Source organism: Pseudolactococcus reticulitermitis (genome assembly GCF_002260845.1).
GTDB lineage: Bacteria > Bacillota > Bacilli > Lactobacillales > Streptococcaceae > Pseudolactococcus > Pseudolactococcus reticulitermitis.
Map to the genome: position 1 here is coordinate 57,672 of NZ_BEDT01000003.1, position 115,343 is coordinate 173,014.

104 protein-coding genes, 2 tRNA genes and 1 riboswitch (2 of these 107 cut by a window edge) are annotated in these 115,343 nt (G+C 41.7%); of the genes, 21 read left to right on the forward strand and 85 right to left on the reverse strand.

Going from position 1 to position 115,343, the window contains the following annotated elements:
• The 9 genes from RsY01_RS10905 to RsY01_RS06425 all read right to left on the reverse strand — a co-directional run.
• On the reverse strand, window positions 1-119 hold the 5' portion of the coding sequence (locus RsY01_RS10905) for a hypothetical protein (protein WP_157905788.1). It extends 28 nt beyond the left edge of the window; the window shows 119 of its 147 coding nt (coding positions 1-119); it begins with the start codon at window positions 117-119; the stop codon falls past the left edge of the window.
• A gap of 35 nt (window positions 120-154) precedes the next feature.
• A complete protein-coding gene (locus RsY01_RS06390) occupies window positions 155-1,420 on the reverse strand; it encodes an HlyD family efflux transporter periplasmic adaptor subunit (RefSeq protein ID WP_094784730.1) in 1,266 nt (421 codons plus the stop codon).
• A gap of 90 nt (window positions 1,421-1,510) precedes the next feature.
• A complete protein-coding gene (locus RsY01_RS06395) occupies window positions 1,511-3,655 on the reverse strand; it encodes a peptide cleavage/export ABC transporter (RefSeq protein WP_094784731.1) in 2,145 nt (714 codons plus the stop codon).
• A 982-nt stretch (window positions 3,656-4,637) separates the two neighbouring features.
• Window positions 4,638-4,784 carry a class IIb bacteriocin, lactobin A/cerein 7B family gene (locus RsY01_RS06400; protein ID WP_094784732.1) on the reverse strand — a complete coding sequence of 49 codons (147 nt, stop codon included), beginning with the start codon at window positions 4,782-4,784 and terminating at the stop codon, window positions 4,638-4,640.
• Between the two features lie 15 nt (window positions 4,785-4,799).
• Window positions 4,800-4,991, reverse strand: coding sequence for a bacteriocin (locus tag RsY01_RS06405; RefSeq protein WP_094784733.1), 192 nt, complete (start codon window positions 4,989-4,991; stop codon window positions 4,800-4,802).
• A 546-nt stretch (window positions 4,992-5,537) separates the two neighbouring features.
• Window positions 5,538-6,017, reverse strand: coding sequence for a CPBP family intramembrane glutamic endopeptidase (locus RsY01_RS06410; RefSeq protein WP_094784734.1), 480 nt, complete (start codon window positions 6,015-6,017; stop codon window positions 5,538-5,540).
• A 315-nt stretch (window positions 6,018-6,332) separates the two neighbouring features.
• Window positions 6,333-6,860 (reverse strand): GNAT family N-acetyltransferase, encoded by a 528-nt coding sequence (locus RsY01_RS06415; RefSeq protein ID WP_094784735.1) that lies wholly within the window; start codon window positions 6,858-6,860, stop codon window positions 6,333-6,335.
• Entirely contained in the window at window positions 6,857-9,682 is a 2,826-nt protein-coding gene (gene uvrA, locus RsY01_RS06420; protein WP_094784736.1) for an excinuclease ABC subunit UvrA, read from the reverse strand. The genes RsY01_RS06415 and uvrA overlap by 4 nt, the downstream gene beginning before the upstream one ends.
• A 100-nt stretch (window positions 9,683-9,782) precedes the next feature.
• Window positions 9,783-11,204: an aminotransferase-like domain-containing protein gene (locus RsY01_RS06425; RefSeq protein WP_094784737.1), complete on the reverse strand. Its 1,422-nt coding sequence runs from the start codon at window positions 11,202-11,204 to the stop codon at window positions 9,783-9,785.
• Between the two features lie 138 nt (window positions 11,205-11,342).
• Between RsY01_RS06425 and thiD the strand changes: the two genes are divergently transcribed.
• From thiD to RsY01_RS06440, 3 genes are read left to right on the forward strand one after another with little or no spacing between them, the layout of a single operon-like run.
• Window positions 11,343-12,164, forward strand: coding sequence for a bifunctional hydroxymethylpyrimidine kinase/phosphomethylpyrimidine kinase (thiD, locus tag RsY01_RS06430; protein ID WP_094784738.1), 822 nt, complete (start codon window positions 11,343-11,345; stop codon window positions 12,162-12,164).
• 25 nt (window positions 12,165-12,189) lie between these two features.
• Window positions 12,190-12,660: an ECF transporter S component gene (locus tag RsY01_RS06435; RefSeq protein ID WP_094784739.1), complete on the forward strand. Its 471-nt coding sequence runs from the start codon at window positions 12,190-12,192 to the stop codon at window positions 12,658-12,660.
• 22 nt (window positions 12,661-12,682) lie between these two features.
• A complete protein-coding gene (locus RsY01_RS06440; RefSeq protein ID WP_094784740.1) occupies window positions 12,683-13,264 on the forward strand; it encodes an ECF transporter S component in 582 nt (193 codons plus the stop codon).
• Between the two features lie 52 nt (window positions 13,265-13,316).
• Here RsY01_RS06440 and RsY01_RS06445 read toward each other — a convergent pair whose 3' ends face one another.
• From RsY01_RS06445 to RsY01_RS06470, 6 genes are all read right to left on the reverse strand, one after another.
• Window positions 13,317-13,703 carry a RidA family protein gene (locus RsY01_RS06445; RefSeq protein ID WP_094784741.1) on the reverse strand — a complete coding sequence of 129 codons (387 nt, stop codon included), beginning with the start codon at window positions 13,701-13,703 and terminating at the stop codon, window positions 13,317-13,319.
• 125 nt (window positions 13,704-13,828) lie between these two features.
• Entirely contained in the window at window positions 13,829-14,719 is an 891-nt protein-coding gene (locus tag RsY01_RS06450; RefSeq protein ID WP_094784742.1) for a polysaccharide deacetylase family protein, read from the reverse strand.
• Between the two features lie 14 nt (window positions 14,720-14,733).
• Window positions 14,734-16,071 carry an asparagine--tRNA ligase gene (gene asnS, locus RsY01_RS06455; protein ID WP_094784743.1) on the reverse strand — a complete coding sequence of 446 codons (1,338 nt, stop codon included), beginning with the start codon at window positions 16,069-16,071 and terminating at the stop codon, window positions 14,734-14,736.
• Between the two features lie 48 nt (window positions 16,072-16,119).
• Window positions 16,120-17,298, reverse strand: coding sequence for a pyridoxal phosphate-dependent aminotransferase (locus RsY01_RS06460; RefSeq protein WP_094784744.1), 1,179 nt, complete (start codon window positions 17,296-17,298; stop codon window positions 16,120-16,122).
• Window positions 17,299-17,418: 120 nt separating this feature from the next.
• Complete coding sequence (locus RsY01_RS06465) at window positions 17,419-17,826, reverse strand: cell wall elongation regulator TseB-like domain-containing protein (protein WP_094784745.1); 408 nt, start codon at window positions 17,824-17,826, stop codon at window positions 17,419-17,421.
• 39 nt (window positions 17,827-17,865) lie between these two features.
• Entirely contained in the window at window positions 17,866-20,211 is a 2,346-nt protein-coding gene (locus tag RsY01_RS06470; protein ID WP_094784746.1) for a helicase C-terminal domain-containing protein, read from the reverse strand.
• A gap of 111 nt (window positions 20,212-20,322) precedes the next feature.
• Between RsY01_RS06470 and RsY01_RS06475 the strand changes: the two genes are divergently transcribed.
• Window positions 20,323-20,970: an MBL fold metallo-hydrolase gene (locus RsY01_RS06475; RefSeq protein WP_094784747.1), complete on the forward strand. Its 648-nt coding sequence runs from the start codon at window positions 20,323-20,325 to the stop codon at window positions 20,968-20,970.
• A gap of 625 nt (window positions 20,971-21,595) precedes the next feature.
• A complete protein-coding gene (locus RsY01_RS06480; protein WP_094784748.1) occupies window positions 21,596-22,561 on the forward strand; it encodes a N(5)-(carboxyethyl)ornithine synthase in 966 nt (321 codons plus the stop codon).
• Window positions 22,562-22,612: 51 nt separating this feature from the next.
• Here the strand turns inward: RsY01_RS06480 and thrS are convergent, their stop codons facing one another.
• The 5 genes from thrS to RsY01_RS06505 form a co-directional block, all read right to left on the reverse strand.
• The gene (gene thrS / locus RsY01_RS06485) at window positions 22,613-24,565 is read right to left on the reverse strand and encodes a threonine--tRNA ligase (protein WP_094784749.1); all 1,953 of its coding nucleotides are present in this window, start codon (window positions 24,563-24,565) and stop codon (window positions 22,613-22,615) included.
• Between the two features lie 471 nt (window positions 24,566-25,036).
• The gene (locus RsY01_RS06490) at window positions 25,037-26,377 is read right to left on the reverse strand and encodes an Nramp family divalent metal transporter (RefSeq protein WP_094784750.1); all 1,341 of its coding nucleotides are present in this window, start codon (window positions 26,375-26,377) and stop codon (window positions 25,037-25,039) included.
• An 18-nt stretch (window positions 26,378-26,395) separates the two neighbouring features.
• Window positions 26,396-27,055 carry a metal-dependent transcriptional regulator gene (locus RsY01_RS06495; protein ID WP_094784751.1) on the reverse strand — a complete coding sequence of 220 codons (660 nt, stop codon included), beginning with the start codon at window positions 27,053-27,055 and terminating at the stop codon, window positions 26,396-26,398.
• A 225-nt stretch (window positions 27,056-27,280) separates the two neighbouring features.
• Window positions 27,281-28,993, reverse strand: a complete 1,713-nt coding sequence (locus RsY01_RS06500; protein WP_094784752.1) for an ABC transporter permease/substrate binding protein — start codon at window positions 28,991-28,993, stop codon at window positions 27,281-27,283.
• Window positions 28,986-30,230, reverse strand: coding sequence for a quaternary amine ABC transporter ATP-binding protein (locus RsY01_RS06505; RefSeq protein WP_094784753.1), 1,245 nt, complete (start codon window positions 30,228-30,230; stop codon window positions 28,986-28,988). The genes RsY01_RS06500 and RsY01_RS06505 overlap by 8 nt, the downstream gene beginning before the upstream one ends.
• A gap of 166 nt (window positions 30,231-30,396) precedes the next feature.
• On the opposite strand from RsY01_RS06505, the gene RsY01_RS06510 reads away from it, so the two are divergent.
• The 3 genes from RsY01_RS06510 to RsY01_RS06520 all read left to right on the forward strand — a co-directional run bounded on the left by RsY01_RS06510 (window position 30,397) and on the right by RsY01_RS06520 (window position 31,653).
• Window positions 30,397-31,023 (forward strand): GntR family transcriptional regulator, encoded by a 627-nt coding sequence (locus RsY01_RS06510; RefSeq protein WP_094784754.1) that lies wholly within the window; start codon window positions 30,397-30,399, stop codon window positions 31,021-31,023.
• 70 nt (window positions 31,024-31,093) lie between these two features.
• Window positions 31,094-31,315, forward strand: a complete 222-nt coding sequence (gene mazE / locus RsY01_RS06515) for a type II toxin-antitoxin system PemI/MazE family antitoxin (RefSeq protein ID WP_094784755.1) — start codon at window positions 31,094-31,096, stop codon at window positions 31,313-31,315.
• A complete protein-coding gene (locus RsY01_RS06520) occupies window positions 31,312-31,653 on the forward strand; it encodes a type II toxin-antitoxin system PemK/MazF family toxin (protein ID WP_167373240.1) in 342 nt (113 codons plus the stop codon). The genes mazE and RsY01_RS06520 overlap by 4 nt, the downstream gene beginning before the upstream one ends.
• 100 nt (window positions 31,654-31,753) lie before the next feature.
• On the opposite strand, the gene RsY01_RS06525 is transcribed toward RsY01_RS06520, so the two are convergent.
• The 7 genes from RsY01_RS06525 to RsY01_RS06555 all read right to left on the reverse strand — a co-directional run bounded on the left by RsY01_RS06525 (window position 31,754) and on the right by RsY01_RS06555 (window position 37,681).
• Entirely contained in the window at window positions 31,754-32,362 is a 609-nt protein-coding gene (locus tag RsY01_RS06525) for a nitroreductase family protein (protein ID WP_094784757.1), read from the reverse strand.
• A gap of 328 nt (window positions 32,363-32,690) precedes the next feature.
• Entirely contained in the window at window positions 32,691-33,062 is a 372-nt protein-coding gene (locus RsY01_RS06530) for a DUF1033 family protein (RefSeq protein WP_094784758.1), read from the reverse strand.
• 52 nt (window positions 33,063-33,114) lie between these two features.
• Window positions 33,115-33,513, reverse strand: coding sequence for a Mini-ribonuclease 3 (locus RsY01_RS06535; RefSeq protein ID WP_094784759.1), 399 nt, complete (start codon window positions 33,511-33,513; stop codon window positions 33,115-33,117).
• Window positions 33,506-34,879, reverse strand: a complete 1,374-nt coding sequence (gene cysS, locus RsY01_RS06540; RefSeq protein ID WP_094784760.1) for a cysteine--tRNA ligase — start codon at window positions 34,877-34,879, stop codon at window positions 33,506-33,508. The genes RsY01_RS06535 and cysS overlap by 8 nt, the downstream gene beginning before the upstream one ends.
• A 132-nt stretch (window positions 34,880-35,011) precedes the next feature.
• Window positions 35,012-35,605 (reverse strand): serine O-acetyltransferase EpsC, encoded by a 594-nt coding sequence (gene epsC / locus RsY01_RS06545; protein ID WP_094784761.1) that lies wholly within the window; start codon window positions 35,603-35,605, stop codon window positions 35,012-35,014.
• A gap of 44 nt (window positions 35,606-35,649) precedes the next feature.
• On the reverse strand, window positions 35,650-36,417 hold the full coding sequence (locus RsY01_RS06550) for a hypothetical protein (protein WP_094784762.1): 768 nt from the start codon (window positions 36,415-36,417) through the stop codon (window positions 35,650-35,652).
• A gap of 148 nt (window positions 36,418-36,565) precedes the next feature.
• Window positions 36,566-37,681 (reverse strand): hypothetical protein, encoded by a 1,116-nt coding sequence (locus tag RsY01_RS06555; protein ID WP_094784763.1) that lies wholly within the window; start codon window positions 37,679-37,681, stop codon window positions 36,566-36,568.
• A 373-nt stretch (window positions 37,682-38,054) separates the two neighbouring features.
• Between RsY01_RS06555 and RsY01_RS06560 the strand changes: the two genes are divergently transcribed.
• From RsY01_RS06560 to RsY01_RS06570, 3 genes are all read left to right on the forward strand, one after another.
• Window positions 38,055-39,020: a ribose-phosphate diphosphokinase gene (locus tag RsY01_RS06560; RefSeq protein ID WP_094784764.1), complete on the forward strand. Its 966-nt coding sequence runs from the start codon at window positions 38,055-38,057 to the stop codon at window positions 39,018-39,020.
• A gap of 83 nt (window positions 39,021-39,103) precedes the next feature.
• On the forward strand, window positions 39,104-40,225 hold the full coding sequence (locus RsY01_RS06565; RefSeq protein ID WP_094784957.1) for a cysteine desulfurase family protein: 1,122 nt from the start codon (window positions 39,104-39,106) through the stop codon (window positions 40,223-40,225).
• 60 nt (window positions 40,226-40,285) lie between these two features.
• Entirely contained in the window at window positions 40,286-40,627 is a 342-nt protein-coding gene (locus RsY01_RS06570; protein ID WP_094784765.1) for a DUF1831 domain-containing protein, read from the forward strand.
• 141 nt (window positions 40,628-40,768) lie between these two features.
• Here the strand turns inward: RsY01_RS06570 and tuf are convergent, their stop codons facing one another.
• Complete coding sequence (tuf, locus tag RsY01_RS06575; protein ID WP_094784766.1) at window positions 40,769-41,965, reverse strand: elongation factor Tu; 1,197 nt, start codon at window positions 41,963-41,965, stop codon at window positions 40,769-40,771.
• 219 nt (window positions 41,966-42,184) lie between these two features.
• Between tuf and RsY01_RS06580 the strand changes: the two genes are divergently transcribed.
• From RsY01_RS06580 to zwf, 4 genes are all read left to right on the forward strand, one after another.
• Window positions 42,185-42,379: an SPJ_0845 family protein gene (locus RsY01_RS06580; protein ID WP_094784767.1), complete on the forward strand. Its 195-nt coding sequence runs from the start codon at window positions 42,185-42,187 to the stop codon at window positions 42,377-42,379.
• Window positions 42,366-43,274, forward strand: a complete 909-nt coding sequence (locus tag RsY01_RS06585; protein ID WP_167373247.1) for a permease — start codon at window positions 42,366-42,368, stop codon at window positions 43,272-43,274. Before RsY01_RS06580 ends, RsY01_RS06585 begins: the two co-directional genes overlap by 14 nt.
• Entirely contained in the window at window positions 43,271-44,077 is an 807-nt protein-coding gene (locus RsY01_RS06590; protein ID WP_094784769.1) for a TIGR03943 family putative permease subunit, read from the forward strand. The genes RsY01_RS06585 and RsY01_RS06590 overlap by 4 nt, the downstream gene beginning before the upstream one ends.
• Window positions 44,078-44,138: 61 nt before the next feature.
• Window positions 44,139-45,623: a glucose-6-phosphate dehydrogenase gene (gene zwf, locus RsY01_RS06595; protein WP_094784770.1), complete on the forward strand. Its 1,485-nt coding sequence runs from the start codon at window positions 44,139-44,141 to the stop codon at window positions 45,621-45,623.
• A 93-nt stretch (window positions 45,624-45,716) separates the two neighbouring features.
• Here the strand turns inward: zwf and RsY01_RS06600 are convergent, their stop codons facing one another.
• From RsY01_RS06600 to RsY01_RS06610, 3 genes are read right to left on the reverse strand one after another with little or no spacing between them, the layout of a single operon-like run.
• A complete protein-coding gene (locus RsY01_RS06600; protein WP_094784771.1) occupies window positions 45,717-46,196 on the reverse strand; it encodes a PTS sugar transporter subunit IIA in 480 nt (159 codons plus the stop codon).
• 27 nt (window positions 46,197-46,223) lie between these two features.
• A complete protein-coding gene (locus RsY01_RS06605; protein WP_094784772.1) occupies window positions 46,224-46,964 on the reverse strand; it encodes an HAD-IIB family hydrolase in 741 nt (246 codons plus the stop codon).
• Between the two features lie 3 nt (window positions 46,965-46,967).
• Window positions 46,968-48,602, reverse strand: coding sequence for a PTS transporter subunit EIIC (locus RsY01_RS06610; protein WP_094784773.1), 1,635 nt, complete (start codon window positions 48,600-48,602; stop codon window positions 46,968-46,970).
• Window positions 48,603-48,897: 295 nt separating this feature from the next.
• Here RsY01_RS06610 and RsY01_RS06615 point away from each other — a divergent pair, with 295 nt between their 5' ends.
• Window positions 48,898-49,665: a MurR/RpiR family transcriptional regulator gene (locus RsY01_RS06615; RefSeq protein ID WP_094784774.1), complete on the forward strand. Its 768-nt coding sequence runs from the start codon at window positions 48,898-48,900 to the stop codon at window positions 49,663-49,665.
• Between the two features lie 107 nt (window positions 49,666-49,772).
• Here RsY01_RS06615 and RsY01_RS06620 read toward each other — a convergent pair whose 3' ends face one another.
• The 8 genes from RsY01_RS06620 to RsY01_RS06655 all read right to left on the reverse strand — a co-directional run bounded on the left by RsY01_RS06620 (window position 49,773) and on the right by RsY01_RS06655 (window position 60,120).
• Window positions 49,773-51,617, reverse strand: a complete 1,845-nt coding sequence (locus RsY01_RS06620; protein ID WP_094784775.1) for an APC family permease — start codon at window positions 51,615-51,617, stop codon at window positions 49,773-49,775.
• Between the two features lie 198 nt (window positions 51,618-51,815).
• Window positions 51,816-52,142: a hypothetical protein gene (locus RsY01_RS06625; protein ID WP_094784776.1), complete on the reverse strand. Its 327-nt coding sequence runs from the start codon at window positions 52,140-52,142 to the stop codon at window positions 51,816-51,818.
• A 4-nt stretch (window positions 52,143-52,146) separates the two neighbouring features.
• Window positions 52,147-52,782 carry a uracil phosphoribosyltransferase gene (upp, locus tag RsY01_RS06630; protein WP_094784777.1) on the reverse strand — a complete coding sequence of 212 codons (636 nt, stop codon included), beginning with the start codon at window positions 52,780-52,782 and terminating at the stop codon, window positions 52,147-52,149.
• A 251-nt stretch (window positions 52,783-53,033) separates the two neighbouring features.
• The gene (locus RsY01_RS06635; RefSeq protein WP_094784778.1) at window positions 53,034-54,977 is read right to left on the reverse strand and encodes a MucBP domain-containing protein; all 1,944 of its coding nucleotides are present in this window, start codon (window positions 54,975-54,977) and stop codon (window positions 53,034-53,036) included.
• Window positions 54,978-55,164: 187 nt separating this feature from the next.
• Window positions 55,165-56,331: a MalY/PatB family protein gene (locus RsY01_RS06640; RefSeq protein ID WP_094784779.1), complete on the reverse strand. Its 1,167-nt coding sequence runs from the start codon at window positions 56,329-56,331 to the stop codon at window positions 55,165-55,167.
• 9 nt (window positions 56,332-56,340) lie between these two features.
• Window positions 56,341-57,450, reverse strand: a complete 1,110-nt coding sequence (locus RsY01_RS06645; RefSeq protein ID WP_094784780.1) for a cystathionine gamma-synthase — start codon at window positions 57,448-57,450, stop codon at window positions 56,341-56,343.
• A gap of 110 nt (window positions 57,451-57,560) precedes the next feature.
• Window positions 57,561-59,078: a phosphohexomutase domain-containing protein gene (locus RsY01_RS06650; RefSeq protein WP_094784781.1), complete on the reverse strand. Its 1,518-nt coding sequence runs from the start codon at window positions 59,076-59,078 to the stop codon at window positions 57,561-57,563.
• 169 nt (window positions 59,079-59,247) lie between these two features.
• Window positions 59,248-60,120: an aldose 1-epimerase family protein gene (locus tag RsY01_RS06655; protein ID WP_094784782.1), complete on the reverse strand. Its 873-nt coding sequence runs from the start codon at window positions 60,118-60,120 to the stop codon at window positions 59,248-59,250.
• 208 nt (window positions 60,121-60,328) lie between these two features.
• On the opposite strand from RsY01_RS06655, the gene RsY01_RS06660 reads away from it, so the two are divergent.
• On the forward strand, window positions 60,329-60,895 hold the full coding sequence (locus RsY01_RS06660) for a TetR/AcrR family transcriptional regulator (RefSeq protein ID WP_094784783.1): 567 nt from the start codon (window positions 60,329-60,331) through the stop codon (window positions 60,893-60,895).
• 60 nt (window positions 60,896-60,955) lie between these two features.
• On the opposite strand, the gene RsY01_RS06665 is transcribed toward RsY01_RS06660, so the two are convergent.
• The 12 genes from RsY01_RS06665 to RsY01_RS06720 form a co-directional block, all read right to left on the reverse strand.
• The gene (locus RsY01_RS06665; RefSeq protein WP_094784784.1) at window positions 60,956-61,906 is read right to left on the reverse strand and encodes a 3'-5' exoribonuclease YhaM family protein; all 951 of its coding nucleotides are present in this window, start codon (window positions 61,904-61,906) and stop codon (window positions 60,956-60,958) included.
• On the reverse strand, window positions 61,903-64,068 hold the full coding sequence (locus tag RsY01_RS06670) for an ATP-binding protein (RefSeq protein WP_094784785.1): 2,166 nt from the start codon (window positions 64,066-64,068) through the stop codon (window positions 61,903-61,905). The genes RsY01_RS06665 and RsY01_RS06670 overlap by 4 nt, the downstream gene beginning before the upstream one ends.
• Window positions 64,058-65,194 (reverse strand): metallophosphoesterase family protein, encoded by a 1,137-nt coding sequence (locus RsY01_RS06675; protein WP_094784786.1) that lies wholly within the window; start codon window positions 65,192-65,194, stop codon window positions 64,058-64,060. The genes RsY01_RS06670 and RsY01_RS06675 overlap by 11 nt, the downstream gene beginning before the upstream one ends.
• Window positions 65,195-65,253: 59 nt before the next feature.
• A complete protein-coding gene (gene rpe / locus RsY01_RS06680; protein WP_094784787.1) occupies window positions 65,254-65,901 on the reverse strand; it encodes a ribulose-phosphate 3-epimerase in 648 nt (215 codons plus the stop codon).
• Window positions 65,898-66,782 carry a ribosome small subunit-dependent GTPase A gene (gene rsgA / locus RsY01_RS06685; protein WP_094784788.1) on the reverse strand — a complete coding sequence of 295 codons (885 nt, stop codon included), beginning with the start codon at window positions 66,780-66,782 and terminating at the stop codon, window positions 65,898-65,900. Before rsgA ends, rpe begins: the two co-directional genes overlap by 4 nt.
• Window positions 66,783-66,899: 117 nt before the next feature.
• On the reverse strand, window positions 66,900-68,003 hold the full coding sequence (locus tag RsY01_RS06690; protein WP_094784789.1) for a 3D domain-containing protein: 1,104 nt from the start codon (window positions 68,001-68,003) through the stop codon (window positions 66,900-66,902).
• A 42-nt stretch (window positions 68,004-68,045) separates the two neighbouring features.
• Complete coding sequence (locus RsY01_RS06695; protein ID WP_094784790.1) at window positions 68,046-68,825, reverse strand: PHP domain-containing protein; 780 nt, start codon at window positions 68,823-68,825, stop codon at window positions 68,046-68,048.
• Between the two features lie 46 nt (window positions 68,826-68,871).
• Entirely contained in the window at window positions 68,872-71,244 is a 2,373-nt protein-coding gene (gene pheT / locus RsY01_RS06700) for a phenylalanine--tRNA ligase subunit beta (RefSeq protein WP_094784791.1), read from the reverse strand.
• A gap of 82 nt (window positions 71,245-71,326) precedes the next feature.
• Window positions 71,327-72,364 (reverse strand): phenylalanine--tRNA ligase subunit alpha, encoded by a 1,038-nt coding sequence (gene pheS, locus RsY01_RS06705; RefSeq protein ID WP_094784792.1) that lies wholly within the window; start codon window positions 72,362-72,364, stop codon window positions 71,327-71,329.
• A gap of 431 nt (window positions 72,365-72,795) precedes the next feature.
• A complete protein-coding gene (locus tag RsY01_RS06710; protein ID WP_094784793.1) occupies window positions 72,796-74,058 on the reverse strand; it encodes a nucleobase:cation symporter-2 family protein in 1,263 nt (420 codons plus the stop codon).
• 1 nt (window position 74,059) lies between these two features.
• Window positions 74,060-74,641 (reverse strand): xanthine phosphoribosyltransferase, encoded by a 582-nt coding sequence (locus tag RsY01_RS06715; protein ID WP_094784794.1) that lies wholly within the window; start codon window positions 74,639-74,641, stop codon window positions 74,060-74,062.
• 49 nt (window positions 74,642-74,690) lie between these two features.
• A riboswitch (purine riboswitch) is annotated at window positions 74,691-74,786 on the reverse strand.
• Between the two features lie 97 nt (window positions 74,787-74,883).
• Window positions 74,884-75,480 (reverse strand): TetR/AcrR family transcriptional regulator, encoded by a 597-nt coding sequence (locus RsY01_RS06720; protein ID WP_094784795.1) that lies wholly within the window; start codon window positions 75,478-75,480, stop codon window positions 74,884-74,886.
• Window positions 75,481-76,041: 561 nt separating this feature from the next.
• On the opposite strand from RsY01_RS06720, the gene RsY01_RS06725 reads away from it, so the two are divergent.
• On the forward strand, window positions 76,042-76,527 hold the full coding sequence (locus tag RsY01_RS06725; protein ID WP_094784796.1) for a hypothetical protein: 486 nt from the start codon (window positions 76,042-76,044) through the stop codon (window positions 76,525-76,527).
• A gap of 330 nt (window positions 76,528-76,857) precedes the next feature.
• Here RsY01_RS06725 and RsY01_RS06730 read toward each other — a convergent pair.
• The 20 genes from RsY01_RS06730 to RsY01_RS06825 all read right to left on the reverse strand — a co-directional run bounded on the left by RsY01_RS06730 (window position 76,858) and on the right by RsY01_RS06825 (window position 93,018).
• A tRNA-Thr gene (locus tag RsY01_RS06730) sits at window positions 76,858-76,930 on the reverse strand.
• A gap of 390 nt (window positions 76,931-77,320) precedes the next feature.
• Window positions 77,321-78,073: an ABC transporter permease gene (locus RsY01_RS06735; RefSeq protein ID WP_094784797.1), complete on the reverse strand. Its 753-nt coding sequence runs from the start codon at window positions 78,071-78,073 to the stop codon at window positions 77,321-77,323.
• A complete protein-coding gene (locus RsY01_RS06740; RefSeq protein WP_094784798.1) occupies window positions 78,073-78,786 on the reverse strand; it encodes a hypothetical protein in 714 nt (237 codons plus the stop codon). The genes RsY01_RS06735 and RsY01_RS06740 overlap by 1 nt, the downstream gene beginning before the upstream one ends.
• The gene (locus tag RsY01_RS06745; RefSeq protein ID WP_094784799.1) at window positions 78,774-79,685 is read right to left on the reverse strand and encodes an ATP-binding cassette domain-containing protein; all 912 of its coding nucleotides are present in this window, start codon (window positions 79,683-79,685) and stop codon (window positions 78,774-78,776) included. Before RsY01_RS06745 ends, RsY01_RS06740 begins: the two co-directional genes overlap by 13 nt.
• 152 nt (window positions 79,686-79,837) lie before the next feature.
• Window positions 79,838-79,910: transfer RNA gene (locus RsY01_RS06750), tRNA-Thr, on the reverse strand.
• Window positions 79,911-80,264: 354 nt separating this feature from the next.
• Window positions 80,265-81,005: a 2-dehydro-3-deoxy-phosphogluconate aldolase gene (gene dagF, locus RsY01_RS06755; protein WP_094784800.1), complete on the reverse strand. Its 741-nt coding sequence runs from the start codon at window positions 81,003-81,005 to the stop codon at window positions 80,265-80,267.
• 35 nt (window positions 81,006-81,040) lie between these two features.
• Entirely contained in the window at window positions 81,041-82,138 is a 1,098-nt protein-coding gene (locus RsY01_RS06760) for a DgaE family pyridoxal phosphate-dependent ammonia lyase (protein WP_094784801.1), read from the reverse strand.
• On the reverse strand, window positions 82,131-83,252 hold the full coding sequence (locus tag RsY01_RS06765) for an amidohydrolase/deacetylase family metallohydrolase (RefSeq protein WP_094784958.1): 1,122 nt from the start codon (window positions 83,250-83,252) through the stop codon (window positions 82,131-82,133). The genes RsY01_RS06760 and RsY01_RS06765 overlap by 8 nt, the downstream gene beginning before the upstream one ends.
• 42 nt (window positions 83,253-83,294) lie before the next feature.
• On the reverse strand, window positions 83,295-84,374 hold the full coding sequence (locus RsY01_RS06770; RefSeq protein WP_094784802.1) for a DUF871 domain-containing protein: 1,080 nt from the start codon (window positions 84,372-84,374) through the stop codon (window positions 83,295-83,297).
• Window positions 84,375-84,478: 104 nt separating this feature from the next.
• Window positions 84,479-84,763, reverse strand: coding sequence for a hypothetical protein (locus RsY01_RS06775; protein WP_238594958.1), 285 nt, complete (start codon window positions 84,761-84,763; stop codon window positions 84,479-84,481).
• 28 nt (window positions 84,764-84,791) lie between these two features.
• Complete coding sequence (locus RsY01_RS06780; protein WP_094784804.1) at window positions 84,792-86,108, reverse strand: PTS sugar transporter subunit IIC; 1,317 nt, start codon at window positions 86,106-86,108, stop codon at window positions 84,792-84,794.
• A gap of 111 nt (window positions 86,109-86,219) precedes the next feature.
• Window positions 86,220-86,945 carry a DUF4310 family protein gene (locus RsY01_RS06785; protein ID WP_094784805.1) on the reverse strand — a complete coding sequence of 242 codons (726 nt, stop codon included), beginning with the start codon at window positions 86,943-86,945 and terminating at the stop codon, window positions 86,220-86,222.
• 41 nt (window positions 86,946-86,986) lie between these two features.
• Window positions 86,987-87,769, reverse strand: coding sequence for a DUF4311 domain-containing protein (locus tag RsY01_RS06790; RefSeq protein WP_094784806.1), 783 nt, complete (start codon window positions 87,767-87,769; stop codon window positions 86,987-86,989).
• A 36-nt stretch (window positions 87,770-87,805) separates the two neighbouring features.
• Complete coding sequence (locus RsY01_RS06795; RefSeq protein ID WP_157905791.1) at window positions 87,806-88,168, reverse strand: DUF4312 family protein; 363 nt, start codon at window positions 88,166-88,168, stop codon at window positions 87,806-87,808.
• A gap of 4 nt (window positions 88,169-88,172) precedes the next feature.
• A complete protein-coding gene (locus RsY01_RS06800) occupies window positions 88,173-88,529 on the reverse strand; it encodes an SFCGS family glycine-rich protein (RefSeq protein ID WP_094784808.1) in 357 nt (118 codons plus the stop codon).
• Between the two features lie 20 nt (window positions 88,530-88,549).
• On the reverse strand, window positions 88,550-88,876 hold the full coding sequence (locus RsY01_RS06805; RefSeq protein ID WP_094784809.1) for a PRD domain-containing protein: 327 nt from the start codon (window positions 88,874-88,876) through the stop codon (window positions 88,550-88,552).
• A complete protein-coding gene (locus tag RsY01_RS06810; protein WP_094784810.1) occupies window positions 88,869-90,713 on the reverse strand; it encodes a BglG family transcription antiterminator in 1,845 nt (614 codons plus the stop codon). Before RsY01_RS06810 ends, RsY01_RS06805 begins: the two co-directional genes overlap by 8 nt.
• A 288-nt stretch (window positions 90,714-91,001) precedes the next feature.
• Window positions 91,002-91,703, reverse strand: a complete 702-nt coding sequence (locus tag RsY01_RS06815; RefSeq protein ID WP_094784811.1) for a GntR family transcriptional regulator — start codon at window positions 91,701-91,703, stop codon at window positions 91,002-91,004.
• A gap of 18 nt (window positions 91,704-91,721) precedes the next feature.
• A complete protein-coding gene (locus RsY01_RS06820; protein WP_094784812.1) occupies window positions 91,722-92,489 on the reverse strand; it encodes a DUF1803 domain-containing protein in 768 nt (255 codons plus the stop codon).
• Window positions 92,479-93,018, reverse strand: a complete 540-nt coding sequence (locus RsY01_RS06825; RefSeq protein WP_157905792.1) for a YiiX/YebB-like N1pC/P60 family cysteine hydrolase — start codon at window positions 93,016-93,018, stop codon at window positions 92,479-92,481. Before RsY01_RS06825 ends, RsY01_RS06820 begins: the two co-directional genes overlap by 11 nt.
• Window positions 93,019-93,174: 156 nt before the next feature.
• On the opposite strand from RsY01_RS06825, the gene RsY01_RS10915 reads away from it, so the two are divergent.
• Window positions 93,175-93,324 (forward strand): hypothetical protein, encoded by a 150-nt coding sequence (locus RsY01_RS10915; RefSeq protein ID WP_157905793.1) that lies wholly within the window; start codon window positions 93,175-93,177, stop codon window positions 93,322-93,324.
• 41 nt (window positions 93,325-93,365) lie between these two features.
• On the opposite strand, the gene RsY01_RS06830 is transcribed toward RsY01_RS10915, so the two are convergent.
• From RsY01_RS06830 to RsY01_RS06845, 4 genes are all read right to left on the reverse strand, one after another.
• Window positions 93,366-93,608 carry a type B 50S ribosomal protein L31 gene (locus RsY01_RS06830; protein WP_094784814.1) on the reverse strand — a complete coding sequence of 81 codons (243 nt, stop codon included), beginning with the start codon at window positions 93,606-93,608 and terminating at the stop codon, window positions 93,366-93,368.
• Window positions 93,609-93,706: 98 nt separating this feature from the next.
• Complete coding sequence (gene murA / locus RsY01_RS06835; protein WP_094784815.1) at window positions 93,707-94,975, reverse strand: UDP-N-acetylglucosamine 1-carboxyvinyltransferase; 1,269 nt, start codon at window positions 94,973-94,975, stop codon at window positions 93,707-93,709.
• A 135-nt stretch (window positions 94,976-95,110) separates the two neighbouring features.
• On the reverse strand, window positions 95,111-97,015 hold the full coding sequence (locus RsY01_RS06840) for an ABC transporter ATP-binding protein (protein ID WP_094784816.1): 1,905 nt from the start codon (window positions 97,013-97,015) through the stop codon (window positions 95,111-95,113).
• On the reverse strand, window positions 97,015-98,721 hold the full coding sequence (locus RsY01_RS06845; protein ID WP_094784817.1) for an ABC transporter ATP-binding protein: 1,707 nt from the start codon (window positions 98,719-98,721) through the stop codon (window positions 97,015-97,017). Before RsY01_RS06845 ends, RsY01_RS06840 begins: the two co-directional genes overlap by 1 nt.
• A 165-nt stretch (window positions 98,722-98,886) precedes the next feature.
• Between RsY01_RS06845 and RsY01_RS06850 the strand changes: the two genes are divergently transcribed.
• A complete protein-coding gene (locus tag RsY01_RS06850) occupies window positions 98,887-100,083 on the forward strand; it encodes a cation diffusion facilitator family transporter (RefSeq protein ID WP_094784818.1) in 1,197 nt (398 codons plus the stop codon).
• Window positions 100,084-100,129: 46 nt separating this feature from the next.
• On the opposite strand, the gene RsY01_RS06855 is transcribed toward RsY01_RS06850, so the two are convergent.
• From RsY01_RS06855 to RsY01_RS06875, 5 genes are all read right to left on the reverse strand, one after another.
• Window positions 100,130-100,609, reverse strand: a complete 480-nt coding sequence (locus RsY01_RS06855; RefSeq protein WP_094784819.1) for a thiol peroxidase — start codon at window positions 100,607-100,609, stop codon at window positions 100,130-100,132.
• 73 nt (window positions 100,610-100,682) lie between these two features.
• Window positions 100,683-102,029 carry a glucose-6-phosphate isomerase gene (locus RsY01_RS06860; protein ID WP_094784820.1) on the reverse strand — a complete coding sequence of 449 codons (1,347 nt, stop codon included), beginning with the start codon at window positions 102,027-102,029 and terminating at the stop codon, window positions 100,683-100,685.
• Between the two features lie 458 nt (window positions 102,030-102,487).
• Window positions 102,488-104,035 (reverse strand): PASTA domain-containing protein, encoded by a 1,548-nt coding sequence (locus RsY01_RS06865; protein ID WP_094784821.1) that lies wholly within the window; start codon window positions 104,033-104,035, stop codon window positions 102,488-102,490.
• The gene (locus RsY01_RS06870; protein ID WP_094784822.1) at window positions 104,028-104,699 is read right to left on the reverse strand and encodes an ABC transporter ATP-binding protein; all 672 of its coding nucleotides are present in this window, start codon (window positions 104,697-104,699) and stop codon (window positions 104,028-104,030) included. The genes RsY01_RS06865 and RsY01_RS06870 overlap by 8 nt, the downstream gene beginning before the upstream one ends.
• Window positions 104,700-104,705: 6 nt before the next feature.
• On the reverse strand, window positions 104,706-106,298 hold the full coding sequence (locus RsY01_RS06875) for an ABC transporter permease (RefSeq protein ID WP_094784823.1): 1,593 nt from the start codon (window positions 106,296-106,298) through the stop codon (window positions 104,706-104,708).
• A gap of 221 nt (window positions 106,299-106,519) precedes the next feature.
• On the opposite strand from RsY01_RS06875, the gene RsY01_RS06880 reads away from it, so the two are divergent.
• Window positions 106,520-107,710, forward strand: a complete 1,191-nt coding sequence (locus RsY01_RS06880; RefSeq protein WP_094784824.1) for a BaiN/RdsA family NAD(P)/FAD-dependent oxidoreductase — start codon at window positions 106,520-106,522, stop codon at window positions 107,708-107,710.
• Between the two features lie 139 nt (window positions 107,711-107,849).
• Here RsY01_RS06880 and RsY01_RS06885 read toward each other — a convergent pair whose 3' ends face one another.
• The 5 genes from RsY01_RS06885 to glgB form a co-directional block, all read right to left on the reverse strand.
• The gene (locus tag RsY01_RS06885) at window positions 107,850-110,240 is read right to left on the reverse strand and encodes a glycogen/starch/alpha-glucan phosphorylase (protein ID WP_094784959.1); all 2,391 of its coding nucleotides are present in this window, start codon (window positions 110,238-110,240) and stop codon (window positions 107,850-107,852) included.
• A 66-nt stretch (window positions 110,241-110,306) separates the two neighbouring features.
• Window positions 110,307-111,746 carry a glycogen synthase GlgA gene (gene glgA / locus RsY01_RS06890; RefSeq protein WP_094784825.1) on the reverse strand — a complete coding sequence of 480 codons (1,440 nt, stop codon included), beginning with the start codon at window positions 111,744-111,746 and terminating at the stop codon, window positions 110,307-110,309.
• Window positions 111,743-112,891 carry a glucose-1-phosphate adenylyltransferase subunit GlgD gene (gene glgD, locus RsY01_RS06895; protein ID WP_094784826.1) on the reverse strand — a complete coding sequence of 383 codons (1,149 nt, stop codon included), beginning with the start codon at window positions 112,889-112,891 and terminating at the stop codon, window positions 111,743-111,745. The genes glgA and glgD overlap by 4 nt, the downstream gene beginning before the upstream one ends.
• On the reverse strand, window positions 112,878-114,023 hold the full coding sequence (locus tag RsY01_RS06900) for a glucose-1-phosphate adenylyltransferase (RefSeq protein ID WP_094784827.1): 1,146 nt from the start codon (window positions 114,021-114,023) through the stop codon (window positions 112,878-112,880). The genes glgD and RsY01_RS06900 overlap by 14 nt, the downstream gene beginning before the upstream one ends.
• A gap of 85 nt (window positions 114,024-114,108) precedes the next feature.
• Window positions 114,109-115,343, reverse strand: partial view of a 1,4-alpha-glucan branching protein GlgB gene (gene glgB, locus RsY01_RS06905; RefSeq protein WP_094784828.1) — the 3' portion only. Its footprint extends 967 nt past the window's final position; the window shows 1,235 of its 2,202 coding nt (coding positions 968-2,202); the start codon falls outside the window, past its right edge — the gene reads right to left on this strand; its stop codon occupies window positions 114,109-114,111.

The window sequence follows — 115,343 nt, forward strand, 5'->3', positions numbered from 1 at the left end:
AGCCATTCCCAGAAATTTGTGACACCAAGCACTGGCGCAACACCGCCACCACCTTGACATGCTTGTAATTTTTCCTCAGAAACAACTTCAAACTTTTCAATTCCTTTAAACTCAACCATGTTAATGCTCCATTTCTATTTTTTAGGCTCTACAACTACTTATCAGAAAAAATCTTATCCTTATAGTAGTTAAAGAAAGTTTTTTGATCAATGATACTCGAAATCCGACCTTGCATGCCATAAATCAACTGCTGGCGTTCCTTATCCTTGGGATAAATCTCTGCCTTTATCAGAAAGAAATTCTTACCTTCGACAGGCGTCGCTGATTTTGCAATTTCCTTTATTCTTCCTGTCATAACGAGCTGGTCGCTTAACTTTTTATCAGATGTGAAACGAATTTTTTGACCAATCTTCAGCCCCGTCAAAGCACTTGAGTCCACATAATAGTCAACTTCCAATTTCGTTTCATCCGTGATGCTCGGCATAATCTCAGCAATCGTCGTCCCTGTCGGAATTATCTTTTTATTCTTATTTTCTGTATCTAACCTAATTATACCAGATTCTTGTGCGACTAGCTTATTATTTTTCTGTGTTTCTTGCGCTAAAATGAGATTTTGCGCCAATTCTTGTCTACTCGCCTTTAGTTCAACTAATACTTTATCAGCGGTCGCCAACTGTGAGGTTTTGAGATTATCAAGTTTAGCTGCCAAACTGTTGTCAAGCGTGCGGTAACCGCCACTACTTGCGACTTGTGTATTTAAACTTGACAGACTTGAGTCCAGTTGCTCAATCTCCTGCGTCAGCAACTCACGCTTATCGCTATCTTTCTCATTATCTCGTTTGCTTCTTTTACAATCAATTTTCTGGCTCAGATTATCTATCTCGGTAATTAAAGCGCCCTGCGTACTCGCAACCGTTGCATTTTGATTGCCAATATCAGCATTAGCTTTTTCAAATTCCTTGCTTGTCAAGTCAATCTGGGTCAGATGATTGTCTAAAGTACTTTGATAGCCAAATTCATCTGTTTCCGCAAAAGTCTGCGTCCCAGTATCAATACCCTGTTTCAGCGTTTCTAAGTTAGCGATTTGTTTATCAACCTGTGCCATCTGCGCCGAAATCTTGTTAATCTCTGAGTCCGTAATCGTCCCCGAATAAGTAATCAATGTCTGTCCTTTTTTGACAACCTGATTATTGATGACTTTATTTTCAATAATTGTATTATCACTCGTTGACTGAATTTTCGCAATGCTACGCATGGGTGCGATTTCGCCAACCGATTGAATTGTGATTTCTTTTTTGGCAAATACCGAGAAAATCATCAAAAAAGTCAACAAAAGAAAGGTCGGAATAATCAGATAAACTGAGAAATTGCCGTACCGACGCTTGTAAAATTCTGCACTTTCAAATAATTGTTGATTCATCTACAACTCCTTTCTGCGATTTTACTTGCTGTAAAATCTTGAAACTTGACCTAGCGATGCACCGTTCAAACAGGGACATTCGCGAACTGCCTATAAAGCAACCATTTGTTTATAGTGCTGCCCCAACGTCATCAGTTCATCATGGCTACCAGATTCGACAATCTGACCCTGTTCAAGCACGATAATCCGATCACTTTTGGCTGCGATTGATAATCTGTGGGCAACGAAGATGATTGTCTTATCAAGTTTAAGCAAGTTATCAATCACTTTTTTCTCAGTGAACACATCTAGCGAACTCGTCGCTTCGTCAAGAATTAGGACATCCGAATTTGTCAAAATCGCCCGTGCCAAGGCAATCCGCTGTTTCTGACCACCAGAAATCCCTGTGCCATCGGTAATCTCCGTGTGATAACTCATGGGCATAGCCTTGATGTCCTCACGAATTTGTGCCAGCTCACAAGCTGCTACAATATCCTGCATGGTAACCTCAGTTTTAACCCCCAAAGTTAAATTTTCCATGATTGACCCTGTAAAAATATACGGTTGTTGCGGCACATAGTTGACCTTTTGGCGTAAGATTTTCTTATCAATGTTTTTAATATCGGTACTGCCAAATTTAACGGCACCCTTGCTAACTTCAAAAAAGTTGACAATTAATTTTGCCAGCGTTGTTTTGCCACTACCACTTGCACCAATTAAAGCGAGTTTCTCACCCGACTTGATAGTTAAATCAATGTCTTTCAAGATATCGCGGCCAAAACCGTATTTATAACTCACCTTCTCAAAATTTATCGACGCAATCGTCTCAAGCTCCGTCACAAAAGATTCATCTTTAAACTCCGATTCAACCAAATAAACTTCATTCAGGCGATTATTAGCAACACGTGCCTGCTGAATTTTCGTTTGAAGATTGATGATATTTTCTAGTGGATTGGTAAAATATGATAGCAAAGTATTATAAGTAATCAATTGCCCAAGCGAGATTTTATCAGCCATGACAAGCCTTGCGCCGAAGAAGAGAATCACGACATTTAAAATCAATTTCAGTGATTGTTTCAAGGCTATCTGAATCGCTTCATAGCGTTCACGTTTAAAGGAGAATTTTAGAAAAGAAACAAATTCACGGTCAATTTTTTGGTAAGAAATTGCCTCACTCGTCAAACTTTTAACGGTTTCAATCCCATTAATATCTTCAATAATGGCTGAGCTCAAAAGTGAATTACTCTGCATGACTTGCGTATTCATCTTCTGAAAAGGTTTGACAAAGACCACAACAATCAAGATATAAATCGGAATTGAAATCAGCGTCAGCAAGAACAGATTGACATTTTGCAAAAAGAGAAAAATACCGACGATGATTACAATTGACACATCTAAAAAGACGGATAAAATCGTACTGGCAAGCGCTTCAATAATGGAGTTGGCATCATTGAAGCGCGATAGAACTTCCCCTGTGCGCCGTGTGGCAAAGAAACTCATGGGCAACTCAAAAATGTGGCGAATATAGGATAATATCACATCAATCGATAAACGTTGCCCGAAAACATTGAGTAGATAGGTCTGAGCGTAGCTCATAATTTGTTGCAGCACATAAGTAATCATCAAGCCCATTGAAACAATGCCGAGTGTTGATTTCATCTGATTTGGCACGTAATCGTCAATGATGCTCTGCAAGTAATAGGAACCTGCGATATTGATTGCCGTTACTAGCAAAGAGGCGATGACAATATTGAAAATCAGTCCTTTTTGTTTGGTCAGTAGCGGCATAAAACTCAGCAGACCATTTTTCTCATCTTTTTCTGCCTGATAATCTGGTGCAGGGGCGATGAAAATCGTGACGCCTGTCCACTCCGACTCAAATTTTTCTTTGGGCAGTTTCGTCAGCCCGACATCTGGATCGGGATCAGCGATGATAATTTTATCTTTCTTAACACCGTAAACAACATAGTAATGTAGATACTTACCACCTTTAGCAACATGTGCGATGAAAGGATAGGGAATAGCCGTCATCTCAAATAAAGTCATATCCGCCTGAATCACGCGTGTTTCGAAGTTTAGTTCCTTTGCCGCACGCACAATCCCAAGCGCCGTTGTCCCCTCCATATCAGTTTTTGCCAACTCTCGCAAATGTGCTAAGGAAAAGTCAGACCCATAATTTTTCGCAATCGTCGCAAGTGCTGCCACACCACAATCTCGTTGATCGACTTGCTGGACATATTTGTATCGTTTTAACATGGCATTTCCTTATCTATTCTTTCTTAATTCTATTCTACTAGAAAATTTTGATAAAATTATCAAGATGTCAAGAACGACCTAAAATATGCCATGAACGACACTTTTTTGTATGACTGACATAGAATTTTCAAAAAAAGATAGATTTCTTTGGATTTAAAACCTAAAAAAGACAGCCAAATAAGATGTTTGAATATACTTAACTGACTTGAAAAGTCATGGTAGAAGCATCATGCTTGAACCTCTACCAACAACATCCCATAAAAAGTTCTTACCTCCCACTACTTTGAGCATTTCTTTTTCACTTAGCTCGCAAAAATTGCGAGTTAGCAGATTTGAGGCTGATTTTTTAATTTTTATGTTTGATGGTCTCTAATAAATTGATATGCATCTGTTTAATTTGGACTACTTTGTACACTCAAAATAAGCGTTAAGGTAAATCTAACTTATTTTTATAAAAATGCACTCAATAGTATTTTGAGATATTAACTATTTATGAGTTATTCTATAAATAGTATCAATTAATGAAAGTACACCCATAAAAGTAATTAACACTTCTGATATGGTGACGCTAAAAGATTCTTTCCATAAAAATTTTATTATTTAAAACAAAAAAACATCCAAACCCGATGTTTGAATGTCCTTAACTTATAAACTGATGTCAATATGGTCAATACAAGTTCAATTCACGAAAATCTGATAAAGTATTTCTCTAGAATTGTTTGCATTGCCATATTTCTTTTTCTTCAATAGACTTACCATTTTAGTAATTTCGGCCGTTTAATCATAAAAATTAATTGTGTTGAAGACTAAGTTATGAACTAAAAACAGTAATCCTCATAAATCATAAATGACTAGAAAGAAAATGATGATAAGTGGCGGAGGCAATAGATTTGACAAATAATTTGAGCCTATTATATCACCTACTATAATAGCCAGAATGTAGGCGATAAATAGCCCCGTTAAAAAACATTTTCGATATTTTTTAACGCTTAGCAAAATCTTTTCCAATTTGATAGCCTGCCATAAATAGCGCAAGAACCAACGCAGGCGCAATTCCGCCTATCACTTCTGTGAGTTCTGCTTCGTCTAATTCGTTAAAATCATCAAATTTAAATACGCGTGTTGACATTTGTCTACCTCCTTTTTATCTATTGACTAAGTATCCGATGCCAAGTCCTGCAGCAACTGCGCCTACTCCAATAACAACACCTTTAGAAATTACAATTCCCCCAATAATAATTGGGAATAAACCACCTTCAACCAGCATCATCTCATCTTCAGTGAGTGCTGAAAATTTATCCAATGCAACGACATTGTTCAATGTTGTGTTTGTCATATTATTTTTCTCCTACCATTCAAGACGGTGTTTCCGAAGAAAGCTCGTCATTTGTGATGTCGTAAGTTTTCACTTACTGCGATAATTCAGCAACGAAACATTAGTCGCTTTTTGTCGGCGCCAACTCAAGTCAACTCATCTCGTTTACAGTTTTAGTATAGCGTAATTTTCCCCTCTAAAAATCAAAATGTCATAAACGACCTGAAATATGCCAAATATGACCTAATATTTCCTGAATGGTCTGAAATATATCATGAACGACATGGCATTTGTATATTCAGAAGTTAAATTTCTGATAGAGATATTTAAGATAAAAACATCCAAACCAGATGTTTGAATGTCCTTAACTTATAAACTGATGTCGATATGATAGTTTCCTTTTTATTTTTCCCATCAATGACCTCTTTTCATAAACAGTATTTACTATTTCTCAAAATCATTTTTGAAGCAATAATGACAGAATTATCAACAGACTAGCCATTGCATTATTAGCAAAATGAATCGCAATACTAGTGCCTAGACTAATCGTTTTGCAGTAGGTAAAAGCTAGAATTTCCCCATACCTCCATATGTAAGCCAACTTCCTAAATTAGTCGGATTATGACTAAGACCAAAGAGCTCGATCGAAAGCAAGCAACCAATCCATCTATACTTTGACGATAATTTCCCAATCACTAGCCCACGGAAAATGACTTCTTCCACGATTGGCGCAAGAAAGACGAGAGTCAAGACATGTGGTAATAATGGTACTGTTTTCAATACATTTTCAATCATCTGTTGATTGGCTGTCGTTGCCTCACCACTATTTGCAAATATGATACTACCAATTATCGAAGCAACAGATAAACAAACAGCCCCTAGCGCAACAACACCGATAAATTTTGGCACGCTTATCTTGAGTTTAAAATCTGTTAAGCCCATTTTCTTGGCTAAGCAACGTGTCAATAGACAAAATAATATAACTAGACTAGAATTGATAACCGTTAAACTCGTCGTATATTCTAGATTAAAAAGATTAGAAGCCATAACAACTGGCGTTAAAATCTGTTCTGCTATAAACAGGCCTAGTGCGATAAGAGATGTAACCTAATTTTGATAGGCTAGCTTTTAAGACTCTTTGAAAGAAAGTTACTTCAATTTCCATAATTTATGTCGCCATTTTCTATTTAAAAATATTGCAACATTTTATAAGTTTAGTATATCGTAATTTTTCCTTCTAAAAATCAAAATGTTATGAACGACATCAATATGCCACGAATAACATGTTTTTTCTAAGATACGATTACTAAATCTCTTCTAAAATTTTTCGAAAAAAAGCAGTTCCCAAAATAGAAACTACTTTTATCTACCGACATAATGCATCACATGAAGTGTCCGAATCTCATGCATCAGAGGAACTGCCACATCATACTCGGTATGATGATAGTGGAAGCCACATTTTTCTTGAACACGCCTGGACTTGAGATTCCCCTCATAGTAACCACACCATAAATCCGTCAAGTCAAGCGTATTCAAGGCATAATCAATAACTGCTTCAACCGCCTCAGGCATCAAGCCTTGCCCCCAAAATGGTTTGCCAATCCAGTAGCCAAACTCAGCTTCTTGATTCGTCAAATCAAGGCTACTCTGCTGCCCAATCTTTAGACTAATGCTACCGACAACGCGATTTTCACTTTTTAAGTAAATGGCAAAATTCCCCGGCTCTTGAAAAACAGCGTCAATAATCTCTAAACTATTTTCGACACTCGTATGAACAGGAAAACCAGTTATTGGCCCAATATCAGGGTCACTTGCATAACGATAAAGATCTTCTGCATCCGTTTTTAACCAAGGTCTGAGCATCAGACGCTCTGTTTCCAGTCTTGTCATCCTAATTTCTCCTTCAAATACTTACCTGTATAAGACGTATCAACCTCAGCTACTTCTTCTGGTGTACCAACCGCCAAAATCGTACCACCACCGATACCACCTTCAGGCCCTAAGTCAATGATATGGTCAGCTGTCTTAATGACATCTAGATTGTGCTCGATAACGACAATCGTATTACCTTGCTCAACCAAGCGATTTAAGACTTCAAGCAAGGTGGCAATATCCTCAGTATGCAGACCAGTTGTCGGCTCATCTAAGATATAGAATGATTTACCAGTCGAGCGTTTTTGCAGCTCACTTGCCAGTTTCATCCGTTGGGCTTCACCGCCTGAGAGTGTCGTGGCAGGCTGCCCTAAAGTGACATAGCCCAAGCCGACATCGACAATCGTTTGTAGTTTCCGTTCAATTTTTGGAATGTGTTTGAAGAAGTCAACGGCATCAGACACGCGCATCTCAAGCACTTCTGAGATATTTTTCTCCTTGTAATGCACTTCCAATGTCTCAGAATTATAGCGTCTACCATGACAAATTTCACAGGGCACATAGACATCTGGCAAAAAGTGCATTTCGATTTTGATAATCCCATCACCAGAACAAGCCTCGCAACGCCCCCCCTTGACATTAAAGGAGAAGCGACCTTTTTTATAACCACGAATCTTAGCTTCATTGGTATTGGCAAAGAGATCCCGAATATCATCGAAAACTGAGGTATAAGTCGCAGGATTGGAACGCGGTGTCCGACCGATTGGGCTTTGGTCGATGTCAATCAAGCGCTCAATTTTCTCGTAACCTGAAATTGACTTGTATTTGCCTGGTTTATCACTGTTATGATTGAGTTTTTGCGCCAAGGCTTTCTTAAGAATGGCATTGACCAAGGTTGATTTACCAGATCCAGAAACACCGGTTACGGCTGTCATCACGCCTAAAGGAAAGGCAACATCTAGGTTTTGGAGATTGTTTTCAGCTGCGCCTTTAATGATGACAGCTTTTCCAGTATCCATTGGACGACGCACTGCTGGAATTGGAATTTTTCGCTTGCCAGACAGATATTGACCGGTAATTGATTTTTTATTTTTAGCGACTTGTTTAGGCGTGCCAGCAGCGATAATTTCACCACCCAAATCACCCGCACCGGGGCCAATGTCAATCAAATAATCCGCTGCCATCATCGTATCTTCATCATGTTCGACGACAATCAGCGTATTGCCCAGATCACGCATTTTCTTCAAGGACTCAATCAAGCGGTCATTATCCCGCTGATGTAAGCCAATCGACGGTTCATCTAAGATATAAAGCACACCAGATAAGTTTGAGCCAATCTGCGTTGCCAAGCGAATCCGCTGACTTTCACCACCCGACAGAGTCCCAGAATTACGAGACAAGGTCAGATAGTCCAAGCCGACATTTTTCAAAAAGCTCAAACGATCGCCCACTTCTTTGACAATCGGACGGGCAATCATCTCCTCATTTTCAGAAAGGATAAGAGAATGAATGAGTTCCAAATGCTCGCCAATCGGCAAGTTTGACAAGTCAGCAATATCATAGCCTTTTTCTCCATTCAACTTGACGGACAAAGCTTGTTCATTCAACCGTTTGCCATGACAAGTCTGACACGGCAAGGCATTCATATAAGCACGCATCTGCGTTTTCGTACTATCTGAACCTGTTTCGTAACGTCTGAAAATATTGGGTACAATCCCGACAAAAGCCATGTCCAAATCACGCAGACCAAAATCTCCCTCGTGATAAAAATGGAATAACTTGTCGCCTGATCCATAAAAAATCAAGGTTTTATCATCTTCTGATAGTTGCTCAAAAGGGGTGTCCAAATCGACGTTGAAAGCCGTCATGGCCTGCTCTAAAACGGCAGGATAATAGGTCGATGAGCCAGAATACCAAGGCACAACCGCACCCTCACGAATTGTTTTCGTCCCATCTGGCACGACCAAATCGAGGTCGACTTCCAGACGCATGCCAAGGCCATCACAGTCGGAACAAGCGCCTTGCGGGGCGTTAAATGAAAACAGGCGCGGCTCAAGCTCAGGCACAGAAAACCCACAAATCGGGCAGGCATAATACTCGCTAAACAGGAGCTCATTACCGTCCATGGTATCGATTTTGACATAGCCGTCACCTTGGCGCAAAGCCGCCTCAACCGAGTCAAACAGGCGCCCACGAATGCCGTCTTTGAGCACAATCCGGTCAATCACGATATCAATATCGTGCTTTTTATTCTTCTCCAGCTCAGGCGCATCGGACACATCATAAACCTCACCATTGACCCGCACACGAACATAACCGTCCTTTTGGATTTTCTCGAAAATCTTCTTATGTTGTCCTTTTTTAGCGCGGACAATGGGGGCTAAAATCTGGAGCCGTTGCTTTTCAGGCAAGGCTAAAACACTATCGACAATTTCTTCGACAGATTGTGCTGTAATTTTGCCATGACCATTGACACAGTAGGGCGTGCCAATCCGGGCGTAAAGCAGACGCAGATAGTCATGAATTTCCGTTACCGTGCCAACCGTTGACCGTGGATTCTTAGAAGTCGTCTTCTGGTCAATCGAAATCGCAGGCGATAAGCCGTCAATACTATCGACATCAGGCTTGTCCATGTTCCCCAAGAACTGGCGAGCATAAGCCGAGAGACTCTCAACATAGCGCCGTTGCCCTTCGGCATAGAGTGTATCAAAAGCTAGGGATGATTTTCCTGAGCCTGATAGGCCTGTCATCACGACTAATTTATCCCGCGGAATCGTGACGTCGATGTTTTTTAAATTGTGGGCGCGCGCGCCATGAATGATGATATTTTCTTGTGCCAAGTTTTACTCTTTCATTAATCAAATTTTATTTTAGTCAAATTGAAATGTTAAACCTATTATAACATTTTAGGAATTGATTATGCCAAATTTGAAACGCTGTCTAACAAATGCCAGCCTTTTTTAACGTTTGTAATGTCTCAACCAATCGTTTGATTTCATCAACATTTAATCGGGCAATATTTAAGCGTAGTGCAGGCGTTTTATCGCCGAAAATAAAGCTGGGGAGGCATAAAATGCCTGCTGCGATTACCTCGTCCATCTGTTTTTTTGTCAGCGTGTCCGTTGACAAGCGTAGCCAGACATAAAAGCCACCAGCCGGTCGATGACAGACAAACTCTTGACCGATTAAGTCGAAGAAATAGATCATTCTGGCGCTGATTTGCGCCCGCAAACTGGCAAGTTTATCTTGAAAAGTCACATCTGATAAAGCATCATTCGCTAAAACTTGCGGAAAGATACTGAGCGTCAAGTCTAAATCTTGCCGCGCAGTGGATAATTTCTCCAAGACGGCTGGTGGTGCGCTGATCCAGCCGATTTTTGTCGTTGAGCCGATGATTTTAGACAAAGACCCAATGTAAATCACATTTTGCGGGTCTAATTGTTTCAAAGGTGGGGCTGTCGTTCGCTTGTCAAATGGTAGCAGACCAAAAGCATCGTCTTCGATAATCGGAATCTTGTAAGTCTGGCAGAGTTTAATCAAAGCCTGTCGACGTGCTAAAGACATGGTTGTACCAGTGGGATTTTGAAAAGTTGGGTTGAGCATGACTAGCTTGACACGATGCTTTAAAATCTCATTTTCTAGCAAATCTAAACGCATGCCCTCTTCATCCATTGGCACACCAAATAATCGAATCCCTGCGGTCTGAAATAAATTCAAGGCATATAAAAATGACGGCTGACAAATCGCCACCGCATCGCCACTATTGAGCAAGGCTTGCACAATCAAGAAAATCGCCTGATGACCGCCTGAAGTAATCATTAACTGCTCGACTGGTAGGGTCAACTGATCATCCTGTGCCAGCAGATTGGCAATCGCCTGACGAAGTGGAAAATAGCCTAGCGCATCTTGATTTTTATCCGCTTCAATAAAATCTCGCCAATTGGACTGAGGTAAATCAAAAGCTGGGACTAAATCAAGTGGCAACTCACCTGTATAGGCATCAATCGCAGAACTATCCTGCAATTTTTCTTTGATTTGTTCTATTAATTGATGATGTTCATCTGGTTGCTGTGATTGTATCAACTGATGCCAATCGACTACTGGTTCTTGACTTAAGCCCCATTTATCGTCATTGACCATCGTCCCACTGCCTCGTTGGCGTTTAATAATCCCTTTGGCCTCAAGCTCAGCCATGACTCGCACAATCGTTGAGCGATTAACGCCAATCAACGCTGCCAATTTGCGTTCCGAAGGCAATTTTTCACCGGGTAAGAGCTGACCATTTTGGATATTTTGCGTGATGTGTTTCATGATTGACTGGTAGATCGGTGTTTTGGGCGTTTTCTCAATATGCCAATTCATTCTGGATGCCTTTCTTGAAAATTGGATGGTAAAAAAACAATCCAATTGGCTGTTTTATTTAGCATACCAAATGCTAGAATAGAAAGCAAGTAAGAAAATTCAGATACATCATGAAGACTAAATAAGGGGGCAATAATAATGAAAAAAACACTAACAATCGCTGGCAGTGATGCGACAGGTGGCGCTGGCTTACAAGCAGATTTAAAAACCTTTCAAGAATATGGCACCTTCGGCATGAGTGCCATTACTTCTATCGTTACCATGGACATTCATGATAATTGGTCGCATAGCATTGAAACGATTGAACCTGAGGTCGTTGGTCGCCAGCTTGATACCATTTTTGCAGGTGACAAGCCCGATGCCCTGAAAACAGGCATGTTGGGCGATATTCGAACGATTACTGTCGTCCGCGATGCCATTGACCGTTATCAACCCAAAAACATCGTGATTGACCCCGTCCTTGCCTGCAAAGGAACTGCTGGTATTCTGCTTTCTGAAAATGCAGATAGCATTCGTGAATTGCTCTTGCCTGTGGCTGATGTGACGACGCCAAACTTGATTGAAGCTGGCATTTTATCTGGCCTTGGCGAGCTGACAAGGCTTGCAGACATCGAAAAAGCGGCGACAATTATCCACGGCTATGGTGCTAAAACAGTGATTATTAAAGGTGGGAGACGATTTGATAACCAGCACGATGAAGCCCTAGATCTCTTCTACGATGGTCATGCCTTTCACTACCTGAAAAGTCCACTCATCCATTCCGACAATAATCACGGTGCAGGCTGTACCTTTGCAGCTGCCATTACCGCTGTGCTTGCCAATGGACAATCAATTCTTGACGCCGTGACAACTGCCAAAGCATTTGTCCATGCTGCCATCATCAAAGGGCATCCTTTTAATCAATATCTCGGCCATATCTGGCATGGTGCTTATCGAGATAGCGGTCATTTCAAGTCATGAATTGGAAATTGGAGACTATATATAGATGAATACGAACAATAAAAAAATAATCCTTTTAGCCATCATCATCGCCCTCAATGTTGCCATTTCTAAAATTCTATTAATCCCAACACCGGGAGGATTTGTGACTGTCATGGATGGTCTTGTTTTTACCACAGCGACGCTTTTCGGCAAAAAAGAAGGGGCTATCGTCGGTGGTCTCAGCGGTTTTCTGCTTGATATCGTAAGTGGTTATCCGCAATGGATGCTGTTTTCACTTGTCATTCACGGCGCACAGGGCTACCTATCTGCTAGTACCAAATCACGTCCCCTGAACTATCTGCTTGCGACCAGTCTCATGGTCATCGGATATGGTCTTGCAAATATTCTCTTTTATGGTCCAGGCGGTTTTATTCCCAGTCTAATTCCAAACCTCTTACAAAATATTGCAGGGATTATCATTGCCATAGCACTTGTACCGACCTTACAGCGTGTTTTAAAACTCAGTACACCGTAAGCTCTAAAAAGGAGACCTCCTCATGACGACACCAGAACATTTTTTTCATACCAGCATCACCCAAAATAAAACAAAAAAAGTTATCCTAGCGGCACTTTTCGCAGCGCTCGCCTATGTTTCTATCCAGTCACTCCATGTGGCGATTTTCGCCCCTATCGGAGCACCATTTTTCCATGTCGGCAATGCAGTCGTCGCCCTCGCTGCGCTCTATCTCGGCTTTGGCTACGGGACTTTTTCAGGCGCCATTGGTCTCGCTATTTTTGACCTTGTCAATGGTTATGCCGTTGAGATGCCCGTTGTTTTTCTGGGCAATGTCCTAGTCGCTTTGACCATTCAGCTCGTTTATAAAGCTTTACATCGGATTTTCGCTGATAAACTCTGGATTGTCACAGTCGCAGTCGCATCTGGCGTTTTAATGAAACTGCTGACCGATTTTCTGAAAGGCTTGATTCGAGCCTTGGTGGCTGGTGGGAGTTTAGAACCTGCGACTGCAGCTGCCTTTACTTCCCTGCTCGCCACTGCCATTAACGGCATTGGCACAATTATTTTAGTCACACTTTTATATTTGCCGCTGAAAACCATTCTCTTAAAAGTTATCAAATAAAAATAGGAGTGTCATCGATTGGATGACCACTCCTATTTTTATCTCTAATAAATTAGTTTCCCAAGTAAGCAATCACTTCAACTTCAACTAAAACATCTTTGGGTAATCGGGCAACTTCAACAGCTGAACGTGCTGGAAATGCTGCACCAAAAGCTTTCGCATATTCGGTATTAAAGGGTACGAAATTTGCCATATCACTCAAAAAACACGTCGTTTTGACCACATGATTAAAGTCTGTGCCAGCTTCAGCCAGAATGGCACCAACATTTTTCATCACTTGTTGCGTTTGTTCGGTAATGGTCGCACCGACAATTTCGCCTGTTGCGGGGTTCAATGGAATCTGACCTGATGCAAAGAGAAAATCTCCCACAATTTTGCCTTGGACATAGGGTCCAATAGCTCCCGGCGCTTGATCTGTTGCGATCGTTTTGATTGACATAACAATCCTCCTCTAAATTTTGTTATAACTGTTCTACTGTCTAGTATAACAAATAATCAGAAAATTTTGTCAAAAAGAATTGCAAAAAGTCGATGCTTTTCAACATCAACTTTTGTATTAAATGTTTAATTCCCAATCAAGGTCATAAAACTCGCCTCAGTTTGACCATAAGATACACGGACACGATTAAGGGCAAAAAGGCCATCTACACTGCTGGCAAGACCTGGATGAGTCGTTAAGCCAAGTTTATAGCCTGCCGCTTCAGCCAATCCTGCCGTTTCAGTGTTATAGCGCCCTGCTGGATAACAGATAACTGATGTATCTTGATGCAGTAAGTTATCCAAATACTTTTTAGAATCGACTAACTCACCAGTTGCTGCCTCATTGCTTGAAAACTCCAAATCTGGATGCCTAACGGTATGACTACCGACAGACATGAGCGGATTAGCTTTCAACTCTGACAACATCCCATCTGTCATCGTATCTTCATTCCCCAAATTTCCAGTAATAATGAAGAAACTCCCTTTCATCCCTAACTCCGTTAAAATCGGCATGGCTGTCTCAAGGGCATTTTTGTAGCCGTCATCAAAGGTTACCCAGACAATTTTTTCTGCTGGTTTTTCATTGGTTGTCAGTACCCGATAAGCTTCCTCAGGACTCAAGGTATAATAGCCCGCATTTTTCAGTGCCGTCATTTCCATCTTGAACTCATCAGCTGGCACAAATAAAGTGTTGCCATCAACGACATCGGCGATGTGATGATACATCAAAATCGGAAACTTGATGGGCGTCTCGGACTTAATCCACTCAGGCTCTGCTTCTGGTTTAGCCGCTTCTTCTGCGCTAGAACTTGATGGCTCACTGCTTTCCTCAACGACTTTATCAGCCACTGACTTCGTCACTTTGGTTGGCCGGTTTTCAGACTTTGCGGATTGTCCTGATACCATTTTGAAACAAATCAGACCAACTAAGGCAAGGAATAAGACTAAAATCGAAATTTGTAAGGCTTTTTTCATATAGTTATTTTCCCTTATGGTTTCAAACGGTGGAGGAGACGTGGGAACGGAATCGCTTCGCGGATATGTTCATTGCCTGTGATCCAAGTCACGGCACGTTCTAAGCCGAGTCCGAATCCTGAGTGTGGCACACTGCCGTATTTGCGGAGGTCGAGATACCAAGCGTATTCTTCTTCTGAGAGACCAAATTCAACTAATTTAGCTTTGAGGTACTCATAGTCTGTCGCACGCTCACTACCGCCAATGATTTCACCATAACCTTCTGGCGCCAATAAATCCGCACAAATGACCACGTCATCACGCGTTGGATGTGGTTTCATGTAGAAAGCTTTAATCGCTTTTGGATAGTTGAGGATGAATGTCGGCACACCAAAATAGTTTGAAATCCATGTTTCATGTGGCGAGCCGAAGTCATCTCCCCATTCGATTGCTTCATAGTCGTTGTCAGCCTGATGTTCTTGTAACAAGGCAACCGCATCATCGTAAGTAATCTTTTTAAATGGTGTTTCAATGTATTTTTCAAGCACTGTCACATCACGGTCAAGTTCATTTAAGGCATAGCTTTGATTGTCGATGACAGCCTTGATGATGTGTTTGACATAGGCTTCTTGGACGTCAAGGGATGCTTCGTGGGTCGTGAAAGCCATCTCAGGCTCAATCATCCAGAACTCTGTCAAGTGGCGACGTGTTTTAGATTTTTCAGCCCGGAAAGTTGGCCCAAAGGTAAAAACTTTGCCAAAAGCCATGGCACCCGCTTCCGCATAGAGCTGACCTGTCTGTGACAAGAAAGCAGGCTGACCAAAGTAGTCTGTCTCAAACAATTCCGTTGTGCCTTCTGGTGCTGACCCTGTCAAAATCGGGCTGTCGATTTTGATAAAGCCACGCGCATTGAAAAACTCATAAGTCGCCCGAATGATTTCATTTCGAACCAGCATAATCGCGTGTTGTTTCCGGCTACGCAACCACAAATGACGATTATCCATCAGGAAGTCTGTCCCGTGCTCTTTCGGTGTAATGGGGTAATCTACTGACTCGCCAATGACTTCAATATCAGTCACATCAAGTTCATAGCCAAATTTGCTACGGTCGTCAGCCTTAACAGTCCCTGTAATTTTCACAGACGTTTCTTGGGCTAAATGTTTGATGCTATCAAACTTAGCAAGCCCTTCTGCTTCACCAAATTTTTCGATGAAATTTGGTTTGAAAGCAACTGCTTGAAAATAAGCCGTGCCATCACGTAATTGTAAGAAAGCAATCTTACCCTTACCTGATTTATTCGCGACCCAAGCGCCGAGTGTAATTTCTTGACCGACATAATTTTTAACATCAATGATGGATACAAAGTTACTCATTTTTCTCTTATTTACCTATCTACTCAATTTATTTTAACAGCTGAATGGCTAGTCTGCCATATATTTTTTAAGGCGATTGACAGCATCAAGCAAAGTCGCCATATCTGTCGCATAACTCATTCTAAGATTGTCACTTGCACCAAAACCTGCACCGGTTACAAGGGCAACGCCTGTTTTTTCCAAAATATCATCACAAAATGCTGTGACATCTGTGAAGCCTTTGATCGCCATGGCTTTGGCTACCCTTGGAAAGAGGTAGAATGCCCCTTGTGGCTTGATGGCTTCAAAGCCTGGGATGTCGTTGACTAACGGATAAATCGTGTTTAAACGGTGTTCAAATTCTGCCCGCATGGTTTCAATGGCGGTTTGGTCTCCAGTTAAGGCTTCAATCGCTGCGTACTGAGCAACTGCCGACGGATTAGATGTCGTCTGGCTGACGATTTTACTCATGGCACTGATAATCTCAGGATTGCCGACGGCAAAACCAATCCGCCAACCTGTCATAGCATACGTTTTTGAAACGCCGTTGATAATCAAAGTCTGCTTTTTAATGGCATCAGAAAGACTAGAAATCGGTGTAAAAGCATGCCCATTATAGACCAGTCTGCCGTAAATATCATCAGCTAAAATAATGACCTCATTATCAACCGCCCAGTTCCCAATGGCGCGCAATTCGTCTGCTGTATAAATCATCCCTGTCGGATTTGACGGCGAATTGAGGATTAAAACGCGCGTTTGAGGGGTTTTGAGGGCTTCAAGTTGGGCAACCGTGACTTTAAAGTCTGTTTTCTGTGTCCCAACGGCAAAGACAGGGACACCACCGACCATTTTAATCTGATCGGCATAGCTGACCCAGTAGGGCGTTGGAATGATAACCTCATCACCAGCATCTAAGACACTGGCAAAGAAAGCGTAGAGGGCAAATTTCGCGCCAGTTGTCACAACAACTTCGTTTCGCGCAACGCCATAGCCATAGAAGGTTTCAAAATAGGTCCCGACAGCATCTTTGAGTTCCGGCAAACCACCTGCCTGCGTATAAAAACTCGCCTTACCTGAATCAATCGCAGCCTTGGCTGCTGCTGCGATATTGTCAGGCGTTGTAAAATCAGGCTCCCCAATGGTTAGCATGAGAATATCACGCCCCTGGGCTTTCAATTCCTTGGCACGCGCAGACGCTGCTAGTGTCACGGATTCTTCTAAATTATTGACTAGACTTGATAATTTCATAAGGCACCTTCTCTCAACTGATTGACAAAAATTTCCGATTACCTACGATTATACCAAAAATGCGTTGAAAAATCTGCCTTAGCTCGACATATTCTAAAATATAACGCTATTCTTTTAATATTAGCCTTTCAATTTCTCCCCAGTCTCAAAGGCATACAACACCATATCTTTGGTCTGCCAAGCGACTTGATCGTCATAAAGGGTTAAGGTTGCTGTTTTTTCAGTCAAGTCACTTTTATTATCAGCTAACTTAACGACTTTAATCTCACCACCCTGAGCAGGGATCAAAACACCTAGCGCCTGCCCCTTACTATCCTGACCGATGACACTGTAGGTCGTGTCTGTCGTCGTTGTGATGTCGAAATTCGTCACTTTTTTGACGTCTGTCTTTGCCTTGACAAGGCTAATGGCATCAGACTTAGCACGAGAGTAAGGGCTCATAGCTTGCATATAAAAGAAGATGGTGCCAATCAGAAACGCCAAAATAATCAAGAGCACCCCAATCCAAATTTGGCTGATTTTTGTCATTCGTTTTTTTCTCATAACTGCCTTTCGTTCTATCAAAAATTATCTCAAAAACTCTTTGGTTTCCTGTAAAATATCCTCAATTTTTGCAAAGTCCACACGACTGGCTTGTCGCAAGTTCTTGACCATTTTTTTGGCGTAGGTTTTGCCTGCCAAACGTTTGTCGAGGATGATGACGACTGATTTCTGGTCTTTTCGACGATTGACACGCCCAATCGCTTGTTTGAGCTGCAAGGTTGCCAAGGGGACTGAAAAATCATAGAAAGGATTTTTAAATCGCTTGGCATATTTCCGGATTAAGATGTCATCCGGTACGGTAAAGGGCAGTCTCGTCACCAGCAAAATCAGCTCGTCTTGGCGCTCAAAATCGACGCCTTCCCAGAATTTTTTACTGCCTAAAAGAATGGCATGCCCACGCTCATCAAATTTTTTCTTAACCCGACTAGCATCTCCTGTCACATCAGCTTGGAGAAAGTCTACTCCCGCTGTTTCTAACGCCTGTGCGGTCAGCGCTAGGCTGTCGTTGCTGGTAAATAAAACCACCATGGGCTTGCCGAGCTTGGCAAAGCACTGCACCTGCTCTGCGATAAATTCAGCGTAGATGTCAGGCGCAAGCGTCGTGACATCGACGCTGTCCGTCGCGAGAAAAACCTGCTGATTGTCGTTTTTCTCCTGAGGGATAGTGTCAAAAGTGTAATTCGTAAAGCCTAAAAGCTCGGGAAAGACAGCTTTTTTCTCAGACATAGACAAGGTCGCACCGATTAAATAAGTCTTGGTCGGTTGGGGAATCATCGCCGCAAAATTCAGAAAGTCTGTCGGACTAGATTTGAGGACGTGATTTTGAATCCAGACAAAATCTTCCGGATTCGCTAACACATCTGTGATGGCTGTCAAGCCTAATTCCTGTGCATCCAGACGGATTTTATCAACATTGAGCTGACGTCGGGATAAGTGGTGGGTCAGGCTCTCTAGTAGTCGTTTGTGGAGCTGAGAAGTATGGCGATTAACCTTGACCAGCTCGTCTAGAAGTTTAACTGATTTTTGCTGGGCGCTTTCCAAAATAGAAAAGAGCTGCTGCGACTCGTCCACAACTAAAACCTTATCTTCAAACATGACCGTTTGATCAGCAATCCGTTCCGCTAAATAAGCATGGTTCATGACGATGACCTGAGCATGCTCAGCTTTTTTCTGTGTGAGTTGCCAAAAATCTTGCTCAAAGTAGAGCTGGCCTGGACTCACTGTCCCCGTATGGCGGATGCTATCCAGATAGGCATGGCTAGTCATGGTTAGGCTTAACTCATCGAGTTCTCCCGTTTTCGTCTCCGTCAGCCAGACCAGTACTTTCATCTTGAAAATCTCAAAGTTTTTGCCATCATCTGCGCGATAAAGCAGTTTGCTGAATTTTTCAAGCGAGATATAGTTGGCTGTGCCAAGCACTTTAGCAAAATTAACGCCAAATTTCGCCTTGAAAATAGGGGCTAAATCCTGCATGAGTTGGTCTTGTAAAATCTTCGTTGGCACTGACAAAATCAGCTTTTTCCCTTGACCTAACAACGTCAATAAATAAGCATAGGTCTTACCAATGCCAGTCGGTGCCTCAATGAAAGCCGCTGCATCATCTGCTAAACGGGCCTTGACCACTTCCGCAAAGGCTTTTTGTTGGGGGCGTTCAGCTAAATGCAGCAATTTCAAATTTTGTCGAAAATTCTTTTTGACTAAATTTTTGTTTTCCGAAAAATATGGTTTCAAAGTCGAGATATGATTGACCTTGAGCATATCGGCGTGCTTGCGTTTGGCCTCTGGCAGCTGTTCTGTAATGACTAATTTGGTTTCATAGATGAGATTATCAGCATGTTGTGCGATTTCAGTCAGGACATTTTTGGGTAGATGGCGCATTTTTTCCTGTAATTTAAGCAAAAGTTTGGCTGTCGCATAGGCATCTGACAGGGCTTCATGTGGTTTATCATGCTGCAAGTTCAGGACACGCGAGAGAGTCTCTAGCCCATACTTCTCCAGAGTTGGGAAGAAAACCCTTGCCAGTTCGACCGTGTCGACTCTCGGCATATCAAGGCTGACACCATGTTGCGCAAAGGTACGGGCGAGGAGATGGTAGTCGAATTTGACATTATGCGCGACGAAAACGCAGTCACGCAGAATGGCGGCAACTTCAGGCAGGACATCAGAAAAATCAGGCGCGGCCTTGGCTTGAGCTGTCGTGATGCCTGTGAGGATGGTAATGTGGTAGTCCAGCGCCTCGTGAGGATTGACGTCGGTCTGATAGGTCTGTATGATTTTGCCCTTGTCGACCACGGCAATACCAATCTGGATAATTTTACTCGTGTGGCTAGCGCTCGTCGCCTCTAAATCCACTACTGCGTATTTGGTCATAGTTTTCGTTTTCTATAATGTAAAAGATAAGTTAAATCCATTATAACATATAATGTTTTTTGATATAATGAGGGAAGCAAGCCAGATTTGAAAATGGCAAAAGGAGTTCTGATGCAAACGACACAAATCAAAATGATTACCAATCCCATCGCCTACGAAAACACCTACTTTCTCACCAACGACATGGCAACCCTCGTCATCGACCCGGGCAACGACACGGAGACAATCCTCAGCACCATTCACGACCTTGACAAACCTGTCGCTGCCATTCTTTTGACCCACACCCACTACGACCACATCATGAGCGTTGACGCCGTCCGCGAGGCGACTGGCGCGCCAGTCTATGTCAGCGCACTTGAGGCAGACTGGCTCTACACGCCAACCCTGAATCTCTCAGGCCTACCGCACCACGAGCATGATTTACCCAATGTCGTGGTCAATGCTGCAGAACACACTTTTTCAGAAGGCACAGCCTATCACATCGGTGGCTTTGACTTCACTGTCCTTGCCACACCGGGTCATTCCCAAGGTGGCGTTTCTTTCGTTTTTGAAAAAGAAGCCATCGTTTTCACAGGCGATGCCCTTTTCTCAGGTACCATTGGCAGAACTGACTTAAATACAGGCGATATAGACACCCTCAAACAGTCTATTCAGACCCAACTTTTCACCCTACCAGATGACTATCGTGTCTTTCCTGGGCATGGTCCGCAAACGAGAATTGGTGCTGAGAAATTGCATAATCCGTTTTTTATAGCTTAATCAATAGTAAAGTAAAATACAAGTCACAGCGTTCATATCTGGTGTGACTTGTATTTTTTGCTGATGCTAATACAAATTTTTGCTACTGCTAATACAATTTTTTACTACTGCTAATACAAATTTTTGCTACTGCTAGTGCAATTTTTTACTACTACTAATACAAATTTTTGCTACTGCTAGTGCAATTTTTTACTACTGCTCCTGTAATTATTTTTTACTGCTCGTGTAAAAACTTTTTACTGATCGTGCAATCGCCCTACCCAAATTTATTACCAAGTTTGAACCAAGAGAGGAGACACACCAAGGCAACTAAGATGAAACCAAGCATAAGATGGAACACATCTTGCCTACCACCTGTTCTAGGAACTGTTGACCTGTTTGAGTAGCATTAGCCGGTTTATAGACAAAGCTGAAAGTTTGGGCTTGTTCTGTAATCATGACCGTGATTTTATCGCCGAGAGAGATTAATTCATAACCTGCAATTCAAACCTCTCGTTTTTAACTTTGCTGACTTTTTTTTCATCAATATCTGCCATCATCCGATAACAAAACCCTTTTCATGTTATACTGAGCATATAGCGTCCTCACTAGAAACCATCAGGAGGCGTTTTCCGAATGGAGACACATGGTCACAAAACAAACTATCGGCTTTTTTAAAAGTCACAAGGCAGACGAGTACCGCATCGCCCTCTTGCCCCAAGAACTGGCACAAATCACGCATCCTAATGCCATTTATCTGGAAAGCGGTTATGGTGATGATTTTGGGATTACTGATGCCGATTATGCCGACTTAGGCGCGCATATCGTCTCGCGTCAGATTGCGCTTAAACAGGACATCGTTTGCGAGCCCAAGATTGGCGAATCCGACATTTTAAGTCAGCTCCTACCGCATCAGACTGTCTTTGGCTGGATTCATGCCAAGCAAAGTCTGGACATTACAAACGCCCTACTCGCCACAGGTGTGCGCGTCATCGCTTGGGAAGACATGTGTGACAACCATCAGCATACCTTTTGGCGCAATAACGAACTGGCTGGTGAGGCTGCCATTCTCCACGCCTTTCTTTTGACCGGTCAGATGCCCTATGATACCAAAGTCGCCCTGATTGGTCGAGGGAGCGTGGCCTTTGGTGCCACCCGTGTTTTGCAGGGGCTGGGCGCCGATGTGACCGTCTTTCGGCGCAATCAGGAAAGCTTACTCAGACAGACCCTCGGGAACTTCGACGTCGTTGTCAACGCAGCGCTCTGGGATGTCAAGCGTGAGGATCATCTGATTAGGACAGATGACTTAGCCTTGCTACGGCCCGGTAGTCTGATTATTGATATTTCTGCTGATGCTGGTGGGGGGATTGAAAGTTCACATATCACGACCATGACTGCCCCGACCTATAAAATCAGTCAGGTCACGCATTATGTCGTCGACCATACGCCCAGCATGCTCTATCAGACAGCATCGAAAAGTATTTCTCAGGCGCTCTTGCCATTTTTAGATGACTTGATTTCAGGTACTGACAATGAGGTCTTAACACGAGCGACGATTATCAATGAGGGACAAATTTTAGATCTAGATATTTTAGCTTTTCAAGCGCAGTGAGTGCATCAAAAAAGCAGAGAATGATTTAACATCATTTTCTGCTTTTTGCGTTTAGTCGTTTGACACAACCACTTTCGAGTAATTGGCGACATCAGCTGTAATCGCTGCGACAAAGTCAGTCAAGCTAAACTCAGCTGTTGCCTTGCTACCATAGCGGCGAACATTGACCGATTTATCCGCCTGTTCTTTATCCCCAACGATGATTTGGTAAGGGATTTTATTGGTTTGCGACTGACGAATTTTATACTGCATTTTTTCATTGCGCTCGTCAACATTGACCCGGATACCGACATTTTTCAAGATGTCAGCCACTTCCCAAGCGTAATCAACGTGTGCGTCATTCGACACAGGAATCACAGTCACTTGCGTTGGCGCGAGCCATGTTGGGAAAGCACCTTTATAAACTTCTGTCAGGTAGGCGACGAACCGCTCCATGGTTGAGACAATACCACGGTGAACCATGACCGGCCGATGTCCTTCGCCATCTGCACCGATATACTCTAACTCAAACCGCTCAGGGAGCAAGAAGTCCAGTTGAATCGTAGACAAGGTTTCTTCATTACCAAGTGCTGTTTTAACTTGCACATCGAGTTTTGGTCCGTAGAAGGCTGCTTCGCCTTCTGCTTCAAAGTAGTCCAACTCCAGCTCATCCATGGCAGCTTTCAACATGGTTTGGGCATTTTCCCACATGTCGTCATTGTCGAAATATTTCTCAGTATCTGCTGGGTCACGATAAGACAGACGGAAACGATAGTCTGTGACATTGAAATCTTCGTAGACATCTGTCATCAGTTGCAAGGTGCGTTTGAACTCATCCTTGATTTGGTCTGGACGAACGAAAACGTGACCGTCATTGAGGGTCATTTCACGCACACGTTGCAAACCAGAAAGGGCGCCTGATTTTTCATAGCGGTGCATCATGCCAAGCTCGGCAATCCGAATTGGCAACTCACGATAAGAATGGACGTCATTTTTATAGACTTCGATATGATGTGGACAGTTCATGGGACGCAAGACTAATTGCTCACCGTCACCCATGTCCATTGGCGGGAACATATCTTCGTGATAGTGATCCCAGTGACCAGACGTTTTATAGAAGTCAACGCTGGCCATAATCGGTGTATAAACGTGTTGGTAGCCACGCGCGATTTCCTTATCAACGATATAGCGTTCAATCGTCCGACGAATTGTCGCGCCATTTGGCAACCAGAAAGGCAGACCCGAACCGACTTCTGGGTTGACCATGAACAAGTCTAGTTCCTTACCGAGCTTGCGATGGTCACGTTCCTTAGCCTCCTCACGCATTTTCAGATAGGCTTTGAGGTCTTTTTTATCGAACCAAGCTGTGCCATAGACGCGCTGCATCATGGCATTGTCGCTGTTCCCACGCCAATAGGCGCCCGCCACGTTCATAAGATGGAAAATTTGGATGCGACCAGTAGACGGGATATGTGGTCCACGGCAAAGGTCAGTATAGTCGCCTTGACTGTAAATGGTCAAGCCGCCTTCATCTTCATTATGCTCTTCGATTAACTCCAGTTTATACGGGTCAGCGGCAAAAATTTCTTGTGCTTCAGCTTTGGTCACTTCACGGCGAACAGACGGCAGATTTTCTTTGACGATTTTCATCATTTCTGCTTCAATGCCTGGCAGGTCTTCGTTCGAGATTTGACCCGCCGCATTGTCCGTATCGTAGTAGAAACCATCTTGAATAGACGGGCCAACGCCTAATTTGATGTCAGGGAAAAGACGGCGCGCTGCTTGCGCAAACAAGTGAGCGGCTGAGTGACGGAGCAAGGGCAAAGCATCTTCGTGATCAGGTGTCACGATTTCAATCGTGCCGTCTTCTGTGATGGCACGCGTCGTATCAATCAACTTGCCATTGAATTTACCTGCCAAGGCCTTTTTAGCCAGTGATTTGCTGATAGATTCAGCAATTTCAAAAGTTGTGACGCCACGATCAAAAGATTTGACAGCACCGTCTGGGAATGTGATGTGTATCATGATTTACTTCTCCTTAATTAAGATGTTGAGGCGACTGATTTGGTGTGTAGGATTTTTCCCCGCGACAAGTAATCGCAGGAGTGAATTAGGAAAAAGACGTCAAGACACGACAGTGTCTGCGTACTTTACATTTATTTTCCTAACACCAAGGAGCCGAAACTCAGTTGATTAAAAATGTAAAAACGCCCTGCGTTCAATTATGAACACAGGACGCTTGCACGTGGTACCACCTGACTTTTTTCCCACCTCAAAAAGATGAAAACTCTCAAGCCGTAACGTGGCAACACGTGATTTTTTTCAAAATCAGGTTCAGATAAAGTAGTATTAATATTGTGATGTCACAGTGCTTTCACCACCCACTGCTCGCTAGTTGATACCCATTCAGGTCTCTCAAATCATTCAATATTAACGTGTCTTTACTGTCTTATTATAAAACTTTATTGATTTTTTGTCAAAAACAAATCTGATACTTTAAAACGTGTCAATAATTAATTTAACATTCAAAATCGTCAAAACAATCGCCGCAAGCCAGCCTAAAGCTGCAATGAGCTTATTATTTTTAAAGCGTTTGCCCATGATTTTTTCACTAGAGGTATAGTAAACGAGTGGAATCATTGAAACAGGTAGGGCAATAGATAAGAAAACCTGTGACTGAATCATCAAGGTATCTAAGCCACCCTCACGACCATGATAATAAATCGCTGCAATCAAGACCGGAATGACTGACAAACCACGGGTAATCAAGCGACGCGCCCAAGTTGGCAATTTTAAATTAATGAAACCTTCCATGACGATTTGACCTGATAAAGTACCTGTAATCGTTGAGTTTTGTCCAGATGCTAAGAGGGCAACCGCAAATAAAGTGGACAGGACGGGACTTGCAACAGCACCGGCTAATTTGTTATCTTGCAAGGCATTATAGAGTGAGGTAAAGGTGCCCAGACCTTCGCCACGACCGAAGAACATGGCAGCCCCTAAAACGAGCAAGAGCGTATTAATGATAAAGGCAACGCTTAATTGGATATTAGAGTCCCAAGTCGAGAAACGCACAGCACGCGCCACATCGTCCTCATCTTTACGGTTATATTTGCGGGTTTGAGCAATGGACGAATGTAAATACAGATTATGTGGCATCACGGTCGCCCCCACAATCCCCAGTGCCATAGTCAACTGACCTCGATCAAAGATTTCCTTTTGTGGTATAAAGCCTTTGACCATGTCAGCGATAGCTGGATCCGAAATGGCAACTTCATAAACAAAAACCGCCATAATCACGAAAATCAAGGTGATGACAATGGCTTCAATCTTGCGGAAGCCGAGTTTCATCAAGAAAAGCAAGAGCAGGACGTCAAATATCGTGAGAATGACGCCCCAGACAATGGGGAGGCCAAATAATAAGTTCAGGGCAATCGCGCCACCGATGACTTCGGCGATGTCTGTCGCCATGATGGCAAGTTCCGTGATAATCCAGAGGACAAAACCGAGTTTTCTGCTCGTGTGTTTGCGCGTGGCTTGCGCCAAATCTAGCCCAGTGACGATACCGAGTTTCGACGCCATATACTGCAAAAGCATGGCAATCAGGCTCGACACCAAGATGACTGACAAAAGCAAGTAGCCGTACTGCGCGCCGCCACCAATCGAGGTAATCCAGTTCCCCGGATCCATATAGCCAACAGCCACCAAGGCACCCGGCCCTGAAAAGGCTAAAATATTTTTCCAAAAACTATTATTTTTAGGGATGTCGACCGTCCCATTAATCTCTGCCAAGCTCGGACCGTTGGCATACTCGACGAATTTCTTATGTTCTTTCATGAATAACTCCTATTAATATTAATGGCTGTAATACTTTAACTGCCAGTCTTTTTTCTGAAAATGGGGGATGACAAATCGAGCATCGTCATCTGTTTTGACGATGACTGAGCCATCAGACAAAGTACTCACTAGGGTAATGAATTTGGGTGGTGTCTGATTTAAACTGCTCAAAAAATCGGTGGCTTCTTGGGTGAGCGAGACAATTTCATAGCGATAACCAACTTGGGCAGCGGTCAAATCCTGGGTAATAATCTCCCCCTCCCAAAAGCGCTCAGCTGGAATTTCTGAACCATGCGGATCAGTTTTGGGAAACTGCATGAGCGCATATAAGCGTTCGACTAATCTTTTAGAAGAAGAATGCTCCAAATTTTCAGCCTCTTCATGCACCTCATCAATCTGATAACCGGCCTGTTCGACTAAAAAAGTCTCCCAAACCCGATGTGATTTGATAATAAATCTCGCTTCACGGTAGCCTTCTGGTTTTAAGCGTACCCCGTAATATTTTTTATGCTCGACCAAGGCTTTTTTCGCCAGCCGTTTAATCATCTCTGTCGCACTCGGTGCTGAGACCTTGAGATAGTTAGCAATGTCTGTAATCCCAACCATCTTATCCGTCTTTTCTTCAAGTTGATAAATCGCTTTTAGATAATCTTGTTCTGTTTTTGAGAATTCGTCCATGTTATACTTTCTAATGCGTTCTAGTTGATAGTTTAGCATAGCCTAAACTATTTGTCAAGGGTTTATGACCTACATTTTCAGAAAATAAGCAGTAATTTTACATATGGCAGGCTTTAAAATCAGTTCATGCCATCAAAATATTTAGCCTGAGCTAATCTTTTCTAGCCTAAAATGTTTAGCAGATACTAAAAAAGCCTGACACATTGTCAGACTTCGTATTTTTGATTACTCAAACCAGCTATCCACGGTTTTAGCATTGGCTTTAAGCCATTTATCTGCTGCCTTGGTCGGTTTCATGCCTGACTGAATATCTAGCATGACACTTTCCATGTCGGCTGCTTCCCATTTAAATTTCGCTAAGATGTTGTAAACTTCTGGATGATCAGATTTAAACCCCTTACGTGCCAGTGTTTTGATGGCTTCCTTACCACCCATGGTCGCTTTCGGATCTTCCAGATAATGCAATTGATATTTGCTAAACATCCAGTGGGGGGACCAGCCTGTCATCACAATTTCTTCTTTATTTTTATAGGCTTTCTCGAGCGCTGATACCATTGCCCCACTTGACGAAGTCTGGAGTTGCCAGCCTGCGAGATTAGGATAGGCTTTAATCGTGTTTTCCGTCGCAATCATCATACTAGCACCCGGTTCAATGCCTGTGATGACTTGGTTTGCCTCAGTTGTCAAATCTGAAATGGACTGAGCTGACATATAATCTGGTACGACAAGCCCTGTTTTGACATCTGACAAGCTTGTGCCAACGACCGTTAAGTCATTTTCATATTTCTTCAGAAGCGCCCTGTGGGTATTCGGCAACCAAGCTGACAATGACACATCAATTTGCCCACTCGCGACTGATTGCCAGAGGACAGCATTATCAAGCGGTGTTAAGCTGACCTCATAACCACGCGCTTTAAGCGCTTGCCCGATGACATTTGTACTGGCAACTTCTGAATCCCACTCGACATAACCGAGACTAATTTTTTCATGACTTTGGCTAGTCATCGCAAATGAATTGACGATACCGCCACCCACCATGACCAAAAGCGTTGCAAGGACAAACCAATGCCGTTTACGACTTTGGGGTAATTTTTGACTGGGTTTCGTGTTCAATTTTTGCGTAAAACGATCCATAATAATTGCTAAAATAACTAAGGCAAGCCCATTGACAAAACCTGCACCAATATCTGCGTGCTGAACAGCTGTCAAGACACCCCGACCGAGACCCGGCGCACCAATCATACTGGCGGTCACTACCATTGACAGCGCCAGCATAATCGTTTGGTTGGCACCTGCTAAAATGGTATTTTTAGCATTTGGTAACTCAAGTTTCAGCAATTTTTGCCAAGATGTTGCGCCAAATGAATCCGCTGCTTCGACCAGCTCAACAGGCACTTGACGAATGCCAAGGTTGGTCATGCGAACGACTGGCGGTAGGGCAAAAATGATAGAGGCAAAGACACCCGGTACAACACCAATACCAAAGAAAGCAACAGCCGGAATTAAGTAAACAAAGCCCGGCATGGTTTGCATAAAGTCCAAAATAGGCTGAACAAGGGCTTGTGTTCGGTCTGACTTAGCCATGGTAATACCAAGCGGTACACCGATAACCAAGGAAATCAAGGCTGACATGATCACCAAAGTCATGGTAGACATCAAATCTTGCCAGAGTCCTTGATTAGCAATCAATAGCAAACCCGCCAAAGTAAAAATTGGAAAGCCCCATCTTCTAGGGGACGTGACAAGGGCGATTAGAAAGACACCTGCAATCATCAGAAACATCGGAATGGCTAGAAGACCATTTGTCATGCCTGTCATCATCGCATCTCCAGCGCTTTGGATGACATTAAAGAAACCGGATAGGTGTTGGGTCAGCCAGTCTACACCCTCTGACACCCATTTTTCGACAGGGAGTTTGCTGACGAGTAAATTAGACATCTTGCATTTCCTCCCTTTCGATTGGCTCGGTCACATGTGGTGCCGCTTCACTGGACTTAATTTCTTCATCTGTATCTGCTAGGGCTTCGAGAACTAGCCCTCTGATGACGACACCGCGCAAACGACCGTCTTCGACAACGGCAACTGGTGTTGTGGCGTCGTAGATAATTGGCAAAATGTCTGAAATTAACGTATCTGGCGTAATGACTGGCATATCAACGATGACATCTCGTAAAGGCAATTGTGCCTTACGTGCACGCACTGCCGCATCTGCCGACAGATAACCTCGGAAAGTCAGGTGTCTCCCCACCGCAACAAGACCTGAGACTTCCTTTTCTTGCATTCTGCGAAGCGCAACCGTTGGACCATCTACTATGACATTGGTCGTCAAAGCCGGAATCATGATATTTTCTGCGACCAACACTTTAGAGCGGTCAACGCCCTCGGTAAAGGTTTTGACGTAGTCATTTTCAGGGTTGGTCAGGATTTCTTCGCCCGTACCGACCTGCATGAGTTTACCGTCTTTCATGATGGCGATGCGATCGCCAAGGCGCAAGGCTTCATCGAGATCATGGGTAATGAAAATGATCGTTTTTTGAACGTTTGCCTGTAAATCAAGGAGTTCATCCTGCATTTCTCGGCGAACCAATGGATCGAGCGCTGAAAAAGCCTCGTCCATGAGTAGGATATCTGGGTCATTGGTCAGCGCACGCGCCAAGCCGACACGCTGTTGCATGCCACCTGATAACTGGTCAGGATACTGGTCTTTGAAAGCTAGCAACTTCGCATTATCAAGGGCATGTTCGGCACGTTTTTGCCGTTCTGCTTTGGGAACACCTTGAATTTCAAGACCAAACTCCGTATTCTCGAGAATTGTCCGATGTGGCAACAAAGCAAAATTTTGGAAGACCATAGACATCTTGCGACGTCGAATGTCTAGTAATTCTTTTTTATTCAGCTTAGTAATGTCTTGCCCGTCAATCATCAGCTGTCCGGCTGTTGGCTCAGACAGGCGATTGAGCAATCTGACCAGTGTTGATTTACCTGATCCTGAAAGCCCCATAATGACGAAAATTTCCCCTTCATTGATGGCTAGATTAATGTCATAGACGCCGACCGTGCTGCCTGTTTTTTTAAGAATCTCATCTTTGCTAACGTTTTGTTTGACCAATTCGAGTGCCGCCTTCCGACGCTTTCCGAATATTTTAGTCAATTGTTTAATTTCAACTTTCGGCATAAATTCCCCCTTTTTATTCCGCTTCGTGATAAAATTAATTCATGAAGTGACAACTTTTTATAAAAAATAGGTTGTCACTAAGTGGCAATTTTAATTCTACAGACAAATTGCCACTTTGTCAACAATTGTTGATTTCAAACCCTTTTACATTAGAAAGATACACGATATGAAAACAGTCCGAGAACCGCGCTATCGTCAAATTGCCTATGCCATTGCCGAAAAAATCGCTGACGGTGACTACCCGATTGGGAGTAAACTCCATGCCAGATCAACCCTTTCTGCACAATTTGGCGTGTCATCCGAGACAGCGCGTAAAGCCATCAGCATTTTAAATGACCTAGATATTGTCCAAGCTGTTCATGGCTCTGGCGTTAAAATTTTATCCCAAGAAAAAGCCAAAAACTTCTTGAACCAAGCTCAGGAAACGTCTACCATTCAGACTTTACATGCCCAGATTGACAATATCATGACCGTTCAAAAAACGGCAATTGATAATCTCTCCGACTCACTTGCCACCTTATTTGAACAAACCGCACGAGTGCAAAAGAAAAATCCATTAGCCCCCTATGAACTCCTGCTTTCCGAAGACAGTGACGTTATCGGTCAATCCATCGGACAACTTAATTTTTGGCAAACAACAGGCGCAACCATTGTCGCGATTTTACATCATGATGAACTGGTCTTATCTCCCGGTCCTTATGCGATTTTGGAAAAAGGAAATACGGTTTATTTCGTTGGCAATGAAACCACTTTTCAGACTGTTAAAACTTTCTTTTATCCTGCTAGGCATTAGGATAGTTGGTTAGAAAGTTGACTTATTAGCAAATCAAGTGTATACTGAGTGTATACAAGGAGGTGCTCATATGCCAACAGTTAAAACACGTAAAGTAGGTAATTCTACCACAGTCACAATTCCACAAGAAATCGGTGTCGGAATTGGCGAGGAATTCTTTGTCTATAAAGGCATTGATGGTGTGATTGTTCTGGCTCCTAAAGTCGAAAATCCCTTTCTTACTGATCAAGACTTGCACCAAGAAGAGGTCTTTAATGATGTTGATTTTCTAGCAACAGAGATTGGAGAATGATGATGGACCTGCCGAACAAGCAAGATATTGTTTTTATTAATTTTGATCCATCAACAGGACGTGAAATACGAAAACGTCGTCCAGCTGTTGTCGTTAGCAATCAGGCTTATAATCGTCAAACTGGGCTGATTGCCATTTGTCCAATCACGCATACGAATGCAAAACGTATCCAAAATGATAAAACACTCATTCCTCTGCAAAATCAAAAAGTTGATGGTTTTGTTAATCCATTACAGCTTTATACGTTCGATTACACCGCAAGAAAAGCTGAAAAAGTCGATGTGATGAATACTTGGACATTCCAACAAGTCGTCCAGCTCATACAGTTTATCTTTTAATATGACTTTTTTAGCGTTACATTTTTATAGACAAAAAAGCTAATCACATCATCAATCAGTGATTAGCTTTATTATTTGTTAGATTTAACCTTGACTTAAATTAAGCACCGAATACTTTGAAACGGTCTTCGTCAGCCATAAATGCTTTAGGAGTAACTTCTGATTCAGGTGAGCCGACAACAAGTTGACCACGGAGGTGCCATGATTCAGGAATGTCATAAGTTTTAGCAACAGTGGCATCAATCACTGGATTGTAGTGTTGCAAGTTTGCACCAAGACCAAGCTCACTCAAGGCTACCCAAGCATTCACTGAGGCAATCCCTGTTGATTGTTCAGACCAAACTGGGAAATTGTCCGCATAAAGCGGGAATTGTTCTTGCAAGTTTTTCACAACATCAGTGTCTTCAAAGAAGAGTGCGGTCATACCAGCTGCTGCAAAACTGTCTAATTTAGCTTTTGTGCCTGCCCAAGCAGCTTCAGGGACGCCTTGACGATCCATTTCAGCTTTAAGGTCAGTGGCAACGATTTCTTGCCAAAGTTTGGTGTGTTCAGCACCTGTTAAAATCAAAACACGTGATGTTTGACTGTTGAAAGCTGATGGTGACAATTTAACCGCTTCTTTGATCGTTGCTGTTGCTTTTTCAACATCAACAGCTTTACCTAAAGCGTAGATAGAACGACGATTTGCTAATGATTCCATGAATGACATAATTTTTCTCCTAATTTGAACTTCAAGCTAACTTCCTAGGAAAATAGATGATTTGTAGAGCCTACGCAAGCGTAGAACCTTCAAATCCCTAATTTTCTACGAAAGTTTACGACTATGTCGCACCGCTTTCAGTATCATCCGTTAAAATAAATTTAATTTTTAGGAGACATCTTCTACGTGGGTTCGAACTTCATTTAAGATTTCAAACACTTTAATACCCTTGTCTCACGTTTACAAATGTAATTTTACCACAATGATTTACATTTGTAAACTATTTAGCTCATGAAACCTAATATTCTTCATCTTCCCCCAAAAAACAAAAAAAGAGTTAGCATCCTATCCCTTTTAATTGGCAATATTTATGAGAATTTGTACCTGATGCTTTGGCATAGGGAAGCCGATTTTCGAAAGTTTCAACTGGATGCCAGTCTTCTAAAAGGGCTAGGCCATGATATTGTTGCAAGTCTTCTGCGCATTCCATACACCAACGTGTCTCAGACTCGATCCAGAAAGCGGCTAAAAAATCTTCCTGACTTTTAAACTCTGGATAAGTGTTTGCCAAGCGTTGCCACTCTTGCTTGTAGGCCTTCAATGCCTCATAAAAATTATCAAACTCATATTTAGCGACAATATCATCTCGCCAATTTTCAAAAAACCACCATGGCTCATTATCACCACGCATTTCAACTACTCTGAACATATCTTAACCTCTTATATGTTCTCTATTTTACAGAAAACATTAAGATTTTTCATCAAATTTGCTCAGAAATTTTGTCAATGCAATATTGCGCCAAAAAAGCAACGCGTTCATCTTGATGGGTCAAATGGTTGAAGCCAAATATCGCTTCGAAGCCTGTTGAGATACGGTAGGTGACGACATCTGTATTTTTGGCGGTCGTTTTACTATGCGCATTTCGGCCTCGCTTGAAATAGACCAGCTCTTCCTCTGTCAAAATGGCATCCTTTTCCATTTCAGAAATGAGAAAAGCTTGTGCTTTGGCACTGACAAACTTAACCGCAGTTTTTTGGAGTTCACCAGGTTTTGTGATGCCCTGTGACAGCAAATAATCACGGACAAACACCTCATAGACAGCATCTCCGGCATAAGCCAAGGCGATACCATTTAATAAATCAGCTCGAAATTCAGTCACGTGTCCACCTCACACCGTCCGGTGTATCTAATAAAGCAATCCCTTGCGCTTTTAAGTCGTCGCGGATTTTATCTGACAAGGCAAAATCACGATTTTCTCTGGCAATTTGTCGCTCAGCAATTAATTGTTCAATCTCAGTATCTAAGATTTCAGCTGTTGCAAACTCAATCCCAATAATCGTCAAGATTTCATCAAATAAAGTCTGTGCAGCCACAGAAAAATTACCCTGATTGATATATTTAATCAGCTCATAGAAAACAGTCAAGCCATTCGAGATATTAAAGTCATTATCCATCTCTTTGATGAAATCTTGACGAAACCCATCAATTTCCTGATCTGGAATCTGTGCGGCGACAGGATTTTTGTCAATTTCAAATGTCAATTTATCATAGGCATTTTTGATTTTCTTGAGATTATTTTCAGCGTCTTTAACCGTGTCATCACTAAAAGCGAGTGGCTTACGATAATGTTGTGACACCAAGAAAAAGCGTAGAATTTGCCCATCAACAGCCTGTAACATCTCATGGACAGTTTTAAAATTGCCCAGAGATTTCGACATTTTTTCACCATCTGCTGCAGTGACAAATCCATTGTGCAGCCAATATTTGGCAAAGGTATGTCCAGTTTTCGCCTCAGACTGGGCAATTTCATTGGTATGATGCGGAAATTCTAGGTCCGCACCACCGCCGTGAATGTCAATCGTATCGCCTAAAATGCTGGTCGCCATGACCGAACATTCAATATGCCAACCTGGTCGCCCAGCGCCCCACGGACTTTCCCATGACGGCTCATCTACCTTACTTGACTTCCAAAGGGCAAAATCAAGCGGGTCTTCCTTATTAAGCTCAACCGTCTCTGTCCGACCAGAGGCACCTGCTTCTAGTTCATCCAAATTTTTATTGGCCAAGCGTCCATAATCTGCAAACTTTTTCACGCGGAAAAAGACATCACCATTTGAAACGTAGGCAAAATCTTTTGCGACCAAAACTTCGATAAAGGCAATGATTTCAGGCATAAAGTCAAGCACACGCGGATTGCGTGTCGCTGGTTTAACTCCAAGCGCTTGTGTATCTGCAAAGAAAGCCTGAATATAGGTTTCAACCAAGGTCTCGATGGACACATTGGTGCTCTTCGCAGCCTGAATGATTTTGTCATCGACATCTGTAAAATTCGACACGAAAGTCACGGCATATCCCCGATACTCGAGGTACTTCCGGATGGTGTCAAAAGCCACAACTGACCGCGCATTTCCGATATGAATGTAGTTGTAGACGGTCGGGCCACAGACATACATTTTAACCTCACCTGAAACTAGCGGGACAAAGTCCTCCTTTTCACGGGTTAAGGTATTATATAATTTAATCATTTATTTCTCCTTCTGCGATTTCACCTTGTGAAATCTTGACCTTGACCTACGCGTTCGCTCCGTCCAAGCAAGGTCATTCGCGACCTACGTCCGCTCAAAGTCTTGATTGTCAATGCTGGCTTACTACTATCGCTAAATACCACCCATATGGTCATAAAAACTCACATGGCGCTCACCTTCAAGTTTAACGCGTTCACGCTCTGGTGTCGCCTGCCCATGCACACGAACAATCTTAGCAGGTATCCCGACAACCGTTACAGCAGTAGGGACGTCTTTGGTCACAACAGCACTGGCGCCCACTCTGGCATGCTCCCCGATTTCAATCGGTCCTAGTAATTGGGCATGGGCTGAAATCAAGGCGCCCCGTCGCACACTCGGATGCCGTTTGCCTGTATCTTTCCCTGTCCCGCCTAGCGTCACACCATGGTATAATTTGACGCCTGTCTCGACGATAGCCGTTTCGCCAATCACAAGACCTGACCCGTGGTCGATAAAGACACCATTTTCAATCACAGCACCCGGATGGATTTCAATCTGTGTCAAAAAACGCCAAAATTGCGAATGCATTCGACCTAGTAATTTAAAATGATGGCGCCACAAAAAATGCGAGACCTTGTGTGCCGCAAGCGCCTTAATCCCTGGAGACGTCAGCAGTATCTCAAAATTATAACGCGCAGCCGGATCATTTTCTTTGACAGCCTCAAACGCTTCTCGCCAAAACCCCATTGTTTTCAACCTCCTGTGTCCTTGTTGCCCAAAAAACGCCAACCTTAAACATCATTCAGCGCTTCCCAAAGGATGACAGATTTCTCATAATCCACGGCATCAAAAGGATCAACTGCAACACCTAAAACATCTTCCAGCTCATTGATACCCGTGCTTGGGTGCTGTAAGTCATTTAACTGCCAAACCAAGACCAGTCCATCATGCGCCTGAAATGGTACACCAAAATCAGCATGATTATACCATTTTGCAAAACTTAAAATGTTACTAAAAACAGGGACAAAACTTTCACCATTCGGTTTAGAAAGCGTCGCAAAAAGGCGTGCCGTTTCCCCGTCTGCCGTTGTTCTGACAAAAGCCGGCATGAGATAATAACGCTCCTTTTGTGATTTGCCTTGACTAGCAGACCCCATCAGTTTATTTAAAACATCTGTGTAGTAGTTCAGAAAGGCAACCAAGTCGCCACGTCCTAACATAATCGCATTAGGGGAATCTTGCCCAGCAGGCTGTAAATTAAAGGCAATGGCGTCAAATTCCTGCGCCAATAATTGGTCAACAACCGTCATAAAGGGTTGATTGACAAACGTCAAAGGCTCTGTCACACGTTGCTGAAAATTAGCTAGGGGCTCCGCTGATGTAAAAACAGGGATGACCTTTTTATCTTCAATCGGCAAGACAAATGGTTCTGCAATCCCGACCACAGCATAGGCATGTAGGGCGTGAACAAAACCAATATCTGCAACAAAATTGCCTGAATGGGCAATAAAATCACGCAGGCGTTCATCAAGTTCTGGGCTAAATTGGTAATCGGTCATTATCTTCTCATTTCTGGCTGGTCTATCTGATCGTCATTTGATATGATTAGTCCTATTTTACCACAAAAACAGCTGATTTTTGACATCAAGTCATCAAATTAAGGCAAACAAAAAACGCCAATTCGGCGTCTTCTATCAGAAACTTCAATTATTCAGCTTCTTTAACTGCAGTTTGACCTGTTACGTCGTATTTGGCAGTTGCGTCCAATTTGTTGTAAGCATCGAGTTGATCTTGTGTGGCAAAGTAAAGATTACCATCAATCTTAGCCGTCACTTGTTTACCATCAACATCTTTACCATTTTGCGCAGCAAAGCCAGTCGCTGATTTTGTCACATAGACATCCCCTTTGATACCACCGTTAGAAACCACTGTAAATGGTGAGTTGACAATCAGTTTCTCAACAGTCAAAGTAAATGTTTTAGTGACTTGGAATTTGTCATTTTGTGTGTAAAGCCCAACTTTACGAGCAATAGTCCCATGCGAACCGAGGAAAGTACCGTCAATTGTCAACGTTTTACCAGAGGCGTCGATGTCAGAAGTTGCTGCACCAAGCCATGCCCCATTTTTACCCATTGTATCTGCTAAGTCAGCAAATTTTTCAGTGCCTTTTGTTGCGCCTGTTTTAACATCTGAGACCTTGTCATAGCTGATTGCGCCACCTTTGGCAGCCACAGTAATCGCACCTGCTTTAACAGCTGTGACGTCAGAAGCTTCGACTTTAACGTCGCCTGTTACAGTGCCTTTATCTGCAGCATCAAGTGCTTCATAAGCTGTTTTCAAATCGTCAGAAGCGAAAATCAAGTTACCGTCGATTTTACCAGTGCCTTCAAATTTGAAGCCAGTCGCATTGACATAAACGTCGCCTTTAACAGTTCCTTGGGCAATGGCGAAACCTGGTGATTTCACGACTAATTTTTTAACTGTCAAGGTATAAGTGGCTTCAGGTTTGTGGTCAGCACCAGATTTGTAAAGGGCAAGTTCGCGGTTGACTTGACCGTCACCTGCAAACAAACCATCAACTGTCAAGACTTTGTCAGAGGCATCGATATCTTTTGTTGCGGCATTTAACCAAGCACCATTAGCTGCGAAGACTTTTGTTAATGTATCAAAGCTGTCTGTTCCTTGTGTTGCACCAGTGTAAGCTTCAGCCGTTTTAGCTGTCTTGTCGTCAGATTTTTTGTCATCTGATCCACCACAAGCTGTCAAGACTGTCACTGATAGGGCAGAAACTGCTAAAAGTGAGATGAATTTCGATTTTTTCATGAGATAGGTCTCCTCTTTAAAGTAAAGTTCACCACGATAAATCGCGGGTGTACGCATCCTAAATATAATTTTGGTATAGACAAACTTTCAGAAAAAAATTGCCCCTTTCTGAAATCGTTTACAATAACTATTCTAGCACTTCTGATTTTCAAAGTCAAGCCATATCCTAGTCCATCTTATCCCTCGTCATGCCTGTTCCCTCACCACTGTAGTCGTCTGAAAATTGACACCATCTTACATCTTAATAACCATTTAAATAAGACAAGGAAATGCTGCCGTTTTCAACAAATAGATGTCCTAAGCTAGGGCTACTCTTTTTACCTTTTTTTTGGTAAAATGGAGACAGTAAATTTATTTGTAGAAATGGACGAAAATGACTTACAAAGACAAGCATATCAAACTCTTCTCACTTAACTCTAACTTAGAATTGGCGCAAAAAATTTCAGAGTGCGCCGGCGTCCCCCTCAGCAAAATAGAATCCAAACAATTTTCTGATGGCGAAATTCAAATCAACATTGAAGAAAGTGTCCGTGGTTACGACATTTTCATCGTGCAATCAACCTCTTATCCCGTTAATACTCATTTATGGGAATTGTTAATCATGATTGACGCCTGTAAACGTGCCAGCGCCAATACGGTCAATGTCGTCATGCCTTACTATGGTTATGCCCGTCAAGACAGAACAGCATCACCACGCGAACCGATTACGGCTAAACTCGTCGCTAATATGCTGACAACAGCTGGTGCTGACCGGATTTTGACCCTTGATTTGCATGCTGTGCAAGTGCAAGGTTTCTTCGACATTCCTGCTGATAACCTCTATACTGTACCATTGTTTGCTGAATACTATCAGTCACAAGGTTTGGTCGGTGATGACGTTGTTGTCGTTGCCCCTAAAAATTCTGGTATCAAACGCGCCCGTTCTTTAGCTGATTACCTCGAAAGCCCGCTTGCGATTGTCGACTACGCAGACGATGATCAAAAACGTGAAAATGGCTACATCATCGGTGATGTCAAAAATAAAAATGTCATCTTGATTGACGACATTCTCAACACAGGTAAAACTTTCTCGAGCGCTGCCGTTATCGCTAAAGATGCGGGTGCTAAAGAGGTCTACGCCGTTGCCTCACACGGCTTGTTCACGCCCGGTGCTGCCAACCGTTTGAACGCTGCACCGATTTCAGAAGTCCTCGTGACGGACTCTGTCAAAACTGAAACGCCGAAACCTAATGCGATTAAATATCTCAGTGCGGCGCCGTTACTCGCCCACGCGATTATCCGCATTCACGAAAATAAACCTGTCAGCCCACTCTTTCAATACAATAAATCAGTGGATTAACTGACATAGAAATGACGCGCAAGGCTCAGGCCTTTGTCCAACTCACGGTCAAAGTCCTGAGCCTTGATGCAATAGGTAATCCCATGATTTATCTTGATAATGCTGCTACCACACCCGTTCTACCTGAAGTTTCGCAAGCGATGTTAGACACACTTAACACAACCTTTGGTAATCCGTCTAGCATTCACAGCTACGGACGCTCTGCTGGTAAAGTGATTCGTGACGCGCGTAAAACGATTGCCAGCATTCTGGATGTTCCCGCTAGAAACCTCATTTTCACTTCTGGCGGTTCTGAAGCCAATAACCAAGCCTTGCTTGGCTATGCCTTAGCCAACAGAGACAAGGGTAATCATATTATCACGACAGCTATTGAGCACCATGCTGTCTTACATACTGTGCAATATTTGCAGGAACGGCACGATTTTGACGTGACCCTTATTACCCCCAACCCCGATGGCAGCTACACCGCTGATTTAGTCACAGATGCCCTTCGCGACGACACGATCATGGTCTCGACCATGTATGCCAACAATGAAACAGGTCAAGTCCTACCCATCGCTGAGATTGCTGACCGACTTAAAACGCATCAAGCAGTCTACCATGTCGATGCTGTCCAAGTGATGGGGAAAATTCCCGTTCATCCGATAGCACTAGGGATTGATTTTCTGTCTGCCTCTGCCCATAAATTTCACGGGCCAAAAGGCGTTGGTTTTCTCTACCATGGTGATTTGAAATTTGATAATCTCATCCATGGTGGCGAACAGGAAAATGGCCGGCGTGCGGGTACTGAAAGCATTCATAATATCGTTGGCATGGCGACAGCCCTTGAGATAGCCGCTGAACAGTTTGAAAGTAATGATGACAAAGTCTCAGCACGCAAGGCACAGCTGCTTTCAGAACTAGACGGTCTTGACTACTATATCAATGAATTTGGCAAGACCATGTCGCATGTCCTTAATCTTGGTTTTCCAGGCTTTAACCAAGATCTTTTACTGATGAAATTGGATCTACAAGGTGTTGCCATCTCGACGGGTTCAGCCTGTACCGCTGGTGCCATTGAGCCGTCACATGTCCTTGAAGCAGTTTTTGGCAAGACATCAAGCAAACTTAAAGAATCCGTCAGAGTGTCTTTATCAGACTTAACAACATCTGAAGAAATCACTGAATTTGTCCGCATTTTAAAATCAATTTTGCTCCAAAAATAATCGTATATAACAGAAAGGAGATTTGATGGTTCATTAGATGAGCTGTCAAAATCTATAACCATGGCATTTGTTACTGAAAAGCACTTGGATGATAGTCAAGTGACCTACAAACTTTCACCTAGCATCAAAAAATATACTCTCATGGATACAACTTTTATCAAAAATAGACTGGGTAACTATGAGCTCACACGCATTTTAGAAAACGTTCCTAATTCCGGCGAAGGCCCAATGCTTAAAATCATCGTCAACTCTGATTTGTCCGGCTTTAAACTGTCAATCACAGATAAATCAGGTCTGAAAAATATGAACATCTTCAAGTCCGATGACAATAAAATGATTCAAGAAAAATTCTATTTCCAAATGAATGCCCTTGTTGATCGTGGTGTGTTTGTCAAGGCCTAAAAAAATAGCTCAATCGAGCTTATTTTTTACCATCAATTTGGCATGTCATCTCTCAAAAATATACAAAAAAGCACCCAAATCGCTCTGAGTGCTTTTCTATTTATTGTCCGACCAATAAATAGATTTGGAAGTCTAAATGAATTAAGCTTCGATTTCTGCAACGATACCTGAACCAACAGTACGGCCACCTTCACGAATAGAGAAAGTAGTCCCTTGTTCAACGGCGATTGGGTGAATCAATTCAACGTCGATAGAAACGTTATCACCAGGCATTACCATTTCAGTACCAGCTGGGAGTTTGATTGAACCAGTGACGTCAGTTGTACGGAAGTAGAACTGTGGACGGTAGTTGTCGAAGAATGGTGTATGACGACCACCTTCATCTTTAGACAAGATGTAAACTTCGCCTTTGAATTTTTTGTGAGGTGTGATTGAACCTGGTTTAGCAATAACTTGACCACGTTCGATTTCGTCACGTTGAACACCACGAAGAAGGACACCAACGTTATCGCCAGCAAGACCTTCGTCAAGTTGTTTACGGAACATTTCAACACCAGTTACGATAGCGTTAGAGATTTCTTCTTTGATACCAACGATAGAGATTTCATCATTGACGTGAACTGTACCACGGTCGATACGACCTGAAGCTACTGTACCACGACCTGTGATTGAGAAGACATCTTCGACTGGCAAAAGCAAAGGTTTGTCAGTGTCACGTTCTGGCGTTGGGATGTATGTATCAACAGTATCCATCAATTCCATGATGATGTCTTCGTATTCAGTGTCGCCTTCAAGGGCTTTAAGCGCTGAACCGATGATAACTGGTGTATCGTCACCTGGGAAATCGTATTCTGACAAGAGATCACGAACTTCCATTTCAACAAGTTCGATCAATTCTTCATCATCAACAAGGTCTTTTTTGTTGAGGAAAACGATCAATTTACCAACACCAACTTGACGTGAAAGCAAGATGTGCTCACGAGTTTGTGGCATAGGTCCGTCAGTTGCAGCTACTACCAAGATAGCACCATCCATTTGAGCGGCACCAGTGATCATGTTTTTAACGTAATCCGCGTGACCTGGGGCATCGATATGGGCATAGTGACGTGAAGCAGTTTCGTACTCAACGTGAGCAGTATTGATTGTAATACCGCGTTCGCGTTCTTCTGGCGCTGCATCGATTGAAGCGTAGTCTTTAGGTGTATTTACTGATGAAGGCAAACGACGTGACAAGACAGTCGTGATTGCAGCAGTAAGTGTAGTTTTACCATGGTCAACGTGTCCGATAGTACCGATATTAACGTGTGGTTTCGAACGATCGTATTTTTCTTTAGCCATTTTTAAAAATGTCTCCTTTAGAATAAAAAATATATTTTTTTAGACAGACTGCGCAAGACGACAATCTACCATTACTATCTAATTATAAAGGTTTTTTGAAAAAAAGCAAGTATTTCACCGCAAAAAAAGATGTTTTTTGTTTATGACCTGATATTTTCATGAAAAATGGTGTAAAATGGAAATATCACTTCTTATAGAATAGAAAAGAGTAAAAATAATATGGCCTTAACCTTTAAAAAACGAGATGACCTCGACAAAGTGTTGGACGAACTGGCTGCACTGCCACCACAAGTCGAATTCACTGACCCAGATAAAATCGAAAAAACGTCCGGTAAGAAAATCAAATCGCCAGAAGATTTTCTAAAAAAATTCGAAACACTACAAACTGAAAAAGACCCGTCTGCCCATGATTAGTCATCTACCCGATAGTCTGTCGCAACTCGCCGCAATCTTCCTATCCATCATCATTGAAGCGCTGCCTTTTGTCCTATTTGGCTGTCTCATCTCAGGCATCATCGAAACCTATCTATCACCCGAACTGGTCAATAAATTCCTACCCAAGAATCGCTTCTGGCGCATCATTGTCGGTATTGTGGCAGGCTTCTTCTTTCCGTCCTGCGAGTGCGGCATCGTCCCCATCGTCAACCGCTTTCTCGAAAAGAAAGTGCCGACTTACACCGGAATCCCCTTTCTCATCGCAGCACCGATGATTAACCCCGTCGTTTTACTGGCGACCTTTATCGCCTTTGGTAATTCTTTCAAATTCGCCCTTTTGCGCCTTGGTGGCGCCATGGTCATGGCGTTAGTCGTCGGGCTCCTACTTGCTTATCGATTAGATGACCTAATCCTACTAGATAGAGTCAGAATTGATGATGAACATGACCATCCCGTAGCCACTTTATCTCACGGTCAAAAGGTTTGGTCTGCACTATCTCACGCCGTGGACGAGTTCTTTGATACTGGCCGTTACCTCATTTTCGGGAGTTTAGTCGCCTCATCTATCCAAGTTTTCGTGCCAACGAAACTGCTGACGACGGTTACCCATACACCATTTTTAGGCATTATCGTGATGATGGTTTTTGCTTTCTTGCTCTCACTCTGTAGTGAGGCGGATGCTTTTATAGGAGCGAGCTTGCTCAGTCTTTTTGGACCGGCACCGATTATCGCTTTCCTTTTATATGGACCGGTTATTGATATGAAAAATTTGCTGATGATGAGTGCCTATTTTAAGCCAAAATTTATCGTGCAATATGTCGGCATCATTTCTGTTTTGGTTCTGACGATTAGTCTGGGGGTGAGCCTACTATGATTCGATTTCTCATTTTATCCGGTTATTTTGAACTGATGATGTATTTGCAGCTGACTGGTAAACTCAATCAGTATATCAATACGCACTATAGCTATTTGGCGGTGCTATCTGCCATGCTTTCACTAGGTTTCGCCATCGTTCAGCTGGTCAATTGGATTCGACGTACCGAGCATGACCACCATCTGCAAACTAAACTGGCTAGAGGTATCGCTCTAGTCTTACTGGCCACACCACTTCTTGCAGTCATTTTCATTCCATCGAAATCTTTGGATGCTTCCATTGTCTCAGCTAAGGGCTTTAATTTCCCTCTGGCAGAAGGGTCTGGAGATACCTCTGATGGCACGCAAATTCAATATCTACAGCCTAATACCAGTGTTTACTTTACAAAATCTGCCTATGACAAGTTGATGAAAAAAGAATTAGCCAAGTACGAAAATCTGTCTAAAATTACGGTGACGGCTAATAATTACATGGAAATCATGGAGCTGATTTATAATTTCCCTGGGACTTTTGAGGGCAAAACGATTACCTACACTGGCTTTGTCTACCATGACCCTACTGATGCCAGCGCTCAGTTCCTCTTCCGATTTGGGATTATTCACTGTATCGCAGATTCTGGTGTTTTTGGGCTGAGGACTTTAACGGCTGGTGTCTCTTATCCTGATAATACTTGGCTAGAGGTCACTGGGCAAATCCAGACGGCTTATTACACGCCTTTTAAACGAGAAATGCCGATTATCAAGCCTGATCGCATTGACAAAGTCGAAAAACCGTCAAATCCATACGTTTATCGCAACTTCTGAGCTTTTTTCTGATATAATTGGATTAATATACTCAATTAAGTAAATTTTGGGAGAAAATGACATGACTCAAGTAATTTTTACAATTTTTGGCGCGAGTGGCGATTTGGCTAAACGCAAGCTTTATCCGTCGCTGTTTCGTCTCTATAAATCTGGTGTTTTATCGGAGCATTTCGCAGTCATCGGCACGGCACGTCGACCTTGGACGAAGGCGTATTTCGAGGGCGTCGTCTTGGATGCCATTTCCGATTTGACAACTTCTAAAACAGAAGCTGAAAAATTCGCATCTCATTTCTATTACCAGAGCCATGATGTTCAGGACGCAGGCCACTATGTTACTTTGAAAAACTTGCAAGATGACCTATGCGCAACATATGAGACAGGTCATAATAAAGTCTTTTTCCTAGCCATGGCGCCTGAGTTCTTTGGCACAATTGCCAGCCATCTCAAGTCTGAAAATATTGTCGATGGGCTTGGCTTTGAGCGTTTAATCATTGAAAAACCTTTTGGAACAAGCTTAGAGACGGCAAAAGCGCTCAATCAAGCCTTGTCTGAAACTTTTAATGAAGATCAGATTTTCCGGATTGACCACTACTTAGGCAAAGAAATGATTCAAAATATTTTTGCTGTCCGATTTGCCAATGTGCTATTTGAACACGTCTGGAATCGTGAATTTATTGATAACATTCAGATTACCTTTGCCGAATCTATCGGCGTTGAAGATCGTGGTGGCTACTACGATAAGTCTGGCGCACTGAAAGATATGGTGCAGAACCATATTCTGCAAGTTCTGTCTATCCTCGCCATGGATAAGCCTGCATCATTTTCTAGTTCAGACGTTTTGCCCGAAAAAATCAAAGTACTTGAAAACTTGTGCATTCCTGATGAAACAACGATTGCCAAAAATTTTATCCGCGGTCAATATCAAGCAGGTCGGATCAATCAACAGGATTTTCCAGCCTATATCGATGAACCGTCTGTTGACCCTGCTTCAAAAACTGAAACATTTGCAAGTGGCGTCTTCTTCATCGAAACAGATCGCTTTAAAGATGTCCCCTTCTTCTTTAGAACAGGCAAACGCTTGACAGAAAAAGGCACGCGGATCAATATCGTCTTTAAAAATAATGCAAATATTTTCAAGCAAGACATTCAGCAAAATATTTTGACGATTTACATTCAGCCGACAGAAGGCTTCTCGCTCCTAGTCAATGGGAAAGAAGTTGGTAAGAGTTTTGCGGTTGAGCCGGTCAAATTGGACTTCCGTCATGACGCGGCAGCGCTTGGTAACTCGCCTGAAGCCTATGAAAAACTCATGTATGATGTCTTAAACGGTGATGCGACAAATTTCAGTCATTGGCAAGAAGTGAAAGCTTCTTGGACTTTGATTGACAAAATCGTCAGCACTTGGCAAGCAGATAAAGCACCACTTTATCCCTATCAAGCTGGCTCAATGGGACCTGTCGAAAGTTTCGACTTGCTCGAAAAATATGGCACGAGCTGGGTATGGCAACCAGACCACTGGTATCGTGAACGTGGCTTGTTGCAATAAAATTAAATATCGGAAAATGCCTGACCACAATGATTGTGGTCAGGCATTTTTTGTCGAAACTTGCGATATTTTATTTATCACAACATAACGTTTTTACTTTATAGAAACCTTCGCAACGATGTCTTGATGTGCTACCTTATCAGAAGCGACCAAGGCAATGTTTGAATACTGTTCTTGATTTGTCAAAATCACGAGGATATCAGGCTCTTTGTCAAATTCAGCAATTTTCTCTAAATCGATTAGAGCAAGTTTAGTATCAGTTGTCACAGTCTGGTTTTCTGTAACCAAAATTTCAAATGGTTGACCTTTTAACTCAACTGTATCAATGCCAAAATGAAGTAGTACTTCAACACCCGTTTCAGAAATCATGCCTAACGCATGTTTTGTTGGGAAAATGTTAGTAATGACACCATTTATCGGCGCATAGATTGTTTGACTATGAGGTAATATAGCAAAGCCATCACCAATCATTTTTTGTGAAAAAACCGGATCATTAACTGTTTCAATCGATTTTACAATACCATCAACCGGGGACATAATTTGTAAACTTTTTGATTTTTTAGAGAAAAACATTTGTTTATTCCTTCCTAAATAATAGAATCATAGCTCAATTTCATAAAAGTTATTCACAATGGTATCCGATACAGCTTTGACCGCTTCAGAAGCATGGGCAATGCAAATGCCCTGATCAGAACATGCTAGCATATCAATATCATTTTCAGAGTCTCCAACAGCGATTACCTTTAAGTCATGACTTTTTTTGATAAGTTCAATTGCTTTACCTTTTGTGACGTTTAAAGGTGTAATTTCAATTCGTTCAGGTCCAGATTGACAAATTTCAACTGAATCAAAATTTGTTTTTAGCAGATTCAAAATTTGTGTGCAGTCATCCTGATTTGGTCGGATATTAATTTTATAAATTCTAGTGTCTTCTAATGCTTTTTTGACATCTGACGGCAAGTGAAATGACATATTCCAACTTTTGGATATATTTTCAGAAGAATAGGTGCCAATTCTTGCTTCGCCATCCAGAGCATCAAACTTGATATGATAATCCACCAAAAACGCAATGATTTGATTTTTTAGATCTTCGTCTAATGCTGTATCTACGATTTTTTTTCCGAAACTTTCAACAATAGCCCCATTAAAACCGATTTTGATGTCAAATTTAATGCCTGTCTGTTCTTCGATATAGGTGATTTCCTTTATGCTACGGCCAGTTGCAACACCAATCAACATTTTCTCTTGCATTTTTTTCATTTTGAGTACATCAGCTGGTGCTACAGATATACTATCCTTAACAAAAGTACCATCTAAATCGGTGATGATTATACTGTTCATTTGTTATTCCCCTAATCCAAGAATACTTTGTATCTCGATTTTAAGTTGGTTGGCGTATCCACCATAAATTGATTGCATTTGCATCCCACTTTTAGTGAATCCCATGGCATTAAGCTGATTAACAATTCTATCTTTTTCTACTAAATCTTCGTCTTTAACATTTATCCGTAAACGTGTGATACAAGCATCTACTGCAGAAATATTTCCCTCACCACCATGTGCTGCAATCAATGCGAGCGCATGCTCGTGGATTGGTGGCATATTATTTTTTTGATCCCGATCTTTTTGTGTTTTAACACCAAGTTTAGCTCTGACTTCATCTTTACCGTGTAAAGCAACAGTTTCATCATCGTCTTCGCGACCTGGTGTTTTGAAATTAAATTTTTTGATGACAAAACTAAAGACAAGGAAGTACATGATAAAGCAAGGAACACCAAGAATAAATAACCACCACCAATGTGTCTTAGCCCCTTGTAGCACACCATAAATCAAGAAGTTAATTAAGCCGTGTCCAGTTGGGGTTAAAAAGGCAGCCCCAACCATATTTGTAACGACCATTGTTGTCCCGACCAAGAGAGCATGTACCCCATAAAGCGCTGGTGCAACGAACAAGAATGTGAATTCAAGTGGTTCTGTAATACCCGTTAGGAAAGAAGTTAGAGCAGCCGCTAACAGTAAAGAGCCAACCATTTTTTTCTTCTCAGGTTTAGCAGTCATGTACATTGCTAATGCTGCCCCTGGTAAACCAAACATATTATAGACAAATTTTCCGCTAGAAAATCTTGTAATCATTGGGTCAATCGGTAATTTGCTTTGAAGCGCTGCCATATAGGCATTGATTGTTCCTGCATATTGATGACCATCGATTGTAAAAATGCCACCTAATTCTGTTGTCCGGACTGGCCAGTTCAAGCCATGATGCAAACCAAATGGTAGTAACAGACGTTCAATAACACCGTAGGCAAAAGTACCAAAATAGCCCGATTTTAGAATGGCGAATGACAGCGCTGTAATACCAACTTGAACATAAGGCCAAATAAAGAAGAAACCAAGCGCAACAAGTGCCATTGCTGGAATTGTCAAAATCGGTACCAAACGTGGGCCACTAAAGAAACCAAATACTTGTGGGACTTGCATCTTGATGGCTTTTTTATGGACTAAATAAACCACGATACCCGTTATAATACCACCGAATACATTCAGGTCCATTGTCTGGATGCCCAAAACACTCGTCTGCATATGCAAACTCATCAGTTGATCCGCATTTTTAGCGCTCTTATCAACTAATTGACCACTTACTGAGAGCAAATAATGTAGTGTGTTATGCAAAACTAAAAATCCCAATAAACCAGAAAGTGCAGCCGAACCCTTTTCTTGTTTGGCTAAACCAACAACCACACCAACAGCGAAAATAACTGGTAAGTTATCAAAAGCAACTGAGCCAATCATGGTGATAAACCCCATGATAATCTGTAAAGTTTGATTTGCCATCCAAGGATGCATTTCAATTGTGCTGGCATTTGTAAACGCTGAGCCGATGCCTTTCAAAATACCTGCTGCCGGTAGTACGGACACAGGGAGTAAAAAACTTCGACCAAATGTTTCAAACACATTAACTAAACCGCTTCTTTTTTTCATGGTAAGAATCTCCTTATTTTTATTGAGTTTTCTAGAATACCCATTGGGTTTATACTCTAATTATATTAGATTTCAAACATTAATCAATGGGTTTTCTGCCATTAGTAAAATACTACTCAGTTACGTAGCAAGCCAATGAAAATTAGTAAACACAATGGTTTTCTAGAAGACCTCTTTGGTTTATGCTATAATTATATTAGATTTAAATGATTAACCCATGACTTTTCTGCCATTAGTCAAATACTACTCAGTTATGTAGCAGCCTAATTAAAATGCGTTATAAGAAGGAGTTCCCATGGCAATTACTGTTTTATCTCAAATTAAGAATAATTATCATCGCTTATCTGAAGCTGAACAACAAGTCATTAACTATTGTTTAAATACAAAGATGATTGATTTAAAGCTACGACTCATCGAACAAGAAGTACATGTCTCAGCGCCAACTATTATGCGCGCCATCAATAAAATCGGTTATACGAGCTTCACCATTTTTAAACATGAATTAGCGCTTGCTGATTCTTCGGCAAATGACTATGCACCGTATGAAAGTGTTGAAGAAATTATTTTGAATATCCAAAATGACACGCAAAAAACAACGACGAATATTAATCCTAATGAATTAAATGAAATCGTCAAAAATATCCTTTCAGCTCATCGTTGTTTTATTATCGGTGTTGGTAGTTCTTCAGGAATTGCAAAAGCTTTTTCTAAAAAAATTCAGCAAAGTGGTATTTGGTCTAATGCTTTTACTGAGCATTCTCCTATTTCCAATATTCCGTTTATTGCAAATGAGAACGATTATATTTTAATTTTCTCGCTCGGTGGTCATGAAGATTACGTCACAGAAGCCATTTTTTCCAGCGCAATTAAAAATGTGAAAAGTGGTCTAATCAGCGGCAATTCTGATAGTGAACTTTTCCAGATATGCGACAATAACCTCATGGTTTCTCAAAGCACCCCTAAAAGAAAACGTCTGCGCTCCAGATTACAACTTGAGGTCATTGCGGATATTCTTTTTGAAACAATGTTACTGAAAATCAATACACGCTATCGTTTGGGATAAACTGACTGCTTCTATAAGTCATGATTAAAAAGCGTCAAAAAATATGACGACTATTTTTCAATATTGTGATACAAAAAAAAACGCCCTGCAGCGTTTTTTATTTTAGTTTATTTCTTCAAATGATAAGAATAGCTAGACACGACCACATTATCACGCCAGCTGAGATAGTAACGCATGCGGACGGACATTTGATTGTGGAGGATATTTTGCCAAGAATGTTTCGGGACAAACTGTGGCACGATAACTGTCACCGTATGATTTTTCTTCTCCGCTGATTTCGAGACTAAATCGACATAGCGGACTACTGGCTTGACGATATCACGATAGCTTGATTCCACAATCGAAAAGCGGACGTTTGGATATAAGGTCTTAAACTCTGCTTCGACTTCCTTATCTTTCTGATAAGTTTCCTTAGTTGACACGTGAACCGCTAGAACCTCAGAGCCGATGGATTGGGCATAGCTCATGGCACCGACTGCCACATTGGTCACATTGCCGACAAGAACAATGACAATATTACCTGAATACACATGATCAACGACCTTATCTTCAAGCCGCAGTTGATGCGCAACCACTGTATAATGGTGCTTGATGGCGTAGAAAATTCCGATTAATATCGGCATGACGATAAAGAAAGGCCAGATGTCAGCTAAACGGAAAACGAGCAAAATCAGAACAATAATCGCTGAAATCGCAGCACCAATCATATTTGACAGGGCATGACGCCAGAATTTATTGCCCATTTCTCGGCGCCACTTAACGACCATCCCAGTTTGCGAAAGGGCAAAGGGCACGAAAACACCGATAGAATACAGCGGAATCAAACGCTCAGTCGATCCGTTAAAAATCATAAGTAAAACCACAGCACCCGCCGCCAGACTGATGATACCGTTCGAATAGCCTAATCTATCGCCTTTTTCCATGTACATGTGTGGCATATATTTATTTTTAGCTAGGTTATAACTGAGCATCGGAAAGGCTGAGAACCCTGTATTGGCGGCAACGGCTAAAATCATCGCAGTTGAGAACTGGAAGATATAATAGAAAATACGGCCAACCCCATTGACATCAAAAATCGCATGCGCAACTTGTGATAGCACTGTAGAATGGGCATTGGGCACCACACCAAGATAGTAGTTGAGGAAAGTAATCCCTGTAAAGAATAGTCCCAAAATCATCGCCATCAAAGCCAAAGTTCCCGCCGCATTACGCGCCTTAGGTTTCTTGAAAAATGGGACAGCGTTCGAAATCGCCTCAACACCTGTCAGACTGGCTGAACCGCTAGAAAAGGCTTTGAGTAAGAGAATAATCGAAATCCCTGGCACAGCTGCTCCGATATGACTGGTCGCATGGTAAGCCAAGTCGCCTGTCACCACTCTAAACAAGCCAACGATGAGTAGCAAGATAGTCGCTGTCACAAAGGTATAGACTGGCACTAATAAGAAACCAGCCGACTCACGAAGACCACGGAGGTTCATTAGCATCAATAATAAGACCAAAATAATCGAAATCAGCAGATTATAGGGGTGCAGAGATGGGAGTGCAGAGGTAATCGCATCAGCACCCGCTGAAACTGAAACTGCTACCGTCAGCATATAGTCGACCAAGAGACTACCGCCCGCAATCAAGCCAGCATTAGCCCCCAAGTTTTCCGTCGACACGACATAGGCCCCGCCGCCCTGTGGGTAGGCGTGGATAATCTGCCGATAACTCAGCGTCAGGGCAACCAGCAAGACAAGCACTAGCGCCGCAATCGGCAAACTATACCAGATAGCTGCCGCTGACAGGGTCAAAAGCACCGTAACGATTTGCTCCGTCCCATAGGCAATCGATGATAGGGCATCGCTAGATAACATCGCTAAGGCTTGGAATTTTGTGAGAAGATGACTGTCATCATCCGTTGATTTTAAAGGCTTGCCAACCAAAATCTGCTTCACATTTAATTTTTTCAAAATCACTCCGTTTAAGTCTGTCCTATATTTTAAAAGCTGTGCTAAAACTTAGCCGCTACCTGATTTCGATAGCTTATTTCTAACTTAAATTTGCTGCTTTTAATCACATTAACTCATCTCACCATTATAACACCAAAGGCAATGAAATCAAAGTACTTTACTGTTTTTTTATTAAAAAACACCGCCATTTTTGCGGTGTCAATTTGCATGTTTAGCTTGATAAAATTTAGCCAATAATTGTTCAAAACGTTCTTGAACGAAGGCTTGATCTTTTTTTGTTTCTGGCTTGAAAAACTGGATGGGACTTGCGACCATATCGCGATAAAGCAAGAAAGTCACAGCTTTGGTCTCAGCATCCATCCGAAATTTGATCGCCGGATGACTATCAAAAGTGCCACAATAACCAGCGACAGAAAATTCTAGCTCATAGCTACCATCACCAAAGTCCTGCACCCGATAATAGCCATCCTCGAGATATTCTCTGCTCTCACTAAAATTTGCTAGGATAAAATCAAGTTGCGTCATCTGATTATTTAGTTCCGAACAAACGGTCTCCTGCATCGCCCAAACCTGGAACGATGTAGCCATGGTCATTTAATTTTTCATCCAAGGCTGCCGTGAAGACATCAACATCTGGATGCGCTGCTTGTAAGGCTTTAACCCCTTCTGGTGCAGCAACGAGACAGACAAATTTGATATTGGCAGCGCCTGCGCCACGTTTTTTAAGTGAGTCAATCGCCAAAATCGCAGAACCACCTGTCGCTAACATCGGGTCAACGACAAAAATTTGGCGTTGGTCAATGTCTTCAGGTAGTTTAACCAAGTATTCCACTGGTTGCAAGGTTTCTTCATCACGGTACATGCCGATGTGTCCCACTTTTGCTGCAGGGACTAACGATAAAATCCCGTCAACCATCCCGATACCTGCACGCAAAATCGGTACGATGGCTAATTTTTTACCTGATAATGTTTTTTGAATTGTCTTCGTGATTGGTGTTTCAATTTCAACATCTTCCAGTGGCAATTCACGTGAAATTTCATAGCCTAAAAGCATGGCAATTTCATTCACAAGTTCACGGAAATCTTTTGTCCCCGTTGAGGTTTGACGTAAAATAGTGAGTTTATGCTGAATCAGCGGATGTGTTACGACCTGAAATTTTCCCATTATTATAAACCAACTTTCTGATATTTTCTTTCCTAAACATTATATCAAAAAAATTGGGCATTTACCATGGTACTGATAGATTTTCTGAGCTTCGTTTCAAACGCAACACCCCTTTTGAAGCAACCGGCAACAATAAACTTTCAAAAATAGTTGACTACTTGAGGGAAAGTAAATTGTCAGACAAGTCCAGACAAAAAACTTCTCGTTGACTTAACAGCGAGAAGTTTTAAGGTCGTTCAATTTCAAATCACTTAGCGTTTGTCTACTTTGAATTTGTTCAACCATGTCATTAATGTGACGAAAAGCAATGAAATCCCTACTAACATCACTGAGAGATCCGTCCCATCTCCCGTATTGGGTAGCGTTGGGGTATTTTGATTGGTTTTACCAGTTTGTGGTAAAACATCATCGGTATTTTTAGTATAGACGTAAATGACCGTTTGATCCTTATCCGTAAGTTTCCCTATCGGTTGACCTGTCACTTCTTTAAAAGTATAACCGTTGATTGCTTGTTTATAAGCATTAGTTGAGACATCATAGGCATCACCAACATGACCTGAAACAGTTTTAGCAGTTGCGATTTCCTTACCGTCAACATTTTGGTATTTAACCGTTAAATCTTTGGCTTTGACTGGATTTTTAGCGTACACATAAGTCACGATTTGTGCCTTATCTGTCAAGACTCCCGTCGTTTGACCGTGGACTTCCTGGAGGGTATGCCCCTCGATGTCTAGTTTATGTGCATCAGTTGAGACGTCATATGGGTCGCCGATATTACCTGAAACGGTTTTGAAATCTGCGATTTTGTTCCCCGCTGTGTCATGATACCGAACTGTTAAAAGTTCAGCTTTAACAGGGTTTTTGGTATAGACAAAAGTCACGGTTTGAGCTTGATTAGAAAGGGTGCCTGTCGTTTGACCTTGGATTTCCTTGAAAGTGTAACCAAGAATGGTTTGTTTATAGGCATTACCCGTGATATCATAAGTGTCACCGACGTTCCCTGAGATGGTTTGAGCCGTTGCGATTTTCTTGCCATCGGTGTCGATGTACTCAAGCGTTAAATCTTTAGCCTTGTCTGGCGCCTTCGTATAGACAAAAATCACGGTTTGGGCTTGATTTGTGAGCGTTCCTATGGCTTGACCTTGGACTTCCTTAAAGATATAACCGGGAATATCTAGTTTATAGGCAGCTGTTGTGACATCATAGGCGTCACCGATGTTTCCAGAGAGGGTTTGGGGCGTCGCAATCTCATGCCCATCAGTATCTTGATACTTAACCGTTAAATCAGAGGCCTCATAACCAAAAGTAACAGCAAAACAAACATTGACATAAGCGCCTAAAGTTTTTTTAGCGTTTCCAAAATGAATTTGAGTAAATGGTCCAGTAGGATAATTGATATCTTCAGAAGGCGTCACAAAGGTTTGTCCAGCTAATTCAGCATAATCAATATCAGGACTATAAGATGAATCAAGTGTGAATTTAATACCGTTATCTTGAACTGCTCCTTCATACACCAGTTGTTTATTCTCACCATATCTTATTCTAACTTCTGGGATATATTCAATATCGGAAACATTTGATAATTTGACATCACTGAAACTCAGAAAGAAACTGGTATAATTTTTGTCATTCAGAGAAAAGCTATGGGTCGTCGAATAAACATTATGCGGATCTATCCCTACATAATAATAATCATCAAACTTTGAAAAATCAATGCCATCTGGAAAAACTAGGGCTAAATTTTTATAAGCCCAAAACGATGTTATTGCCTTGAGTTCAGGTGACAACAACCCATTAATCGACTCAAACGAGCAGTCAGCTGTCCCACTTAGATAGAAAGTGATATTTGAAGCATACTCTAATCCTGTAAAATCTTTGATTTCTGGTAGCAGTTCTTCAGTCATCGTGTCAGCATCTGAAATAACGATATTACCGTTAGCCAATAATTCTTTTGTTATCTCATCAACTTGACTTAATCCTAACATATTCTCGATTATTTTTTGAAGATTTTTATCCGGCATCCAACTGTTAATGTCGCTAGCATTGCGTAACTGACCACCAAATGTTGGTTTAATCAGCTCATTTAATGTCGGCTTTAAGGTATTGCCTAATGCATCTGCCGACGCAGCTATCGGATTGATTTGACTTGCGACCAGTAGCAAAAGCAAACTTGTACTTAACCGTTTTTTCCTCATAATACTCCCCTCCTCTTTCTTTAAACAACAACATCTATATTACCTTATATCTTAATTTTACAATAAAAAAAACAAAAAAACAAGGAGTTTTCTAATTTCATTTTATCAAAATAAAAAAATTCAAAAGATAGTCTCTCTTGAATTTTTATAGGTATCGTTGCGTTTAAGATTGGCTTGATTGCTGGATTTATTGAGGCAGGACTGCAGCAATCCGTTCGACTGCTAACTTAACGTGGTCAAGTGGGGCTGCGACATTAAAGCGAGCATGATGTGTCCCCTCAACGCCAAAATTTGTGCCGTCATTCAAGATGACTTTGGCTTGGTCGCGCAAGCATTTCTGCAAGGCGTCATGGGACAGACCATAAGCACTGAAATCAAGCCAGACCAGATAACTGCCTTCTGGTTTCATGACTTTAATCTTGGGTGCATGCTCAGCAAAATAAGCAATGAGATAGTCAATATTTTCTGCCAGCACTTGCCTGAGTTCCTGCAGCCATGGCTGACCGTAGGTTAGCGCAGTTTCTGTGGCGATGAGACCTAGGGTCGAAATTTCATGCTGATTGTTAGCTAACTGGCGGTCTCTAAATTGCTTTTTGAGGGTCGGATTTTCGATGATGGCAAAAGAATTTTTGGTGCCAGCGATATTAAAGGTTTTCGTGGCGCTAGTTAAGATGACGGTAAAATCGCGGTAATCGCCAACGGTATTGATGCTATGGTGCTGATGCCCAAAGAGGGTCAAATCTTGATGAATTTCATCTGAGACGAGGATAACCTGGTGCTTGCGACAGAGTTCTGCCACGCGCTTCAACTCTTCCTTAGTCCAAACACGACCACCAGGATTATGCGGGCTACAAAAGGCGTAGAGTTTGATGTCGTTGTCGATAATCGCTTGTTCCAACTGTTCAAAGTCAATAGTAAAGCGACCGTCCTGTTCAACGAGAGGACTTGTCACGACCTTGCGATTGTTGAGTTGAATCGAGCGCGTAAAAGGCGGATAGAGCGGGGTGTTAATCAAAATCGCATCGCCTTCCTGAGTGAAAGCTTGTATACTAACGGATAAGGCTGGCACGACACCTTCAATCAAAGTGATGTCATCTTTCTCAATCGCATAGCCGTGCTGATTTTTCTCCCAAGCAATAATCGCCTCAAAAAGCGAGGGTGCAGGATAGGCATAGCCGTAAACACCAAAATCTGCAAACCTATGGATGGCAGCAGTCATCTCAGGAAAAGTCTCAAAGTCCATATCGGCAATCCACATCGGCAAAATCTCTGAATCTTTTTCTGTTGCCTGCCATTTAATAGAGTGGTTCCCTAATCGTTTTGGAGCTGTTGTAAAATTATAGTTTCTTGTCATTATTTATTGTCATACTTTCAAGGCGTTAGCCAAATCAGCAATCAAATCTGTCGCATCTTCGATGCCAATAGATAAGCGCAGTAAATCGTCTGTCAGACCATAACTCGCTCGGACTGCTGCTGGAATATCTGCATGGGTTTGTGTCGTCGGATAAGTAATCAGGGATTCCACCCCACCGAGACTTTCAGCAAAAGTGAAAACTTTGAGCGCATTAATCAAGGCTGGGATTTTAGCTTGGTCAGAGACTTTAAAAGCAATCATGCCTCCAAGGCCTGTATAGAGGACTTCTTTGACCGCCTCGTGCTGTCTTAGAAATTCAGCGACTTGATTGGCATTCATCGTCGCCTGACGCATCCGCAAGGCAAGTGTTTTCAGACCGCGCATAACCAGATAACTATCAAAGGGAGACAGTACAGGGCCAGTCGTGTTGAGATTGTAAATCAACTGCTCATACAAAGCCTGATCTTTAACAATCACCGCACCCGCCAAGACATCATTATGGCCTGCCAGGTATTTGGTTGCTGAATGAACAACGATATCCGCACCCAGCACTAATGGTTGCTGATAAATCGGCGTATAAAAAGTATTGTCGACAATCACTTTGGCACCATTTTCATGTGCTTTTTCAGCGACCTTGGCAATGTCGACTTCAATCATGAGCGGGTTAGTCGGGGTTTCGATGTAGACGATAGCCGTCTCTGGCGTGATGGCAGCCAACATATCGGCTTCTGTCACCACATAAGTGAAGTCGAAAATCCCCCGTTTTTGCTGGTCATTAAACCAACGAAAAGAACCGCCGTATAAATCACGTGACGCGACGATTTTCGAACCGACAGGGAAGATTTCTAGCGCAAGTACGATCGCTGCCATGCCTGAACTCGTCGCAATGGCAAACTGCCCCGCTTCAATCGCTGCCAAGGCTTCTTCTAAATTCGCCCGCGTTGGGTTTTTCGTTCGCGTATAGTCAAATCCTGTCGACTTACCAAACTCAGGGTGCTGGTAGGTCGTCGAAAAATGAATGGGCGAAATCAAAGACCCAGTCGCTTCGTCCCGATTGATCCCAATATGAGATAAAATCGTATCCAGTTTTGGTGTCTGCTGTTCAGCTTGCTTGGTCATTCTTCACCTCATTTTATTTAATAGTTGCTATTATTTTAGCACGTTTGAAATATAAAAAACGACTTATAGCCATAAAATTTTTAAATGACTAACATTCAAATTTTAAATGACTAGCTCAGCAACTTCTCCAAAGCTGATTGGTCCAATGGTTGGCACTGATTGAAAAACGTCGCTAAAGTTTCAAAGACCAGCTGATTTTTACCCAGCACATCATTTTCGACCTGCAAGACAAGCAAGGGTTCATGAAGGCTCATGCGCAGCAAGAACCAGCCCTGACCATAAGTACCCGTCAGATTAACCCGAATGCCCTCTTCATTATCCGTGTCAGTGTCAAAATCCGCTGTTGCTGTCACAAATGCGCCGAGCGCCGAAATCACCTGCTCACCGTAAGACCGATAATCGGCCAAGTTGATTTTAAAGCGAATTTCCTGAGTGTCGATGGGCTGTTGCAAGTCTGAAATCAGGTCACTCAGTTGCCGATTGTCAGCCTTTAATTGCGGCAAGAGCATCAAAATTTTGGCAATGACATAAGCACCGTCGTCAAGAAAATCATTTTCCCTGAAGGCAGCGTGCCCACTTGTTTCGATGGCAAGCGGCGTGTCAATCCCTGCTTGATTGAGCTGGATAGCCTTGTTGATGACATTGCGGTAGCCACATAAATAGCGGACCTGCTTGCCACCAAGTTGCGTGATGAAATTTTTCAGATGCGTTGAGGTCGGTGAATTGGTAACAATGGTCGCGCCTGGTGTCTGCTCCAAAACTATTTTGGCTAAGATGGCAATCAGATTATTGCGATTTAAGGTGTTGCCAAATTGATCAACGACAGCGCTACGATCAACGTCTGTGTCAAAAATCACACCGAGATCCGCCTGATGAGTTAGCACCGCTTGACGGATACTGGCCATAGCCTCGGGATTATCAGGATTAGGGATATGATTGGGAAAATGACCGTCAGGCTCTAAGAATTGACTGCCTGAGGTATTCGCTCCCAGCACTGACAAAACTTTTTCAGCAAAATAGCCCCCTGTACCATTGCCCGCATCCACAATGATATGATAGCCTGTCAGTGGTTTAGGATTTGCGAGACCAGTTCCTGCGATAATCTGATTAACGAGATCTTGCGCATAAGGCGTGAGCAAATCTTTTTCTGAGACATGCCCCAAATTTTTCTGAGTATTTTTGTCCGTGTGCGTCAAAATATAATGAATATCGTCATGCTCAGCACCGCCATCACGACTGAAAATTTTAATACCATTAAAGTAAAAAGGCAAGTGGCTGGCTGTCAGCATGACCGCGGCATCGCAATCAAAATCAGGAAATTGGGTTGCCTTGAACATGGCTGGCGTCGTTGATAGCGCCGTATCAATGACATGCGCACCCTGCGAAGTAATCCCTGCTATCAAGGCCGTTTTGAGCGCATCGCCTGATAGGCGACTATCTTGACCCACGGCAACTGTTAGCTTTTCTTGTTCAAGTTGGCTGCCCAATTGTTTTTCAGCAACCAGCCAATTCACGAGACCGCGACCAACTGCTTGAGCAACTTCTGGTGTTAAAGTGACGGCGTCTTCAGGTGTCGCAATCGCAATGCCCCGAATGTCCGAACCGTTTTGTAAGTCTGTGATGTGCATTTTTTCTCCCATTTTGTCGATAAAAGATTAAGGTAATTGTCTAGATAGCTCTATATTGCCTATCAATCAAAAGATAACTCTATTATATCAAACCTTTCTTGGAAACGATTCCATATTTTAAACTAAAAGACAAAAACGTTATGATTTTTTCATAACGTTTTCTCTAATTTTAATTAATTTCAATCGTATAAGCAGCTTTGAATTTTTTACCTGGTGCTAAGGTATTAATCCCAAACTTAGTCGTTAAATCGCCATCTGTATTTTGGTCATCTGCGATACCGCACCATGGTTCAATACACACAAAAGGTGCTTCAGCAGGATAGGGGCTCCACAGACCAAGAAAAGGCATATTTTCCCAAGCAATTTTGACTGAGCGGTCATTGACTGTGTTCGTCAAGCTCACTTCTGTTGCTTCTGGTGTTTCAAAAACAAGGGCATCATCCTTGAAAAGCTCACGCGTCAAGGCAAATTCAGTCTGGTCAACCGCATGTTTTTGTGATAAATTAAGCACACCTGTTGCTGGATTGAGCGGGATGTATTGACGAGCCTGTGCTGGACTAATCGTCAAGCGATAATCTTCAAACGTGCCACTTTCAAGTGGGACATTAAAAGCAGGATGGGCACCGATACCAAAATACATATCTTGTTCATCGAGGTTTTTCACTTCCCACTTTACAGTCAGTTGATTATTGACTAATTTGTAGGTAATCCGAAGACGAAAATCAAAAGGATAGACAGCACGTGTTTCCTTGTTGGCTTTCAGTTCAAAAATGGCTTCATTGGCTTCACTTTCCAGCAATTTAAAGACCTGATCGCGGGCAAAACCATGACCACCGAGTTTGAAAGTTTCATTGTCATAGGTATAGCTACCATTTTTCAATTTGCCAACAATTGGAAACAATATGGGTGCTTGACGTGCCCAAAATTCAGGGTCTCCTTGCCAAAGATACTCTATATTGTCTTTTTGGATTGAGTGCAATTCAGCCCCAAAATCTTGAATGGCGATGCTTAATACATCATTTGAAAGTTTTGTCGTTGTCATCCTGACTCCTTTTTTCTTTTACTCGATCAGCTTAGGGATCTGTTGACGCCATTCAACCGTTCTAAAGATAGGCACTTTTATCGTCATTAACGGCCTTTTGAGCGATTAAATTCGTCTTCTCTTATTATACCATGTTTATAATTATCATATGACTTGTAAAATGTGCTTTTATAGTATATAATAAATAACTAACGAAAGGTGAAATGACATGGCTAGAAATAAGACAATTTTTAAAGAAAATATTTTACGTGCTGCTGAGCAGTTTATCATTGAGAAAAGTCCTAGTGAATTGACTGCTCGCGGGCTATCTAAATATATGAATATCTCAACACAACCACTTTATGCTGAATTCGAGAATATGGCAGCACTCAAACGCGAGCTTTTTTCTCAGATTTACTACAAGCTTCAAAACGAAGTTTTTAATAAAAAAACACACGATGACCCAATTATCAACCTCTGCCTCAACTATATTAATTTTTCTTGCGAAAATCCAAAATTGTTCAGAACTATTTATTTGGAAAAACATGGCGATGATAATCATTCTGTCAACGAGTTCTCTTATAATATTTTCCGAACAATTATTCAAGATGATCCGACTTACTCCAAATTGTCAGAGGCAAAGCTTAACTCCCTCTTGACTGGTACATGGGTTGTCTCAACCGGCTTCGCAAATCTCATCGCGAGTGATACCATTCACCCTAGCCAATTTGAAATCATTTCATTTTTAAAGGATGCGATCAATGATGTCCTCAAGATGGAAATTGCTAAATCTTAACTAAACAGTCTACACTAAAAAACTTCAAATCTGAGATTTGAAGTTTTTTTGCTGTCTGATTTAGTTGGATTGCCAGTCGGGTTTATAAAAATTCCGATTGTCCAATGGAAAAATACGTGGTGTCATCTCACCTGGTACAATCTGGTTGAGCGCTGTCTGCATCATCATCATGCTGGCATCCAGCATATCGATTTGATGGATGACTTCTGCTTCCATGATTTGTGGTCTAACAGGGCTACCGTATTCTTGAAGCCCATGATGCGCCAGGAGGACATGGCGCAAAATGGTCACATCTTCTTTATCGTTATCAATGTCCAGCTCGCGGATAGCTTCTGAAACCTCTTCATCGATTAAAACGATATGACCAATCAAATTCCCTTTTAAGGTATAGGTCGTGTTTTCAGCACCTGAAAACTCAATAACTTTCGCCATATCATGGAGCAAAATCCCTGCCAACATCAAACTTTCATTTAATGTCGGATAAACTTCACAAATTTTTTCAGCCAGTTGTGCCATGGTAGCTGTATGAAAACTCAGACCACCCTCGAAGGCATGATGATTGGTTTTAGCAGCTGGATACTCGAAAAATGCTTTATCATATTTTTTAAAAATATGCCGCACAATCCGATTCCAAGTCGCATTTTCAATCTTAAAAATGGTTCTGGAGATATACTCCCGTAATTCTTGTTCATTAACCGGTGATTTTGGCTTAAAATCTTTGGGATTATTGGGTTCTGTATTTTCTGGTAGGCGTAAAAAGATTTTATTGACTTGCGGTGAGCCTTGATAGAGCTCTTTCACCGCACGCATATAAACAACTTTACCTTTCGTAAAAGTTTCAACCATGTGATCATCAGCATCCCAAAGGTTGCCACCAATCTGACCCGTTCTATCTTGGAAAATCATGGCCAAAAATGGCTTGCCTGCCCGTGTCTGACGCAAATCAGCCTGTTTAATCAGATACAAGCCTTCAAAAGCATCGCCAACCTGTAAATCTTTTAGCTGTGTCATAGTCTAATCGTTCCTTTCGTTTCAGGCACCAAAGTCTGATCACTCGTTAATAAAATGACTTGTCGTTCTTTGGCGATTTCAGCAAGCATATTTGAAAAATTAAGGCGACGTTTTTGGTCAAATCTTAAGAAGTTATCATCTAAGAAAATCGGAAAATCTAAGCTTTTAGACTGGATAAAGGCGAGACGCAGCGCTAATTGGAGCTGGTCCCGTGTCCCCGTTGACAAATCAATCAGGCGTAAACTTTGATCCTGCGCATTTTTCACCCATAAGATGTCCTTATCCAGATAAATTTCTTGCCAGGTCTGATTAGTTAAAGTAGCCAACATCCCACTGGCACGATTTAAAATATCGGGCAATGTTTCAGAAGATAAATCTGCCATGACTTGCTCAGTCAAGGTGATTTCTGTTGTTTTAGTTGCAAAATCAACCAGATAATCACGGAGTGCTTCTTTTTTCCGTGCTAATTTAGCTGCGAGTGTTGCTAATGTCGTATCTGTTTTTTGTTGATTAATCATAGCAGTATTTTTAGAATGCGTATCAATTAGACGATTTAATTCAGCTGTTTTTTGAATTTTTTCAGATGTTTTTTGATTCAATAACTGTTGCTCTGCATTGCCATTGAAAGGTTTTGAAATATCAATAATACCAGATAACTGTTCTTTCAGACGCGTCAAGCGGACCAAATCACGGGATTGTTGCGCCCATTGTTCTAACAGTTTCGGTGCTGTATCAATATCCGGTATCTCTGCAAAAATCGCTTCATCTAATTTTTGTAACCCCCTCAACTTGGCTGTATCTGCGACTTGGTCATAACGGCTCAAGGTCACATGTAACACCTGTGCCTCTTCATCAAGCTGTGTCAAATCAGCAACTTTGCCGACAACATCTTGACTTTCAGACGGGAGCCAATCTTTGAAATAAGCCAATTTGTCATCAAAATGTGACAGAATCACTTGATTTTCAGCTAATTTTTCACTGTCATGACGACCTGTTTTAACTTGCCAGAAAGCTAAGCCTGCACCGATTGCCAAAAAGACGAGGGCGAGGAGGGGACTAAAAATAAAGCTAATCCCCATAAAGATAAGGCTGATGATTGCTAAAAGCAGATAAATTTTTGTAAATTTCAGCTCATCAATGCGTTGCTCTGCAGCGATTGCTTGTGGATAATCCCCTTTTAAGCGTTTTAATAAATCTGTTGTTTTAGGTTCTTGCAGGAATTGATTTTTCGGTGTCGCTAATTTTTCCAAAGCCATCGCATTTTCAGCGATTTTTTGCGTTAAGCTACTGATTTCTTGACTGTATTTTTCATGTAGAGCATGCTTACGACGTAAATTTTCGGCTTCATCAGCAGATAAAATATTGGTTAAATCTTGCTTTTCTAGTTGGGCATATTCTTGATATTCCGCCAAAAAACTAAGGCGATGCCTGATTTGATTAATCTCAGCATCCAGGTTTTCTTGCGCCTCACGCCGGGTAATAATCTCATCATGAAGTCGATCGTTTTCAGTCATCAAGGGTAATAAAGCCTGTTCTTCAGTCGTTTTTTCCTGAATGGCAACTTGGACTGTAGCAATGTCAGCCAGAACTTGATTGAGCGGCTTTTTAGTTGCGCGTGTTGTCGTAAAAATCTCATCTCGGGCTTTAGATAGTGTTTGAATTTGATCAAACAGTGCGACTGAACCTGTCGTTGCAGACATCCGCCATTCGTCATCTAAGCGTTCAGCATTATAATCTCTGACCGTTGAGATTTGCAGATTTTCTTGGGTGACAGAATAAATTTCAGAAAAAGTCTTGACTGTAATCGGTCTAATAAAATCACGCCATGATGATTCATCTAGCATCGTCACGCGAGTGCCATCATCAATTTCACAAACAAAACTTGGTCGCCCACTCCGTAAGATTTTCAGACGTTCAATGCGAATTGACTTCCCGGCATGGGTCAGAAAAATCTGGCCGCCATAAGTTTTGAAATTCAAGGGGTTGAACTCTTGATTTGAAGTGGTGGCATTTTCAAAGCCAAACAACATGTATTTGATAAAGGCTAAGATTGTCGATTTGCCCGCTTCATTTTCACCTAGAAAAGTCGTGAAATCTTCTAAATCATAGGTCTGATTGACAAGTTTGCCAAACCCTTCGATTCTGAGTTGCTTAATTTTCATCTAAAGTGCCTCCAAACTCAAAGTGTTGACTGGCAAATAAAGCCAAATTTTCCTGAACTTCATCTTGAAAATCAGCATCTTCAAAGACGGCGCGAATTTCTTGTTTATGGGGTAAGAGACTATAGACTTGTTCCAAATCAAGGGCTGGCAATCTCAAATCAGGCACGACAATCTTTGTCAGCTCATCTGTTTCAGATGAAAGTGGCATCAATTTCAGCTTGACAATCACATGACTTTGCCGCAATTCTTCTAGCAATTCATCATTGTCAACTGCTTCTTGGAGATGATCCGCAATCGTTTCGTAATTTTCAAGATTTAAACTGTAAAAAGTCGCCGTATCTACCAAGTTTGACTTGATAAAAGTCAGGGCTTGAACCAATGTCTGGCAGGCTGACAAATCAATGGATAATGTTTCAAAATGCACTTCTGCCAAATCACGGAAGTAAATCAAATTCCCTGTGGGTGTCATTTCGCCAAGAACGACTAAATTCGTCGTTTCCTTTTTATTTCGACCTTGCGGCGTTCCGGGATAAATCACATTATCAGCGACTTGATTAGCGAGATGAATATGCCCCAAAGCCCAATAATGATAGTCTTTAGCGAGCATATCTGTTAGAGTAGCTGGTGCAAAAGATTGACCCGAAAACTCGCCGTGAAAAAGCCCAATGTGATAATCACAGCTACCATCTTTTTCTGGATAGTCCTCGACTTTATTGACAGATAGATGGGGGTGCTGATAGGAAAAGCCTGACACCGCAAGCCTTTCGCCTGTTTTCAAGGTCAATTTTTGCGTGGTGACAGTCTCTGACTTAAAGACAGTCACATGTTCAGGAAAATCAATCCAATAGACGGATTCTCGATAATAATCATGGTTACCAAAAATAATGACCGCCTGAATACCGTAGGGCTGCAGACGTGTCAACTGCTCGATAAAATAATTCTGAATCTTGATACTAGGCTGTGATTGATGGAAATTATCCCCAGCAAAAAGCACCACTTCGACTGCTTCAGAAATGGCTAAATCAATAATTTTTTCCAATATCCGATAGGGTTGAAAAGGGGTTTCCTGTACTAAGCCTTCAAATTCCCGATCTAAATGTAAATCTGCTGTGTGTATAAATTTCATAATTGACTTTCTATTGGGCACCTCTAGGTAAGCTCGTATCCTCTTTTAACGATACGTTTTTAAATCAATTTTGCTCGCAGTTTTTCGATATTTTCTTCAACATTGCCATTGAAAACGAAAGAACCTGCGACAAATACATCTGCACCCGCCTCGCGACAGGCAACAATCGTCTGATCATCGACGCCACCGTCGACTTCAATCTCAAAGTCTAATCCTTGAAACTCACGAATATCGACTAATTCTCTGACTTTTTCGAGACATTCCGGCAGGAATTTTTGACCGCCAAAACCAGGATTAACGGTCATGACTAAGACCATGTCAACAAGGCTCAACACGTGTTTAATCGCTGAAATATCTGTTCCCGGATTGATAGCAATGGCAGCTCGCATACCAGCAGCCTTGATTTTCTGGAGCGCGCCATGACTATGATGGGTCGCTTCGACATGAATCGTCAGACTATCAGCACCTGCTTGGGCAAAACTGTCCACATATTTTTCTGGATTTTCTACCATGAGGTGACAATCCAACAGACACTTGGTCTCAGGTCGAATCGCTTTAACAACATCTGCGCCAAAAGTAATCGTCTCTACAAAATGACCGTCCATAATATCGATATGGAGATAATCAGCGCCCGCGACTTCAAGTCGCTTAGCATCACGCGCAAAATGACCAAAATCTGCTGCTAAAATTGAAGGTGCAAGTTTCATTTTTTCACCACTTTCTTATAGGTTTCTCGTTTGCCTTGTATTTCTGCTAGAAATAGCAAGTAATTATCGTATCGCGATTGTAAAATGTCGCCCGCTTCAACCGCAGGTTTGACCTGACAGTTAGGTTCATGGGTATGCGTACACTCGCGGAATTTACAGCCAAAAGATTGACGTAAAATTTCTGGAAATGCCGCATTTAAATCTGGCTGGTTGCTAATCTCATAGTCCAAGGATGAAAAGCCTGGCGTATCTGCGATGAGACCGTCATGTACCTCAAACAACTCTACATGACGCGTCGTATGGCGACCACGACCGAGTTTGTCAGAGATTTCTTGGGTCGCCAGTAACATTTCTGGTGCGATTTTATTGAGCAAGGTTGATTTTCCAACGCCTGTTTGCCCCATGAAAACCGTGACCTTGCTCGAAAATTCTGGGAGAATTTTTTCCCAGTCATTCATGAAAAATTTGTAGCCTATTTTTTCATAATCTGCTTGCGTTTTTTCAAACGTTGCCAAATCTGCCACTAAGTCTAATTTAGACAGGTAAATCAGGGGTTCTATGCCTTTATTGGTCAATAAAACCAAAAAGCGATCCAATAAATTCAGGGAAAAAGTTGGTTCAACGGCAGAAATCACGACCACAGCCTGATCAATATTGGCAATCGGTGGTCTGACTAGGCTATTTTCACGCGCTTTTAGCGCGAGGACATAACCTTCTGAATTAGCCTCGGCAGAAAACTCTGCAAAGTCGCCAACAATCGGCTTTGTCCCTTTCTGACGAAAATTCCCTCTCGCCCGGGTTTGATAGACCAGACCGTCCTCCTCGTCTTGAATATAATAAAAGCCACTCAATGATTTTAATATTCTGCCAAATTTTATCATATCTCGATTATACCATATTCCATGGGGCGACAGTAGCCATAACTATCATCATCTGATATAAAAACTTGATTTTAACTACGACTTTCAAAACAGCAAAAAACCGCAAATCGCTTGCGGTTAGCCTAAAACTTTAATGGTTACGGTGCGTCGCCCCCAATTAATGGCTGCCTTGGTCGTTTTGAAGTGCAAATCGACCTTATAGCCTTTGATGGCACCGCCAGTGTCGCCAGCAATTGCAATCCCATAACCGGGTACCTCCACCATTGACCCCAGCGGAATGACACTCGGATCAACCGCTACACACATGGGATTCACCCAGAGATCAATGCCGGTCGCTGTGATGTGCCCCGGCGTCATGCCGTCCGCGCCATCTGATGAGTAGCCCGTCGTCGATACCGTCATACTCTTGCCTGATGGTGTGTTTGGCGCAATGGGCGCTGGACTGTTATCACCAGTGTTACCCGTATCAGCGGGAGCGTTTGGTTGCCCTGCACCAGCAGATTGACTTGGCTTAGGTTCAGCAATCTCCTTAGCCTTTTCACGCGCCGTTTCATCAGCCTGTCGCTTTTCTTCCGCAGCTTTCGAGCTAGACAAATCAGCCATCTGCGCTTGATTATCTGCCATCTGCGTCCGAAGAGTGTCTAATTTCGTTTCTAATTGGTCATATTCCGTTTCGTAAGCTTTGGCATTTTCTTTCAGTTGCGTTTGTTGACTTTCCAAGTCAGATTTCAGCTTAGTTGAGGCTGTTTTCAAGTCATTCAATTTCTCAACTTTTTCATTTTGCATCTTGCGATACGTGGTCAAACTCACCACGCGCGTAATCATATCTGAAAAATTCCCTGACGCCATAATCGTCTCAATGAAACTCGATGACACATTTTCAGTTTGCGCCTGACGCATCTGGCTTGCCATAACCGCTTCCCGTGCCTTGATTTCATCATCTGTTTTGGCGATTTGACTGGTCAAGTCAGCGATTTTGCTTTCCCCATCGGCGACAGCTTGCTTACTAGCATAGGCCTTTTGGTAGACTAGATTGACAGCCGTCAAAGACGCTTCTAAATCTGCTTGAATGCCGCTTGCCTTACTCTGGGCTGCCTTGATTTCGGCATCATAAGTCGAGGTTTTATCATTGGCAAACACCCTGCCGATTGATGGTGTCAAAAGTATCAGACACAGCGTCAGTCCTAATAATCGTTTTCTCATATCCTGATATTTTATCATAAAAAAAGACACCAAAACATTGCGTTTCGGCGTCAAATGTTGCTAAATTGTAACAAAGTGGCGGCTACCGCCATGAAAGGTGACCAGCTGATGGACACCCTGTGCTTTAAGCCAGAGCTTTAATTCATCGAAAGCCAGCTCATAGTGTTCGAGTTTGTGGCCATCTGACCCTAATGTAAACAAGGTCCCACCAAGCTCTAGCACCATTTTCAGAGCATAAGTATAGAGGTCTAAATGATGGTATAAATGTGTCGACTTGGCATTAATTTCAAAAGCAAGGTCTGCAGCAATCATTTTCTGGAAAATTTCGGTCAATTTTCTTTTATGCTTGTCAAGTGCGGCAGGCTCGACCTCAAATAGCCGGATACCGTAATCAAAATGGGCTAGAACGTGCGCCTGAATCTTATCATTTTGGTCAATGGCATCGCTTAACTCGTCCAGATAGCGACTGAATATCGTATCAAAAGCCATCTCAGCGATAAACTCATCCAAGTAGTCAAATTCGCCATTGTGATGAACGGATAAGAGCTTCAAATCATAGGTTTTATCTGCTAAATAGGTTAAAATTTCTGCTTCTTTAGGTTGATAATAGCCAATTTCAATGCCTTTTAAAATTCGGTTGCCATATTTGAGATTTAACCGGTCAATTTCAGCCGAATACGTTGCATAATCAGGTGCATCTGTGTGACCCGTGACAGGATTAGCCACATCGAAATGCTCTGTCGTCACGACATAGCCTGTTGCATTTTTCAAATAAGCTTCGAAATTTTCTTCAGAATCATAGGAATGGTGGGTATGCAAATGTTGGTCGTAATAAGTCATAGTGTCTCCCCTTCAAGAAAAACCCACTTGACGTAGGTTTGACAGGTTATCTAATTTCAGCACCAAACTCGACTAATTTCTTCGTGATTTTAGTCACAGCTGCTGTGATGTCATCATCTGTTAATTGATTGTCAGCTGATTGGAAAGTCAAGGTATAGGCCAATGATTTTTTGTCTGCTGCGACATTTTCGCCGGTATAGACATCGAAAAGTTCAGCCTTAATCAATGTTTTGACCTTGCTTGATGTAATCACATCGAGAATTGCTTGGTTGGTCGCAGTCCGGTCAACCAAGAGCGCCATATCGCGTTTAGAGGCTTGGAATTTCGGAATATCCGTGAAGATGACTTGTGCGGGTTGTTTTTCTAACAAGGCAGTCAAATCAAGATTCGCCACATAAGTTACGGGAATGTCGTAGGCTTTGGCAGTCGTTGGATGAACTTGACCGATGAAACCAACCTCAACACTATCAACTAAGATACGTGCTGTCCGACCCGGATGGAGTTCAGCAATAGACTGATCTGCTTCAAAACGCACCTTGTCAAATTTAACAAGGAGATTTTCAACCACACCTTTGGCAGCATAGAAATCATAGTCTTTACCAGTCATGGCAATGGCAACCTGTGGTAATTCTGTCGGGCGGTTGTCCGTTTCGTTGCCAAATTTCGCAAAGACTTGACCGATTTCATAGACAGCGAGCGTGTCATTGCCACGCGCCAAGTTATAACGCACGATGTCTAGCATCCCACTGATAAGATTCAAACGGAGTGTGCTGCGTTCTTCACTCATTGGCATAGCAAGTGCTGTGAGATGTTCAGTTGGCAATGTCGTGAATTGCACGGCTTTTTCAGCTGTCGTCAAGGAATAAGAAATCACTTCTGACAAACCAGCACCTTCAAGAGTCGTCCGAACGTCACGGCGGAAGGCTTGCATCGGTGTCAATTCGCCAATCGTGTTGCCAGCTTGTGGCAAGGTATTGGGAATATTGTCATAGCCATAAATCCGTGCCACTTCTTCGACAAGGTCAGCCTCGATTGCGATATCCCAACGGCGTGGTGGGACTGTTACTGCGAAAGTCTCACCAGCAACACTTGTTGCAAAGCCAAGTTTATCGAAAATCGCCACAACATCTGCTGAGTTGAGCGTCAAGCCAAGCGCACGATTGATTTTATCAAGTGTAATTGATACCGTTACCTCTTGGGCAACATAGTCATTGCTTGACACAACGCCAGAAGTAATCGTGCCGCCTGCCAGTTCAACAATCATGGCAGCTGCGTAGTCCAAAGCCACTTCTACATCAGCATGGTTGATGCCTTTTTCAAAACGGGCACTTGATTCAGAACGGAGGTTGAATTTTTGAGACGTTTTACGGATAGATGTCCCGTCAAAAATCGCTGACTCAAGGGCAACACTGGTTGAGCTGTCTGTAATTTCAGTGTTTTCGCCTCCCATCACACCCGCAAGCGCCACAGGTTGACCTCCCACTGTGATGACAATGTCTTCCACTGCTAAATCGCGCACTGCGCCATCCAATGTCGTCAGTTTTTCACCATTTTCAGCTTGACGAACGAGAATTTTCTTCTCGTCGAACTTAGCATAATCAAAGGCGTGAAGCGGTTGACCAAAGTAGAGGAGCACGTAGTTGGTCACGTCCACGACATTGTTAATCGGGCGGATGCCTTCGTTCATCAGGCGGTTTTGGAGCCACTGAGGACTTGGGGCAATGGTGATACCTTCGATAATGCGCATTTTGTAGGTCAAGACTTTGTCTGTCGTGACGTCCACTGCGATTTTTTCTGATGTTTTGGTGTCAGATTCTGTGACGACTTTTTCGTCAAATTTGACTTGTTTGTTATCATAAATCGCTGCGACTTCATGCGCCACACCACGCATAGATAGTGCATCGGCACGGTTGGGTGTGATGGAAAGTTCCAACACCTCATCATTCATCTCTAGGGTGTCAAAAATTTCTGCCCCATTTTCAGCATCAGCTAGTAGGTAATAAATCCCTTCCGCATAGGCTTTGGGAACGATGTTTTCTGGGAAGCCGATTTCTTGGAGGCTGCAGATCATGCCGAGACTTTCAACGCCACGGATTTTGCCTTTTTTGATTTTGTGATTGCCTGCAATTCGCGCACCTGGTAGGGCAACGATGACTTGGATACCCGCTTTAATGTTGGGCGCACCACAGACGATTTGTGTTGGCTGCTCTTCGCCAATGTTGACTTGACAGATGGTCAAGTGCGTTTCTGGAATGATTTCTGTGCTTAATACTTCGCCGACGACTAATTTTGATAGGCCTTGGGCACGTGTTTCAACACCCTCAACTTCAATTCCGCTGGTTGACATTTTTTCTGATAGGTCATGTGAGGTCACATCAATGTTGACGAGCTCTTTTAACCAATTGTATGATACTTGCATTTTATAGACTTTCTCCTTATTTCGACTTCATGCTAACTTTTACAGACAGTTACGACTTCGGCGCACCGCTGTCAGTATCATGCTATTTAAACTGCTCACTCATCCGAGCATCACCAAGATAAAAACCACGAATATCATTAATCCCATATCTCAACATGGCAATCCGCTCTTGACCCAAGCCAAAGGCAAAACCAGAATACTTCTGACTATCGATGCCAGCCATTTCAAGGACATTCGGGTGCACCATACCAGCGCCGAGGACTTCGATCCAGCCGGTCATTTTACAAACATTACAGCCTTTACCGCCACATTTGAAACATGAAATATCCGCTTCGACAGATGGCTCTGTAAATGGGAAGTAGCTAGGGCGCAGACGGATTTTACGTTCGGCGCCAAACATTTTCTTGACAAGCGTATCCAACGTACCCTTGAGGTCACTCATGGCGATATTTTCGTCAATGACAAGCCCCTCGATTTGGTGGAATTGATGACTGTGTGTCGCATCATCCGTATCACGACGGTAAACACGTCCTGGCGAAATCATTTTAAGTGGGCCTTTGGTAAAGTCGTGGGCATCCATTGTCCGCGCTTGCACAGGACTAGTGTGTGTTCGCAACAAAATATCAGAAGTAATATAAAAAGTATCCTGCATATCACGCGCCGGGTGATCCTTAGGCAAATTCATACGCTCAAAGTTATAGTAATCTGTCTCAACTTCGTACCCATCAACAATTTGATAGCCCATGCCAAGGAAAATATCTTCGATTTCTTCCGTCGTTTGGGTCAAAATATGACGATTGCCTTTGGCTACTTTTTTACCCGGCAAAGTTACATCAAGTGTCTCATTTTCAAGCTTTTTGGCAATGATCGTGGCTTCAATTTCAGACTTTTTGCTTTCTAAAAGACTGGTGATTTCATCTCTGAACTCATTAGCCAGAGCGCCTAATTTAGGGCGTTCTTCATTTGATAAGTCCTTCATTCCTTTGAGAATATCCGTCAATTCACCTTTTTTACCTAGAACCGAAACTCGGAAATCATTCAGCGTTTTTTCATCAGCAATTTTGGGCAATTTTTCAAGTGCATGTGTACGCAAATCAGCGATTTTTTCTTGTAAAGTCAATTTTATCTTCTTTCTATTTTGGCATTTACTTTTGTTATTTAAGCAATGACAAGAAAAATACCGCCGTCATCACTCCAACGTAAAGGAGCGAAAACCGCGGTACCATCCTAATTCCTAGATTATTTCTAGCTTAATTATCATTATTTAATTTGATTGAAATTGAATTTCTGCGCCTTGAGGTTAGGAAAATAGATGATTTGTCCGCATAAGCGACGCTTATTTACGGCAAATCCCTAATTTTCTACACCTCAGAACAGTCGCATCAATATCTTGATTGAAGTGAACTTCACAAACCTGCCGCTAAATGGCTCTCAGTCACAACCATTCTCCCTGTCAACTTATCAGTCTGCTACTCTTTTCAATGTATAAGAAAATCATACTAAATTTAGCCGGGTCTGTCAACTTTCCTAGGCAGTTACAATTACCAATATTTAATCCTTTTCCCGATTAAAAATCAAATTCAAAATAATCGCGACAAGCGTTGCCATGACAATCCCGTTATTAAGGAACATTTCCACCGTATCAGGTAGCGCTTGGAAAAGTGTTGTCCCATTAAAGCCGACACCTGACGCGACTGCCATGGCTGCGATGAGGAGGTTGTGTTCATTTTCAAAATCAACACGCCCTAACATCCGAATCCCTTGAATTGTGACCATGCCAAACATAACTAACATGGCACCACCCAGAACAGGTGCGGGGATAATTTGAGCACAGGCACCGAATTTGGGTAGCAGGCCTAAAATCATTAGAAAACCTGCTGTGTAGAAAATCGGACGGCGGGTTTTGATGCCGGATAATTGAACCAAGCCGACATTTTGTGAAAAACCTGTATAAGGGAAGGTGTTGAAAATACCACCCAATGCGACTGCCAAACCTTCCGCCCGGTAGCCATTTCGCAACCGTATTTCAGAGATGTCGTCCCCTGTGATGTCTGAAAGTGCGAGGTAGACGCCCGTCGACTCCACCATGGACACCAAAGAGATAATCGTCATCATCAAAATCGACGAGAAATCAAAGATGGGTTTTCCAAAGAAAAATGGTGTCGGGATATGGAGCAACGGTGCTTGCGCGATTGGTGCGAAGTCGACGAGACCCAGGCAGGCAGCGACGACGGTGCCGATGATGAGCCCGATGAGGATGGCGATGGAGCGGACGAACCCTGTCGTGAGCGCATGAATCAGCAAGATGACAAGGATGGTAATGACCGCTAAAATCACGCTGGAAAGCTCTGGTTTGGGGCTATTGTTACCCATGTTGCCGATGGCAACTGGAATCAGCGTGAGGCCAATCGTTGTGATGACGCTCCCTGTGACGAGCGGCGGGAAAAACTTGCGAATTTTCGAGAAAACGCCTGAAATGAGGACGACAATCAGCCCTGAGACGATGATGGAGCCAAAAATCGCACCTGAACCGTGTTTGGCACCGATGATTGATAGGGGGGCAACAGATTGGAAAGCGACACCAAGGACGACGGGTAAGCCGATGCCGAAGTATTTATTAACTTGGAGTTGTAGGAATGTCGCAATCCCACACATGAAAATATCCGTCGAGATGAGGTAGGTCAGTTCTTTAGTAGAGTAGCCGAGTGCGCCTGCTATCATGATTGGCACTAGGATAGAGCCCGAATACATGGCGAGCAAGTGTTGCAGACCGAGAACTGCTGATTTAGAATGTTTGATTTCTTGCGTTTTCATGTTATAGATCCGCCTCCGCAAAGACGACTTGTCCTTGTTCAAATCCTGCAATTCTAGCTAGGCTGACAACAGGTATGCCCGTTTCTTCGACCAAAGCACGACCCGTCTGAAATGATTTTTCAATCACGATACCGACGCCTGCGATTTGCGCGCCTGCTTCTTTTAAAATATTAATCAAGCCCAGTGCTGCTTGCCCATTTGCCAAGAAATCATCAATAATCAAGACTTTGTCATTTTCTGACAAGAACTTACGTGAGATTTGAACGGTTGACGTGATTTTTTTCGTGAAAGAGTAAACTTCGGCAGTCAGCAATTCGTCATTCATGGTCACGTTCTTGGCTTTTTTAGCGAAAATCATCGGGATGTTAAGTTCTTCGGCAACATAAGCTGCGGGCACATTGCCACTGGCTTCGATTGTCACGACTTTAGTAATCCCACTGTCCGCAAATTTTTGCGCGAACATTTTGCCAATTTGACGCATCAATTTAGGGTCAACTTGGTGGGTTAAAAAACTATCGACTTTGAGGATATCATCTCCCAAAACTGTGCCATCACGCTTAATTCTTGAAATTAGTGCTTCCATCTTCAACTTTCTATTCATTAAATAAAAAAGGCTCTGCGAAAAAACGCAAAGAGCCTGACTCCTTGCTTATTGTTTGGCATTCCGGTGCCAAGTAGAGACGCTCGACCGATTACGAGCATAAATAAGCTGTTATTTTTTAAGATTATTTTGATGTTATCAAGAGGTTTTACACTCTTATTATTTTTAATTGTAACATTTTAGCATTATTTTTGTCAAAAGTGTTTTGACTACAAGCACTAATTTTAATCTACATCAGATGCCTCAAAATTCAGCAAATGATTCAGTGATTGGGCTGCAAGTTTCAAGAATTTTTTTTGAAAAATAGAGGGAGGTTCTGGCTTATCACTCGTCAACCAACAGCTGATAATCGTTAGGATATTACCTATGATTAAATGATATAGGAACTCAGAAGTAATCCCTAACTCAGCGCATACATGGTCAAGCCGATTTTCAAAATAAACCTGAACAAGCGGTAAATACTGTTGATACAAAAATGGCACCCAATCTGGATCAAGTGATGGATTATAGAGGTTTTTTAACCACCTCCTTTTAGCGTAAAGAATTGGAAGTATCTCCTTAGCTATGAATAACAGCATATCTTGGTCATGACTTGCGATAAATGTTGACATTTTTTGTTTACAGTCACGCGCAATTAAGAGATGAACCGTCTGAATAATATCCTCAATCCCATTAAAATGATTTTTGTAAATATTTTGTCGTCTAATCCCTGCCCTTTCAGCTATCTGTTGCATGGTTATTTTTTGAACTGTACCATTTTCCTCAGCTATTAAGAAAAACGAATCGATAATCCTTAACTGTGTCTCACTGATGATTACCATAAAAATCCCCCCCTCTAACTACTATTAGATAGTTAAATTATAACAAAAATTTATCAGAATTTATGGTTTTTCTATCTAAAAAGAGACAGCATGTCCCCTAATTTTCACTATTATGGGGTTAAAACCTCCTATTTTTCAACTATTTAGAAGTATCGAAAGTGACACTGTGTCACACGCTAAAACTTGAAGCTTCTATTTTTGATATGTTAAAATGAAGCTGTAAGATAAAGGGATCTTTTTAAGAACCTTGAAATAAAAAATGCTATGACCATGGCAAAAGACTGATCAGCTTATTTCCTGATTTTCAAAATTATTTTTATCTTATATTGTAGTTATGATTACAGAGAGTAGCAGTTGTTAATGTATTGTTATCTGTTGTATGACCAGCTTTATTTTGGAAAAACTTTTAACTAATAGAGGAGTGAAAAGTATGGGTGTTTTAAAAATCGTTGGCTCTCTTATTCTTATTGGCTTAGGAGCCTGGGGAACTGTCTTAGAGGCAAAATGGTTAAAAGAACAAGCGGATAAGAATAAATAAATTTTATATAAGGAGAATTGACAATGAGAAAATTAGCTAAAGTATTTTTGTGTTGCACTTTATTTCTTGGAATTGGAATAGGTGGCACTGCAACAATTCATGCAAATGATGACATTTCAAAAATTGGTTCATCTAATGATTCCGGACAGCCTATAGTATTTGAGAATATTACTGACATTAACGATATCAATGTTCAAATTGATTCATTTTATCTCAGAAATGCAAACCCATTTTTGAGAGCTAGTGCAGGGACAAAATGGAAAGAGGGTGAGAGTGTAAGTGATGGAAAAGTTGGTTATTATACAACAAGTTACTTCTGGGTAAAAGGAAGCGACATGGTTTCTTGGAACATTGTAGGAAAAGCTGAAAGAAATGCAGTTATAGCCAAATACGGATCAGTTAATTCCAATACATCTTACAAAATGAAAACCACTCAACACATTACATTGAGTGGAAAATGGAGCTATAAAACGATTAGTGCGAATGCATGGTGCTATGGAAAGGATTAATATAATCTTACAATTTCTGTTTATAGATTTTTAGTCTGTTTATCTAATATAAAAAGAAGCCAAGTATTGTATGAAGCTTCTTTTTATTGATATCCTAAACAAAAAACAATGTATATCTAAATTATAGAAACAAAGAATATGCACAGCGAGATTTAAATAAACTTAGGTTATATCGTTTTTACTTCTGATATTATTAGTACCTAAAAAAAGATAATTTTACCAAAAAAATTCAAACATAAAACAAATGGATGCGTTCTGATAATTAAAAAATCATGCAAAAATGGACAAAAAAGACTAAAAAAAGACTTGAAGTGGGCTTAAAGACTTATATGCCACAAATCAGAATCGAACTGACGACCTTCACCTTACCATGGTGCTGCTCTACCGACTGAGCTATTGCGGCGGGTTGATTATTTTGTTTAAGATAGGAATTTAGCTCACTCTACTCTTATTTTAAAGAGCAGCGTGAGGTGGGAATTTTGCAAATTCCCTTTCCGCAGATTCGGGGCAGTGCCCCGAACTCTACCGACTGAGCTATTGCGGCGGGTTAATCATTTTGTTTAAGATAGGAATTTAGCTCACTCTACTCTTATTTTAAAGGGCAGCATGAGGTGGGGTTGCTACCGCTCCCTTAATGAACTATATTGATTATATCAAAGAATAATTTACTTTTCAAGAGTACTTTTTAGCCAATCTTGATTGATATAAGACAAAAAAGCAAAGTTCAACGACTTTGTTTTTGAATTTGTCTTAAACATTTGTGACTTTGATACCTTACAATTAAACATTTCACCTAAGCATTATCCCACTGCCAACTCATAGCAGAAATAACTTTAACACCTACTAACAACAACACCGTCATCAAAAATATCAAACCCATTTTACTCTGAAAAGAGATATTCAAAAAATAATCCAAATGAAGTAATTGCCTAAAACCGTCAATACCGTAAAAAAATGGATTGGTATATACTAAATATCTAAGTGGTATCGGAATATAGTCAACTGGATAGATATAGCCCGAGAAGAATTGAATGATACTAAACATATAAAAAGTTGTTTTAATATTATTTCTTTTGACCGCAAAATAGGCAACTACAAAACCAATGCAATAACTTTGAATCGTCAAAATTAGGATAATCAATATCATCTCAAACAACTTACTTGATAAAACAGAAATATGAAAAAAGTAACTTGAGATACTGAAAGCTAAAATGTTTGAAAAAAAGGAAATCATTATCCAAGGGATCATATTGCCAAGTATAATCCTATTGGGACTAATTCCCATCACTTGATAATAACTTCCTCTACCCATGCGTTTTTCTTCCATAGCATAAATGCTACACATAATCACATTATTCCCGATAAACAAAGTCAATAAAAAAGAAACTAAAACAAAACTGGTTTTGTCATTTTGTGATGTTCCTACTATCGTCATGATTAAAATTGGTAACAATGTCGTCAACGTTCTGACCTGAATAGATAGGGTATCCACACTATTTTTAAACAGTAACTTAAATCTGATTTGCAATAAATATAATAGAGACATCAGCCATTTCCTGCCTTAAAATTTTGATTTGTCATATAGACTATCAATGATATTGATAGTATGAATAAAACAGGTTCAATCCATGAAATCTCTGTTTCACCATTCAATAAAGAAAATGGCAATGCGGTCGGAATCAAATAAAGGAATGTCGCACTCTGACCAAAAAAGTGAATGGGAAACATGATACCTGATACAATAAATAATATATCAATGAAACTATTAAAAATATTGAAAATCTGTTTCTCTTTAAATTTGATTTGTAAAGAGTTGATAAAATTGACAGAGATAAGGACAGAAAAAGCGATCAATAATAGGGGACTGAAAGCTAACTGCTTGACCTCTACTACTTCTAATAAGATGAGTATCCCAATCAAAATACTATATAACATCGCATTGATTGCCAATAATAGACAATTAGACAGTACCCTAAAACTGTAATAGGAACGCCCTGTCAACGTGATATAAGTTGCATAATTATTTTTTAACTCATAATCTGCTATCAAATAGCTGTCAAAAAAAACAGTCGAGCAACACGTCCAAATCATCACTGATACAATGATATTGTTTTGACCTAGATGTAAAAAACGAACTAGAAAAAGTATCGGGAAAATTAAAGAAAACGGTATTCTGACAAAAGTTTGAATGATATTTTCTTTATCCAATAAAATTTTCTTCGTTAAAAGTAAGGTAACAGCACCAATCATTTTAGCCATTCTCTACTTTCAATTCTAAAAACATCTGATAAATTTGTTGCTCTTTCACCAGATCGAATTATCTGATGATGAGGGATATTTATCTCATTTGGACTAACGAACCTTTGAATTAAATTATTTTCTGGCGTATCAGAAAATAATAATTGCCCTTTTTCTAAAAGCGTCTCCCTTATCTCCTGTTCATTACTAACATCAAAATCAATAAATTGCAGTACTTTGGGATACCTATTCATCAACTCGTCTTTACTTTGAGAAAAAACAATCGACGCATCCGCAACCATTGTTACAGTATCAACATACTGACTAACTTCAGCCAAGTTATGTTCCACACTGATAATAGTTAGACCGTCTTTCTGTTTATTTTTCAATATCTCATACATCTTTTTAGTTTGTATTATATCTAGCCCAGTTGTTGGCTCATCAAGAAAAATAATTTTAGGCTCATTTAAAAAAGCACGAATGAAATGTAATTTTTGTAACATACCGTTTGAATAGACCGACAATGTTTTTTCCAAATCCTGATTTGTCAGCTCAAAATCATTCGCTAATTTTTGAATTTTTTCTTTCGCTTTCTCCTTTTTAATACCATAAAGCCTAGCAAAAAACAGACAATTTTCCCAACCTGTTAGTTCTGGAAAAAGTTGTCTTGCATCCGCAGAAACATAATTAATTGATTTTAAATAGTGCTTTTTATTCTTTATAGTAACAGGTAAATCATCAACCTTTAAAACGCCCGAGCTAAGATAATTCAGACCAATCAATGTTTTGAGTAACTGTGTTTTGCCTGACCCATTCTTTCCAAGAATAATATGATAAGAACCAGAATCAAAGTTAAGATTGAGATTGTCTAAATGAAACTCCCCTTTTCTTATCTGTCCATCAATAACCTCAAGACTCATTTTCTCTCCTTATATTTTCAAGATGAATTTTTTTCTCAAAGATGATTGACAGCCATCTTTAAGCGGAGGAAGTAGGGAAACATTTTCATTCCAATCACTGCTCATTCTTTCCTAAAAGCCTTACACGACAACAATCATGTAAGGCTTTTTTATGCTGAAAACAGGGATCGAACCTGCGACCTACGCGTTACGAGTGCGTTGCTCTACCAACTGAGCTATTTCAGCGGGATTAAATTTGATTGTGTGTAAGAAATTTTAGAGGTATTGCTAGTCATTAAAGAGCAACATACGGTGGAAATTCTTCGAATTTCTTTATCCGCAGATTCGAGGCAGTGCCTCGAACTCTACCAACTGAGCTATTTCAGCGGGAGGAATTCATATTTGGGATTAGAAATTTTAAAAGCGTTGTTCTTCAGGAAAGAGCAACATGCGGAGGAAATTCTACGATTTTCTTTATCCGCAGATTCGAGGCAGTGCCTCGAACTTCTACCCTATCATTTTACCTAAAAATCGGCAGTTTGACAAGAAATTTTATTAAAAAAATAAAGATAGATTTTTTCACCTATCTTTACTTGTGTTTTATTTCAAAGTTTCCGCCATCATCGCATGCAATGTTTGAACATCTTCAACTTTTGTATCGCCTGTTGTTTTGTCAATGATAGATGAATAAACGTGTGGGATAATTTTCTTAACACCTGCATCGACAGCGATTTGGACGATTTCTTGGAAGTTCTCTAAATCAATGCCACCAGTTGGTTCAAGATAGAAATCATTTTCAGCACAAGCTTTCGCTACTGCTTTATATTCTTCAATATGTGCAAGTCCTTTCATATTGAAGAATTTAATTGAGCTGCCGCCCATATCTTTCAGCAAAGCAATCGCTGTTTCAATCGGCACGATGCCTGCTGGTGCTTGTGAGGATAGCGGACCTGTCGCTAGATTAACCATGCCGACTGTACCTGTTGGTGATACAAGACCATTGATGATGGTCTCATCTTGCCCTAAAAGTGCACGACTGGCACCAACGCCTGTGAAAACTTGGTTGACGTGCTGTGGTTGTAAAACTTTTGATAAACGAGCGACCATTGCTGATTGATTGGGGTCGCCTGCGCCAAGTCCGACTGACAAAGCGTTATCCGTCGCCTCAATATAGCGCTGCATGTCTTCAATCGCTGCCTCATCTGTGTCATAATTTTTTGACAGTACGCCAAGGACAACATGCCCTTGCGCGGCATCGTAGCAGGCTTTGGCATTTTCAACTGAATTTGCCAAAACGTTCAAGCAAAGCCGGTCTTCAAGGTAGTTAGGTGTTTTTTTCATTGTATTTTTCTCTCCTTATACGATCTGGTAGCTACTCAAGATGCCATAATCGTCTGTAATTTTGTGATAATTGCGGTCATTTCTGCCGCATCAACAGCGCGAATATCAAATTCTATGATGCCGTTATTGGCTTGATATTCACGGGTGTAAATTGCTAAATCTCCTACTTTTAGAGCTGAAATTACTGCCAAGGCTGACAGCTTGTCTGAGGTCACTTTGACACTCGCCCTGAAAATATCCCGACCCGCAGAATCTTGAACAAGTTGCGCCGACAAACCAGAGATAGCATTGAGTTGGTCGATAAATGGTGTTAATCTAGCAATCATGTGTTCGCCAGACTCACTACCATTTGACAAGTATTCCTCTAAAGCCGTCACAAATCCGATAATATTATCCTTACCGATTTTCATGGCACGACCGATGCCTTTATTTTGAAGTTGAACCCATGGAACATAAGGGTTACGCCCTACAACAACAGCACTTGACGGCGCTTCAATCGCTTTAGCACCTGAATAAATGACCAAATCAGCCCCTTGGGCATAGTATTTTTTCAAATCTTCTTCGGCTGCTACATCAACAATCAAAGGCAGACCATATTTTTTAGCAATCTCAGACATTTGCGGAATCGTCAACATGCTTTTTTGAACTGTGTGATGACTCTTAATATAGAGCAAAGCTGCGGTCTTGTCTGTTATCTCAATTTCGACTTGCTCTGGCGTGCATTCATTTGCCCACCCCGCCTCGACAAGTTTGCCACCGCCAAGTGTGACCATGACTTCAACACCTGTACCATAATTGACATTATGACCTTTAGGAATAATAATCTCACGTTTGCTAATGCGATCTGTCAAATGGTGATAAGTATGGTAGACATCTCCTTGCCCAATGACAGCGGCTGTCGATAAAGCAATCCCACTACTCGCACTTGACACAATTGTCGCATTTTCAGCGCCCAATAAATCAGCAACATATTGTCCTGACTTGACCGTTAAGTCCGCCATTTCAAAAAAAGTCTGGCCAGCTGCTTTTTGTGCTGCTGCAACCTGATCGCTGACTTTAGAAACACCTAAAATTGTCATTTTACCAGAGGCATTGATGACTTTTTTTAGACCAAATTTTCCATGATTATCCATTAATTTTTTCACTTTCTATTTCATACAGTGTGCCAGCAATCACTGCTGCTGTTGGCTGAATCTGTACAGTGGTTTCAACCATTTCTTGATTAGAATCCTCTAACACTTTATTGCCACCATTTTTGACTTGGAAAAAAGTTAAATCAGCATCAAACCCAACTGCTAACTGGCCTTTTGTCTTTAATCTTAAGGCTTCAGCTGGCGTTTTTGTTACGCGATCAACAACTTGTTTGAGAGAATAGCCAACATAGATTAACTTTTCCATGGTCGTAGCAAGATTATAAACGGGACCATTGAGACGATTTCTGGCGTAAATATCCGTTGAAATCGAATCCGCCAAGATAGCTTCTGATTTTGCTTGAAAGGCAACTTGGAAATTGAAGCTGTCTGTTCCGTGACCAATATCAAAATGAACACCAGTTTCATAAGCTTTTTTAGCAAAATCTTTGATTTGTCCATTTTGATCCAAGATGCCATTATCTTTTCCATTGAAACAATGCGTTACAATATCTCCTGCTTCCAAATAGAGCATCAGTTCTTCTAGCTCAACTGGGGCAGAACCAATATGCACCATCAAAGGTAAATCAGTTTTCTTTTGCAATTCTTTCGCCATAATGAGTGGTTTGACACCATTTTGACCAATGACGCTCTTGCTCATGCGTGCTTTGATACCAATGATAAAATCATCAAGTTCAGCTATCCGCTCAAGATTTTTAGCTTCATTAACTTTTGTCAAATCAGCTAATTCATCTTGAGAAACGATGCCGTCCTTAGAAATATTCATGAGGGCATAAACATTTGTTTTAACCTTTCTTGCCATTTCACGAAAATCTTTGATATTATTTTCTCCTGTTGAACCCGCATCAACAATAGTTGTGACACCATTTTTGACACCGACTTCATCTGGATAATCATAATAAAGTGTCATATTTTCATAGCAATGTACATGGGCATCAATCCAGCCCGCAGATACAAAGTCTCCCTGAGCATCAAAATAGTCTTTCGCTTTATCCCTGATTTCCGGCGCAATCGCTGTGATTTTACCCGCTGTAATCGCAATTTCAACAGGGGCATTTTCAAGCGTTCTTGCGTTTTTGATGATTAAATCATACATCTCCATACCTTATATTTCCTAACTTTTAGAACTCTAACGCTCTCATTTAAACCGAAACTTTGTCCATGGCAAAACGTAGTCTAAAAGGACAAGTTCTGTTTCTTTGATACTGCCGATTTTATTTTTTCGAGTGTCTGAGTGTGGTGTTAAAACAATTTGTAACTCATTTTTATACTTGCCAAACTCATCATTGCCAATCACGATATCACCTCTTTGGAAGATGCTATCATGGTCATGTTTTGGATTGCTTTCCTTATAAGCTTTTCTGACTTGCGTTGACCGCACCATCTGTGACGTGATATCACCGCGTCTAAAATGTTGATTGTCTAGCGCAATTTCACGTTCTATTGGATTAACAGTTGGCAAGAAATCAAGCGTAAACTCGATTTGATAACGATTAAGCTGACCAAGTGCGATTAATTCTTCCTCACTAGCATAGGCATTTCCGATAATCACATCATCAATTAACCCTGTCGCAAACAAATGTTTAGCCTGTACCTCAATCGGAAGTTGACGGTGCATTTCAAGTGTTGGCAAGCCATCATTGATATCCCACGGTCCACCTGTCGCAACTTGACTGCTAACAAAAGCTGCTGTCCTAATGCCATATTTTTTGAACCGTTTTGAACAAGCGTTGAAAAAGTCTAAAGGCAAGGCACTGCCCGCTTGAGGGTAAAAATTATGGCAGCCATAAATGAAAGGCTTGTTTGCCTCATAAGTCAAAATATTATCCAGATAGGCCACGTCATTGCTCATATTGAGCTCGATAATTAAACCATGGGGATTGAAGGATAGGGTTGCTTCCTTATTCCCATCAAACCCAGCGTCTAAACGCAAGCCATCTGCTCCTAATTCGGCAAAAAAACTTAAATCATCATAGGAAATGCCAAGCTCATCAAAAATATTGGGTGCAATATCTAAAATCACTTCGTAACCTAATTTTTTCGCTGCTGTAATTATTTTTGAGAATTTTGTAGCAACTGCCTGCTTACCTTCTGTTACTTCCAACATGGACATAAAAATACGTTCAAAACCTTGCATTTGCGCAAAGCTAATATAGGCTAAATCTTCTTCAAAGACACTATTATCTGGATAAACAGATAGGCCTAGTCTTCTAAACATGTGGTTCTCCCTTTCTGCGATTTCATTTCTTGAAATCTTGAAACTTGACCTCCGCTCACGCTCCGTCCAAACGGGGGCATTCACAAACTTTTTCCACCCAAAGCTTAATTTTTCCTATCTTCCCAGTCATTCATCTTTTTGTGATAGCGCCAAAAAATGGTACAGGCACTCATCATAGAGATGATGATCACAAAATAGACGAGGTGAGTTAAAATCGTCAATCCCATTGCGAGTAAAATGGCTAGCAAACAAAGGATAACTAATTTTAACATGGAAAGTGTTTTAACGGCTGTCGGCACATGATTTTTTTCTAAACAAAACAGGCTGACGATAAATGTAAGCGCTGAAATAATCGCAACATCATAAGTCATCTTTTCTTCTTTCTTCACTTTAACTTGCTAAATTACAATCTTGACATTAAGCTTCCGCTGCTTCACTGGCCAGCTGTTCTTTTTCAAACACCTTGAAAAATGGATAATAAATGACCAGACTCACGAAGAAATTAATCACAACCAAAATTGCTGCCATTACATTAAAGTTTGTCACAGCCCAAGCGCCAATTGGTGATGGTACTGTAAAGACGGTTCTTGACACGGTCATCGGAATCAGATGAGTCATCGTCGCAATATAAGCAATAACCGTCATAGCCATTGGTGCTAGTATAAACGGTATGGCTAGCGTTGGGTTCATCACAATTGGAGCACCAAAAATGATGGGCTCATTGATATTAAACAAGCCGGGTAAGAAACCAATTCTGCCCAATTCTTTTAAATATGCCGATTTAGAATTTAAGAATAGGCAAATCAGCGCTAGTGTTGCACCGGCACCGCCAATCCACACAAACCACTGTAAAAACATTTCTGTAAAGACATTTGGCATATCAGTTGCAGGTACATGGTCTGCAAAGGCATCGATATTTTGCTGAATCGAAATTTCCCAGAAAGGTCGGATAACTGGCCCCATAATCGCTGGACCATGAATACCCAAAATCCAGAAAGAACAGATCAAAAGAACTGTGAGAAGACCTCCTAAGAGGCTATTACCCGCTAAAAATCCTTGCAAAGGCATCAACAGATTGGATAAGGTGGCATTAATATCAAAGCCAACAATATGCCGAATAACCCAGAAGAAAATTAAGCAAGTCGCTGCAGGAAACAAGGCAACAAATGAATTGGCAACTTCTGGTGGTACACCTTCTGGCATTTTAATCGTGATATTTTTAACTTTCATAAAACGATAAATCTCAACCGAAATTAAGGCTGTAACAATCGCACCAAAAAGAGATTGTGCACCTAAATTGGCAATATTGAGATAACGCCCTGCTGCAACGATTTCTAACTTATTTGTTCCTAGATTTGTAGTTGAAACATCTTCCCATAGACGAGCAGGCACGATACTCGTCACGATAAAGGACATCACAGCAATAATTCCCGCTGTTAATTGGTCAAGTTTATAGCTTAGCGCAAGTGAACTTGCAATCCCAAATGTCGCATAAAGTGCCAAAATACCAACTGTGAACCGATAAGGAACGTCTAAAATCGGCAAGTAGGGTGCCAATTTTTCAGCAACTGCTGGAATAGGAAAATTGAGGAAAATGACAAAGAATGAACCAACCAAAGTCAATGGCAAGGTCGAAATAATCCCTTTTCTGACAGCAAGCATATGCCGCTGTCCGCCTACCTTGGCAGCAATTGGCGACACCTTTTGCTCCAAAAACGTAATTAATCCGTTCATATAAACTCCTTAGTCTATGATACTCACATCACGACAAAACCACTATAGATTTCGGCTGATTCTAGACGTTTTTAGTCAGCGAGTATACTTGTTGGAAAATATTTTTTGATATTAGACGATTGTCAATAATTCAATCGCACGCGCGGCATCTTCATGAATAACTGGGAAGAATGCGCCTAATACCATCGCACCTAGAATAGCACCTCCAGCGATTGGTTTTTCCCATTTATAAAAGATTAATGCGCCGATGGTTGCCCCAATACCGACAGGAATAGAGGCAATCGTTGCCGATAAAATAATCAGAGGTCCTAGGAATCGACCGGCTGAATTTCCCGCCCCCATCATAATATCCGCACCAAATGTGCAGTTAGCGGAATTCACCGTAAATTTCCTAATCGCAATGATAATCGCCCCAATCAGTAGTCCAATGCCCCCACCAGTCAGCAAGGCTAATGGGAAATTTTTTATCGGTGCCTCAACACCCACACTCATCAATAGTGCTGGAATCCCAATCCCAACACCTGTCAATAACGAACCACCCAAATCCAAAATTCCGACCAGGGAGCCCTCTAAGATCCGCGCAAACAAGAAACTTGCGCCAAAAGCTGCAGCTGCGCCATAGCCCTCGCCGTCCATGCCTGCTTTTAACATGGCAACGACTGATACTTCATTAAAAGCACCAACACCATAGGTCACATACATATGTGTCCCTGCAAAGGCTGCAGCACCCATTAGCCCCACGATAATCGGAAAAGCCCAATCTGCATACCAAAAACTCGTCGCTTTTTTGGCCTCTATTTCACGCTGCTCAATCTCCCATTGTTCTTTCGATTCCATTTTTTACCTCCATTTTTTATATTACGGCTAACTTTTGATGTCTATTGTTTCACGGTAAAGATATCGTGGAAATTTTGTAGCCAGTTTGGCACATCCAGTTTAAATTGTTCAATCATGTTCAAATCGAAACCGCGGAAGAAAGCACTCAAAACAAATAGGATGATTACCGTAACGAATAATATTTTAGTGAGTTTACTCCAGCCTAACTCGTCAACCCCTTTACCGACAAGAATCCCTAAGACAACACCCGGCACCGCATTGCCCATGATTAACTGTGCAAGTCCACCAAATAATGTTCCCCAGAAACCAGTTCTTTTGCCTGCATCCAAGGCAGCTAGCCAAAAAACAATCGGCATCACTGTACTAATTAGCAAGGTTGCGGCTGGCACCAGAACATCCACCGCTGTGACTTGTAAACTCGGTGGAATAGCTGATGAGGTCGCATTTAAAAAGGTCACAATCGCAGCACCAATCACTGCGCCCACAATCGCCATTCTTTTCGGATTGTGGACGGTTTCTGAAATATTTTTATTTCTCGATAGCAAGGCTGCCGCTGCCCAGTTTGGCAAAATACGGTGGGTCACATCTTGCGTATAAGCCCCCGCACCAACTGCTGATGCCCAGGCGTTAAAGAAGAACCCTAAACCAAACGAAAAGTGGGAGGCAGCATCGCCTTCACAGGCATTCATTTCGCCCAATGTTCTGAAAGCGCCTAAGGCCTGAACCGTAGGTGAATGGAACATTCTTGCGGCACCCAACGCTGCCGCAAACCCCATTAGTCCGCCAATAATCACGGACTTTAAGATAACAATTATAATCTCCAATGTTTTTCCTCCATCATTTTATTTAAACTTCCAACATCATATCCCTTTATAATCCATCACCTTCAACTTTTTTTCAAGTTTAGTTGTGTCTTTCTGAATATCAACAAAGGTCACTTTAGCCATTGAAACAGCTGTTATTTCCACATGAATCAATACTTTAACCGCATACCTAACCTTTTTTCTTGGTAAGAAGAAAAATAGAAATTTTTCTGTGTAAGTTTCCTTAATTGCAGAAAGTATTTCAATATTTAAAGGGGTAATCTGTAAGAAGACATCTTCACTTCCCGCCATGATTTTTTTCTGGACCTTAGAAATGGCATCTGAAAAAGCACTCTGTTTCGTCGCCCCTTGTCCTGATACTTCAACCGTTTCCTTTCGACTAACTGTAATCGTTTCCAATTTTCTACGCTCCAAATTTCTTGATATAGGCCTCGGCTAATGCTTGCCCTAATTCTTCCGTATCCATAAACCCAAAACCTAAAGCTTTAATGCCGTCATTAATCGCTGTCACACCTTCGCCAACTGAGCGCATGCTGTGTCTTTCTGGATAGCCATATTTGGTTTTCGCCGTGATGGATCCTGCGCCACCACTCCCGCAAAATGAAATGCCAAAGTCTGCATCTTCTGCTTTCATGACATCACCTAATCGCATATCTGCGCCCATTCCTGGCACAACGATAGCGATACCTCCTGCTGCCTCAACACCTTTTGCAACATTTTGACCTTTACCTAATCTGTCTGCAATCACTACTTTTACCATTTTAATCTCCTCTACTTTTCTTAATTTTCTTTTGCTGATTCAAAATGAATCGATAATAAATATTTTTCATCTGGTGATAGATGACCAATTCTTTCAACAATTTTTTCTGCTAACTGCAGCGATGTCTGAGAAATTTCCGAAAATAGTTGGGCATCTACTTCGGGTATAGTCAGTCCTTCTTTGGATCTGTTCACCATCTCATTGACATGATTGGCCAAAATGCGCCACTGTAAGTCAGTTGGTTTAACTGCTATTGCTTTAAGCGACGCTTCAATTTCTTGCATCACAGTTTGAACTTCTTCCGAAAGTTCTAGTTCATGATACAAGTCTATTAATACATCAGTCACGTTCCTCTCTCCCCTCTTTTATGAGGTATTCAGTAATCGCTCTTACTTCATTCTCATTAATTGCTAACTCGTATTGATTGAAAATGGCTTCAATCTTGCTTAAAATGTTACTTGAAAATACAACAGGAGCTGTCTCTTGATATTGCTTATTAAAAATAATCCGGTGAACTGTCAGCAAGATATGCAGTAAGAAACCTTCACTGAACTCTGGTCGGAGCTTATCCTGAAACAACTGTTTCAAGGCTTCATAGACCATAAAGCCTGTCACAATCGTCTCTTGATTTAAGTCACCAATTGACTGAGATTTGGGCATATCTTTAAATTTAATCGTTGGTAGATGGCCTTTTCCTTCTGCTAATAAAGTCTTAACCTTTTTTTGAATCAAAGCCATATCCTTTTCAGAAGCCAAGGGCTTTACCTGTAAAACTGGGATATCTTGGCTGTCAATCGGAAAAGCACTAATAATCAACTCTGGTTCTGTCTGAGCAACAATTCGAGGATAATTTAGAACACTGGCAAACCCAGCAATTTCAATGCCCTCAATTTCGCTACTCATTTTCTGCTGTAGGAAAGATGTCACGCCTAAACCAGTGGCACAGACATACACCGCACGGATTTTTCTCTCACCATTGCCAACCCGCTCTTTTGAGGTCATAAAATGAAGTGTGATGTAGGAAATAAACGACTCGTCCTGTGCCATTTTAGTTCCTAATTCTCGTGTCACACTTTGCCTGATTTTGGTAAATAAAGGCATCTCATTTGCTTTGATTTCCTTCAAGAAAGGATTATATTCATTCAGATAATGATGCGTTCGTTCCAAACTCAGGGTCAGATGTGCCACTAAATTCTGAAATAAGATACTATCTTCATTGAATGGTATTTGCGACGCATTGCTTACGAACTCAATGACTCGACTCGTTAAATCCAAGACATTGATAGCAGCCGTAGAGATATTTAAATCGCCATAAACATAATCGTATTCTGCTTTGAACAAAGGCTTATGATAAATTTTCCCTATTTCGCTTAGAAGAGAAACTGTAAAACCTGTTTGTTCCTCTGTATCTAGTAATTCCTCGCTATTTTCAAGTGGACACTCCTCAATTAAGCGGACCAATGAAATTGTCAATCTTAGCGCTAAAGTGAAAATCTCAAAATAAGACGTATTATGAATGTTTTGTTCCGAAAGATGTGTCGCGATTAATTTGAGCACATAATCATAATAAACCGAAAATGCTGGCGGTAAAATGGAATCAAAATAATTAACTTGTGCCTCTTTTTCAAACTGACTCACTCTCGACATCATCATAAACAAATCGTAGTCAGTAAAATTTTCCTGAATGAGCTTTTCCAATAGCAAGCGTCGTTGTCGTTCATCACCTGAGACACTGAACCCTAAATGATTGGCGACTAATCGGAGATTATTTTCGCTAAAAAAAGTTTTAATTTGCTGTAAATCAAAAATAACTGTATTTTTGACAACACCATATTCATCAGAAAAAGAGGTTGAACTAATCGGTGCTTCAAATAATAAGAGTTGCATCATCATTTGTTTTTTCCGCATCTCAGCGTAAATCGGTGCTGATAATCGTTCGGTTGCTAGTAATTGATTCAATAAATTTTTACAGGTTAACTCATCTCCTTCAACAAAGTAACCAACACCAGGTTTGGAAATGAGTGAAACCTGCGCTTCCTTCAACCATTTCCGAATATTTGCCATATCACTTTTTAACGTTCTAGGGCTAATTTTATTCAAAGCAGCTAACTCATTTGCTGTTTTAGATGTACGGGATGATAATAATTCTATCGTCGTATCAATTTCCCTTTGCGTTAATTGCATTTGATTTTCCCCTTTCTGAGAGCTCACTTCAAGGCTCTTGAAACTTAACCTACGCTTACGCGCCCGTCCAATCAGGAGGCAGTGGTCCCGAATCGTAGGTCGCTCAATGTCTTACATGATTAGTATACCTTGAATTCTTAAAATGCGAAATACAGTTAAATTGCACGAATTATTCGTGCAACTAATTATCGCTTTATTTTTGATAAAAAAAACCTCTAACCATAATCTAAAGTTAGAAGGAACTATCTTATACTCGTTCACTTTGAATCAATTTGAAAGCAGAACATATTAAACTTCATAATGTAAAAAATAAGGTGTTTTTTCCGAATCACAATAGATAATACTATATTCTACAAGTCTATGTCGATCATCAAATGATAAACGGCTCCGTTTCAAACAAATATCTGAAATATCTGGTATGACTTCAGTCACATATTTTGGCGTTTTTTGAGCAATAATGGTATCTTCGATATTATGAATTGTAAAATTTTGTTTGACTAAAAAAGTGTAAAGAGAAAAATTATCATCAGCTACTTTTGGTAGAGACATGGTATTCATCACAGGAAAGTAGTGTTTAACGAAAAAAGTTGCGACATCATCTAAGTAAAAGATACGATGAATTTCATAAATTTGTTCATCTTCAAATTTCTTATTAACCACTGAATCTTCAGATTTTCCCACATAAACAATCTGACTTCGAATCTCAAAGCCCATGTCTACTAAAATCTGAATATAAGCTTTCACTGAATTAAATGTATTAACCGGTCGATTACTGATGACTTTGGTTCCTGAACCACTTTGTTTGAACAAGTAACCTCTTTCGACAAGCAAGTCAACTGCCCGACGTATCGTAATTTTGCTTACACCAAAGATTTCAACTAACTCATTTTCTGTTGGAAATAAACTCCCAACTTTATATTTTCCCTTAATCAAGTCGGATTTTAAGGCATCAAAAACTTTTTGATATAAAATCTGATTTCTTTGCTTCATTTCTATTTCCTCTCATCTTTAACCCAGCTTAACAAAAATGGGTAGCGCCTCACATTGCCTAATCTGCGCCGCAATAAAATCCTGCGCATCGTTAAAGACAATTTCCTCAAACTCACGATCATCAAATGTTAGATTAAAACGATAACTTTCTTCATCATCACCGTTTTTGACAATGTAACCATAAGTTTCTAGTGTCTTAACAAAAATATCTGGACGTTTTTGCTTGACGACATCTTTTTTAGCAAATTTAAGTAGAAATGTCGTCATATATTTCAGCGCATAATCCAGATTAACATCACCGATAAGTTTAAATATTTTTTCCTCAAATGGTGTCAAGGCTACCCGTTTTTCAACATGATAAAAATAATTCGCTAAATTTTCAGTTTTCCGAGCATAGTCAGATGAAAAATGTAGGGTAATGCCATTGGTCTGATTCCTTAATGTTTGCTGGACTTGCGAGGTCTGAATTTTTGAGATGAGTTCAGAACCTGCTGCCACAAAAAATGGCTGGTCAAAAACGAGCTGTTGCGGGGCAGTCTCAGGTAAAGTCAAATCAAAATCGGCATCGGTAAATACCTGAAATTGATTAGTATAGCGCTTATCAACGCGTGAAATCAAACCGGCTTGGACAAAATCTTCAATCTGACGTTCCAGATTTGGCTCATCACCAAAAGTTGCTTTGATTTTGCGCAGGGTCACATCTTCGTGATTCGCCAAAAGATCAATCAGCTCTTGGAAAAAGGGGCGCTGGGTTAAGCGATTATGATTGAAAATCTTAATTGGCATCTGTTAGGGTTCCTATATATTCTAAAGCTGAAAATCTTGCGATTTGGTCTGGGTTACTCCCCAACTGTCCTAATGGCACAGCCACACCTAGCTGGTCAAAATAAGCTTGCCAGTAGTCAGAGATAAGTTTTTCTCCGTCACCAAAAGTCATCGCCGTTTCTGGTAGTTTGACCTGATTGGCAAAAGCTGTGATGACCAACTGTGAGCAGTAAAATGCGTCCCCATCTGGATAAAAGCTGTGGTTATAAGGCTTGCCAAGGTGTTTTCCGGCTTCTAACAGTACGTCAGGCGCAACAATATCAGCCACTCTAAAACAGTCAACCTGCGGATGATTCGACAAAAAAGCAACCAAAGTTTCCTCGATGACACCCTGTCTAGGGGTGGCGTGGATGATGGTCGTTTCACTGGTGGCAATGGCAACATGGTTATAAGCGCCGGTAGACTCAGAAATGGCGGCAGCAAATTCATCCCCATCATTGAGGCGTGTTTTGACAAAAAGTAAATCCGCTGATTTTAATTGTGGGGTCATGATTTTCATTATACCAAATTTTTATCATTTTTGTCGCCTTTCTCAGCCACAAAAATGTTTGATGTTTTAAATTTTGATATCCTTGTGTCAATCATCCAAAAAATACGATTTACGCTGTAAATTCTTGCTTCCTCGCACAGCTCGGTGCAGAGAAATATGGCTTACGCCACTAAATCTTGCTTCCTCGCACAGCTCGTCGCAGAGAAGTATGGCTTACGCCGTAAATTCTTGCTCCCTCGCAAGCTCGGTCGCAAAAAATATGGCTTAAAAAAAGCACGCTCACGCGTACTTTCTTATAAACCATAACTCTTGCTTTCTCGCTTGCGCTCGGCGCAGAGAAATATGGCTTACAAGCCGTATTTCTTGTTGAAACGGTCCACACGGCCGTCGGCTTGTGTGAATTTAGCTTTACCAGTGTAGAATGGGTGTGAATCTGATGATGTTTCCACACGGATCAATGGGTATGTGTTCCCATCTTCCCATTCAACAGTTTCTTTTGAGCTTTTTGTAGAGCCGCTCAAGAATTTATAACCTGTTGACGTATCCATAAATACAACTGGTCCATAATTAGGATGGATGTCTGCTTTCATGTTCGATATTTCCTTTCTGCCTTGGGCTGTTTGCCAGTCCAAAGTAATCAATACTTATCTATTTTATCAAAGTTAGTAACCATTTTCAAGTCTAAAAATCAATTTTCATCGACTAATTTAATGTCAACACCAAGCGAGGTCATTTTCTCGATGATATTGTCGTAACCACGCAAAATGAACTCAACATTTGAAATTTTAGTTTCGCCATCTGCCATCACACCGGCATTGACCAAGGCAGCGCCTGCCCGCAAATCTGTCGCCATAACTTCTGCACCGTGCAAGTCATTCGGAGCATGATAGGTAATCTCACCATTATTGGCTATGATATTGGCCCCCATACGTGCCAGTTCAGCTGCATGGTTAATCCGTTTTTCATAGATGGTGTCAATAACTTTCCCACGACCATTGGTCATCAAAAGTAAGGGGGTAATCGGCTGTTGCAAGTCGGTCGCAAACCCCGGATAAGGCACGGTTTTGATATTAACCGCTCTGAGATTGTCTGATTTCAAAACTTCAATCGAATCATCTCGAATAATCATCTGAACGCCCATTTCCTCGAGCTTGGCAATGAAAGACTCCAGATGTTCGTAAATCACGTTATTGACGATAACACCGTCACCAAAAGCTGCGGCAAGACTTAAATAAGTCCCTGCTTCAATCCGGTCAGGAATGACGGTATGACGCGCACCACCCAATTTTTGAACGCCATCAATGCGAATGACATCTGTTCCCGCACCACGGACTTTTGCGCCCATATTATTGAGCAGCGTTGCCACATCGATAATTTCAGGTTCACGCGCCGCATTTTCAATAATCGTCCGACCTTCAGCCTTAACAGCAGCCAGCATGGTATTAATCGTCGCGCCAACTGAGACCATGTCCATGAAAATCGTCGCAGCGTGCAAAGGCGCACCATCAGTCGTCAAATGCATGGCATTTTCCTTAAAGGTCATGCGGGCACCCAAGGCCTCAAACGCCTTGATATGCAGATCAATCGGACGCGGGCCTAAATCGCAACCACCCGGCAACCCAACCGTCGCCTCGCCAAATTTCCCCAACAAAGAGCCGTTAAAATAATAAGAAGCGCGCAAAGAATTAATCTTCCCGTAAGGCAAAGGCTTCGACTCGACACCGCGCGGATCAATCGTCACAATCCCCGCCTCAACGTCGCGCTCGACTTTAGCACCCATGATTTCCAAAATCTCAATCAGGCTCGCCACATCTGAAATATCCGGCACACCCTCTAGTGTCACCACATCATCCGCCAAAATAGTTGCAGGAATCAGGGCAACAACTGAATTTTTAGCACCAGAAATCGTCACTTCGCCCGAAACGCGTTTACCACCATTAATTACTATTTTTTTCATTTATTTATTAAAGTCCAATTCTTAAAATTCAAATTCATGCCTGTCTATTTTACCATAAAAAAGCAAATTTATCATCCCGATGAGACAACAAAAAAGTAGGAAAATTTTCCTACTTTTTCAAAACTATTATTTAAGTTATTCAAAGACAAATTGATTGTGATAAAGTTCGGCATAGAAACCATTTGGCACGTGCAAAAGCTCCTGGTGACTGCCTTCTTCAATGACAACGCCATCTTTTAGCACGACAATCTTATCGGCATTCAAAATCGTTTTCAGACGATGGGCGATGACAAATGATGTCCGACCCGCAATCGCAGCCTCCATTGCCCACTGGATTTGTTGCTCTGTGACGGTATCAACGTTTGACGTTGCCTCATCCAAAATCAAAAGTTTTGGATTGGTCAAAATCGTCCGTGCAATCGAAATCTGTTGTTTTTGACCCGTTGAAAAGACATTTTCATCATCGTCAACGATGGTGTCGTATTTATCAGGCAAGCTATCGATAAATTCATGGATATGCGTTGTTTTGGCTGCTGTGATGATTTCCTCATCTGTTGCATCAAAACCAAACTTGATATTATCCTTGATCGTACCGCTGAACAAGACTGAGTCTTGGAGGACAATCCCGACGCCACGGCGCAGTGAGTCCAAATCCATATCGCGGATGTCAACGCCGTCAAATTTAATGCTACCATTATCCACATCATAAAAACGGTTCATCAGGTTCATAATGGTTGTTTTACCTGAACCGGTCGGACCAACAACGGCGACCATTTGACCTTTTTTGACGTTAATGCTGACATCTTTCAGAATCGGTTTACCCGGTAGATAGCTGAAATCGATGTGGTCGATTTGAACTTCGGTCTTGATTTCGTCGAAAATCACACCATTCTCAGGGCGAACTTCTTCTGGTTCGTCAAACATTTCTTGCAAACGACGCGCGCCTGTCACAGCCATTTGAAGCTGTGAAAATGATGATGAAATTTGCATCACGGGCTGGTAATATTGTTGTGAATACTGGACGAACATGACAACCAAACCAAGCGCTGCGGCGGTTGACATGGATTTATCATTAAGGGCAATCATCGACCCTGCAAAAATGACGATGGCCAGATTGACAAAGCTCATGCCATTCATCACTGGCATCAGCATCCCTGAATAAACTTGACCTTTAAAAGTCGCTTGCCGGACTTTGTTATTTTGTTTGACAAAACCGTCAATCGCATCTTCTTCTAGACCTTCAACGATGATGACTTTTTGCCCTGAAATCTTCTCATCCATATAGGCGTTGAGTTTCCCGACTTCATCTTGTTGCAAGTCGATATATTTCTTGGCCTGACGAATGATTATCACGACCAGTAAAATGGCAACTGGTGTTGAAGCCATGGTCACCCACGCAAGCGAGATATTTTGACGGAACATCATGATAATCACACCGATAAACATGGCAGCCTGTGTCGCAACAAGGACGAGAGATTGATTGAGCGAGTTTTGAATATTATCCAAGTCTGACGTAAAACGACTGAGAATATCCCCATCTTGATGACGATCAAAAAATGAAATCGTCAAGCGTTCAAGCTTGCCAAACAAGCCTTTGCGCATCGCATTGGTTGAATGAGAGACAATCCGACCAAAGAGCACCTCGTACATCAGCATGGCAATGGTCATGAAAACATAAGATAGGAGCAATTTCCACATGATACTGAAAAAAACTGTTTTTTCAGGGGTGTGTTTGGCTAAATCAACCAAGGCAGTCACATCCGTTGGCATGCCATTTTTGGTTAATTCCCCAATCATCGCTTGTGGCAATTCTGCCGGCACATGACCCTTAAAGGATGCGACGATTTTTTCAGCACCTTGGTGTTTGAAATAAGCTGTGACCCATTCTCCCAACTGTGTCAAGGCGTCGCCAATAAAGACAGGCACTTTGACCTGTAAATAAGTGGCAATGATAATCGTCAGTGTGATGATAAAAAATGAGACTTTGAATTTCTTGAAATAGTTCCAGAAAAACTTAATCGCTTTACTGTATTCTTTCATTAATCATCACTTCCTTTCTGTGTTTCATAGATTTCACGGTAGGTGGCATTATTTGCGACAAGGTCTTTATGCGTCCCAACACCGATGAGTTGACCCGCGTCCAAAACGAGAATCTTATCGGCATGGACAACGGATGAAATTTTTTGAGCAATGATAATTTTAGTCGTATTTGGCAGTTCGCCCGCCAATGCCTCTTGGACTAATTTTTCAGACTTGGCATCTAGTGCTGAGGTCGAGTCATCTAGAATCAAAATTTTAGGCTCGCCAATAACACCTCGGGCAATGGACATCCGTTGTTTTTGCCCGCCTGAGAAGTTGGTGCCGCGTTCTTCAACCGGACTCTCAAAGACATCCGCCATTTTTTCGATAAATTCACGCGCTTGCGAAATGGCACTGGCGCGTTTCATATCATCAACGGTGGCATCAGCTTTCCCATGTTTCAGATTCTGAGAAATCGTTCCTGAAAAGAGAATCGCGCGTTGTAAAACGATAGAAACGGTCTCACGCACGGTGTTTCGGCTAAGGTCACGCAAATCTTGACCACCGATTTTAATCGTTCCTTCTGTTGGATCAAACAAACGTGGGATGAGTTGGGCAAGGGTTGATTTTCCTGCACCAGTCGCCCCAACAACACCAACTAATTCGCCAGCTTTAATACTAAATGACACGTCTTTGAGCGTCGGTTCATCATCTGTTGGATAGGTAAAAGTCACATGATTAAATTCAAGATTACCCGTCAAATCTTGGTCTGGAACATCTTTAAAAGTCATGGCTGGTTCAGTGTTGATGACCTCGCCAATCCGTTTCAGTGAGATGAAGGCACGTGAGGCCATCATCGACATCATACCACCCATAATAATGGCAAACATGATTTGCATCATGTAAGTCATAAATGAGGCGATACCGGCTAAATCTTTAGGTTCTTTGTGCACATAAGTTGAGACAAACCAAATCGCGCCAAAAATCGCCAAATATGCCGCAAAGGTAAAGGCTGGAATCATGGCAGAAAAGATATAGCTGACAATCAAATTATGACCGAGCAATTCATCTGAATTGGCATCGAATTTCGCTGCTTGTTCTTTTTCTTGGACAAAAGATTTCACGACGCGTGTGCCACGGAGATTTTCCTTGGCAATACCGTTGAGTTTATCCATCAAGGTTTGGAAAGCGCTGAAGTGTTTGCCCATGCTACCCATCGAAACGCCTGTAATCAGGACAATGACGACAACCAAAAGGACGATAATCCACCATAATTTAGGCAAAGTTTGAATGGCTAAAATGAATGAGCCGACAAATAAAAGCGGGACACGCAGCAAAATTTGAAACAAAATCATAATCAAGTTCATGACTTGGTTGACATCATTGGTCATACGGACAACGAGGTTGCCGGCATTAAATTTCTCAATATTGGCATAAGAAAAACTTTGAATTTTTCGGAATGTCTGTTCCCGTAAATCAGCTGAGACGCCTTGGGCAATCTTCGCCGCAAAAATCGTGTTGACCACGCCTGCTAAGAGACCAATCCCTGCGATAATAATCAGCTGAACCCCATAATCTGTAATTTTCTCTTTATCATTGTTGGAAACAGCCTCAAGGACTTTGGTTAAGATTTGTGGCTGCCAAAGCGTCGTGCCCACGACCAAAATGACCATGGCAAGCGACCCTAGCGCCCAAAACTTGTAGTGTTTAATGGCTTTAATCAGCATTTATTTTCCCCTTTCTGCACTTTCATTTCCTGAAAGCCTAAAGCTTGACCGCCATTGGCACTATGTCCAGCGGGGTCATTCGCGATCTTTCCCATTCTAACATATTATTTAATATTTTTCTGTTTACAAAATCTAAAACTTGATAAAATTTGTTATAATAGAAAGATGAAAAATTCACGCTATCAAGACTTGAAATTAGCCGAACGTGGCGCCCTCATCAGTATCTGGGCCTACCTCATCCTGTCCATTCTCAAACTCGTCATTGCCAATACGACACACTCTGAAAGTTTGCGGGCGGATGGCTTTAATAATATCACAGACATCATGGGTAATATCGCTGTCCTGATTGGCCTGAAAATCGCAAGACGGCCTGCGGATGACGACCATACCTACGGTCACTGGAAAGTTGAGTCCGTTGCCTCGCTCATTACCAGCTTTATCATGTTCGTCGTTGGCTTTTTTGTCCTGAAAGATACGATTACAGCCATCATCAATAACGAGCAGACAGTTGTTGATTTGACAGGGTCTATCGTTGGCATCTTCTCCGCCATCATCATGCTCGCCATTTACTTCTATAATCGCAATCTCGCGCTACGGTCTAAAAGCTCAGGTCTGATGAGTGCCGCTAAAGATAATCTGTCCGACGCGGTTACCTCTATCGCCACCTCCATTGCAATTTTCGCCGCTAGTTTTAATCTGACCATCATTGACCGACTGATGGCGGTAATTATTACCGTCTTTATCTTCAAAACAGCCTATGACATTTTTGCTGAGGCGGTCTTTAGCCTCTCTGACGGCTTTGACGAAGAAAAAATCGACACCTACACAGCTGCCATTGCCAAGCTGCCCAAAGTCATGGCGGTTAAATTTATCCGCGGGAGAACTTATGGCAGTAATATTTTCCTCGACGTCGTCGTCGAAATGTCGCCTGACCTTTCCGTGTTCGAAAGCCACGAAGCAACGGAAGTGATTGAAAACGCTTTAAAACAAGAATTCGATGTCTTTGATGTAGATGTGCATGTCGAGCCAGCGATATTGCCTGACGAGGCACGTGATGCTAGTTTGGCACTTGTCATTCTAGGCTTGGAAGAACAAGTCTTGAATGGCTTAGATGAGACACTGCTTGCCGAGCATTTCACAGAAATTCGAGCTGACGGTCTTGAAATTGACAAGGCTCAAAAACTTTTAGAACAACATGAACACCTTGCCATTGCAGGCTTTAAGCCAGAACGTATTTCAAAAAAAACCTTTGTCATCACTTATCACTATTTTGAACAAGGCCAAAGTTTTGCAGTCACAAGCATTTGGCGCAGAAAAACTGACTGGTACTGTGAAGCGCGTCAGTTGACCTTAATCGCTTAAGCATACATACAAAAAAGTGAGCCACTCGACTCACTTTTCTTCTACCTTAAATTGCTGCTTCCGCTACTTGTAAAGCCTTGTCATAATTCGGTTCTTCTGTCATCTCAGACAAAATTTCAGCATAGATGATTTGACCATCTTTAATCACAAAAACGCTACGGGCTAATAGATTGGCCTCAGTCATGACGAGACCGTAGCGCTTGCCAAATTCATTTTTGACATCGGATAAAATCGTCATATCAACGCCCTCAGCGGCACACCAGTTGGCTTGTTCTTCTGCCGTATTGTTAGAAATAGAAAGAAAGGTAATTGCTTTATGGGCTGCAGCTTCTTGATTAAAGCGACGCGTTTGAAGGGAACAGACGCTGGTGTTAATGTCTGGAAAAACACTGATGATAATTGGGCTTGGCAATTTTGACAAAGTCACGATAGTATCATGCTGATCTTTCAAGCTAAAATCAGGTGCTGAACCCGTTGTCAGTGGGGTAATTTCAGTAAATAGGTCACCAAATCTTGTAATTTTCATAGGTTGTCTCCATATCCTTTTTCTTTCATTATAATAAAAAATCGTCTGAGTTCACACTCAAACGACTTAGATATTATAAACGTGCGTTTAATTCTGCACCGAGTGCTTCAAAGCCTGGTTTACCAAGCAAGGCGAACATATTTTTCTTGTAAGCTTCAACCCCTGGTTGGTCAAATGGATTGACACCATTGAGGTAGCCGGAAAGACCAATCGCGATTTCAAAGAAGTAGATGAGGTAACCCAATGTAAAGGCATCTTGTTTCTTGATGGTCACAACTGAGTTCGGCACACCACCGTCAGTATGAGCAAGCAAGACACCTTGGAAAGCTTTGGTATTGACGAAGTCAACATCTTTGCCTTCAAGATAGCCAAGACCGTCAAGATCTTCTGCTTCTGTCGGGATGTTGATGTTCAAGGTTGCTTCTTCAATTTTAATCACTGTTTCAAAGAGGTTACGGCTACCTTCTTGGATAGATTGACCGATGGAGTGCAAATCTGTTGAAAAGTTAGCTGATGTTGGGTAAATGCCTTTGTAGTCTTTACCTTCTGATTCGCCAGCTAATTGTTTCCACCATTCGCTGAAGTATTGGAGTGATGGTTCATAGTTAGCCAAGATTTCGATGGTTTTACCTTTGCGGTAAAGGATATTACGGAGAACAGCGTATTGGTAAGCTTGGTTGACTTTCAAGTCTGGTGTGCTGTATTCTTCACGGGCTGCTGCTGCACCATCCATCAAAGCTTGAATATCTGCGCCACTTGCTGCGATTGGCAAAAGACCAACCGGTGTCAAGACTGTGAAACGACCACCGACAGCATCTGGTACGACAAATGATTCCCAACCTTCTGCATCAGCTTGGACTTTAACCGCACCTTTTTCTTTATCAGTTGTGGCGTAAATGCGTTTGTTCGCTTCTGCTTGACCATATTTTTTGATCAAAAGTTCTTTGAAGACACGGAAAGCGATAGCAGGCTCTGTTGTTGTCCCTGATTTCGAGATGACATTGACAGAGAAATCTTTATCGCTAACGTAGTCAACGAGTTGTGACAAGTAAGTCGATGAAATGGAGTTACCAGCGTACAAAATTTGTGGCGCTTGGCGTTTTTCTTTTGAGTCAAGGTTGACAAATGAGCTGTTCAAGAAATCAATCGCTGCTTTTGCCCCAAGGTATGACCCACCAATCCCAATGACGACTAATACATCACTGTCAGATTTGATTTTTTCAGCTGATGTCAAAATGCGATCAAATTCTGCTTTGTCGTAATCTTTTGGCAAATCAATCCAGCCTGTAAAGTCTGACCCTTGACCAGAACCATCACGCAAGGCAGCATCAAATGCTGTCACTGCTGGCTGTAAGTAGTCAAATTCGTGCTGAGCAACGAACGGTAAAGCTGTTTTGTAATCAAATTTAATGTGTGACATGTTTTCTCCTTATTTGAACTTCAAGCTAACTTCTTGTCAACACCTAAGTGATAAATCACTAAGGCACGTTGCCTTTAGCTTTTTCGTATGCCGCTAAAGCGACAACTGCAATGCCATAGGAAAATAGATGATTTCTGAACCTGCGCAAGCGCAGAAGTTTCACCCGCGACGAGTCATCACAGGAGCACCATAAATCCCTAATTTTCTACAGAAGTGATGCGACTATGTCGCATCACTTTCAGTATCATGCTTTAATGAATTGGTGTGGGAACACACGTTTCTCTTAACGCTCATGCGCCAAGTTGAGTTTTTAGCAAACTTTTATACTAAAAAAATCAATTTGATTCATTTTACCGCTTTTTACTGTTTTTTTCAAGGATTTTATCACCAATTTGCGACTTATTTTCCAAAGATACTGCTAGTGTTTCCTCGTGTCATCTTAAACATAAAAATTAATGTTATTTTTCGTGTCCATTACTAATCTGAACAACGACCGTGCAAGTCAGCGGGACAAACTCATTCAGCGCACTCTGACCGACAACCATGCCTTTGGTTTCAGAGCTATTCACATATTGTACTTGATATATTATATTTGCCCCTTTCGACGTATAATCATTGTAGAAAGTGCCCTGCAGCTCGCCCTCAGTTTGCCCTTTCAAATCCTTGATGTAGACACGCCCGAGCGAGTAGGTCGCCGTAATATCTGGTATCGTATCTTTGGCAAAATACTGAGTGCCCGCAGCAACAGACTGGCTGATAAAGCCACCGTAGGGGATGGTATCGCTATAAACTTGTTTTGAAATGACCGGTAGATTTTTCGCTGCGCCACTTGATTGGTCAAAAGTAAACTGTGAAAAATCAGGGACAGTCATCGGTTTACCAAGAGAAAGCGTGATCGTAATCGTATCTGCTTTCGAGACTTTCTCCCCCTTAGCAACTGACTGCGACATCACTTTATCAGCCTCAATCGTTTCACTGCCAGCAGTCTCAAAGGTGACTTTAACCCCCTTTTCCTTACTCCAAGTGTTGATTTGTTCTTTGGTTTGACTCGAAAAATCAGGCACTTCAATATTTTTAACCACAGGCTCTTTCCCTTTAGAATAGTAAAGAGTCAGGTTGTCTTCCCGTTTAAAGTCAGCCGCCGTGACATCTGGATTGGTAAATGTCTGCTTGAGATAGGTATCTTTTGCGACTGTCTCCGAATAGTCAAGCTGCACGGTTGTGTTGTCAAGTTTATTTTTCTTGATAAAGTCACGCGCTTCAACAACTGACAACTTAGAAAAATCTGGAAGTTCAATTTTTTCTTTAGGGTCTGCGCCCAGACTAACGGTCAGTTTAACTGTTTTTTTCTTGGAAATTGTCCGATTTTTGTCTGATGCTTTGATGATTTGATTAACCTTTTTGTCAAAGTTATAGACACGGTCAACATCTAGCTTGACCTTATGCTCATCCGCCCAAGTTTGTGCTGTACTCACAGATTTCCCTATGAAATCAGGTACCTTAATATGCGTCTGAGCATAATAAAACCAGGCAATGCCAGATACCGCTAGAAGGCTGACGCCGGCAATGATGGCTCGCTTTATCTTCTGTTTTTTGGCAAAAGATTGATCCTTGACCAGCAGTTCATCATCCTGAGAAGCCGTTAAATTGCTCAGAAAGGCCTCCAACTCATCATTCAATTCATTTTCTGGCTCATTTTCTGATAAATCGTCAGTCAAGCTATCATGAGAATCGTCATTAGCTAGCTCATCTTCTGGACTGTCATTGATGACATCTGGCGCCGTCTCATCTGCTAGCGTCTCACAAGACGCACTAGCATCCGATACTTCAGAGCCTACGTCTGTCACATCATCTGTGGCTGCGTCAATCGTCTCTAACCTAACAGGTTCAGCTGCTGAATTTTCTGATACCATGTCCGGCAAGTCTGTTTCGGGCGTTACATCCTTCCGGTCAGTCCCATCCTTTTGGTATTTATCACGCGTAAAATTAGATAGAAAATCACTCATTAATTAAATTTCCTTTTTTCAAACGGTAGGTCACATCTGATTTTTCAGCCACTTCTTGGGAATGGGTCACAACAATCACAGCCTTATCATTTTCATGTGCCAAACGCTTAAAGATAGAGACAATCTCAGCTTCCCGCTCTTCATCAAGATTACCAGTTGGTTCATCTGCTAGGATGACATCACTATTGGTCGCAAGCGCACGGGCAATGGCAATCCGTTGCTGCTCGCCACCTGATAATTCGCTGACTAAACGGTCAGCCTTTTCACGCGTAATCCCGATATAATCCAAGAGATTATAGGCTACCGTTTTTTGGTCGGCAGGTAAATCATTATCCGTGATGTCCATGGCGACAAGGATATTTTCAACAGCTGTTAAATAAGGCACCAGATTATTATTTTGAAAGACAATCGAGACTTTATTACGACGGTAACTGTCAAGCCCGATCGTCTGAATATCTGTCCCTTCAAACAAAACTTGTCCTTCTTTTGCCACATCCAATCCCGCAATCATTGACAGAAAAGTTGTTTTGCCAGAGCCAGATTCACCGACAATGGTATAGAATTTTCCTTTTTCAAAGCTCACCGACACGTCACGCAAAATATAGTGTTGCATATCACCGTCTTGGTAGTAATAATTCAAGTTTTTAGTTTCAATAATCGACATAGCTCTTTACCCCAACAAGATTTTCTTTGGCTTTAATTTGAAGATATAAAGCGTTGATAGCAGGACTGACACAATGACTGTTCCCAGACCTGCGAGCAGGTAGGTCACGATATAAAACGGGGTGAATGAGACCACATAATTATCCGCGATTGTCGTCGCATCAACTGCCACACCCGTACTAAATATGGCAGAGGCACTCATCATGTTGCCACTCATCCCAGCAGTTGCAGCCTGACCGCTATCTGAACTGAGAAAGGCCTCTGACGCAAAACTACCCAGAAATTTCCCTGTAATCAGTGAAATCACCAAAGCAACAACGGCTACTGTTAAGACTTCAACCATGATTTGCAAAATGACATTTGACTTTTTGTCGCCAAGTGACAGATAAATCCCTAATTCCCGTTTTCGATCCCGCATAAAGAGCAAGATAACCAGTAGAATTAGGACAATTGACAACAGGACAGCAGCAATAATCACAGCCTTGGCAATTTTAGATAGCTTGTTAAATTGCCCTGCGATATTGTCAAATTCATCTGTTGCCGCCATCACCGAAAAGTATTTTGGTAATAGTGGCTTGGTGTCAGCTTTGAACTTTTCCAGATCATCCACTGATTTCAGCTGAAAAATCGGAATATAGTAGGGTCTAGAGGCAACTTCGGCATCCTCCTCAGTCATACCAGCCATCATATCAGGGTAGTCAGTCATGAGCATTTGTCTAAAGCCTTGTTCCATGGTGTAAACAGTTTTATTGGGCATGTAGAGCGTGTTATAATTTTCAAAATCAAATGCTTCTTGCCCTGTCCCATATGGGACAGCCGCTGCATGCACAACTGAACCACTAGACGCTTTACCAGATTGACCCGTTTTTTTCTGAACAGCCTCTAACACATCGTAAGTCCCAACAACCTTAACTTTCGTGTTAAATGATTTGCTGTCCTCAGGCTTACTTTCAGCATTATCCGTATCCATATCACCTAAGCCTTGTGTATTTTGGTCAATGGTCATCTCATCGCCGACATGAAGGCCATTTTTATCAGCAAACTTCTTAGAAATCAAAACAACATTTGACCCTTTTTTAACGTCATCTGCTGTGAAGACACTACCCTCAGCCAATTTAATTTTCCCTAAGGTAATATCCATCATTTTAGGATCTTGGACACCCCTAATTGAAATGTAATTGTTGGCATACGCAACATTTCCATCACTATCAGAAGTTTCTTTGTCTTCATTTTTTTTATCTGCCGTCGGATCATAAGTCTTTAGCAACTTCGACTCAAAGCCAGTCTGCTCAGAATAATCATAGTTTTTAACATAAGGACTAGCTGCAATTTTTTGGATGGTTTTTTCGGTTAAGGCTGAATAGTCAGCACCCGTTATACTTTCTAATTCTTTTTGTATCTTGGTGTTGCCCCAGTCTATCCCAACTGTTGCAATGGCACCCATTTGTTCTTTGGTCGTTTTCTCAACATTTTGTGTGGATTGCTGAATGATGACACTACCCGCTAAAATATTACCCAGTATAAAAATCACTGCAAACAAAATCAGTGATTTCGACTTTTGTCGTGTGACTGAGCGGATTGCTCGTTTAAAAAAATTCATAATTCTCCTTTTTTCCCTTGTTCATCTTTCATTTAGGCAGCATTTTAACAAACGCTTCAATCCTAAATATCCTGTGTTTTCTCCCTATGTGTACTATTATATATAGTACATATGTTTTTGTCAATGATAAACTCTGTGTTTCAAGTCACTCCGCCCTCAATCTTATAGAGAATTGAGCGATTATCACTCAGCCAAGACCAAGATATGCTACAATAAAAGATATGAAAACAAATTATGATACGATTATCATCGGTGGCGGCCCTGCGGGCATGATGGCGGCTATTGCCAGCAGTTATGATGGTCGCAAGACACTGCTGCTCGAAAAAAATAAAAAACTTGGTAAGAAGCTTGCCATGACAGGTGGCGGTCGCTGTAACGTGACCAATAACGGCACACTTGATGAGATTCTCAAAAATATCCCACATGGTAGCAAATTTTTATACAGTACCTTTGCCCAGTTCGACAACCATGACATTATCGCTTTTTTCGAGGATAACGGCACGCCCCTCAAAATCGAGGATCACGGTCGCGTCTTTCCGACGACTGACAAATCACAGACCATCATCTCCGCCCTACAGGCTAAAATGGTCGAGCAAGGTATCACGATTGCGACCAATTCAGAAGTTCTCTCGACGACCAAAGCGGACGACGGTAACTTCTTAGTCAAAACATCTGATACTGCCTTTTCAAGTCGCAAACTCATCGTCACGACTGGTGGCAAATCCTACCCGTCAACCGGATCAACCGGCTACGGTCATGACATCGCGCGACATTTTAAACTGAAAGTTACCGAGCTCAAACCCGCGGAAAGCCCGCTCACGACAGACTTCCCCCACAAGACCTTGCAGGGTATTTCCCTGCGTGAGATTACCCTAACCATCAACCAGCATCCCATTACGCACGACCTCCTCTTTACCCATTTTGGACTATCTGGCCCCGCTGCCCTGCGCGCTTCGACCTTTATCACGGGCAATGGGACTGATGAGGTCACGCTAGATTTTCTTCCCAAAATGTCTGAGGACGACATCTCTGACAAATTTGAACAGCTCCGAAACAAGTCTGTGAAAAACGTCGCAAAACTCCTGCTCCAAGAGCGTTTAGCTGAGTTTCTCATCACTACAGTAGGGATTGACCTAGACGCTAAAGTCAAACAAGTCTCTGTTAAAAAGTTAGCCCAACTCTACCATCTCATGAAAGTCTTTCCTATCAAAGTCACGGGTACCATGAGCTTGGCGAAATCATTTGTCACAGCAGGTGGTGTTGACTTGAATGAAATCAAACCCAAAACACTGATGAGTAAGACGGTGGAAAACTTGCATTTTGCGGGTGAAGTTCTGGATATTAATGCGCATACGGGTGGCTATAATATCACTTCGGCGCTGGCGACTGGCTGGGTGGCTGGGATAAGTTAAATTCGTTTGAAAAATGAACTTGCAGGTAATCTCCCGCAAGTTTTTTTGTCGTCTAGTGCATCAAATCTGCTTGACCGAACATCAAAAAACAAGCCATTCCAAGATGGCTTGTTTGCGTTCCTATTTTCTTGTTTTGAGTTTATAGAATCCCCCAGATTTCACGCGCATAAAGCTCAATCGTATCATCACTCGTGAAACGGCCTGAGTTGGCAATATTTTTCATGGCTTTGGCTTGCCAAGCATTTTTATCCTTGTAAAGCTCTGAGATATAGGCTTGTTTCGCCACATAATCATCGAAGTCTTCCAGTAAGAAATACTCGTCATTATAGGAAATCAAGGCATCCCAGATTTCATAGCCTTCATAGTGGGTATTTGGAATCGTGCCATCTGTAAAAGCATCCACGACACGTTTCAGTCTCGGATTATTGTCATAGATCTGGCGAGAATTATAGTCATGACGCGCATAGTGGTCATAAACGGCATCCTTGTCCATCCCGAAGATGACGATATTGTCTTCACCGACAGCATCTTTGATTTCGATGTTAGCACCGTCAAGCGTCGCAAGTGTGATGGCGCCATTCAACATGAATTTCATGTTGGAGGTGCCACTGGCTTCTTTTCCGGCGGTCGAAATCTGCTCAGAGACATCTGCCGCAGGCACAATCAATTCAGCCAAGCTGACATTGTAGTTTTCTAGAAAAACAACTTTCAGCTGATTTCTGAGGCTCTCGTCATGGTTAATCAAATTCGCCAATTCGTTGATGATTTTAATCACAGATTTGGCAAAATGATAACCGGGCGCAGCCTTAGCCCCGAAGAAGAAGACCCGCGGTGTGATGTCCAAAGTCGGATCATCTTTCAAATCTTGATAGAGTTTAATAATGTGCATGACATTGAGCAACTGTCGTTTGTAAGCATGGAGTCGCTTAACTTGGACATCGAAAATGGCATGAATTGGCAGGTCAATCCCTTGTGTTTTCTTGACATAATCAGCCAAGCGCTGCTTGTTGGCTTGTTTGACCTGATAAAAGTCATGCTGAATAGTCGGATCATCTAAGAAAGCTTCTAATTTTGATAATTCATGAACATTTGAGCGCCAGCCTTTACCGATTTGCTTGTCTAACAGCGCTGACATGTCAGGGTTGGCAATCTGACTCCAACGGCGTTGGGCAATCCCATTGGTTTTGTTGTTAAACTTCTCCGGATAGAGGAGATAAAAATCTTTGAGGACGTCTTCAATCAGTAACTCAGTATGGAGTTTTGCCACACCATTGACCGAATGACCACCGATAATCGACAGATTCGCCATGTGAATCTGACCGTTTTGGATGACACGCGTACGATCAATTATCGCTGCCTCGACTTTACCAGCCCATGTTTTGACAAACTGACGGTCAATCTCACCGACAATTTGATAAATTCTCGGTACGATTTCTTTGAACAGGTCTGCATCCCATTTTTCAAGGGCTTCGGAAAGGACTGTATGGTTAGTATAACTCATGACTTGCGTCGTCGTAGCCCAAGCGACTTCCCACTCTAAGTTATAGTCATCGATTAAGATGCGCATCAGCTCTGGTACTGCCATGGCAGGGTGCGTATCATTAATATGCACGGCGACTTTCTCGTGAATTTGAGCCATCGGCAAGCCCATCTTAGCATAAGACTTAACGATTGTCTGCAAACCAGCCGATACCATGAAATATTCCTGAATCAAACGCAACGATTTTCCCTCACGCGTCGCATCATCTGGATAGAGGACACTTGTAATATCCTCTATCCGACGACGATCAGCCAAAGTCGGATAATCCAACTCATATTTTTCAGGAATTTCCACATCCCACAGGCGCAAGTTATTGACCACATTGTTGTTAAAACCGATTTGTGTTATGTCATAAGGCACGGCATGAAGGGTCTTAACATTTTCGTAGACAGGTTTTAAATCGCCATTCTCTTGTGGAACAAGGTAGACGTTACCATAGATTTTGACGTCAACTGCCGCATGGGGTTTCTTGGTTTCCCAAACATTACCATCAGAAGGCAACCAAGCATCTGGCAGTTCGACTTGGTAGCCATTGACGATTTTTTGTTTAAAGAGACCGTACTTATATCGGATGCCATTCCCAAATCCCGGCGCACCAATGGTCGGTAGACTATCCATAAAGCATGACGCTAAACGTCCTAAGCCACCATTGCCCAGCGCCATATCGCGCTCAGCTGCAACCAAGTCCATCAGGTCAACATCTAGGTCAGCCAAGGCCTCCTGAACGAGGTCATAGATACCGAGGTTTAAAAGGTTCGTTTGGAGCATCTTGCCCGGTAAAAACTCGATAGAGAAATAATAGGCTGTTTTTTTCTGTTCTTTGACGATTTCGTCACGATGACGGAGCCAATCCGGCATCACGTAACATTTGATGAGTTTTGCTAAGGCAATAAAACGTTCATCTGCGGTCGCTTCAGCATTTTGAATCATGAAATCTTCATGCAGTCGCATTTTAAAATCTTCGATAATTTTTTCTTTGGTTAAGTGTATCACGATAGCCACCTTATCTTATTTATTATGTTTGGGATGTGTTAGCTTTAGACAATTTAGCCCCCCTTAGTTCAGTAGTCCCCGATAAAGCTCGAGATAGGCAAGACTTGCGGTATCCCAAGAGAAGTCAGCTATCATGGCTTGTTTTTGTAAGTTTGCCCAAGCAGTCGGTTGATTAAAGTAAACATCTAGAGCATAAAATAGCGTTTGTGCCATTTGGTAACCTGAAAACTCATAGAAGCTAAAGCCTGTCCCGCTACCATCAAATTGATTATAGGGCTGAACTGTATCTTTTAAGCCACCTGTTTCATGGACCAAAGGCAAGGTGCCATAACGCATGCTCATCATTTGAGATAAGCCACATGGCTCAAAGGCTGATGGCATCAAGAAAATATCGCTACCGCCATAAATCATCTGTGCCAACTCTAAGTTAAAGGTAATATTCGCTGAGAATTTATCGGGATAGGTTTGACCAAAGTAAACAAAATCATGCTCAAACCTCGGGTCACCTGTGCCTAATAAAACGACTTGCACATCGTGTTCCAAGATATGGCTCATCTCCTCAACCACAAGGTTAAAGCCTTTTTGATAGGTCAAGCGACTGACGATCCCAATCACAGGGACATCAGCTCTGACTGGCAAACCTAGGCGTTCTTGGAGGATTTTTTTATTGGCATATTTGCCAGATAAATCTGCTGCATTAAAGGGCACAGCAAGATTAGGATCTGTCATCGGATCATAGAGTGCGGTATCAATCCCATTAATCAAGCCTGTCAATTTGCCTGATTCCATGCGTAAGATGACCTCCAGCCCTTTACCAAACTCAGGTGTTTTAATCTCCTCAGCGTAGGTTGGCGAAACTGTCGTCACACGATCAGCATAAAGAATACCTGTTTTTAACCAGTTAAAGCAGTCCGCCAAGCGAACAGTTCCATCCATGTAGCGTTCCATCCCCATACCAAATAAATCTGGTAATGTATTGGGATCAAAATAACCTTGAAATTCAATATTATGAATGGTTAAAACCGTCTTAATCTGAGAAAAAGCCTGAATCCACTTATATTTTTCCTTGATTAGGAAAGGTAGCAAAGCAGTGTGGTAGTCATTGACATGGAGAATATCTGGCACAAAGTCCAAGCGCTCCATGACTTCTGCGACAGCCAGTTGGAAGAAAGCGAAACGTTCGCCGTCATCGTCATAGCCATAAACGTCATCACGACCACCGAAATAGTCCGCATTGTCAACAAAATAGAAGACCGTGCCATCAAGCTCGATTTTTTTGATACCGACATACTGATGCCGCCAGCCGACATTAACAAATGTCCAAAAAACATCCGCAGCTTGGTCACCGTATTTTTCAGCGATTTTTTGATAATAAGGCAGGATAACCCGCGTTTCAGTCGTCGCATCTTGCTTCAGTGATTTAGGCAAAGCGCCAATCACATCACCTAAGCCTCCCGTTTTGATAAAGGGTGCAGCTTCAGCTGCCACTAATAATATCTTCATAAGGTTTTATCCTCTGTCACATGCGCTTGTTTTTCGATAATGATTGGCTTTTCTTTGGTGCCGATAATTTGAACACCCGGATCAATCTCTACTTCTTTATCGACAATGGCATACTGCACACGCGCGCCTGCCCCAATTTTGACATTAGGGAAGATGATTGAATCTTTGATAGAGGCTTCTTTGTCGAGCTGACAACGACGGGAAATGATAGAATTTTCCACACGCCCCTCGATGACTGAACCAGAGGCAAATTGTGAATTGAAAATTTCAGATGAATTGGCAAAATAAGTTGCCTCTTCATTCTTCACTTTGGTGTAAACTTTTTGTGTCGCATGTAGTAATGATGTGAATTTCTGAGGATCTAGCATGTCCATATTGGCTTCGTAGTAAGATTTAACGTCATGGATATTTTTCATATAGCCCGCATATTCATAGCCAAGTGCCCCAAGTTCCACTAACTTGTCTGATAACAAATAGCGGAGTTGCCGTGGCGCTTCTTGATGCTGCTCAACTTCCATCATGCGGATCAAAAATTCTGTATTGATGATATAGATCCCTGTTGACATCGCAATCAACTCATCTTCTGCATAATGGCTAGCCTCATAATCTGTCACGCTAGAAACTGTGTCTGTTTCGTCTAGTTTCAGCACACTATTGACTGAACTCATCTGCACTTTTGGCATTTTTTTATAAACGACACTCATCGTACGCTTATTCGCTTCATGCACATGAATCAGTTGTTTCAAGTTGATATTACAGAGAATATCAGCTGTTGAAAAGACGGTATATTGACTGTGTGAGCGGCGTAGGAATGTCAACAGTTGCGGATAATAAGTCAAATCCGTAACCCCTTCTTCGCTTCCATCATTGTTATAAAACCCAACGAAAAAGTGATCCAAAAGTGTGTTCAGCCCCCACTCACGGCCTGTCCGAATGTGATCCAATACAGAAGGCACATTTTTTTGAGAGAAAATGCCATAGATATTGGTAATCCCTGCATTGACCAGATTAGAAAGCTGGAAGTCAATCAAGCGATACTTGCCATCAAATGGTAACGTAGCAAGTGGCCGTGAATTCACTAACTGTTCCAGTTTATGTGTGCCCAGTGCATTTCCTAAAATGGCACAATATTTACCGTTCTTCATCTTCTACCCCCACTTTTTCTTTATAACCGACGACTGCGATTGCTTTCTTCGTCCCTATGATTTTAACATTCGCACCGATTCGGCTACCTTCGCCAATGATCGCATTTTTTACGACTGCACCCGGTTCAAGGATACAATTTGTCATAATAAATGAATCTTCTACTTCAGCATGCTCATGGATCTGAGCATTGGTCGAGATAATCGAATGTTTCACGGAACCTGCAATAATCGCACCATCCACAACGAGAGAGTCTCGGACTTTTGCTGTCTCACTGATAAAATTAGGTGGTGCAATTTCATTGTGTGAATAAATTTTCCAGCTACGGTCACGACTGTCCAGTTCATTATCTGGTGAAATGTATTCCATATTGGCTTCATGCAAGGATTCGATTGTGCCGACATCTTTCCAGTATCCTGAAAATTCATAAGCATAAACGCGTTCGCCTGCTTCTAGATATGTCGGAATGACATTTTTACCAAAGTCAGACATATCAATCTGATTTTTCTCACCATTTTCGAGAATTTGACGCAATTCTTTCCAGTTGAAAATGTAAATCCCCATCGATGCCTTGGTTGATTTTGGATTTTCTGGTTTTTCCTCAAATTCAACGATACGATTTGACGTGTCCGTGTTCATGATACCGAAACGGCTGGCTTCTTCTAGCGGCACATCCATCACCGCCACAGTCAAATTGGCCTGACTATCTTTATGGGCTTTTAACATATCGTCATAGTCCATTTTATAGATGTGATCGCCCGACAAAATCAAGACATAATCAGGATCTAATTTGTCAATGTAGCCCATATTTTGATAAATGGCATGACTCGTCCCTTCAAACCATTTATTGCCTTCTGTCGCTGAATACGGCTGCAAAATCGTTACGCCACTATCAATACCATCAAGACCCCAAGCAGAACCATTCCCAACATGAGCGTTGAGTTCAAGCGGCTCGTACTGCGTAATCACACCGACATTTTTAATGCCTGAATTCACACAGTTTGACAGCGCAAAGTCAATAATTCGATAACGACCACCAAATTGAACAGCTGGTTTAGCAACTGTTGATGTCAGAGCACCTAAACGTGTGCCTTGCCCCCCCGCTAAAATTAGCGCAAGCATTTCTTCTTTCATACGTTCTCCTTTTTGCCATTTATAGTGATATCAATGCACCTGATACAGAATCAAACTCTTATCACATGCAACTAATAAGCTTAATTTAGATTTTTTCGTCAAGCACGTCCAAGACCCGTTGCCAGCTGCCATTTCCCAAAGCCCGCTTGTAAAAAGCATACACAGTCCCATATGGCGGATAGGTCTCAGGTAGTTTCGCCCAGACTGTGCCTGTCTGCTGAATATAGAGCGCGGCATTGACTAAGTCACGCTTGTCATATTTCGAACGCCCTCCCACTGGGAAATGCTCAATTAACAGCGCCCATTCAGCATCTGTCAGTTGATGACTTGACTCGGCTACTTTTTTAGCCAATTTCTTGACTGGCTTTTTAGTTGACTTTTTGACTGACTTTTTTGTCTTAGGCTGACTTGCCCCGTCGTCTTTCGATAATTGCCAGATGACTGCACCCAGTGCTGGCAAGGTAAAGCTTAACGTATTTTGATAAGCTTTCCACTGACCTTTTTGCGTTGCCGTATCAGCATTGTGTGCTAGCCACGAACCGCCATATTCTGCCATTTCTGAATTGAGCACCTCGGTGTAGGTTCCCGCAAGCGGTACCCCAATGGTAAAGTTCGGCCGTTCAATCGGTGCCATATTAAAGACACAAATCAACTGATTGCCTGACGCATCCTTTCGAATGAAACTCAGAACACTCTCCGCGGTATTATCTGCGTCAATCACTTCAAACCCAGCATAATCATGGTCTAGTTCAAATAACTGTGGTGTTGCCTGATAAAAATGCGCAAGTGCTGTCGTAAAGACCTGCATCTGATCATTCATCTCATCAGAAACAGCCCACTCTAACTGCCAATCATATTTCCATTCCAGGAATTGCCCGAACTCTTGCCCCATAAAGAGGAGTTTTTTACCGGGATGACAGATTTGATAGGCTAAGAGATTTCTCAGACCTGAAAACTGTTGGTAACGGTCGCCCCACATCTTATGCATGAGCGATTTTTTCCCGTGAACGACTTCGTCATGCGAGAAGGGTAAAATGAAATTTTCATCCATCATATACATGAAACTGAAAGTCAGGAGGCTGAAATGTTGCCCACGATAAAGCGGATCCATCTGATAAAATCTCAGGACGTCATTCATCCAGCCCATGTTCCATTTGAAGTCGAAACCTAGACCACCCATCTCAAGCATACCTGTAATCTTGATTTGACTACTAGCTTCTTCTGCTGCCAGGATCACATCCGGATGTGCCAGTTTAATCACGCTGGTTAATTTTTTGAAAAATTCGACACCATCATGGTTGGTGTTGGAGCCATCTGGAT

What these genes read in the sequence shown, in the direction of transcription:
- zwf (WP_094784770.1), top strand. Translation starts at nt 44,139, where the DNA reads ATGACTCAAGTAATTTTTACAATTTTTGGCGCGAGTGGCGATTTGGCT.
- RsY01_RS06425 (WP_094784737.1), bottom strand. Translation starts at nt 11,204, where the DNA reads ATGAATTGGCATATTGAGAAAACGCCCAAAACACCGATCTACCAGTCA.
- mazE (WP_094784755.1), top strand. Translation starts at nt 31,094, where the DNA reads ATGCCAACAGTTAAAACACGTAAAGTAGGTAATTCTACCACAGTCACA.
- thiD (WP_094784738.1), top strand. Translation starts at nt 11,343, where the DNA reads ATGAAAAAAACACTAACAATCGCTGGCAGTGATGCGACAGGTGGCGCT.
- RsY01_RS06650 (WP_094784781.1), bottom strand. Translation starts at nt 59,078, where the DNA reads ATGCACATCACAGACTTACAAAACGGTTCGGACATTCGGGGCATTGCG.
- rpe (WP_094784787.1), bottom strand. Translation starts at nt 65,901, where the DNA reads ATGAAACTTGCACCTTCAATTTTAGCAGCAGATTTTGGTCATTTTGCG.
- RsY01_RS06550 (WP_094784762.1), bottom strand. Translation starts at nt 36,417, where the DNA reads ATGACCGATTACCAATTTAGCCCAGAACTTGATGAACGCCTGCGTGAT.
- RsY01_RS06820 (WP_094784812.1), bottom strand. Translation starts at nt 92,489, where the DNA reads ATGCCAATTAAGATTTTCAATCATAATCGCTTAACCCAGCGCCCCTTT.
- RsY01_RS06635 (WP_094784778.1), bottom strand. Translation starts at nt 54,977, where the DNA reads ATGAGGAAAAAACGGTTAAGTACAAGTTTGCTTTTGCTACTGGTCGCA.
- RsY01_RS06735 (WP_094784797.1), bottom strand. Translation starts at nt 78,073, where the DNA reads ATGTCTCTATTATATTTATTGCAAATCAGATTTAAGTTACTGTTTAAA.
- RsY01_RS06555 (WP_094784763.1), bottom strand. Translation starts at nt 37,681, where the DNA reads ATGAAAAAATCGAAATTCATCTCACTTTTAGCAGTTTCTGCCCTATCA.
- RsY01_RS06520 (WP_167373240.1), top strand. Translation starts at nt 31,312, where the DNA reads ATGATGATGGACCTGCCGAACAAGCAAGATATTGTTTTTATTAATTTT.
- RsY01_RS06490 (WP_094784750.1), bottom strand. Translation starts at nt 26,377, where the DNA reads ATGAAAGAACATAAGAAATTCGTCGAGTATGCCAACGGTCCGAGCTTG.
- RsY01_RS06665 (WP_094784784.1), bottom strand. Translation starts at nt 61,906, where the DNA reads ATGACACAGCTAAAAGATTTACAGGTTGGCGATGCTTTTGAAGGCTTG.
- RsY01_RS06900 (WP_094784827.1), bottom strand. Translation starts at nt 114,023, where the DNA reads ATGAAAGAAGAAATGCTTGCGCTAATTTTAGCGGGGGGGCAAGGCACA.
- RsY01_RS06675 (WP_094784786.1), bottom strand. Translation starts at nt 65,194, where the DNA reads ATGAAATTTATACACACAGCAGATTTACATTTAGATCGGGAATTTGAA.
- RsY01_RS06710 (WP_094784793.1), bottom strand. Translation starts at nt 74,058, where the DNA reads ATGAAAACGCAAGAAATCAAACATTCTAAATCAGCAGTTCTCGGTCTG.
- RsY01_RS06410 (WP_094784734.1), bottom strand. Translation starts at nt 6,017, where the DNA reads ATGGCTTCTAATCTTTTTAATCTAGAATATACGACGAGTTTAACGGTT.
- RsY01_RS06800 (WP_094784808.1), bottom strand. Translation starts at nt 88,529, where the DNA reads ATGGTAAAAGTAGTGATTGCAGACAGATTAGGTAAAGGTCAAAATGTT.
- RsY01_RS06525 (WP_094784757.1), bottom strand. Translation starts at nt 32,362, where the DNA reads ATGTCATTCATGGAATCATTAGCAAATCGTCGTTCTATCTACGCTTTA.
- RsY01_RS06840 (WP_094784816.1), bottom strand. Translation starts at nt 97,015, where the DNA reads ATGAAAGAATACAGTAAAGCGATTAAGTTTTTCTGGAACTATTTCAAG.
- RsY01_RS06610 (WP_094784773.1), bottom strand. Translation starts at nt 48,602, where the DNA reads ATGAAAAAAAGAAGCGGTTTAGTTAATGTGTTTGAAACATTTGGTCGA.
- glgD (WP_094784826.1), bottom strand. Translation starts at nt 112,891, where the DNA reads ATGAAGAACGGTAAATATTGTGCCATTTTAGGAAATGCACTGGGCACA.
- RsY01_RS06660 (WP_094784783.1), top strand. Translation starts at nt 60,329, where the DNA reads ATGGCTAGAAATAAGACAATTTTTAAAGAAAATATTTTACGTGCTGCT.
- asnS (WP_094784743.1), bottom strand. Translation starts at nt 16,071, where the DNA reads ATGAGTAACTTTGTATCCATCATTGATGTTAAAAATTATGTCGGTCAA.
- RsY01_RS06590 (WP_094784769.1), top strand. Translation starts at nt 43,271, where the DNA reads ATGATTCGATTTCTCATTTTATCCGGTTATTTTGAACTGATGATGTAT.
- cysS (WP_094784760.1), bottom strand. Translation starts at nt 34,879, where the DNA reads ATGATTAAATTATATAATACCTTAACCCGTGAAAAGGAGGACTTTGTC.
- RsY01_RS06565 (WP_094784957.1), top strand. Translation starts at nt 39,104, where the DNA reads ATGATTTATCTTGATAATGCTGCTACCACACCCGTTCTACCTGAAGTT.
- RsY01_RS06465 (WP_094784745.1), bottom strand. Translation starts at nt 17,826, where the DNA reads ATGACAAAAATCAGCCAAATTTGGATTGGGGTGCTCTTGATTATTTTG.
- RsY01_RS06815 (WP_094784811.1), bottom strand. Translation starts at nt 91,703, where the DNA reads ATGAAGCAAAGAAATCAGATTTTATATCAAAAAGTTTTTGATGCCTTA.
- RsY01_RS06810 (WP_094784810.1), bottom strand. Translation starts at nt 90,713, where the DNA reads ATGCAATTAACGCAAAGGGAAATTGATACGACGATAGAATTATTATCA.
- RsY01_RS06720 (WP_094784795.1), bottom strand. Translation starts at nt 75,480, where the DNA reads ATGGTAATCATCAGTGAGACACAGTTAAGGATTATCGATTCGTTTTTC.
- RsY01_RS06670 (WP_094784785.1), bottom strand. Translation starts at nt 64,068, where the DNA reads ATGAAAATTAAGCAACTCAGAATCGAAGGGTTTGGCAAACTTGTCAAT.
- RsY01_RS06450 (WP_094784742.1), bottom strand. Translation starts at nt 14,719, where the DNA reads ATGAAAAAAGCCTTACAAATTTCGATTTTAGTCTTATTCCTTGCCTTA.
- RsY01_RS06510 (WP_094784754.1), top strand. Translation starts at nt 30,397, where the DNA reads ATGAAAACAGTCCGAGAACCGCGCTATCGTCAAATTGCCTATGCCATT.
- RsY01_RS06600 (WP_094784771.1), bottom strand. Translation starts at nt 46,196, where the DNA reads ATGTTTTTCTCTAAAAAATCAAAAAGTTTACAAATTATGTCCCCGGTT.
- RsY01_RS06880 (WP_094784824.1), top strand. Translation starts at nt 106,520, where the DNA reads ATGAAAACAAATTATGATACGATTATCATCGGTGGCGGCCCTGCGGGC.
- RsY01_RS06770 (WP_094784802.1), bottom strand. Translation starts at nt 84,374, where the DNA reads ATGTTTAGAAGACTAGGCCTATCTGTTTATCCAGATAATAGTGTCTTT.
- epsC (WP_094784761.1), bottom strand. Translation starts at nt 35,605, where the DNA reads ATGGGGTTTTGGCGAGAAGCGTTTGAGGCTGTCAAAGAAAATGATCCG.
- RsY01_RS06695 (WP_094784790.1), bottom strand. Translation starts at nt 68,825, where the DNA reads ATGACTTATTACGACCAACATTTGCATACCCACCATTCCTATGATTCT.
- RsY01_RS06860 (WP_094784820.1), bottom strand. Translation starts at nt 102,029, where the DNA reads ATGTCACACATTAAATTTGATTACAAAACAGCTTTACCGTTCGTTGCT.
- RsY01_RS06875 (WP_094784823.1), bottom strand. Translation starts at nt 106,298, where the DNA reads ATGAATTTTTTTAAACGAGCAATCCGCTCAGTCACACGACAAAAGTCG.
- RsY01_RS06850 (WP_094784818.1), top strand. Translation starts at nt 98,887, where the DNA reads ATGAAAAATTCACGCTATCAAGACTTGAAATTAGCCGAACGTGGCGCC.
- RsY01_RS06440 (WP_094784740.1), top strand. Translation starts at nt 12,683, where the DNA reads ATGACGACACCAGAACATTTTTTTCATACCAGCATCACCCAAAATAAA.
- thrS (WP_094784749.1), bottom strand. Translation starts at nt 24,565, where the DNA reads ATGATACACATCACATTCCCAGACGGTGCTGTCAAATCTTTTGATCGT.
- RsY01_RS06475 (WP_094784747.1), top strand. Translation starts at nt 20,323, where the DNA reads ATGCAAACGACACAAATCAAAATGATTACCAATCCCATCGCCTACGAA.
- RsY01_RS06445 (WP_094784741.1), bottom strand. Translation starts at nt 13,703, where the DNA reads ATGTCAATCAAAACGATCGCAACAGATCAAGCGCCGGGAGCTATTGGA.
- RsY01_RS06845 (WP_094784817.1), bottom strand. Translation starts at nt 98,721, where the DNA reads ATGCTGATTAAAGCCATTAAACACTACAAGTTTTGGGCGCTAGGGTCG.
- RsY01_RS06640 (WP_094784779.1), bottom strand. Translation starts at nt 56,331, where the DNA reads ATGACAAGAAACTATAATTTTACAACAGCTCCAAAACGATTAGGGAAC.
- RsY01_RS06740 (WP_094784798.1), bottom strand. Translation starts at nt 78,786, where the DNA reads ATGGCTAAAATGATTGGTGCTGTTACCTTACTTTTAACGAAGAAAATT.
- RsY01_RS06615 (WP_094784774.1), top strand. Translation starts at nt 48,898, where the DNA reads ATGGCAATTACTGTTTTATCTCAAATTAAGAATAATTATCATCGCTTA.
- RsY01_RS06825 (WP_157905792.1), bottom strand. Translation starts at nt 93,018, where the DNA reads ATGACCCCACAATTAAAATCAGCGGATTTACTTTTTGTCAAAACACGC.
- glgA (WP_094784825.1), bottom strand. Translation starts at nt 111,746, where the DNA reads ATGAAGATATTATTAGTGGCAGCTGAAGCTGCACCCTTTATCAAAACG.
- RsY01_RS06460 (WP_094784744.1), bottom strand. Translation starts at nt 17,298, where the DNA reads ATGAAATTATCAAGTCTAGTCAATAATTTAGAAGAATCCGTGACACTA.
- RsY01_RS06580 (WP_094784767.1), top strand. Translation starts at nt 42,185, where the DNA reads ATGGCCTTAACCTTTAAAAAACGAGATGACCTCGACAAAGTGTTGGAC.
- murA (WP_094784815.1), bottom strand. Translation starts at nt 94,975, where the DNA reads ATGAAAAAAATAGTAATTAATGGTGGTAAACGCGTTTCGGGCGAAGTG.
- RsY01_RS10915 (WP_157905793.1), top strand. Translation starts at nt 93,175, where the DNA reads ATGGCTTACGCCACTAAATCTTGCTTCCTCGCACAGCTCGTCGCAGAG.
- RsY01_RS06530 (WP_094784758.1), bottom strand. Translation starts at nt 33,062, where the DNA reads ATGTTCAGAGTAGTTGAAATGCGTGGTGATAATGAGCCATGGTGGTTT.
- RsY01_RS06865 (WP_094784821.1), bottom strand. Translation starts at nt 104,035, where the DNA reads ATGAGTGATTTTCTATCTAATTTTACGCGTGATAAATACCAAAAGGAT.
- RsY01_RS06645 (WP_094784780.1), bottom strand. Translation starts at nt 57,450, where the DNA reads ATGACCAAGCAAGCTGAACAGCAGACACCAAAACTGGATACGATTTTA.
- RsY01_RS06405 (WP_094784733.1), bottom strand. Translation starts at nt 4,991, where the DNA reads ATGACAAACACAACATTGAACAATGTCGTTGCATTGGATAAATTTTCA.
- RsY01_RS06765 (WP_094784958.1), bottom strand. Translation starts at nt 83,252, where the DNA reads ATGTATGATTTAATCATCAAAAACGCAAGAACGCTTGAAAATGCCCCT.
- RsY01_RS06745 (WP_094784799.1), bottom strand. Translation starts at nt 79,685, where the DNA reads ATGAGTCTTGAGGTTATTGATGGACAGATAAGAAAAGGGGAGTTTCAT.
- RsY01_RS06390 (WP_094784730.1), bottom strand. Translation starts at nt 1,420, where the DNA reads ATGAATCAACAATTATTTGAAAGTGCAGAATTTTACAAGCGTCGGTAC.
- RsY01_RS06470 (WP_094784746.1), bottom strand. Translation starts at nt 20,211, where the DNA reads ATGACCAAATACGCAGTAGTGGATTTAGAGGCGACGAGCGCTAGCCAC.
- RsY01_RS06500 (WP_094784752.1), bottom strand. Translation starts at nt 28,993, where the DNA reads ATGTCTAATTTACTCGTCAGCAAACTCCCTGTCGAAAAATGGGTGTCA.
- RsY01_RS06435 (WP_094784739.1), top strand. Translation starts at nt 12,190, where the DNA reads ATGAATACGAACAATAAAAAAATAATCCTTTTAGCCATCATCATCGCC.
- RsY01_RS06560 (WP_094784764.1), top strand. Translation starts at nt 38,055, where the DNA reads ATGACTTACAAAGACAAGCATATCAAACTCTTCTCACTTAACTCTAAC.
- pheT (WP_094784791.1), bottom strand. Translation starts at nt 71,244, where the DNA reads ATGCAAGTATCATACAATTGGTTAAAAGAGCTCGTCAACATTGATGTG.
- RsY01_RS06715 (WP_094784794.1), bottom strand. Translation starts at nt 74,641, where the DNA reads ATGGAAGCACTAATTTCAAGAATTAAGCGTGATGGCACAGTTTTGGGA.
- RsY01_RS06785 (WP_094784805.1), bottom strand. Translation starts at nt 86,945, where the DNA reads ATGGAATCGAAAGAACAATGGGAGATTGAGCAGCGTGAAATAGAGGCC.
- RsY01_RS06400 (WP_094784732.1), bottom strand. Translation starts at nt 4,784, where the DNA reads ATGTCAACACGCGTATTTAAATTTGATGATTTTAACGAATTAGACGAA.
- RsY01_RS06495 (WP_094784751.1), bottom strand. Translation starts at nt 27,055, where the DNA reads ATGGACGAATTCTCAAAAACAGAACAAGATTATCTAAAAGCGATTTAT.
- RsY01_RS06415 (WP_094784735.1), bottom strand. Translation starts at nt 6,860, where the DNA reads ATGACAAGACTGGAAACAGAGCGTCTGATGCTCAGACCTTGGTTAAAA.
- tuf (WP_094784766.1), bottom strand. Translation starts at nt 41,965, where the DNA reads ATGGCTAAAGAAAAATACGATCGTTCGAAACCACACGTTAATATCGGT.
- RsY01_RS06855 (WP_094784819.1), bottom strand. Translation starts at nt 100,609, where the DNA reads ATGAAAATTACAAGATTTGGTGACCTATTTACTGAAATTACCCCACTG.
- RsY01_RS06830 (WP_094784814.1), bottom strand. Translation starts at nt 93,608, where the DNA reads ATGAAAGCAGACATCCATCCTAATTATGGACCAGTTGTATTTATGGAT.
- RsY01_RS06780 (WP_094784804.1), bottom strand. Translation starts at nt 86,108, where the DNA reads ATGAACGGATTAATTACGTTTTTGGAGCAAAAGGTGTCGCCAATTGCT.
- RsY01_RS06480 (WP_094784748.1), top strand. Translation starts at nt 21,596, where the DNA reads ATGGTCACAAAACAAACTATCGGCTTTTTTAAAAGTCACAAGGCAGAC.
- RsY01_RS06725 (WP_094784796.1), top strand. Translation starts at nt 76,042, where the DNA reads ATGAGAAAATTAGCTAAAGTATTTTTGTGTTGCACTTTATTTCTTGGA.
- rsgA (WP_094784788.1), bottom strand. Translation starts at nt 66,782, where the DNA reads ATGATAAAATTTGGCAGAATATTAAAATCATTGAGTGGCTTTTATTAT.
- RsY01_RS06395 (WP_094784731.1), bottom strand. Translation starts at nt 3,655, where the DNA reads ATGTTAAAACGATACAAATATGTCCAGCAAGTCGATCAACGAGATTGT.
- RsY01_RS06870 (WP_094784822.1), bottom strand. Translation starts at nt 104,699, where the DNA reads ATGTCGATTATTGAAACTAAAAACTTGAATTATTACTACCAAGACGGT.
- upp (WP_094784777.1), bottom strand. Translation starts at nt 52,782, where the DNA reads ATGGGAAAATTTCAGGTCGTAACACATCCGCTGATTCAGCATAAACTC.
- RsY01_RS06690 (WP_094784789.1), bottom strand. Translation starts at nt 68,003, where the DNA reads ATGATAAAATATCAGGATATGAGAAAACGATTATTAGGACTGACGCTG.
- RsY01_RS06655 (WP_094784782.1), bottom strand. Translation starts at nt 60,120, where the DNA reads ATGACAACGACAAAACTTTCAAATGATGTATTAAGCATCGCCATTCAA.
- RsY01_RS06605 (WP_094784772.1), bottom strand. Translation starts at nt 46,964, where the DNA reads ATGAACAGTATAATCATCACCGATTTAGATGGTACTTTTGTTAAGGAT.
- RsY01_RS06570 (WP_094784765.1), top strand. Translation starts at nt 40,286, where the DNA reads ATGGCATTTGTTACTGAAAAGCACTTGGATGATAGTCAAGTGACCTAC.
- RsY01_RS06505 (WP_094784753.1), bottom strand. Translation starts at nt 30,230, where the DNA reads ATGCCGAAAGTTGAAATTAAACAATTGACTAAAATATTCGGAAAGCGT.
- dagF (WP_094784800.1), bottom strand. Translation starts at nt 81,005, where the DNA reads ATGAAAAAAACACCTAACTACCTTGAAGACCGGCTTTGCTTGAACGTT.
- RsY01_RS06625 (WP_094784776.1), bottom strand. Translation starts at nt 52,142, where the DNA reads ATGACGCAACTTGATTTTATCCTAGCAAATTTTAGTGAGAGCAGAGAA.
- RsY01_RS06760 (WP_094784801.1), bottom strand. Translation starts at nt 82,138, where the DNA reads ATGGATAATCATGGAAAATTTGGTCTAAAAAAAGTCATCAATGCCTCT.